We start from the raw sequence: 95,033 nt of genomic DNA, 5'->3' as shown, positions 1-95,033 counted from the left end.
ATTCGCCGTTAACCAGAATGATGGTATTAAGAATAGCTATTTCTTACTTTTTGTATGGGAATAATTATACCTAATGCTAAGTGCTATAAATTTGATGTGATCGATTGTTTTGTTTTATTTGAACCTACTCAGGGGCATTACTAGCAAAAACGTGATCCCAAACAGGATCTACTAGGCTAAAGTCTTTTTTGCAGCGTGAAATGCTGAATTCAAGTCAAAAATCGGGCTGATGAGTGACAGATTTGTCTGAGTGAGTAGATGCGAGTAGACTGCATCCCCTGTTTGATTTCGGAGTTAACCACCATGAGCGAAACGGCAAGCTGGCAGCCGATTGCACCTATCGCCAATTTGTTGAAACGCGCAGCAATAATGGCAGAGATCCGGCGCTTTTTTGCCGATCGTGGCGTATTAGAAGTTGAAACGCCAACCATGAGCCAAGCGACAGTGACGGACGTTCATTTAGTCCCATTCCAAACCCGGTTTGTTGGCCCGGGCGCTGCCGATGGTATGACGCTGTACATGATGACCAGCCCGGAATACCACATGAAGCGCTTGTTGGCGGCAGGCAGTGGATCTATCTATCAATTGGGGCGCAGTTTTCGCAATGAAGAAGCTGGCCGTCATCACAATCCTGAATTCACCATGCTGGAATGGTATCGCCCACATTATGATATGTATCGCTTAATGAATGAGGTTGATGACCTGTTGCAGCAAATACTGGATTGTAATAGCGCTGAAACCTTGTCTTATCAGCAAGCATTCCTGCGCCACTTAGACATTGATCCATTGTCGGCAGATAAAGCGCAATTGCGTGAAGCCGCGGCAAAACTGGATTTAAGTAATATTGCCGATACAGAAGAAGATCGCGATACGCTATTGCAGCTGCTGTTTACCGTTGGAGTCGAGCCACACATTGGCCGCGATAAACCCGCCTTTGTTTATCATTTCCCCGCGTCTCAAGCTTCACTGGCGGTGATCAGCACTGAAGATCACCGAGTAGCAGAACGTTTTGAGGTTTACTTCAAAGGTATTGAGTTAGCGAATGGTTTCCATGAACTGACTGATGGTGATGAACAACTGCAACGTTTTGAGCAAGATAATCGCATGCGAGCCAAACGGGGTTTACCGCAGAACCCAATCGATATGAACCTAATTGCCGCCTTGAAACAGGGCTTGCCGGATTGCTCAGGAGTGGCGTTAGGTGTTGATCGTCTGGTGATGCTGGCGCTGGGGGCGGAAAGGTTAGATGAGGTTATCGCATTCCCAGTAGGGCGTGCTTAATAACCCCTCGCCCTTGGCGCCGCAGCGGTGTTCGCTACGTTCACGAACACTGATGTAAGCTCATCGGGATTAATGAACTTGCTGCCGTGCTGCAACACCAATGACTTTGGGTAATATTCCTGATTATTGGGCCTGACTCTTCACAGAGTCAGGCCATTTCTCTATCGATACGTCAACTTAATTTACAAGCTACCCGGTGTGCGGCCACGCCCTGAAGTAATAGTGCGGCCAGCGCCACGCCCCAGTGTTTCCAGCCGAGCCTGGAAGGGTGGGAATGGCAGAGTAATGCCGTGCTCACGGTAACCGGCCAGAATCAACTGGTGGATCTCATGGCGCAGTGGCATACGATGGCCCATTTCGGCGGCGTAAATACGCAGTTCGAAAATCTGAATCCCTTGTTGAAGATCAACCAGATAGACCTCGGGTGGTGGGTTATCCAATACCAAGGTACAGCGGCGTGCAGCAGTAAGTAACACCTCAGTCACTTCCTCACTGCTGGTTTCAGCCGGAGCCGGTACTGTGAGTACCACACGGGTAATTGAATCCGACAGTGACCAGTTAATAAATTGCTCAGTAATAAATGCCTTATTCGGCACGATAATTTCTTTGCGATCCCAGTCAGAGATAGTTGTGGCACGGGTATTGATTTTGGTCACGCTACCGGTGAGATCACGTATGGTCACGGTATCGCCGATACGGATCGGTTTCTCGAACAAGATGATCAGACCAGAAACAAAGTTGGCAAAAATCTCCTGCAAACCGAACCCCAAACCTAAACCAAGTGCGGCAACCAACCATTGGAATTTCGCCCACTCGATCCCCAACATAGAGAAACCGAGCAAGCTGCCGAACAGGATCAACAGATATTTGGTGATGGTGGAGATGGCATAGCCCGTTCCCGGCGTCAGATCCAGATGCTGCAATAGCGCCAGTTCCAGTAGGGCAGGCAGGTTACGCACTAGCTGGGTAGTCACAACCATCACTAAAATAGCGATCAGCAGTGATCCCATGGTGATCGCCTGCACCGACTCAATACCGTTAATGGTGGATGACACATCCCACAGGCGAATATTTTCCAGAAAACCAAACGCTGAATGAATCTCAGACCACAATGCTATCACTGAAACCAAGGCGATCATCGTCAGGATCGATCGCACCAGACGCAGAGATTGGGCGCTGATCACATCCAGATCAATGACCGGTTCCTCAACATCAATGGACCCTTCGGTACTGTTATTGTGCGGCGTATCTTCTTCACCGCGGGCGCGCTGCGCCAGAATATCGGCTCGCCGCTGCTTAGCTCGGTCAAAAGCAATACGGCGGCGCTGAATCAGCATCCAACGGCGGATAATATGGTAAACCACCAACAAGAAGAACCAGATGGCAACCGAGGTTTCCAAACGCGCCAGTAGCGCCTGTGAGGTGGTGAGATAACCGAGCGCCGCGGCCAATGCCGCAATCAGTGGGGCAGATAGCAGTAGCCCCCATAACGCCACGTTAATGATGTTCTCGCCCGAGCCTTTTTTATCCAGATAGAGTGGAATACCGGCTCGTTTCAGGCTATTGGTCACCAGACTTAAGGCAACACACAGCAAAATAAAGCACAAGCGGCCCAGGGTGCCAGCGAATTCACGGTCGTTATAATTCTCGAATGTAATCAGTGCCATCATCAATGGGATAATCAACCACACTGACATGCGATAAAAACGCATTGCCCGCCCGACCTGCGCCGGTGACCAGCGGAAGTGGGTGATAAACAGGCCATGAGGATGGGCAAACGAGGCACTTATCATAAACAGCCACAGTACTGGCACGGTGGCAGTGACGGCATTACCAATGGCGATCGCCATCGGATATGACCAGGCGTTTTGCAGGCCATAGCCGAGCGCGGCCCACAATACCGGTAGCGGCAGCGCCATCAGAATTGACCAGAAAACGGTACGTAATGTCAGGGAGAAATGGTCTTGCGTAACCTTACCTACCCGGCTGCTAGCACGCTCCAGGAAGGCATGATAGTGGCGACGCAAGCTGATACTGAAACCGACAAACAGCAAGGCTGCGCTGATCGGTAGCAGTGTCTCCTGGCTGGTCATCATCATGACGAATGCGCCACTTAACTGCGAAAGTGTATCCAGCGACAGTAAGCGGGTCAGGTCATGGGCAACGTTAATCGGGTAAGACAGTGATATTGGGCTGACATCTGCGACCCAAAACAGATAACGGTGAGTGGCCTCGCGAACTTCACTTAGCGCATCCACCAACTGACTGTTGGCCACTTTCAACTTGGTTAATTCTAGAATCTGGGTGTCATAGCCGGACAGCAGAGAATTCAGCAATTCGCGCTGTGTGCGCCATTGAGCATCAAGGATCCGCTGCTGTTCGGTGGTGAGCGGTGTACCATCATTTTGCTTTAATTTGACATTTTGCTGCTGTAACTTCTCCAACATGTCTTCATATTGCAGACGTTGAACCCGCAACTGCGCCATATCACGATCCAGTTGCTGAGATTTCGGTACGTCAGGCAATCTTGCAACCTGTGCCCGCAGTGTTTCCCCCAGTGCGGTTGAAACGCCCAGCCACTGGGCCTGTTCACGAATAGTACTGAGAGCCTGCCGGACTTGTTGGGTCTGGGCTACCGCTTGCCGTTGTTGCGAAGAGATCAGATCAATGCGTTGCGCCTGTTGATTTAGCGCTTGAGATAGCTCGCGGTTGATTTGCAGTTGCTGGATGATTGACTCAGGTAAATCGCCCCCTTGTTCCGCCAGTAACTCGGTGCGCTCAAGTGCCTGTTCAGCCGCCTGCTGACGCTGGTTATTGAGATTATTACGTAAGGTTTGGAGCTGAGCATCAACCCGTTCTTGACGCTTTTTGTATAACTCGGCGCGCAGCCGTGACAGCTCTTGCCGGTTGTTGGCTGAGAGCTGAGAAAGCTCCAGTTCATTGGCTTTAGCCTTACGGGCCACGGCTTCTGCTTGTAGTAATGCAAACTGTGCCTGTGCGACCGGATTGGCGGGGTTACTTTGCGCCTGAAGGCGGGTGCTGATTTCAGTCAGAATTCGCCGAGCTTCTGATTGCTGCTGAGGCAACTGGCTGAGGGATTCACTGATTTCCCGCGCCCGATCCTGTTCTTGTTGCGACAGACGGCTTAATTCCAACAACTGGCTGCTGATTTGCAGCACTTGTTGTTCCAGTTCGGATGTAGACATGTTACTGGGTACGGGCAGGGGTTTATCCCCTTCTTGCGCCAGTTCCTGGCGTAACTCGCGGGTCAGTTTGGGGAAGTCATCAATGGCTTTTTGATACTGCTGGGCGCGGATATCAGACTCTTTTGCATCCGCCAGCCAGCTAAGAGCCGATTGCAGCGCCTGAACAATTTCGGTCTGATTTGGCATCCCTTTATTGGTTTCAGCCTGTTTCAGCTCTTGTCTGAGCTGATCTTCATTAGGCTGAGTTGCCGCATGCAACGGCAAAGACAGCAGCATGACAAATGACAGTAACAGGCCAAAAGAGAGTGATTTACCAAAAGATCGAGAAATTATTAGGCGCACGTAAGGGTTCCTTAACATCGATTACGTTTATACCCGTCATACTCCAAGCTGCATATGCATTGGCTGCTCTCGTTTACCCGAATCATTGACTAGTCTCAACTCATCGGGTTTATTCGCTTGCCGCCTTACTGCAACTCGAATTATTTAGGGTATAGCAGTAGGGACGGCTTCGGCTAATACTTCACCCATGCGGGTAACAGAACCACTGTTTAACTGTGGTGCTAAATAGACTTTACCTTCAGCAAACAGGTTAATCACTGTCGAGCCTAACTTAAAGCGGCCCATTTCTTGCCCTTTTTCCAGCACTACCGCGCCTTCAGTTCCTGCTTGCGGATAGGTCCATCGGCGAATCACACCTTCTCGTGGCGGGGTAATGGTGCCAGCCCAGACGGTTTCTATGCTGCCAACAATAGTGGCACCTACCAGAATTTGTGCCATCGGGCCAAAAGCGGTATCAAAGATGCAAATAATACGTTCATTACGTGCGAAGAGATTAGGCACATTGGCCGCAGTCAATGGATTGACCGAGAACAAATCACCTGGCACATAAATCATTTCGCGCAAGATACCGTCACACGGCATATGGACGCGATGGTAGTCACGTGGAGCCAGATAGGTGGTGACAAAATGGCCATTTTGGAACTCAGCAGCCAACATATAGTTACCGGCGAGTAGGGCTTCCAGCGTGTAGTTGTGGCCCTTTGCCTGCAAAATTTGCCCGTCATGAATTGCGCCTAACTGGCTAATAGCGCCGTCGGCAGGTTGGGCCAAGAGGTTTTCTTCCGTTACAACAGGGCGCACACCCGCGCGCAGTGGGCGCACAAAGAACTCATTAAACGAACGATAAGCAGAGAACTCAGGGTCCTGGGCTTCCTTCATATCAACATGGTAGTAGCGGGCAAATGCCTTGATCACCAGTTGGGTCAGCCAGCCACCTTGCTTATCTGCCCCCCAGCCTGCCAAACGAGTCAGGCCAAGTTTTGGGAGTAAATATTGTAATCTGATTTTGATACTGTCCAGCACGTAGACCTCTGGGTAAACGGTAAAATTAATGAGGGGGCGCATTATACTCGTCGCCCTTCAAGATACAGGGGTGTTGGCTGCCTTTACTCACACCAGTCACTTACTTGAGTAAGCTCCTGAGGCTTCGCTCAATTGCCGCCTACCTGCATCTTGAAGTCACTGGGTATATATCTTTCTGCGCCCACAGTTTTTAGCTAAAGCATGTTCAACAGGACTATTGAGACATCATTTCTCGTCGCTATCAGATGTCTTACGCGGCTTCGCCTGTTCCATACTTTCCAGGATTCGATGGTAATTATCGAAACGCTCTTCAGCGATTTTGCCTTGTTCTACCGCTTCGCGCAGTGCACAACCGGGATCGGTGGTATGGCTGCAATCACGGAATTTGCAATGGCCGAGATAATCACGGAATTCGACAAATCCTTGAGTGATTTGTTCCGGTGCCAGATGCCAGAGGCCAAATTCACGCACCCCCGGTGAGTCAATCACATCGCCGCCTTGCTGGAAGTGATATAAGCGGGCTGCGGTGGTGGTGTGCTGACCCAGACCTGAATTACCCGATACCGTATTCACCAGAATTTCGTTATCCGTTGGCGGTAACAGGGCATTCAGCAGGCTGGATTTACCCACGCCGGACTGACCGGCAAAGATACTGATGCGCCCGGCCAGTGCCTTTTCAAAGGCTTCCATCCCTTCACGGGTTTGACTTGAGACTTCCAGCACGTTGTAGCCAATGCGCCGGTAAATCTCCATCATGCCATCAACGAATTTACGGCCATCGGCATCCAGTAAATCGATTTTGTTCAACACAATTAACGGTTCGACTTCCAGTGTTTCACAGGCCACCAGATAGCGATCGATAATATTAAGAGAAAGTTCAGGTAAGATCGCCGAAACGATCACTATCTGATCGATATTTGCGGCGATCGGTTTCACGCCGTCGTACAGGTCAGGGCGTGTCAGCACGGATGTACGCTCATGTACGGCTTCGACAATGCCTTTAACCCGCACACCTTCCTGAGCTTGCAGGCCTGGACGCCAGACCACACGGTCACCGGTAACCAGTGATTTAATGGTACGGCGGATGTTACAACGGTGTTGAACACCATCGGTGGCTTCGACATCGGCGTGCTGACCGAAACGACTGATTACGATACCTTCTTGCGCATCGCCAAGCTGAGAGTCATCTAACTCAGGTTTTCTATCAGTGCGTAGCCGACGCTGATGGTTTGCCTGCACACGGCGTTGTTGACCTTTCGACAGTTTATTCTTACTCACTGCGCCTCACTTGAATCTGCATTAATACCCTTCATACTTGAAGCCGCTAGGGCCACTCGCTTCACTCCCCCGCATCGGTGTAATCTTATCGGGATTCGTTTGCTTGCTACCTACCTGCAACGCCAATTTCTTTGGGTATATCGCTGGTTGCGACCAAAAGGGCTATGATACACATTATTTTATCAATTAACCGTTTGTTCGGTAGTCTCACCCGCTAACAGGCAGGAAATATTATGGCAGAGAATCAAAATAATCTGATCTGGATCGATCTGGAAATGACCGGCCTTGATCCTGAGCGCGATCGGATCATTGAGATAGCCACTCTGGTCACCGATGCTAATCTCAATATTCTAGCCGAAGGCCCAGTATTGGCGGTTCATCAGTCAGATGAACAGCTTGGGCTTATGGATGAATGGAATGTGCGTACCCATACCGGCAGTGGTTTAGTGGAACGGGTTAAAGCCAGCCCATTTAGCGATAGTGATGCTGAATTACAAACCATTGAATTCTTGAAACAGTGGGTTCCAGCAGGCGCTTCACCTATCTGTGGTAACAGTGTCGGCCAAGACCGCCGCTTCCTGTTCCGTTATATGCCAGAGCTTGAAGCTTATTTCCACTACCGCTATCTGGATGTCAGCACGCTAAAAGAGCTGGCACGCCGCTGGAAACCAGAGATTCTGCCTGGTTTCAAAAAACAAAATACCCATCAAGCACTAGACGATATCCGTGAATCTGTGGCTGAGCTTGCCTATTACCGCGAGCATTTTATTCAATCTTAATCCCCTGCGGCCTTGAAGTAGCAGGGGTGTTAGCTGCACTCACTTACCCGAATCACTGACTGCCCGTTGACCTTAAAATAAATAGACTCATCAGGATGCGTTTGCTGGCTGCCTGGCTGCTACTCCAATGACTTTGAGGATTTGTTGCGGCCTTGCAGTAGCAGGGGTAGCTGCGTTTACACCCCTGCTGTTTCAATAACTTTGGGTATATACTTTGCCCGGCGCTGGTAAAAGCGCCACATTGCTGTTTTAATCGGCACTTGAACCAAAAAATGATTTTTTTGCTTTTAGGGGCTTGCGGCAAAACGGATTTCTCGTATAATGCGCACCCCGTACCGATGAAGAATTCGCAAACATGCGCAGACCGATTTAGTACGAGTTATGTGTAGAAAAAGTTGTAAAAAGTAAGACGGCACCAAGCGGGAATAGCTCAGTTGGTAGAGCACGACCTTGCCAAGGTCGGGGTCGCGAGTTCGAGTCTCGTTTCCCGCTCCAATCTTTAACCATAAAGATAGTGACCGGCAGTACAACAGCTTTAGTTCAGAAGTCAGAAATAGAAGTGATACGTTATTATGACGTATGGCAGCGACGCGGGAATAGCTCAGTTGGTAGAGCACGACCTTGCCAAGGTCGGGGTCGCGAGTTCGAGTCTCGTTTCCCGCTCCAAAATTTTTATTCAATTCTATTATTTTTATCCACAGCTACATAACGCGCCATGCCGCGTTGTACATACAATGTATTAACTTCGTCAACAGACTTATCCACAGATTCTGCTCTTTTTATATCCAGCTCATATTTTATCCACTGCGTAACCCTCTTTCATATCTCTTTGATTTATCGATATATATTTTTCTGTGAAAACGTTATACCGATCACTTGCGCTTTTTTTCGCACTTGATTGCCAAGGTGTTTTTATTTTTATGCACAGGAAAACTCCGAGTTCATTCATTATAAAAATACATAAAAAAAAGCCATACCAAACAGCATATAGTTTCAGGTAAAGGGGGGATATCAGGCATCCCGTGGTAGGCCTTTCTCAATAGCCCGCACCAGCCTTTTTTTCTGTGGCGATTGAACAGCCACAGTCAGTGTAGACCGTCTTTTCAATTGTTGTGAGATTGACCACTCAATATGTTCATCTAGCATTGGATCAATCCCGCGGCGCGCTTCCAGTGCCAATACGATACTGTCGAGATAGGGGGCATTGCCCAGTGCTACCGAGATATTACGTAGCCAGCGTAGGTGACCAATGCGGCGGATGGCGGAACCCTCCGTAACCCGCAAAAATTTCTCTTCATTCCAGGCAAATAAATCCAATAACTGTGGCGTGTGTAGCACGGCGCGTGGGCTGAAATCTTCCTCATCAGTTAATTGTGAGAAGCGGTTCCAGGGGCAGATAAGCTGACAATCATCACAGCCATAAATACGATTTCCCATTAGTGGACGAAATTCTTCTGGTATCGCCCCTTCAAGTTCAATGGTCAGGTAGGAGATACAGCGGCGAGCATCAACGGTATAGGGTGCAACGATAGCGCCGGTCGGGCAGGTGGTGATACAGGCAACGCAACGGCCACATTGCTCCTCTTGCGGCTTATCTATAGGCAGCGGCAGATCAATTAATAATTCGCCAAGAAAGAACCAGGAACCCGCATCACGATTTAAAATCAGTGAGTGCTTACCAACCCAGCCAATTCCTGCTTTTGCAGCCAATGACCGCTCCATTATGGGGGCAGAATCGACAAATGGGCGGAAATTGATGTCACCGTGAGCCTGCTCCAGACAGTAACTCTGAATCATATCGCCCAATCTTTTCAGCCGCTGGCGCAGCAATTTATGATAATCACGGCCCAGCGCATAGCGACTGACATAACCTAACTCAGCATTGTTCAATGTGCTGGCAAATGCAGCCTTGGCAGGGAGATAATTCATCCGCACGCTAATCACCCGTAAGGTTCCGGGTAATAATTCATGGGGCCGCGCGCGCAGCATACCGTGGCGAGCCATCCAGGCCATCTCGCCATGATATTGTTTATCAAGCCAAGTTTGTAACCGCGGTTCTTCCGCAGACAAATCCGTATCGCAGATACCGACTTGCTGGAAACCTAGCGATTGCCCCCATTGCTTGATATGTTGGGCTAATTGATTCAGATCGAGGGGGTGTGCCATGACGGACCATAGTAAGAAACAAATCGGTGTCAGCTTACCACACTCTGTTTTTTCTGCGGACTGGGTACGCCAGAACGAGGCCGTGGCCGCGGCACACTTTTCTCTAACGTTGTTTGATCTGATGGTCAGAGCGGGCGATGCGGCCTTTGAACTGGCGCGTAAACAGTACCCAGCGGCGCGTCACTGGTTGATATTATGTGGCCACGGTAATAATGGTGGCGATGGTTATATCGTTGCGAATCGGGCATTAGCCGCCGGGCTGAATGTTACGCTTATTGCCTGCCCCGGCAATCGGCCATTACCCGCACAAGCGCATCAGGCGCAATCCCAATGGCTGGCGGCAGGTGGCATAATTCATCAACCTGAGACACCGTGGCCACAACATGTTGATTTGATTATTGATGCATTGTTGGGTATTGGCCTGCGAGCGGCACCGCAAGGCGCTTATGCTACGCTGATTGACACCGCGAATCGCCATCGGGCCGCAAAGATTGCCTTGGATATTCCTTCTGGACTCAGTGCCGATAGCGGTGCTGCTCCCGGATCTGTTATTCGCGCAGACCACACCCTGACTTTTGTCGCGCTGAAACCAGGTTTGCTCACCGGTCAGGCCCGTGATTGGGTGGGGCATTTACACTGCAATGACTTGGGGCTGACAGCATGGCTGCTCACTCAACCGCTACAAATTGAGCGAATGACCGCAGATCACCTACCGCAATGGCTACAGCCACGCCGCCCTTGTGCTCATAAAGGGGAACATGGCCGATTGTTGCTGGTGGGCGGAGATAAAGGGCTGGGAGGTGCGATTCGCATGGCTGGTGAAGCCGCTCTGCGCAGTGGGGCTGGCTTGGTGCGAGTGCTCACTCACATTGAGCATGTGGCACCGATTCTGGCGGCAAGGCCCGAGTTGATGGTACAAGAGTTAACGCCGGAAACTCTTGAGCAAGGTATTGGCTGGGCTGATGTCCTGGTTGTCGGCCCGGGGTTAGGGCAGTCCGATTGGGGCCGGAATGCTCTGAATTTATTGCAACAAAGTGATAAACCAGCATTATGGGACGCAGATGCGCTCAACTTGCTGGCATTAAATCCACATAGGCGTCAGAATCGGGTATTGACCCCACATCCAGGGGAAGCTGCTCGTCTGCTTGGTTGTCGCGTCGCTGATATTGAGAGTGACCGCTTACTTTCGGCCCGAAACATCGTTAAACAATATGGTGGTGTGGTGGTATTGAAAGGTGCTGGTACCCTGATTGCCAGTGAGCAGGGCGAGATGGCGATTGCTGATGTTGGTAATGCAGGGATGGCCTCCGGCGGCATGGGGGATATTCTGTCCGGTATTATTGGTAGTTTGATAGCACAAAAGCTGGTGCTGTATGATGCTGCCTGTGCAGGTTGTGTCGTGCATGGCGTTGCCGCAGACAAACTGGCTGAAGTTCAAGGCACCCGGGGTTTACTGGCAACAGATTTACTGCCAGTTATTCCGAAGTACGTTAATCCTGAGTTAGCAAGATAGATATCACAGAATGAAAGAACTCGTTTTACCTCTGCCTGATGAGGCAGCGACCGTTGCATTAGGGGCTAGTTTGGCCCATGCCTTCAATGGTGCTAGCGTTATTTATCTGTTCGGTGACTTAGGTGCCGGAAAAACAACTTTCAGCCGCGGCTTCCTTCAGGCCCTTGGCCACATTGGTCATGTTAAAAGCCCTACTTATACCTTGGTTGAACCTTATGCATTAACTCCAAGACCGGTTTACCATTTTGACCTATATCGTCTGGCGGATCCTGAGGAGCTGGAGTTTATGGGTATTCGTGATTATTTCGATGAGCGGGCAATTTGCCTGGTGGAATGGCCACAGCAAGGTGAGGGGTTCTTACCTCGGGCCGATATAGAGTTACATTTGGCGTATCAGGCTGAAGGGCGTGAAGCCCGTCTGGTTGCCCTTTCTGATGCGGGTGCGGATGTATTGCGCCGTTTAGCTGCTGTGCAAGGATAATTTGATAATGATGCATAGCTTGATGCTAATAAATCGCTGCCAACGATCGTTTACCGCAGTCATGCTGGTTATGGTGAGTTTATTAAGCCTACCTTCCGCCTTGGCTATGAAACTCACCGATATTAAGGTGAACAATGGCCCGACGGAAAGCCGGGTGACGCTCAGTTTTGATGGCAAACCGATTTATGCCTTTTTCTCGTTGAGTTCGCCTGAGCGAGTGGTGTTGGATGTCCGCCAAAGCGGTAATCTCTCTGGTTTGCCCTTGGAGTTCAGTGGACAGAATCTGCTGAAAAGAATTCGCTCCAGCACCCCGAAAGATGAGCAAAGCACCCGTCTGGTGCTGGAATTGACGCAAAAAGTTAAAACCCGCGCGGTGACACAGCAGTCGGGCAGTAACTACACGGTGGTCATTACCATGACCGCAGCCGCCCCTGCTCGTCAGGTACAAACCACGTTAAGCCCAAACAATACGTTAAGCTCAAACAATACGTTAAGTCCAAACAATACGTTAAGTCCAAACAGTAGACCACTCAGCCAAACCAATACCCCTAGCCCGAATGCTGGGCGTTTGACGCCGCCGGTCAATAACGTGAATACGGCACCGCGCGTGACCAGTTCAAACACCACATCGGAGGCTAAAAACCCGTTTAACAATAAGCCGACCGTGGTTGTCAGCAGTGATACCGTCACCACCAATACCGCCCGCCCGATTAAAGCCAGCCGTGTTGCTAATAGTGATCGTGTAGTGGTGGCAATCGATGCCGGTCACGGTGGGCAAGACCCAGGTGCAATCGGGCAAAATGGCCTGAAAGAGAAGAATGTCACGATTGCCATCGCCCGCCGACTTGAAGCATTGCTTAATAGCGACCCGATGTTTAAACCGGTTTTAACCCGCAATGGCGATTACTTCATTTCGGTGATGGGCCGTTCGGATGTGGCCCGTAAGCAGGGGGCTAACGTGCTGGTTTCTATTCATGCGGATGCGGCACCTAACCGCAGTGCTACTGGGGCTTCGGTCTGGGTTCTGTCAAATCGCCGTGCTAACAGTGAAATGGGTAACTGGCTGGAACAGCATGAGAAACAATCTGAATTGCTCGGTGGCGCAGGTGACGTGTTGGCGAATACCGCGTCAGACCCCTATTTGAGTCAGGCAGTATTGGATCTCCAATTCGGCCACTCCCAGCGGGTGGGCTATGACGTAGCGACCAAGGTGCTGCGTGAGCTACAAACAGTAGGTGACATTCATAAACGTCGGCCTGAACACGCCAGTCTTGGGGTGTTACGTTCACCGGATATTCCATCGTTATTAGTGGAAACCGGCTTTATCAGTAATAGTACGGAGGAGCGGCTGCTTGGCAGTAGCGCGTATCAGGAGAAGATTGCTCAGGCCATTTATAAAGGCTTGCGCAGTTATTTCCTTGCGCATCCGCTACAAGCCGACCCAAAGGTCGAAAACCGTCCGCTAATAGAAACAGCGGCGGTTGATTCTTCAGTACAGCGTTCAAGTGTTAATCAGCCAGAACCGATTGTCAGCAATGCGCAAAGCGGCAGAGTCTCTGCCGTCAAGCCTGTGGCGACAGGGAAAAGCCAAATCCATAAAGTACAACGTGGTGAAACCTTATCCGGCATTGCGAGCCAATACGGTGTCAGCATGGCGCTATTGCGACAAAACAATACGCTGAAAAATGATGTGGTGTGGGTGGGTCAGCGTTTGAAAGTGCCGGCATCGGGCAGCACGGTAAAGGCTGCGGCACCAAAAACCCAAACAATTGCTAAAAACAAAACAGTAAAACATCAGGTAAAACGGGGTGATACGCTATCAGCCATTGCGGCCAGATATGGCGTGTCGATGAGTGAGATTGAGCGGGCGAACAAGATAAAGTCAGGTAATGTCCAGCTAGGGCAAACCCTCACGATCCCACAATCGTAAGCGAAAGGAACTGCTATGCCGATTCATATTCTGCCACCACAGCTTGCTAACCAAATTGCCGCCGGTGAAGTGGTAGAGCGGCCTGCGTCGGTGGTTAAAGAGTTGGTAGAAAACAGTCTGGATGCAGGAGCCACCCGGATTGATATCGATATTGAACGGGGTGGCGCCAAACTGATTCGTATCCGCGATAATGGCTGCGGCATCGGCAAAGACGATTTATCACTGGCGCTGGCGCGCCATGCCACCAGTAAGATAAGTTCGCTAGAAGATCTGGAAGCTATCCTCAGCATGGGCTTTCGTGGCGAAGCACTGGCCAGTATCAGTTCAGTCTCACGTCTGATTCTGACTTCCCGCACTGCCGAACAAAATGAAGCCTGGCAGGCTTATGCGGAAGGGCGTGATATGGCCGTCACTATCAAGCCAGCGGCGCATCCAGTGGGGAGTACCCTTGAAGTGCTGGATCTGTTTTATAACACGCCAGCGCGCCGCAAATTTATGCGCACTGAAAAAACCGAGTTCGGTCATATTGATGAAGTGGTGCGGCGCATTGCGCTGGCGCGCTTTGATGTGGCGATCAATCTGAGTCATAACGGTAAGTTAATGCGTCAGTACCGCGCAGCCCCTGACCCTTCACAGCACGAGCGTCGGCTGGCGAGCATCTGTGGCCCGGCGTTTTTGCAGCATGCACTGGCCATTTCCTGGCAACATGGTGATTTGACTATTCGTGGTTGGGTGGCTGATCCTGCCGCCAGTCGTACACTCAGTGAAATGCAGTATTGTTACGTCAATAATCGCATGATGCGTGATCGGTTGATTAATCACGCTATCCGTCAGGCCTATCAAGATTTACTCAAAGATGATCAACAACCCGCTTATGTTTTGTATCTGGATATTGATCCACATCAGGTGGATGTAAATGTGCATCCGGCGAAACATGAGGTGCGTTTCCATCAGGCGCGGTTGGTACATGACTTTATTTATCAGGCTGTTACCACTTTTTTACAGCAGACTGCCTCGCCAGTGCTAAATATCAATGAAGATGGTGAAGAGATAGAAGCACCACGCTGGCAGCCGGAAAATCGTGTGGCGGCGGGGGGGAATAAATATGCGCAACCGGAGCCTGCAAAAGCGCCAGCGGCAGAACGGACACGGGTTTCAGATAAAGTATCGTCTTCAGAACCCACGCTAGCGGCAGCGCGGTCTCCTGCCCGTGAACAGGCAGCACCTGGCTATAGCGCTGGGCAACCCTACCAAAAGCAGCAAGGCGAATTGTATCGTCAATTGGTGCAACCGGCCGCTGTGAGCCAAGCCATAGAACAGCCTGCATCGGTGCCAGCCCCGCGCTTTGCATCAGCAGATGAACCACTTCATGGCGATTATTACAGCTTTGGCCGAGTATTAACGGTATTCCCACCTTGCTATGCTTTGATTGAATATAAGCAAGGTGTGGCATTATTGGCACTGACTGTTGCCGAGCGCTGGCTGAAACAAGCTCAACTGAATCCGCCAGCCGAGGGTTTACGCCCTCAGCCATTACTTATTCCATTAAAACTGACATTAGATAAGAATGAGGCCGCAGCCTGTCTGCGCCATCAGAACTTATTGGTTACTATGGGGATAGAATTGACTGTTGAGCAGGCAAGAGCCACTTTACGTGCGGTATCTTTACCATTACGCCAACAAAATTTACAAAAAATGATACCGGAACTGTTAGGCTATCTGTCGCAGCATGAAGAGATATCGCCAGATGTTCTGGCCACATGGATTGCCCGCCACCTTGGCAGCGAACATGAGGTTTGGAATATGTCTCAAGCGATACAGTTATTGACGGATGTGGAACGTCTTTGTCCGCAGTTGGTGCAATCACCGCCTGCTGGATTATTACAACCTATTGATATAAAGGCTGCATTGGCAACCCTAACACATGAATGATATTGAAAATCTAGACCGGCCACCGGCAATTTTTATTATGGGGCCAACCGCTTGTGGTAAAACAGCGCTCTCCATTGCGCTTCGTCAGCGGTTACCTGTGGAGTTAATCAGCGTCGATTCTGCCTTGATCTATCGTGGCATGGATATCGGCACCGCTAAACCTGGTGCTGAAGAACTGGCGTTAGCACCACACCGGCTGATTGATATCCGTGACCCGGCTGAATCCTACTCAGCCGCTGATTTCCGTAAAGATGCATTGAAAGAGATGGCCGATATTACCGCTGCCGGGCGAATTCCGCTGCTGGTGGGGGGGACCATGCTGTATTTTAAAGCGCTGTTGGAAGGATTATCTCCGTTGCCACCTGCAGACCCGCAAGTGCGCGAGCGTATTGAACAGCAGGCCGCTGAGCTGGGTTGGGAGGCATTGCATCAGCAATTGGCCAAGATAGACCCGGTTGCTGCGGCGCGAATTCATCCTAATGATCCCCAACGGCTCTCTAGAGCACTGGAAGTTTTTTTTATTTCAGGTAAAACTTTAACGGAACTGACTAAAATTTCGGGTGAAACCTTACCCTATCGGGTTCACCAATTTGCGATTGCGCCTGTTAGCCGGGAACTGTTGCACCAGCGGATTGAATTACGTTTTCATCAGATGCTGGACGCAGGGTTTGAAACAGAGGCTAGGGCGCTTTTTGACCGCGGTGATTTGCATACGGATTTGCCTGCCATTCGTTGTGTGGGATACCGGCAGATGTGGTCTTATCTGTCCGGTGAGATTGATTACGACGAAATGGTTTACCGTGGAGTTTGTGCGACACGTCAACTGGCAAAGCGCCAAATGACTTGGTTACGGGGCTGGAGTTCAGTTCAGTGGCTCGACAGTGATAAGCCGGGAGAGGCTTTAGACTCTGTAATACAGGTTGTTAGTGCATAGGTTGAATGATTGTGTACAATTGATTAGTACTCAACGCGCGGATTTTTTTTACGCAGTTTATTTTCGAGCCGATAGGTTCTTAGTTAAAAACAACAAGCAAATAAGGAAAATATAGAATGGCTAAGGGGCAATCTTTGCAAGATCCGTTCCTGAACGCATTGCGTCGTGAACGGGTTCCGGTTTCTATTTATTTAGTGAATGGCATTAAACTGCAGGGCCAAGTTGAGTCTTTTGATCAGTTTGTCATTCTGTTAAAAAACACAGTCAGCCAGATGGTCTATAAACACGCCATCTCTACTGTAGTGCCTTCTCGCCCGGTTTCGCATCACAGCAATACGCCGAGTGGAAGCACCAATAATTATCATGGTAGTAATCCGTCTGCGCCGCAACAACCGCAGCAGGATAGCGATGACGCTGAATAAAGCGCATTGCTGGTCGACCATGACGGGGAACATAAACAACGGATTCGGGTTTATGTTCTCCGCACTAGCGGTTTTAATCCGTTTGAGAGGTTGCACGTTTGTTTGACCGCTATGAAGCCGGTGAGCAGGCCGTACTGGTTCATATCTATTTCTCGCAAGACAAAAACTCAGAAGATCTGCGTGAATTTGAAGCGCTGGTATCTTCTGCGGGCGTAGAAGCTTTGCAAATTGTGACGGGTAGTCGCAAAGCACCGCACCCTAAGTATTTTGTCGGTGAAGGAAAGGCCGAAGAAATTGCTGACGCGGTGAAAGCCAGTGGCGCGTCTGTTGTCTTGTTTGATCATGCCCTTTCTGCAGCGCAAGAGCGAAACCTTGAGCGTTTGTGTGAGTGTCGGGTCATTGATCGTACTGGACTAATCTTAGATATTTTTGCCCAACGGGCCCGTACCCACGAAGGTAAATTACAGGTCGAATTAGCGCAATTACGCCATATTGCGACCCGTTTGGTACGTGGCTGGACGCATCTTGAGCGTCAAAAGGGGGGGATTGGCCTAAGAGGGCCAGGTGAAACCCAGTTGGAGACCGACCGCCGTTTGTTACGTGACCGTATCAGCTTGATTTTGAGCCGTTTGGAGCGGGTGGCAAAGCAGCGTGAGCAGGGGCGACGTGCGCGTACCCGTGCTGAAATTCCGACAGTATCTTTGGTGGGATATACCAACGCCGGTAAATCCAGCCTGTTTAACAAAATTACGGCAGCTGATGTTTATGCGGCTGACCAATTATTTGCCACGCTGGATCCTACTTTACGCCGTATTAATGTGGCGAATGTGGGCGATACAGTGTTGGCGGATACGGTAGGTTTTATCCGGCATTTGCCGCATGATTTGGTCGCTGCTTTTAAAGCGACATTACAAGAAACACGGCAAGCCTCATTACTGTTACACATTATTGATGCAGCAGACCCTCGGGTAACCGAGAATATGGCCGCAGTTGATTCTGTTTTGGCAGAAATCGAAGCAGATGAAATACCTACATTATTAGTAATGAATAAAATTGATTTGTTGGATGATTTTGTCCCGCGAATTGATCGCAACGAAGACAATCTGCCAGTCAGAGTTTGGCTTTCGGCCCAAACCGGCGCAGGGATCTCGTTGCTCTTTCAAGCGTTGACGGAGCGTCTTTCAGGTGAGATCGCACACTTTGAATTACGTTTGCCACCTCAGGCAGGTCGTCTACGTAGCCGTTTTTACCAGCTTCAGGCAATTGAAAAAGAGTGGATAGACGAGGACGGAAACGTCGGTATGGTGGTCAGAATGCCTATCGTTGATTGGCGTCGTCTCTGTAAACAAGAGCAAGATTTGGTCAGTTATATTATTAATTAGTCGGTGCGACTAATTAGTTGATTACCTGATCTTTTTTGTGAGATTAAGAGCCAGCTTCTTTGGCATGTGCTCTTGGCCTGAAGAAAACCAATCATAGAAGAATGGAGCTAAAACATGGCGTGGAATCAGCCCGGTAATAACGGACAGGACCGCGATCCGTGGGGGAGCAGCAATAATAATGGCGGCAACTCTGGCGGAAATAACAATAATAAAGGTGGTCGTGACCAAGGGCCGCCTGATCTGGATGATATCTTTCGAAAACTGAGCAAAAAACTGAGTAGCCTCGGTGGTAAAGGTGGCGGCAGCGGCAATGATAACAGTGGTACCACAAGAGGCCCTGGTTTCAGTGGCCGGATTGTGGGTATTGCTGTGGTTGCTGTGGTGGTTATCTGGGCGGCAAGTGGTTTCTATACAATTAAAGAAGCCGAGCGCGGTGTCGTTACTCGCTTGGGTAAATTAAGCCACATTGTGCAGCCTGGTTTGAACTGGAAACCGACCTTTATCGATGAAGTAACGCCAGTTAACGTTGAATCGGTACGTGAATTGGCAGCGTCCGGCGTGATGCTGACTTCTGATGAGAACGTGGTTCGCGTCGAAATGAACGTGCAGTACCGTGTGACTGATCCGGCCGCTTATCTGTTTAGCGTGACTAACCCGGACGACAGCTTGCGTCAGGCAACTGACAGCGCAGTACGTGGTGTTATTGGTAAATACACCATGGACAAAATCCTCACCGAAGGCCGTACCATCGTTCGTAGCGATACTCAACGTGTACTGGAAGAAACTATTCGTCCATACAATATGGGTATAACGCTGCTGGACGTTAACTTCCAGGCGGCGCGTCCACCAGAAGAAGTTAAAGCGGCATTTGATGATGCGATTGCAGCCCGTGAAAACGAACAACAGTATATTCGTGAAGCGGAAGCTTACACCAACGAAGTCCAACCACGGGCGAATGGTCAGGCGCAGCGTCTGTTAGAAGATGCGCGTGCTTATGCCGCACGTAAAGTGTTGGAAGCACAAGGTGAAGTCGCAGGTTTTGCTAAGTTGTTGCCTGAGTATAAGGCGGCACCAGAAATTACCCGTGAGCGCCTATACATCGAAACGATGGAGAAGGTCCTCGGTCATACCCGCAAAGTACTGGCGAGTGATAAGGGTAATAGTCTGATGGTGTTACCACTGGACCAAATGCTGCGCGGCCAAGGTGCAGATAAGGCAGCGGATGGCAATAAAGACACAAGCCTGATTCGTCTGAATCCGCCTTCTTCTGCTAATAGCAGTCAAGAGTCTGGTGCAAGCAACGCCAATACCAGCTCAACCAGTGGCTCTATCATGGATCAGCGCCGGGCGAATGCTCAGCGTGATACTTCCACTCGCGTAGGGAGAGAATAACCAATGCGTAAGTCTTTTTTACTTATCGTCGTTGTGGTGTTAATCGCACTCTACGCTTCTCTGTTTGTGGTACAGGAAGGCCAGCGCGGCATCGTGCTACGCTTTGGCAAGGTATTACGTGATAGTGATAACAAGCCGCTGGTGTATGCGCCGGGCTTGCACTTCAAGATACCGTTTATCGAAACAGTGAAAAGGTTGGATGCCCGTATTCAAACCATGGACAACCAGGCAGACCGTTTCGTTACCAACGAGAAGAAAGACCTGATTGTTGACTCCTATTTGAAATGGCGTATCAGCGATTTCAGTCGTTACTATCTGGCCACCGGTGGTGGTGATGTTTCTCAGGCCGAAGTGCTGCTGAAACGTAAGTTTAGTGACCGTTTGCGTTCTGAAATTGGTCGTTTGAACGTGCGTGACATCGTTACTGACTCACGTGGGCGTTTGACTTCAGATGTCCGTGATGCGCTGAACACCGGTAGTGTGGGTGATGAAGCTGTGACCACCGAAGCTGATGATGCAATTGCCTCTGCGGCAGCCCGTGTTGAGCAGGAAACCCGTGGCAAACAGCCTGCGGTTAACCCTAACAGTATGGCGGCGCTAGGGATTGAGGTTGTTGACGTGCGAATCAAGCAGATCAACTTACCGGCTGAAGTGTCTGATGCTATCTTCCAACGTATGCGTGCTGAGCGTGAAGCGGTAGCCCGTCGTCATCGTTCACAAGGTCAGGAAGAAGCAGAGAAGTTGCGTGCAACAGCTGACTATGAAGTAACACGTACACTGGCAGAAGCAGAACGTCAGGCGCGTATTACTCGTGGTGGCGGTGATGCAGAAGCAGCTCGTCTGTTTGCTGACGCATTCAGTAAAGACCCAGACTTCTATGCCTTCATTCGTAGCTTGCGTGCGTATGAAAACAGCTTCAACAGCGGCAATGATGTGATGGTTCTGAGCCCGGATAGCGATTTCTTCCGTTATATGAGGTCGCCGGATAACTCCAGCAAACGTCCATAACGGCTGTCGTTACAGCTCGTCTTGACCGTAACAGTAAGGCCCGTTAACGCGGGCCTTTTCCATTTGAGACAAACAATGAATTCAACCATCTTGTTAGCATTGGGTCTGGTTTTGGTGCTCGAAGGGCTTGGCCCGATGCTGTACCCCAAAGCCTGGCGCAAAATGATTCAGGCGATGACCCAATTACCGGATGCCACTTTGCGCCGTTTTGGTGGCGGATTAGTGGTTGCTGGTGTGGTTATCTACTACATGTTGCGTAGCCGCATGGGTGGCTGAATGTAAGCACAAAAATTGTTCAGTTATGTGTTAAAAAGTACTGAAAGCAGCCGAATGAGATGTTAGAATCCTTTTTTAAGCAACCTGGTGATTTTTGAGATGGGTAAGAACGTCGTCGTACTGGGCACCCAATGGGGTGACGAAGGTAAGGGCAAGGTCGTTGACCTGCTGACTGAACGGGCTAATTATGTTGTGCGCTATCAAGGTGGTCACAACGCTGGCCATACTTTGGTTATCAACGGTGAGAAAACCGTTCTTCATTTAATTCCCTCAGGTATTCTGCGTGAAAACGTAACCAGCATCATCGGCAACGGTGTTGTATTGGCACCTGACGCTTTAATGAAAGAGATGACAGAACTTGAAGCGCGCGGTGTGCCTGTACGTGAGCGACTGTTACTCTCCGAAGCATGCCCATTAATCCTGCCTTATCATGTGGCTTTGGATAATGCGCGTGAAAAAGCACGTGGTGAAAAAGCGATTGGTACTACCGGCCGTGGTATTGGTCCTGCTTATGAAGACAAAGTTGCCCGACGTGGTCTGCGCGTAGGCGATTTGTTCAACAAAGAAACCTTCGCTATCAAACTGAAAGAAATTGTGGATTACCACAACTTCCAGTTAGTGCATTACTACAAAGCTGACGCAGTTGACTACCAAACAGTGCTGGATGAAGTATTAGCTATTGCTGATATTTTGACCGCCATGGTGGTTGATGTTTCTGACTTGTTGGACAGCGCCCGCAAGCGCGGTGATCTGATCATGTTCGAAGGCGCACAAGGCACCTTACTGGACATCGATCACGGTACTTATCCGTATGTAACTTCATCTAACACCACTGCTGGTGGCGTAGCCACAGGCTCTGGCTTGGGTCCACGTTATGTTGATTACGTCTTAGGTATCGTTAAAGCTTATTCCACCCGTGTAGGTGCAGGTCCATTCCCTACCGAGTTGAATGATGAAACTGGCGAATTCCTGCGTAAGCAAGGTAACGAATATGGCGCAACAACAGGCCGTAGCCGTCGTACCGGTTGGTTGGATATCGTTGCAGTGCGTCGTGCCGTGCAGATCAACTCCCTGTCTGGTTTCTGTATGACCAAACTGGACGTGTTAGATGGTCTGAAAGAAGTGAAGCTGTGTGTTGGCTACCGCATGCCAGATGGTCGCGAAGTTGATACTACCCCACTGGCTGCTGAAGGTTGGGAAGGTATCGAGCCAATTTACGAAACCATGCCAGGCTGGTCAGAAACCACCTTTGGTGTGAAAGAACATAGCAAGTTGCCACAGGCAGCCCTGAACTACATCAAACGAGTAGAAGAGCTGACCGGGGTTCCGGTTGATATTATCTCTACCGGTCCTGATCGTGAAGAAACCATGATCCTGCGCGATCCATTTGATGCATGATTCGTTTGATTTATGATTAAGTGGCTAACCGCCAAATAGTCAGAATTCAGACTTTAATAAGCCGGGCTTAAGTCCGGTTTATTGTTTATACCCGTCATACTTCAAGCTGCATGTGCGTTGGCTACGTTCGTTACTCGGCCCGTCCATGGGCCTCGCCTCTGCGAGGCTGCTGCAAGCAGCGTTCAAATCGGTTCCTGACCGATTTGTCACCCGAATCACTTACCTCATGTAAGTTCATCGGGGTTCTCTCTCTTGCCGCCTTCCTGCAACTCGAATTATTTAGGGTATATACCCGTTATACATTGTTAACTGCAAAGCCAGCTATTTTGGGTATAATTAGATGCAGAAGTGACCTCGGATATGCCGTTTTATACCAAAAGCGCCACCCTTCACCTAAATGATTAGCCGCAAGCTTTATGGCTGGTTTATCATTCAAAGAATATATCCGTCATACTTCAAGTTGCATGTGCGTTTGGCTGCCTTCATTCACCCTAATCACTTACTGATGTAAGCTCTTGGGGATTCGCTTAGTTGCCGCCTTCCTGTAACTCGAGTTATGTAGGATATGAGTTTTCTGAATCACACTTATAACCTATCCAAAAAGTGTTATTTCCGATGGGGTTAAGCCGGGTAAATTGATACTCAGGGGTATACGTGCAGTTAACAAGTTTTACTGATTATGGTTTGCGGGCGCTTACTTATATGGCCTCGCTACCGGAAGGCCAAATGACCAGCATTTCTCAGGTAACTGAGGTATATGGCGTGTCTCGCAATCATATGGTTAAAATAATCAATCAGTTGAGCCGTGTCGGTCTGGTGACCGCCGTGCGGGGCAAAAATGGTGGTATACGGTTGGGTAAACCGGCTAACCAAATTCTAATTGGTGATGTTGTGCGCCAACTGGAGCCACTGTCTCTGGTGAATTGCAGTAGTGATTTTTGCCACATAACACCCGCTTGTCGTCTGAAACAAGTGCTTAATCAGGCGGTACAGAGTTTCCTTAACGAGCTGGATAACTATACTTTGGCTGACATGGTTAAAGATAATTCCCCGCTCTACAAACTGTTACTTGTTGAGTAGATTTTTGCTTAATCAAAGATATATATACCCAAAGAACTTGGAGTTGCAGGTAGGCTGCCAGTAAACGAATCCCGATGAGCTTACACTGGTAAGTGATTCGGGTGAGAGCGCGCAGCTAACACCCCTGCGACTTCAAGTACGCAGGGTATAAGACCTGCTGCTGACAACGGAGGAACCGCAATGTCACAAGATCCATTCTTGGAACGAGAAGCAGAAAAATATGAGTCACCGATCCCTAGTCGGGAATTCATTTTGGCTCATCTCGCGAAGCGCGAAACACCTGCCAGCCGTGAAGAGCTGGCCAATGAACTTAATTTAACCGGCGAAGAGCCTTTAGAGGCACTGCGTCGCCGCCTGCGCGCTATGGAGCGCGATGGGCAATTGGTCTTCACCCGTCGTCAGTGCTACGCCTTGCCTGAGCGTCTCGACTTACTGCGTGGGACTGTTATTGGTCACCGTGATGGTTTCGGCTTTTTACGCGTTGAAGGCAGTAAAGACGACCTGTATCTCTCCGCAGAACAGATGAAAACCGCCATTCATGGTGATGTGGTATTGGCCCAAGCAGTTGGCGCAGACCGTAAAGGTCGCCGTGAAGCGCGTATTGTGCGCGTATTAGTACCGAAAACCAGCCAGATTGTTGGTCGTTACTTTACTGATGCCGGTACCGGTTTTGTGGTACCAGATGATGGTCGATTGAGTTTTGACATTCTGATCCCGCCAGAGGCAATCAACGGTGCGCGGATGGGTTATATGGTGGTGGTCGAGTTGACTCAGCGCCCGACCCGCCGGACTAAAGCGGTAGGTAAGATTGTTGAAGTGCTCGGCGAGAACATGGGCACCAGCATGGCGGTGGATATCGCACTGCGTACCCATGAGATCCCCCATACCTGGCCGCCACAAGTTGAAAAACAAGTTGTGGATCTGAAAGAACAAGTACCGGAAGAGGCGAAGAAAGGGCGGGTGGATTTACGCAACCTGCCATTGGTCACTATTGATGGTGAAGATGCCCGCGACTTCGATGATGCTGTTTACTGCGAGAAGAAACGCGGTGGTGGCTGGCGCTTGTGGGTGGCGATTGCTGATGTCAGCTATTATGTGCGCCCACGCACCGCGCTGGATGATGAAGCTCGCAGCCGTGGTAACTCGGTTTACTTCCCGTCGCAAGTGGTTCCGATGCTGCCGGAAGTGCTCTCAAACGGCCTTTGCTCCCTGAATCCGCAGGTAGACCGCCTGTGCATGGTGTGTGAGATGACCATCTCCTCACAGGGTAAGCTGTCGTCGTATAAGTTCTACGAAGCAGTGATGAGCTCCCACGCACGTCTGACCTACACCAAAGTGTGGCGGATTATTGATGGTGAAGAGACACTGCGTGAGCAATATAAGCCGCTGGTGCCACATTTGTTAGAACTGCATACCATGTATAAAGCGCTGGATCAGGCCCGTGCTGAGCGTGGTGGTATCGCGTTCGAAACCGAAGAAGCCAAGTTTATCTTCAACGCTGAACGGCGCATTGAACGAATTGAATCGACGGTGCGCAATGACGCGCATAAGTTGATTGAAGAGTGCATGATTTTGGCGAATATTGCAGCCGCTCGTTTTGTCGAAAAACACAACGAACCTGCATTATTCCGTGTACATGACCGCCCAAGTGATGACCATATCTCCGCACTGCGTAGCGTGCTGAATGAACTGGGCCTGACCTTAGGTGGCGGCTTGAAGCCAGAGCCGAAAGATTACGCTGTACTGATGGATGAAGTTGCCGATCGCCCGGACCATGAAATGCTGCAAACCATGTTGCTGCGCTCAATGAAACAGGCAATTTACGATCCAGAAAACCGGGGTCACTTTGGCCTGGCATTGGCCTCTTATGGCCATTTCACCTCACCAATCCGCCGTTATCCTGACTTGGCGATGCACCGCGCTATCAAGTACCAGCTCGCCAAAGAGCAAGGCAATCAGAAAGAGCGCTGGACACCAACCGGTGGCTGGCACAGTGAATACGAAGATATGCTGCAATTGGGCGAACACTGCTCAATGACTGAACGCCGCGCTGATGAAGCTACCCGTAACGTAGCGGACTGGCTGAAGTGTGATTTTATGCAGGATCAGGTTGGTAAAGTCTTCACCGGGATCATTGCCAGTGTTACCGGCTTTGGTTTCTTCGTGCGTTTGGATGATCTGTTTATTGATGGTTTGGTGCATGTTTCCAGCCTGGATAATGACTATTACCGTTACGACAACATCGGCCAACGTCTGATCGGCGAATCCTCAGGTCAGGTTTACCGCTTGGGTGATACCGTAGAAATTCGGGTTGAGGCGGTACATATGGATGAGCGCAAAATTGACTTTGCTCTGGTCTCCAGTACCCGTAAGCCGCGCGGTGAGGGTAAAACAGCCCGTGATAAGGCGAAGAAAGCTGATGGGCAGCGCACGATGCGTGATACCTCAACCGGTCGTGGTGGGCGTGGCAGTTCATCTGGTGCTCCGCGCCGTGATGGCGCGCCAGCCGGTGGTGGTCAGCAACGGCCTCGCCGGGCAAAAAAACCAGTGAACTTCGAGCCGGATAGTGCATTCCGCCCAGCAGATGCCGCCGCTAAGCCGGACGATAAAGCGCTGGCTGAGAAAAAAGCCAAAGCGAAAGCAAAACGAGCGTCCGCTAAAACCAAAAAAATTGCCGCCGCCACCAAGGCCAAGCGTGCGAAGAAGAAAACCAGCAGCGACCAGTAATGGCCTGCTGATTGTCGGGTGGCTTTGGTCACCCGCATTAATTTAATCATTTATACCCGTCATACTTCAAGCTGCATGTGCGTTGGCTACGTTTAATCACCCGAATCACTTACAACACCGTAAGCTCATCGGGATTCTCTCACTAGCCGCCTTCCTGCAACTTGAATTATTTAGGGTATATGTTTAATCATTTATTATAAAAGAGCATCATGAGCGAAATTATTTACGGTATTCACGCCGTCAAAGCCCTGCTAGACAATGATCCGCAACGTTTCCTGGAAGTTTTTATTCTGAAGGGCCGTGATGATCGCCGTCTGCAACCTTTGGTCGCGGAACTGGAAGCTGCCGGTTTAGTGATTCAGGTGGCTAGCCGCCAATGGCTGGACTCCCAGGTTGAAGGGGGTGTCCATCAGGGGATCGTAGCGCGAGTGCGTGAAGGGCGTCAGTATCAGGAAAATGACTTACCTGCCCTGCTGGAAAGTGTGGATATGCCGTTCTTGCTGGTGCTGGATGGCGTAACTGACCCGCACAATCTCGGTGCATGTTTGCGTAGCGCCGATGCCGCTGGTGTCCATGCGGTTATTGTGCCACGCGATCGTTCAGCGCAGCTTAATGCTATTGCCAAGAAAGTGGCCAGTGGTGCCGCTGAGAATGTGCCATTGATTAAAGTGACTAATCTGGCGCGTACCCTGCGGTTACTGCAAGAACACAATGTCTGGATTGTTGGCACTGCCGGTGAAGCAGACCACACCTTGTATCAGAGCAAAATGACTGGCCCGATGGCGCTGGTGATGGGGGCTGAAGGTGAAGGCATGCGCCGTTTGACCCGTGAGCATTGCGATGAACTGATCAGTATTCCAATGGCGGGTACGGTTTCTTCGCTAAACGTCTCGGTTGCCACTGGGGTTTGCTTATTTGAAGTTGTGCGCCAGCGAGCATTGAAAGCGTAATATCTCTTTTGCTATTGAGTTCAGAAAGCCAGCATTTACGGATGCTGGCTTTTTTATAGGGATTTTAATTAAATCATCAGTGATATAGAGGGCTTTCATCCCCGTTTGTGATGAGCCTGCCAGCAAAAATTCGCGCCTGCACCATACTTAACCCTGATTTATGAATGCCGATGGTACAGTTACTTTGGATAGAGTACCGAAATGGAGGAAGGTATGGAGTGGCAGACTCACTTGGTTTTCAATCAGCCGGAGCCATTATCGAACAGTAATTTATTTTTGTCTGACATGGCGTTGCGGGAAGCCGTGATGCGTGAACACGCTGGTTGGGATGGAGAGACTCTCTCTTTGATCGGGCTACAATTAGGATCACAGGAGTCTCTTGAACTTGGGCGGCTGGCAAACACCAATCCTCCTGAGTTATTGCGCTACGATGCTGTCGGGCAGCGGTTGAACCAAGTGCGATTTCATCCCGCGTGGTATATGTTAATGCAAGAGCTGGTCAATCATCGCCTGCATAATTTACCGTGGCAGGAAGATGCTCGAATCGGTTCTTTTGCCGCCCGTGCGGCGCGTTTTATCCTGCATGCGCAGGTGGAAGCGGGCACGCTCTGCCCAATAACCATGACCTTTGGTGCTATCCCACTACTACAGCAAACACTCCCTCCACTATTTCAAAACTGGCTATCGCCACTACTTTCTGATCGCTTTGATCCCCATCAGTCCATTGGTAGCCAGAAACGGGGCTTGTTGATAGGAATGGGCATGACAGAAAAACAGGGTGGCTCCGATGTACTCAGTAATACTACCCGGGCTGAGCCGCTGGAGGGGCGGGGCAATGGTGAGGCTTATCGTCTGGTGGGGCACAAATGGTTTTTCTCTGTACCACAAAGTGATGCACACCTGGTGTTGGCGCAGACCGATGGCGGGCTATCCTGCTTCTTTCTACCTAAAATATTGCCGGATGGCAGCTATAACGCCATTCGATTAGAACGACTGAAAGATAAACTTGGCAACCGCTCCAATGCCAGCAGTGAAGTTGAGTTTGATAATGCGACTGCTTGGTTATTGGGGGATGAGGGCGACGGTGTGCGCCAAATTTTAAAAATGGGGGGTTATACCCGTTTTGATTGTGCACTGGGTAGCCATGGTCTGATGCGGCGTGCCTTCTCCGTCGCGCTGTATCATGCGTGGCAGCGGCAGGCCTTTGGTAAGCCACTGGTAGACCAACCTTTGATGCGACAAGTGCTGAGCCGCATGGCATTGCGTCTGGAGGGGCATACAGCACTGCTGATGCGCTTAGCTAGCGCCTGGGAAAAGTCAGATGAGGCTTATGAGAAGATATTTAGCCGTCTACTGACTCCTGCGGCTAAATATCGGGTATGTGGGCAAGGCAGTGGGTTTGTTGCCGAGGCGATGGAGGTGCTGGGTGGGATTGGCTATTGTGAGCAGAGTGAACTGCCACGGCTCTATCGTGAAATGCCGGTAAACAGTATTTGGGAAGGTTCCGGCAATATCATGTGCCTTGATGTACTGCGCACATTTCGCAAACTACCGGCAGCCCTCGAGATGCTACAGCAGGAGTTCTATCCGGTTCGCGGGCAGAATCGATTGTTTGATCGTGGGTGGCGGCAATTACAGCAGCGGCTGAAAAACCCCAAAGAGGAACAAGGGCGGGCATTAACTCAGCAACTGTTCGATCTGTGTTGTGCTTCTCAGCTACTGCGTTTTGCCTCACCACCACTGGCCGATGCCTGGTGCCGCATGACCTTGGATCACCGTGATCAATATATGCTGCCGGAAGCGGTTTGCGCGTTACTGCTCAATCGCGGCAGCGGCTTTCAATAGGGAAATCAGCAGTCAGCAGCAATGAGTTACTTATACAGCAGTGCGTTGGCATACCAGGTGCCGGGATAAATGCTGTCGGACAACATAATAATCAAATAGTAGGGCGCGCCACTGGCATTAGCCCTACGTTGAATTTCGGCTTCTATATCCATCGGGCTACCAAATACCTGTGCTGAGACGGTGCCTACTTTTTGCAAATTAAGGCTCTGGGCGCGGGTAATTTCTTGTGCATAAGGCTGGATTGCAGGAGGGGGTGCTGGTGTCGTATGAAAAACACTACAACCCGAAAGCCCGAGCGCCAGCAGCAAAACCCCCATCACACGTTTTATCTTCATTTATTGCCTCTTTATCAACGGCGCGGTTACCGTAACACCCCAAGGTGAAGCGTAATATCTTGGAAGAAATTGATTTAAGACTTTATATCCTCATTTTGGCACACTGCCTTGTTCCTTGGGTATATTACGCTGGTTTTTCCTGTTTACGCTCCGCTGCATCAATAAAGGATTTTTGCCATGATTGAGATATCGCTGGAAAATATTAATGGTATTGAGGTGATTCATGCTGCCCCTGCGGGTAAGCGCCAGCAGCCGCTACCGACCATTTTTTTCTATCATGGCTACACCTCATCAAAAGAGGTCTATTCCTACTTCGCCTATGCCTTCGCACAAGCCGGTTTTCGCACCATCTTGCCAGATGCGGATATGCACGGTGCGCGGTTTAACGGTGATGAATCACAGCGCTTATCCTATTTCTGGGAGATCCTGAAATCAAACATTGATGAGTTGCCTGCGATTAAACAACATTATCAACAAGCAGGATTGATTGACGGTGATCGCATTGGCGTGGCGGGTGCATCAATGGGCGGTATGACCACATTGGGGGCGTTTGCTCGCTATCCATGGGTGAAAGTGGCCGCAGACTTTATGGGGTCAGGTGATTTTACCTCACTGGCCCGCTCGCTGTTTCCGCCATTGAAAGCAGGGCAGCCGGTCAACGCTGCTGAATTTGAGCGCCGTTTAGCGCCGCTGGCGGATTATGAACTGCACCATCAGCTAGAAAAAATTGCAGAGCGGCCCTTATTGGTCTGGCATGGCGAGGCTGATGAAGTGGTGCCAGCAGCAGAAAGTACGCGATTGGTACAGGCGTTAAGGGCAAGCGGGCGCGCTAATCAGCTAACCTATATTACCGAGGCCGGTATTGGCCACAAAATTACCCCAAGTGCATTAAAGGCTGGAGTCACATTCTTCAGCAGCCACTTATAAAAAAGCCCCCAAAGGTCTGGGGGCAAGGGCATATCAAAGGGCTTTTTTGGTTGTTGGTCGTCGTATTCACTGGTGTTGTATCTATACTGCTGCGTCTAACGGTAAATCTCAGCATTGACCCGAATTGAGCTGTTGCTACCCGGCTCATGCATCTGAGTAATGTGGTATGCCGTAGCGCCGCGCTCATCAGCCATTTTGCTGATTTGTGCCACGGCGTCATCCGGTGACACCACATTATGGTTAAGAGAGATTTCGCCGATACTGACACGCTGCTGCTGCATCGCTTCCTGGCGGCTGATTTCTGTGGCGGCAAACGTGTTGGCGGATAGGAGCAAACTGACCGTGGCTGCGATGATGAGAGTGTGTTTCATAGGTGACTCCAATATCTTTTACCCGTCATACTTCAAGTGGCAGGCGCGTTGGCTGCCTTCTTTCACCCCAGTCACTTACTGGTGTAAGCTCCTGAGGATTTGCTCAGTTGCCGCCTTCCTGCAACTCGAATTATTTAGGGTATGTTTATATACTTTGAATAACTTTCGATTAACGCTACCGCTTAATATGCGGTGGATGTAAATAATTCTAGTCGCTTTTGTTAATTTAAAAATACGTAGTAATTGATTCACTTGGTCAAAAAAAATGAATGATATTTTCACTGAGCCAATGATTTTATTGAAAGATTTAATAGACTAATGGATCTACATCCATTGGTTATTTAATGAACAAAAAATGCCTTTTTAGCGAAGTAAGGGCCAGAACAAGAATAAATCCCCGTCAGTCCTTGAGTTTCAAACCGCCCGCAAGTATAGTTACGCGTCATTTTTCAGCCGCACACAAACACGTTCCTTGCCTCCATGGGCCGCGGTTGACCCTATCAGGAGGCTGAATAATCCGTAAGGAGCAATAATCGATGCGTCATTACGAAATCGTTTTTATGGTCCATCCTGACCAAAGCGAACAGGTTCCGGGCATGATCGAGCGCTATAGTGCAACTATCACTAATGCTGCTGGTACGATCCACCGTCTGGAAGACTGGGGCCGCCGTCAACTGGCTTACCCGATCAATAAACTGCATAAAGCTCACTACGTTCTGCTGAACGTTGAAGCCCCGCAGGAAGCGATCGATGAGCTGGAAACAAACTTCCGCTTCAACGACGCCGTTATCCGTAGCATGGTTATGCGCGTTAAACACGCGGTAACTGAAGCATCACCAATGGTTAAAGCGAAAGACGAACGCCGTGAGCGTCACGACTTCGCATCAGAAGCCAATGATGATTCTGAAGCTGGGGATTCTGAAGAGTAATTGCCGTGGTGACCACTAATCGTCTGGTACTTTCTGGCACAGTGTGCAAGACGCCGGTTCGAAAAGTAAGTCCTTCTGGTATTCCGCATTGTCAATTTGTGCTTGAGCACCGATCAACACAGCAGGAAGCCGGATTTAGCCGACAAACATGGTGCAGAATGCCGGTTATTGTCAGCGGACAAAAGTCACAAGCATTAACTCACAGTATAACGGTCGGCAGTCAGTTAACCGTTGAAGGCTTCATTAGCTGCCATCAAGGTCGCAATGGGCTGAACAAATTGGTTCTGCATGCCGAGCAGATTGAATTTATAGATTCTGGAGACTAGCCAAATGGCACGTTATTTCCGTCGTCGCAAGTTCTGCCGTTTTACCGCGGAAGGCGTTGTAGAGATTGATTATAAAGATATCGCTACGCTGAAAAACTATATCACTGAAAGTGGTAAAATTGTCCCGAGCCGTATTACCGGTACTCGCGCAAAATACCAGCGTCAGCTCGCCCGTTGTATCAAGCGCGCACGCTACCTGTCTTTGTTGCCGTACACTGATCGTCATCAGTAATCGGCCACTGTCCATTAACGACTTTGAGAGGATAAGGTAATGCAAGTTATTCTGCTTGATAAAGTAGCAAACCTGGGCAGCCTGGGTGACCAAGTGAACGTTAAAGCGGGCTATGCTCGTAACTTCCTGGTTCCACAAGGTAAAGCTGTTCCGGCAACGAAGAAAAACGTAGAGTTCTTTGAAGCACGCCGTGCAGAATTGGAAGCCAAATTGGCTGGCGTTCTGGCTGCTGCACAAGCTCGCGCAACCAAAATTAACGAACTGGGCAGTGTCACCATCGCTTCTAAATCTGGCGATGAAGGCAAACTGTTCGGCTCTATCGGTACTCGTGATATCGCTGACGCAGTAACTGCGGCTGGCGTTGAAGTTACCAAGAGCGAAGTTCGTTTGCCGAATGGCGTTCTGCGTACCACAGGTGATCATGAAGTTCACTTCCAGGTACACAGCGACGTGTTCGCTAAACTGAACGTGATCGTGGTTGCAGAAGCGTAAGTTACGCTGCTGTTAACCTGCTAAAACGCCAGCCTCGTGCTGGCGTTTTGCTATCTGGTGGTTGATGAAAATAGTCATCTGCATGTTTGGCTCAACACGAAAAGCTTAACCCGCCGCTAAAATTTCAAACTTGCACTCTTCGGCGGCAACACCGGAACACTGGTAAATTTCTAGAAAAGGATTTTGTTGATACACCCAGAGTGGTTGCCCACTGACCGATACTGACCAAGTTTTATTGCCGTAGAACATATCTATCTGCCTACCTTGCGCCTGCAAGTTATAGGTACACTTTTGAAACTCACCCTGTCCAACGATATTGTTTTTATCACTATCAATGATGATCAGCGCTTCACTAAAATTTTTAACTGAACTGTTTGGTGGAAGGGTACCTTGTAATATGCCAACCCATTCTTCATTACCTGCCGCAGGTGCATTGTAAACGCCACCAATCTGTTTAATTGTATCCACTGGCGGGCAATGCAACTGAGCTAAGGTACCAAACGAGGTGAATAGCATTAAAAAAGGTAATTTGTATTTCATATCATAGTCACTCCCTTTATTTCTACCCGCTATCTTTCAGGCTGCTGGTGTGTTGGCGATAGTCATGACTCTTGGGGACGTTCATCGGGATCTATGCGCTTGTCGCCTGGCTGCATCTTGAAATCTGTTGGGTATATGAATGTGGTTATCAATGGTGGATGGCGTTAACCATCCAGAAAACAACCTAATTCGGGAGAGACGACGTGACAATATCAAAGAAGGTAACGGGCAGGACAAAAGTGGCTATGGATAACGGCGATTAACGGTCACGACGATAACTGCCATCGCTCTGTCGGGTAAACAGCACTTCTGTATTATTGGTGGTTTCAATGGCCAGTGCGGCGACTACACCTTGAGCGTCCAACATAATTTTGATTTCTTGCCCAGCTTTCAGATTACTCAATGGCTTATCGCTACCCTCAACCTGTGCCATCGCAAAAACTTCATTGACCGGCAGGTTATTATCACGGAATAACTGTGCCAGTGTTTTCCCTGATTGAATTTGATAACTTTGCCAATTTCCCTGCGTCAAAGTCGGTGGTTCGGGTTCGGGAGACGCCACCGTTGGAGGTGGCGGAGCATCAAGATTGCCCTGTAATTGGGCTTGTAGTGGCGCGCTGCTGGACGGCGCGCTCACTGGGAAGGAAAGGTTGGTGTTATCCCGCGCTGCGGGCCACAGCAGTGCCAGCAGCAATACAGCGGTGGCGACAATAACCCAGCGGCGATGGAACAGAGGCAAAGGTTCCATCCATTCGAAACTGTCCGGCAAATGCCAGATTTTCAGCAGCAGACCTTTGATCCCCTTTTCTGCTGTGGCGGTTGCCACGGATTCAGGGGGCACATTAACGTTTGCAGCAACGCTATCTTCGGTAGTAACAACGTTCTCCGCAGAGGCTGTGTGCTCAGGCGCACTGATTTCAGACATCAGGTTTTGCTCATCGGCAGCTTTAGAATCCGGCATGATCTTCTGCCTAATCGTCAGCCAGGTGTGCAGCAGTGGTTGATAAACCCGATTATTCTTCCTTCTCCTGGGCGCGATTCTGCCCATGGTAACCTCTCTTCAACAACGTAAAACAACATAAAATTAAATATGGGCGGTAACCCCATAGGCTTCTAAGTATATACCTTTATCCCCGTTACCTTCCAAACTACGGTTTGTTGGGTGCTTTTAATTACCCGAATCACGGGCTTGAGCCATTCAACGGGGTCCACGCGCGGGGTGTCATTGTTTCTTTTTCTTCGACAAAAGTCATCATTCACGACGCAAGATTTTACCGCGCTCCCCTGCTGCTGTTATGCTGGCAACTTCAATATGATGAGTGACTAAAGGAAAATCCATGACGACCCCTTCTTTTGATAGCGTTGAAGCGCAAGCGAGCTACGGAATTGGTTTACAAATCGGGCAGCAATTGCAAGAGTCCGGGCTGGAAGGTTTATTGCCAGAAGCACTGTTGGCAGGTTTGCGTGACGCGATGGAAGGGAATGCACCGACCGTCCCGGTTGATGTAATACATCGCGCACTACAAGAAGTGCACGAAAAGGCTGATAAAGTGCGTGTTGATCGCCAGCAAGCTCTGGTAGAAGAAGGCAAAACCTTCTTAGAAGAAAATGCCAAGCGTGATGATGTGACCACCACTGAGTCTGGCTTACAGTTCTCCGTGTTACAGGCAGGTGATGGCCCGATCCCATCCCGCCAGGACCGTGTTCGTGTGCACTATACGGGCCGTCTGGTTGACGGTACGGTATTTGATAGCTCAGTTGAACGTGGTCAGCCAGCAGAATTCCCGGTCAGTGGTGTTATTCCAGGCTGGATTGAAGCCTTATCCATGATGCCAGTAGGTTCTAAGTGGAAGTTGTACATCCCGCACGGCCTGGCTTATGGCGAGCGTGGCGCGGGTGCGACTATTCCACCTTTCAGTGCATTGATGTTTGAAGTGGAACTGCTGGAAATTCTGTAATTTCTGCATGCGGTGAAACCAGAAAGGGCGGCGTGATGTCGCCCTTTTACATTTATTGATGCCGGCCATGACCAATAGCGAGATTATTCGCCTTTTAGCGCGCGCGGGAACAGCAAATTGTTTTCCAGATGAATATGTTCCATTAGATCAGTTATGAATTCATTGATACCGGTGTAGAGTGCCCGCCAGGTATTGCAGGCCCCTTCTGGTGGGGTGACATTTTGTGTTAACTGTTTTACCACTTCTAGCTGCTGCCCAACAGCATCGTGTTCCGCTTCCATCACAAATATTGGCCCACCAGCCTGAGACCCCATACCACGAGTTATCATTGGGAACAGAATTTGTTCCTCTTTGTACATATGCTGGGTTAGCTCTTCTAAAATTGCAGTAAGTTCAACCGCCAGTCCACGCGGACAGGCTGGTTTCTCGCCGTGTACCCGTTCAACTTTTTCCGCCATCAGAATTAATTCCGGTAACTGCTCACGATGGCGGTTATGGTAGCGGCTGATAATAAAATCGATGATATTAGCCAGTGGCTGCTGTTGCCAATCTTCAGATGACTGAGGTTCGGATTGCAAGGCACTCAGTTGTGCTTCCAGCTCATCGATATCAAGATTCAGCTTATTGGCTGCACGTAGCAGTGTCTGTTTACCACCACAGCAGAAATCGAGCTGGTGGTGACGGAATAATTTTGTGGCTCGTGGAATAGCGATAGCCAGGGCACCGAGAGACTGATTGCGGTAATCCATAATGACACCTCATTGGGTAATTAAATATTTATAACATGCATAATAAATGCATGTTATAGATTGCGATATAACCACAAAGAGGTACTTGTGAAAAATAACAGCGCGTTGAAGCGCTGTTATCCGAGATTATTTGTTCTGTAAGTCGATTTGATAAACGGCAAAGCCAATTTCATCAGTACCTTGTACTTTCATCGGGTACTGCGCTTTTTGCTTGATAAATTCAGCGGCTTTAGCACTTGGCGACGTTTCAAAGCGGATATCCAGTGGCTGCTTGCTGTCGATCGTTGCCAGACGCCAGTTATTATCAGCCTGTGGGGTAACTTGCCCGTGTTTCTTGGTTTCAGCACTGATATAAGCCGACAGTACCGCCCGGTTTTCATCAGGAGAAGCAAATGCAATATGGCTGTCACCCGTACCGGCAAATTTACCGCTATAAGCCCGATAGTTGTTGGTCGCAATCAGGAATGTGGCTTTCGGATCGATAGGTCTGCCATTAAATGTCAGGTTTTTAATCCGTTCAGCTTTATCGTTGATCAGTGCGCATTCACCGTCATAGCGCGCAGGTTGGCTGATATCGATTTCATATTTCACACCATCGATAACATCAAAATTATAAGTGCGGAAACCATCCCAGTTAATCAACGATTGTGGCTTGCTGCTGGTCACATCAATTTGATTGAATTGCGCGGCAGAGCACTCTAACCATTGCTTAACTTCCGCCCCACTGGCTTTCACCACCACCAGTGTGTTCGGGTACAGATAGAGATCGGCGGCATTACGGAAGGTCAGCTCACCTTTTTCCACTTCAACAAAACTGGCGGGATCATTTTTACGCCCGCCGGCTTTGAAGGGGGCGGCGGCAGAGAGCACCGGCAGATTGGCTAAATCGGGGTCGCCTTGAATAAAGTGTTCGGTATAGGCGCGTTGAGCATTGTTCACAATCTGCACTGTCGGATCGTCTTGGATGAGTGCCAGATAGCTGTACATATTGTCCGATGCTTTGCCGATCGGCTGACTGACGAAGTCACGAGTACCCTGATGGTCTGCTGCTAGCACTTTTACCAGATTGGCATCTTCGGTTGCCAGCGATTTTTGTGCTGCTTTATCATAGATTGGGCGTGCTTCAGCTTTGGCTTCAGTAACTTGCCATGGGCCTTTATCATTATTCAGGACGAAATCGACCACCCCCAGATGATCACCCCACTGGCCCGGCATCACTGCTGCAATACCATTTAAAGTGCCTTGAGCGATATCAGCACCTTTGATGGCGGCAAAATCTTTACTGGGGAAAACGGCATGGGCGTGGCCGAACATGATGGCATCGATCCCCGCAACCTGGCTGAGATAATAAACTGAGTTTTCCGCCATGGTTTTATAAGGATCACTGGAAAGCCCGGAGTGCGGGATAGCCACCACCAAATCAGCACCTTGCTTGCGCATCTCAGGCACCCATTTCTTGGCCGTTTCAGTGATGTCGTTAACGGTCACTTTCCCGCTCAGATTCGCTTTATCCCATATCATCACTTGTGGCGGGACAAAACCAATGTAACCAATGCGCAAGTTATGGGTTTTACCTTCACGATCTTGCACTGGCGTGTCGACAATCAGATAAGGCTGGAACAGCGGCTTACCGGTTTTCACATCAATCACGTTGGCATTCACATAGGGGAATTTTGCGCCAGCTAGCGATTTTTTCAGATAATCCAGACCGTAGTTAAACTCATGGTTACCGATATTCCCTACCGCATAATCCAGCGTATTCATAGCTTTGTAGACTGGGTGAATTTCTCCGGTTTTCAATCCCTTGGCTGCCATATAGTCACCAAGCGGGCTACCTTGGATCAGGTCACCGTTATCCACCAGTACGCTGTTGGTCGCTTGTTGGCGGGCAGCACTGATCAGGCTTGCAGTGCGCACCAGACCAAACTTTTCGGTAGGTTTATCTTTGTAGTAATCAAAATCCATCATATTGCTGTGCAGGTCGGTGGTTTCCAATACCCGCAAATCAACGGTAGCAGCAGTTGCTACAGACATTGAGGTCGCGACAGCAATCAGGCTGGCAAGAAGAGATAACGTCAGCGGACGCGTGATCATGGCTTTCTCCATTAAAATCTATTCGACATGTATCGCAAAAGAATATGTAACTTTAATTAATTGCTACAACAAAATGTGAAGTTTGGCAGAAAATGCCCCAGGATAACGCGCAGAAGTTCACAGTTGTGGCAGGTTAATCCCACTGATTTTATTGGAAGTTACCGACATTGATGGCTATTTGGTAGGAATCTTATTAGTCTGCAACTCTGATGATTGAGGGCATATCCCCGTTATCTTGTCACTTGCAGGTCTGCCGGTGGCACTTGTTGCCTTCATCTGGAAATCTACTGGGCTTAGATAATTAATTTTTACGTTTGCGTTCTAAACTGTATATATGGCGAACGAGTAGCGCGAGCCACTATATTGGTCTAAACAATCACTATTGGTCTAAATAATCACTATTGGTCTAAACAATCACTATCGATTTAAACAGCCATTATCAGTATCCGGCATGACTCATAATACCAAGGGGTGGATGATGTTAGAGCAAATTTGCCAGTTGGCCCGCGAGGCAGGCGTGGCGATTATGGCGGTCTATCAGGGGGATAAACCCCTTGATGTGGCCCATAAGAAAGATGATTCGCCAGTGACAGCGGCTGATCTTGCCGCTCACCAGATTATCAAAGCCGGATTGGCGGCACTGACTCCCGATATCCCGCTGTTATCTGAAGAAGATCCGCCGGTTTGGGCGGTACGTCAACACTGGCAGCGCTACTGGCTGGTTGATCCTCTGGACGGTACTAAAGAGTTTCTGCATCGGAATGGCGAGTTTACCGTTAATATCGCGTTGATTGACCAAGGAGTACCGGTGCTTGGCGTGGTATATACCCCGGTGACTGAAGTGATGTACAGCGCTGAAAACGGCCAGGCGTGGAAAGAGGAGTGTGGCAGGCGCATGCAGATTCAGGTGCGTGCTGCGCTACCGCCGTTAGTGGTAGTCAGTCGCTCCCACAGTGATGCTGAACTGGAAGATTATTTGTCGCAATTAGGTGAACACCAGACTGTATCAGTCGGTTCGTCACTCAAGTTTTGTCTGGTGGCGGAAGGGAAGGCGCAACTGTACCCGCGCTTTGGGCCTACAAATGTATGGGATACTGCCGCCGGGCATGCAGTAGCCATTGCTGCCGGAGCACTGGTTCACGATTGGCAGGGTAAACCACTCTCTTATACCCCACGTGAATCTTTCCTGAACCCCGGCTTTAGAGTGTCTTTATTCTAACCACATAGCCAAAGGGTGTGGCGTTGCAGGGAGGTGGCACGCAAACGAATCATATGATTCGGGTGCGTGCCCGCAGCGAATCCCCTGTAGCTTCAAACCTTAAGGGGAGATTACTGTTTCACCAGTTGGTGCAATTGATCGATCACCTGCTGTACTTCCTGCGGTGTCAATGCGCCATCTTTGGCAAATTTCACATTCCCTTGTGGGTCCAATACCACAATCGCCGAGCCTTTTTCCGCTAGACCCCAGGCCTTTTTGACATTCCCGTCGCTATCGACCACAAATTGTGACCAGGGAAAGTCGCGTTTATTGCTTTCAATGCTGTTACGCACAAACACTGCCGTGCCGATGATGGCGTCATCAGTATTGACGATTGTCGTCGTTTGGTAATGTTCGTGTGGCAGATTAGCGTGCTTAATGGCTTCCACTAACGGGGCATTCAGCTCTTTTGCCGAGGTGCGGCCAGCAATATGTTGGATGACCCGCACTTTGCCGGGCAGTTGCGAGCTATTCCAGTTTTTGTAGCTAAACTGATCAGTAGCTTTATCATAATTTAATTCGCCTTTATCGCTGACACCCACCGGCGGTACCCGCTGGTTGATTTGTAGGGTGTGAGCGCAGGCCATTAGTGGTGTGAGTAGTAGTGACAGTATCAGCAGGCTATTTTTTATCATGGCATGTCCTTGTGGGATCTTATGGGTAATGTCGGGTACTAAGTCCTGCATGCAGGTCTACCCGTAGTCTTTCAAATTGCAGCGGTGTTGGCAGATTATGTTTGCCGCTTGCCAGCATCTTGAAACCTATTGGGCATCAGTTTTCCAATAATAGGTGCAGATCAGAGGTCTGTCCTGTTTCGCTACAGTATTTATTTCTGACACTTACTAGATGGTTATTCTGTAATTAAGTCTCATTTTATCTATATGGCCCTGTAATTTTGTGTAAATCCAGCAGCAATGACTGGTTTTGGCGGAACTAAAGCCCATACTCTAGGTCTATTACTCTGCAATTATATTACGTTACCTGTGATCTTGGTCGCTAAGGCACCAGAGGGAGCGTATTGATGTCATGGGAGGAAAGTAAAAAAATGAGGATCTTCCAACGTTACAATCCGGCTAAAGTGGCGATGTATGTCAAAACGCTTTTCCGAGGGAGGTTATATATCAAAGATATGGGGGCTTTTGAGTTTGACAAAGGTAAGATTTTAATCCCGAAAGTTAGGGATAAACGCCACTTTGAGGTGATGTCTGAGGTTAATCGGCAGGTGATGCGTTTGCAGGCTGAAATGTAAAAAAACTCACCCCGAACAAATTTAATTGCGGCCCCTATTTTGGGGCCGCTAATGTTATTAAATAATGACTGATTTAAACTTTCACTAGGCATCACTGCTTTCGTGTGGGGCTTTTGGCAGGATTGGGGCTGGTAGGTCACTGAGTTTAGTCACCAGTAGCTGATCGATTTTGTAGCTATCAATATCGACTACTTCAAACTTGTAGCCGGCATATTTGACGAAATCAGTGCGTTTGGGAATTTTGCGCAGCATATACATCATAAAGCCGCCGATGGTTTCATAATTGCCAGACTGCGGGAACTCATCGATATGCAGCACTCGCATTACATCTTCAATCGGGGTGCCGCCCTCAATCAGCCATGAACTTTCATCACGAGCAACAATTTGCTCTTCCTGCCCCTGACCGACCAAATCCCCCATCAGCGTGGTCATCACGTCATTCAGGGTAATGATACCAACCACCAGGGCGTATTCGTTGAGGATAACGGCAAAGTCTTCACCGGCGGTTTTAAAGCTCTCCAGTGCCTCGGAGAGTGTCAATGTGTCTGGCACAATCAGGGCTGAGCGAATTTGCACGCCACTGCTCAGTACCAGACTCTGGTTACCTAATACCCGGTTCAGCAAGTCTTTAGAGTCGACATAACCCACAACTTGATCGATATGACCATCACATACCAAGAATTTAGAGTGTGGATGGGTCGAAATCTTCTCTTTTATGCTGTCTTCGCTTTCCCGCAGATCAAAATAAATCACACTTTCACGTGACGTCATCGACGAAGGAACAGTACGTGACTCCAGTTCAAAGACGTTTTCGATCAATTCATGCTCTTGCTTACGTAACACCCCGGCTAATGCACCTGCTTCCACGACGGCATAGATATCATCTGATGTGATGTCATCATTGCGTACCATTGGTAGCTTGAATAGTCGGAAGATTAGATTCGCCATCCCATTGAAGAACCAAACTAGTGGGCGACAAATCATCAGACAGAAGCGCATCGGGTTGACGATCCGAACGGCAACCGCTTCAGGTGAAATCATACCGATGCGTTTCGGGGTTAAGTCGGCAAAAAGAATAAATAAACTGGTGACCAGAACAAACGAGCAAATGAAACTCACCTGGTCGGCAAGCTCTGGTGACATGAAGCGCTCAAACACCAATTTAAAGGAGGGAGAAAACGCAGCATCACCGACGATACCCCCCAGAATGGCGACGGCATTCAAGCCAATCTGGACCACGGTGAAGAAAATCCCCGGAGTCTCTTGTAATTTAAGTACCCGCAAGGCGTTGATATCGCCTTCATCCGCCAGAAGTTTTAGTTTAATTTTGCGCGAAGCTGCCAGTGAAATCTCTGATAATGAGAAGAAGGCACTCACCGCAATTAAAAAAAGAATCAGTAAAATACTGTTTAACATAATCTGTCCGTGTCGTACCGACAATCGCGCCGGCGATCGTAAGGAAGGCCATACATTTGTTTGAATTAAAAAATACTGTTTAAATTTAAGATAACGGCAGAAAGCCGCCATCGGGCCGAGTGAACAGCCCGAATAGTATAACCCGTCTTACTTTAAGTTGCAGCGGAGTTAGCTAGGTTCATTACTCCGGCCATGCTTGAAATCCCTCTGTGGGCTAGCATAAATGCTGTTCAAACCGCATTCCAAGCGATTTGTCATTCCCTTGCTGCCAACCTGCAACTCTACGCAATTTGGGGATAATCGCAGCGATAAGCGCGTGGGCAGCCTTACAAATCAGGCGGCATACACACGCCAATACCACCAAGGTTACAATATCCATGTGGATTTTTGTGCAAATATTGCTGGTGGTCATCCTCGGCATAGTAAAACGGCAGTGCAACCGCCACTTCACTGGTAATCAACCGGCGATCACCAGCTTGCTCCATGGCTTGCTGGAACAAGGCTTTGCTCTCGTTAGCTTGCACTTGCTGCTCAGGTGTCAAAACGTAAATGGCTGAACGATATTGTGTTCCGACATCTCCGCCTTGACGCATTCCTTGGGCGGGATCGTGATTTTCCCAGAAAATCTGCAATAGTTGCTTATAGCTGATGATGGCCGGATCAAAGACAACACGAACCACTTCTGCATGGGCTGTGCGGCCACTACAAACTTCATGATAGGTTGGGTTTGGCGTGTAGCCACCGCAATAACCTGCGGCAGTACTGTAGACGCCAGGCAGTTGCCAGAACAGGCGCTCAACACCCCAGAAGCAGCCCATGGCGAAGATGGCGATCTCCATTCCGTCAGGGATATGTGTCATGGAATGCCCATTCACCACATGGAGAGTTGCGACTGGCATTGGTGTGATTCGCCCGGGTAAGGCATTCGCCGCATCAATGACGGCAGTTTTGTCAAAATTTTGCACCAAAATAGGCTCCAATATTTACAGTGAATTTGAAGTTTACAGTAAATTAATAACAAGATGTTTACAGTGAATAGGTATAGACAGTTGTATCTGATTGCGAGTTTGCACACAATAAGAGCCATTCTGCGTTAATGTATCGGCTTAAGGTGGAGTTTTAGGGATAACAGGCTTAAATCGGTCTTTAAGTGCGGAATGATTGCGTAAGTGATAAAAAGTCCGTCAGATCGTTTTTACAGGAAAATATACCCAATAGGTTTCAAGATGCGGTAAAGCGGCAAGGGAGAGCACCCTGATGAGCTTATAGGGTAAGTGATTCGGATGACAAATCTGCTGGGAGCAGATTTAAATGCTGCTTGCAGAGGTCAGGTCGAGTAATGAGAGTTGCCAATACACCTGCAATTTGGAAGATGGCAGGTATAAAATTAATTAGGAGTACGCGTGCCACGATACCCTATTTTGTGTTTTTTGTGCGTATTGCTCGCCACACCTCTTGCCTACGCTGCCAATGTGCGGTTGCAGGTCGAAGGTCTTAGCGGGGATTTAGAGAGAAACGTCAGGGCGCGTTTATCAACAATTGGTACGGATGAAGTGACGTCCGATGGCCGTTTCCGCTCAAGGGTGGATGACGCCATTCGTCAGGGGCTACGCGCGTTAGGTTATTACGACCCCACCATCACCTTTGATTTGCAGCCGCGCCCGGCACCTGCACGTTCCGTTTTAATTGCCAAAGTGATTCCTGGTGAACCGGTTTTGATTGCTGGTGTTGATATTGTGCTGCAAGGTGGGGCGAAAACTGATCCTGATTATCTATCACTGGTACGCCGCGATACCCCTAAAATTGGCTCAGTCCTCAATCATGGTGATTTTGATAATTTCAAAAGTTCACTGACGGGCTTAGCGTTACGCCGTGGTTATTTTGACGCCAATATGATCAAAAGCCAGTTGGGCGTTGCCGCTGAGTTGCGCAAAGCTTTTTGGGATATTGATTTTGACAGTGGCGAGCGCTACCGGTTTGGTAAAGTTGCCTTCCAAGGCTCGCAAATCCGTGAAGATTTTCTGCAAAATTTGGTGCCCTTTCATGAAGGTGAGTTTTATACCTCTGATGAACTGGCCGAATTGAACCGCCGTCTGGCTGCGACTAACTGGTTTAACTCGGTGGTGGTTTCACCGGATTTTCGCGACGCGAGAAAAACCAAAGTCCTGCCACTGGATGCGGTCGTCACTCCACGTACTGAAAATACGGTTGAATTGGGGGGCGGTTATGCGACCGATGTCGGTCCACGTCTGACGGCCAGTTGGCGTAAGCCGTGGATGAACTCCTACGGGCATAGTCTAACCACCAGTACTACACTTTCCGCGCCCGAACAGACGCTGGATTTCAGCTATCGAATCCCACTGTTAAAAAACCCGCTGGAACAGTATTACCTGCTACAGGGTGGGTTCAAACGCACCGATCTGAATGATACAAAATCTGACACCACCACCCTGAACGTTGCCCGTTTCTGGGATCTGTCCAGTGGTTGGAAACGTTCAGTTAACCTGCGTTGGAGTTTGGATCACTTTACTCAAGGTAGTGTCACCGATACCACCATGTTGCTGTATCCGGGGGTGAACATCAGCCGTACCCGTCAGCGCGGCGGCGCTATGCCGGTGTGGGGGGATAGTCAGAATTATTCTATTGATGTGTCTGATACCACATGGGGGTCAGATGTCGATTTCGCCATATTCCAGGCGCAAAACGTGTGGATTCGTACTTTGGGTGAGAAGAACCGTTTTGTCGTTCGGGGTAACTTAGGCTGGATTGAAACCAATGATTTCGACCGGGTACCGCCGTCACTGCGCTTCTTCGCCGGTGGGGATCGCAGTATTCGTGGCTATAAATTCCGTGATATTTCCCCACGCGATAGCGAAGGTAAATTAACCGGTGCCTCTAAACTGGCAACCGGTACGCTTGAGTATCAATATAACGTTACCGGAAGATGGTGGGGGGCTGTATTCGTCGATTCGGGTGAAGCGGTTAACGATATTCGCAAGAGCGATTTCAAAACTGGCGCCGGGGTTGGGGTCCGTTGGGCTTCTCCGGTCGGTCCGATCAAGCTAGACATCGCCAAACCTATTGGTGACAACGAAGCACGTGGCGTGCAATTTTATATCGGTTTGGGGCCTGAACTATGATGTTGGTAAAGGGAGGGAGGTGGATAAAGAGACTCAGTATCGCATTTCTGCTCATTATCCTGCTGCTGGTCGGGGCTTTGGCGGGTTTGTTAGGCACCACCAGTGGTCTACATTTTGTGATAAACAGCGCCGCACGTTGGGTTCCCGGGCTGGATATCGCCAGTGTCAGTGGGGGGTGGCGTGACCTCACCTTAAAAGGCATTCAATATCAAATGCCGGGTGTCACTGTTAAAGCAGGGCAGTTCCATCTTTCATTACAGCTCTCTTGTCTAAAACGCAGTGAGTTGTGCATTAATGCCCTGACGGCACAAGATATTGATGTGGTGGTGGATACCAACGCCATGCCGCCTGCGGCCCCTGCTCCTGCCAGTAGTGAACCGATGGGGGAACTTAGTACTCCGTACCCCATTACATTGCGTATGCTGTCGCTGAATAATGTCAAAGTCACTATTGATGACACCGCGATTTCACTGGATGAATTCCGCACTGGAGCACATTGGCAACAGCGCGCACTGGCACTAATGCCGACCAAAATCAGTGGGTTATTGATAGCTTTACCAAAAACGGTGCCAGCGATGGTGCCGGATGCGGCTAAACCTGCGGTTGAAACGGCTATCGCGGTAAAAGAAGCGGTTGAGCAACAGGCAGCCGCGCCATCAGAGCAGGAAGCTCCGCTAGGTGAAACGTTAAAAGCGCTGTTTGCTAAACCGTTACTGCCAGAATTGCCGGACTTCCGCTTGCCGCTGGATTTACAGATTAAAGAGATCTCAGGGCAACAACTCCGGCTTACAGGTGATACCGACGTACTTATCAGTAGTCTTTTGCTGCAAGCCAGCACGCAACAAAACCAAATAACACTGGATAAGCTGGAGATTAAATCGCCACAGGGTGGGCTGTCAGCACAGGGTGACGCCACGCTGGCCGATAAGTGGCCAGTGAGTATGGTCATCAATAGTGCGCTGAACATTGAGCCGTTGAAAGGCGAAAAAGTAAAATTAACTGTCGGTGGTGCGCTGCGCGAAAAACTCAACGTGGCACTCAATCTGTCAGGCCCGGTGAGCGCGCAACTGGATGCAGAAACTGCGCTGGCACAGGCTGGTTTGCCACTGGCGTTAACTCTACAAAGCAAGCAACTGCGTTGGCCGTTGAGTGGCGAACCGCAATATCAAATTGATAATCTTCGAATGCGCCTCAATGGGCAGGCGACAGATTACGCACTCTCGATCCGTTCTGATTTTAAAGGCACTGACCTGCCACCGGCAGTGTTCACTCTTGACGGTAAAGGGAGTGTTGAGCAATTCAATCTGACCCGTTTACGTCTGGCGGCATTGCAAGGTAACACTGACCTGACTGGCGTAGTGGATTGGAGTAAAGCAATCAGTTGGAACTCGGTATTAACCTTATCGGGTATTAACACTGCGAAGCAGTGGCCGGAGTGGCCAGCAAAACTGGATGGTAGAATTGTCACCCGTGGCAGTATCCACGGTGGTAGTTGGCAATTACAAGTACCGGAGCTGGTACTGGACGGGAATGTGAAACAAAACCGTGTGACGGCCCGTGGCTCCCTGACAGGGAATGCGGCAGGCCAGTGGCATATTCCGGGCATTAATCTGGCATTGGGCCGTAATAGGCTAGATGTGAGAGGTAACCTTAGTGACACCTGGCAGCTCGATGCCACTGTGGATGCGCCACAACTTGATGGTGCGTTACCGGGATTGGGAGGCGTGATGAAAGGGGCGCTGAAATTGCGCGGCAACCTTACAGCACCACAACTGTTAGTGGACCTCACCGCCAGCCGCCTGCAATGGCAGGAACTGACCATTAACCGGGTTAAGATTGATGGCGACGTTCGCTCCACGGATCAGATTCAGGGTCAATTGGCCGTTAGGGTTGAGCAACTCAAGCAAGCGGAGTTGGTTGTAAGTTTATTGACGCTAGATGCCCGGGGTAGCGAAAAACAGCATCAGGTGCGCCTGAATATACAAGGGGAACCCGTTTCCGGTCAGTTGGCGCTGGATGGGAGCTTCGATCGCCAACAACAACGTTGGCGCGGTTCGCTTAATAACACGCGTTTCGATACGCCGGTAGGTGAATGGCGTTTAAGCCGTGCGATGGCATTGGATTACCAAAATAGCCAACAGCGGGTCACCATCGGACCCCACTGTTGGCTTAACCCAAATGCAGAACTTTGTGTTCCTCGGGCCATTGAAGCTGGCCCTAGTGGGCAGGCGAGTGTGGTGCTTAATCGCTTTGATTTAGCGATGATAAAACCATTCCTTGGGCCGGATACCACCATGAGTGGCGTGTTCACTGGCCGGGCCGATGTCAGTTGGACGGCCGGTGGTAACCTGCCAGATGTACGGGTATCGCTCAGTGGCAATGGGGTTAAAGTGCAGCAAATGGTGCAAGGGAACCCGCTACCGATTGCTTTTGAAACGCTGAATCTCAATGGTGGCCTAACCAATGGGCAAGTGCGGGCTGATTGGTTGATTAAACTGGTGAATAACGGCCAGTTCTCCGGGCAGGTACAGGTTGCTGATCCACAAGGGCGGCGCAATTTGTCCGGTAATATTGCTATCAGTAATATTTCTTTGGCAATGATTAACCCGATACTGAGTGATGGTGAAAAAGCCGCTGGTACATTAAACGCCAATCTGCGTTTAGGGGGGAATGCGAAGAGCCCGCTAGTCTTTGGTCGTTTGGCGCTGGATAATGTCGATGTTGATGGTAGCTGGATGCCATTTGATATTACCGAAGGGCGTCTGGTGATGAACTTCGACGGTATGACCTCAACGTTGGAGGGGTTAATTCGGACTTCTCAAGGGCAGCTCAATCTCTCCGGTGATGCCGATTGGCGTGATATCAATGCCTGGCGTGCCCGAATCGCCGCAAAAGGCAATAAGTTACGGGTCACGGTTCCACCGATGGTGCGGATTGATGTTTCACCGGACATTGTTTTTGAAGCGACACCGCAGTTATTCACCCTCAATGGTTCGGTCGATATTCCATGGGCGCGGATAACGGTGCAGGAAGTGCCGGAAAATGCGGTGGGTGTCTCATCAGATGAAGTGATGCTCAATAACGATCTGAAACCTATCTCCCCACGGACGGCCAGTATTCCAATCAACAGTAATCTGGTGATTCGGGTAGGTAATGATGTGCGTCTGAATGCATTTGGTTTGAAAGCCCGTTTGCAAGGTAATTTGAAAATGATCCAGGATCAGCGCGGGTTGGGCTTGAACGGGCAAATTAATATTCCGTCGGGTAGCTTCCGTGCTTATGGTCAGGATTTAATCGTCAATAAAGGGATATTGCTGTTCTCCGGCCCGCCGGATCAGCCGCTACTCAATATTGAAGCGATACGAAATCCAGATGCTACGGCAGACGGTGTTACTGCTGGTGTGCGGGTTACCGGGATGGCTGATGCTCCACGGCTAGAAGTATTCTCGGATCCGGCTATGTCACAGCAGGAGGCGTTATCATACCTGTTGCGTGGTCAGGGGTTGAGTAATTCGGGGGCCGACAGTGGCATGATGACCTCAATGCTTATTGGCATGGGGGTTGCGCAGAGCGGTAAACTTGTGGGTAAAATCGGCGAGGCATTTGGTGTCAGTAACCTGGCACTGGATACGCAGGGAGTCGGTGATAGCTCACAAGTCGTGGTAAGTGGTTATGTCACTAAAGATCTGCAAGTAAAATACGGTGTGGGTATATTTGACTCGCTGGCGACGTTAACATTACGTTATCGATTGATGCCAAGGTTGTATCTGGAAGCGGTGTCTGGTATTGATCAGGCATTAGATGTGCTTTATCAGTTTGAGTTCTAACCATGCGAATTATTGTCTACGGTAGTTTACGGCGCAAGCAAGGTAATAGTCATTGGATGACGGACGCCCAGTGGTTGGGTGAACATGACCTTGCAGGCTTTGATATGTACAACTTAGGTCATTATCCGGCGGTTATCCCCGGAGACGGCACTGTGCATTGTGAGGTTTATCGGATTAACTCATCTATTATGAATGAGTTAGATGAACTTAAAAGTAATACTAAGGATTACCGGCGCGAGCTGATTCAGACGCCTTATGGTAGCGCGTGGATATACCTTTATCGCTTACCGCTCGAAGGTGTGCCACGTATCTACAGTGGCGATTGGCTAAAACGCCATGAAGAGAGCGACAAGCCGTAAAATTAAGCTGTTATTAGCAAAAAAAAACACCGCTCACAAGGCGGTGTTTTTACTTTTCGCGCTTAAAGCATCCTCAAGAGGCGCTTTTTGGCATGCGAAACGGGAAATTACTTCTTCGCACGTTCGAAAGAGGCCAGGATCTCGGCTTTAGCTGCGGCGGCGTCTTCCCAACCATCCACTTTCACCCACTTGCCTGTTTCCAAGTCTTTGTAATGTTCAAAGAAATGTTTGATCTGAGCTTTCAGCAGTTCTGGCAGATCATTTACATCTTTAACGTGGTCGTATTCTTTGGTCAGTTTGCTGTGTGGAACCGCAACCAGCTTGGCATCTTCGCCCGCTTCGTCAGTCATTTTTAACACGCCAACCGGACGGCAACGAATCACGGAACCTGGTTGCAACGGATACGGTGTTGGCACTAGCACATCAACCGGGTCGCCATCTAATGACAGGGTGTTGTTGATATAACCATAGTTACATGGATAGAACATGGCAGTAGACATGAAGCGGTCTACAAACAGCGAGCCAGTCTCTTTATCGATTTCATATTTGATCGGATCCGCATTCGCAGGGATTTCGATCACTACATAGATATCTTCTGGCAGGTCTTTACCTGCGGGTACTTGGTTCAAGCTCATGTCGGTTTCCTTTTATCAAACCAGAAATGGAGTGCTGGCTATTATAGCCAACTCTTTTGTGAATTCCCGCCCTTTTCACTGTCAGATAGCGGTGAGATTGCCTGAGTGAGGGCCATTTCAGTGAGATAAAATCCCGTCATTCGCTAAATGTATCTATTTTGAGCTGTTTTTCCGGTGAGAGTTCAAGCTGACATCTGTATAGCCGATAACTTAATCAAACAATAAGACCGTCCGCTGTAATGCTAACGCTTTGTAATCTTAACCATTTGCACATAACCGGAAAAAAACCGATGTTAAAAAAGATTACCATTAAGAATGGGCTTATTGCCCAGCTAAGCTTTATGTCGTTGATTTTATTAGTTGTCAGTGTTATCGGGATTAATTCAATTCAGGAAAGTTCGCGCTCGTTGCAAATCATAAATCAAATCCAGGGGGAGGAACTGGGATCTCTATCTAATAGCTTTAATGCCACGTTAAGCGCCAGAACTGAAGCAGCTCTGGCGATCCATCAGTTAGAAATTGGTCTGATTGAGGAATCGTTACAAACGGCAAAACAGGCTGAAGGTTCACTGGCATTATCGCAAAAAGAGATGGCACGTTTTGTCAGTGCGGTATCTGACCGGGGAGACGGGCAGGGATTGGCGATAAATATCCAGAAAAGTTATAAAAATTATATTGATAAGGGCGTAATACCGATGTTGACCGCGATCAAGGCGGGATATGCTGACGAGTATTACGCTGTATTGGAAAAGAGTATTACCGACATTAGTAAAGCCTTTAACAATGATGTCACTGCCTTTCGCAGCTATGCACTGGATGCTGGTCAATTGCAAATCGCCAATGCAAATAATGCCGCCAAAATTAAACTGACGATCATTGTAGCTGCTGGGGTGATCACGTTGATCTCTGCGGTACTGGCATGGTTTGCGCTCAAATACATTATTTTGCAGCCGTTGGTGCAATCAATTCATCAGTTGGAATATATAGCTGCTGGTGATTTAACTCACAGTATCAATAGTGAGGGCAACACTGAATTGGCCCGATTGGCAAAGGCGTTACAGACGATGCAGCAATCGCTGGTGGCGTCAGTGAGTAATGTACGGGATGTGGGTGGGCAGATTGGTATTGGCTCGCGGGAATTAGCTGCCGGTAACAGTCATTTGGCTGAACGTACAGAGGAGTCGGCGTCTTCTTTGGAACAGACTGCGGCCAGCATGGAGCAGTTGACCTCAACCGTAAAAATGAATGCTGAAAACTCGGATCAGGCTAATCGTTTGGCGATGAGTGTATCGGATATTGCCAATAAGGGCAGTGAGGCCGTGAGTCATGTGGTTGATAAGATGCAGGCAATTACCACCAGTTCGCGCCGTATCTCCGATATTATTGCCGTAATTGATGGTATTGCGTTTCAGACTAATATTCTGGCACTTAACGCTGCGGTTGAGGCCGCCAGAGCCGGTGAACAGGGGCGTGGTTTTGCTGTGGTCGCGGGTGAGGTACGTAATCTGGCACAACGCAGTGCGCAGTCGGCGAAAGAGATCAAAGATCTGATTGTTGAGTCGCAAAGTCGGGTGAAGGAGGGCGCAGACATGGCCGAATCGGCAGGGAAAACCATGCATGAGATCGCTGATGAAGTTAGCCGGGTAACGGCATTGATGCGTGAGATCTCAGCCGCAAGTTATGAACAAAGTAGCGGTATTGAGCAAGTGAATGTAGCTATTGCGCAAATGGATCAGGTTGCCCAGCAGAACGCCGCATTGGTTGAACAGGCCGCCGCGGCGACGCGATCATTAGAAGAGCAAGCCAATGCATTGTCAGCCAGTATGGCAGTGTTTAAATTGCACAATCATGAGTTGGCGGTTGGAGCATAAAAAAGCAGCGGCTTAGGGGCCGCTGCTCTCTTTTTTAACTGTATTTACCCAAATTACTTGGCTTCTTCATCCGGGAATTTGGCAATAAAACCTTCCGCATCTTCCACCATGGATTTGGTACCGACAAAGAAAGGTGCGCGCTGATGCAGTTTCTCTGGCACGATATCCAAAATGCGGTTCACCCCATCCGTCGCCTTACCACCGGCTTGTTCTGCCAAGAAGGCCATAGGGTTGCATTCGTACAGTAAACGCAGTTTCCCTTGTGGGTGGCTAGCGGTGCTTGGGTAAATATAAATACCGCCTTTCAATAAGTTACGATGGAAGTCGGCAACCAGTGAACCAATGTAGCGTGAGGTATACGGGCGCTGGGTGGCTTCATCTTGTTCCTGGCAGTACTTGATGTATTTCTTCACACCCAATGGGAATTTAATGTAGTTCCCTTCGTTGATGGAATACATGCAACCGGTTGCGGGATAACGCACTTTTTCGCCGGATAAACAGAAAACGCCCAGCGACGGATCATAAGTGAAAGTATGGACACCGTAACCTGTGGTATAGACCAGCATGGTTGAAGAACCGTAGACGACATAACCTGCGGCAACTTGTTTAGTGCCAGGTTGCAGGAAGTCAGCTTCGGTAATCGGAGTACCAAATGGGGTAATGCGGCGATAGATGGAGAAAATAGTACCGACGGATACATTCACATCGATATTTGAAGAACCATCCAGCGGATCCATCAGAACGACATATTTGGCATTTTCTGCCCGGCCACCATCAAAGATAACAATATCATCTTCTTCTTCGGAGGCGATACCGGCAACTTCGCCACGCGCTTTTAGGGCCGCTTTTAATTTTTCATTGGCAAACAAGTCCAGTTTCATCTGGTCTTCGCCCTGAATATTGGAAACACCGCTGGCACCTAAAATATCAACCAGACCTGCTTTGTTGATATCGCGATGAATAATCTTCGCGCCGAGTTTGATTGCTGAAAGTAATGCAGTTAATTCGCCGGTGGCGTGAGAGAAGTCTAGCTGTTTCTCAACGATGAATTCGCCTAACGTTTTCATGACTCAATCCCTGGATCTACGGTTAAATATCGATTTATTAACAAACAACACACCTGATGGCAGCAGTGTAGCCCAAAGGTGAGAATGATTCATAGGCAATTCCATTTCTTCTCTTTGATTCTGAGCGGTAGAATGGTTACAAACTCGAAGCTTATTAATACGGAAAATTTATGCGCATTCACATATTAGGTATCTGCGGCACTTTTATGGGCGGCCTGGCAATGCTGGCCCGCTCATTAGGTCATGAAGTGACAGGAGCGGATGCTAACGTGTATCCACCAATGAGCACGTTGCTGGAGAATCAAGGGATCGATTTAATTCAGGGATATGACCCAGCTCAACTGAGTCCCACCCCGGATTTAGTGATCATTGGTAATGCCATGAGCCGTGGTAACCCTTGTGTTGAAGCAGTATTAGAGCAAGGCATCCCTTATGTTTCCGGCCCACAATGGTTACATGACCATGTATTGCCAGAGCGCTGGGTATTAGCGGTGGCGGGTACACACGGAAAAACCACCACTGCGGGCATGGTGACCTGGATTCTGGAAGCCTGTGGTTATGAACCGGGATTCGTCATTGGCGGAGTGCCGGGTAATTTTGATGTATCAGCACGTTTAGGTAATAGCCCATTCTTTGTCATTGAAGCTGATGAATATGATTGCGCCTTCTTTGATAAGCGCTCTAAGTTTGTTCACTACAGCCCAAGAACGCTGGTTATGAATAACCTTGAGTTCGATCATGCGGATATTTTTGACGATCTGAAAGCTATCCAGAAGCAATTCCATCATCTGGTACGTTTAGTGCCAGGGAAAGGCAAAATCATCGTGCCGGATAATGATAATCACCTGAAGCAAGTGATGGCGATGGGCTGCTGGAGTGAGCAAGAGTTGGTCGGCGAAACTGGCAGTTGGTCGGCGCGCAAAGTATCAACCGATGCCAGTGTTTATGAAGTGTTTCTTGATAATAAATTAGTGGGTGAGGTCAGCTGGTCACTGGTGGGTGAACACAATATGCATAACGGTTTGATGGCGATCGCTGCCGCCCGTCATGTGGGGGTTTTACCCGCCGATGCTTGCAAGGCACTGGGTGATTTTATTAATGCTCGTCGCCGGCTGGAATTGCGGGGTGAAGCTCATGGTGTCACGGTTTATGATGATTTTGCTCACCATCCAACCGCTATTCTTGCCACTCTGGCGGCACTGCGCAGTAAAGTGGGTGGGACTGCGCGTATTTTGGCTGTTTTAGAGCCACGTTCTAACACCATGAAATTAGGGCTATGTAAAAATGAGTTAGCACCTTCATTAGGCCGTGCGGATGAAGTGTTCCTGTTCCAGCCGCAGCATATCCCTTGGCAGGTAGTGGAAGTGGCCGAAGCTTGTATTCAGCCTGCACATTGGAGTGCTGATATTGATGCGTTAGTCGATATGATCGTGAAAACAGCACAACCGGGTGATCACATTCTAGTGATGAGTAACGGTGGTTTTGGTGGGATTCATAACAAATTGCTGAGCGCTTTGGATAAAAAAGCGGAGCAAGAAGCTCTATCGCAGGATTAAGTCGGATAAAAAAAGCCCCCGCGATAGCGGGGGTAAAGGGTTCGTCGGATAGACGAGGGATTATTCGGATGTGGGCTGACTTCAGCCAATACCTTGTTGCAATCAATACTCTATTCAATAAGCTAAAAATTAGTATTTATCTTTATTTTCAGTCTATTGAATAAATCATCAAGATACGAAAGTATGCCCCTCTGAGCGGGGCATTTACTTTCACTGCTGGCGCTTAATCTTATTTGTAAATCTTAGCTGTGGCGTGCCAACCATTGTCTTGATGCATACCAATGATTTTGTATGCCGTAGCGCCTTCACTATCAGCTTTTTTCGCGATGGCCTGCTCAATATCAGAAGGAGCACCGGTAATCGCGCTCACACTGACTGCGCCTAAATCAGTCATTTTGCTTGCTTGGGCGGCATTGATTGATTCCGCAGCAGATGCGCCGAAAGCAACAACAGAAAGTAAACTCAGGGCTGCCAGAGTAGTTTTGATTTTCATGATTTTTCCTTAATCAGATTCAACAATCCAAAAGTACTTTTAATGATTCTGGTACTTTTAGTTTATTGTTTTTACTGTTTATTTAATTTTTTTCAATTTGGGCTTCACGCCATTTTTGATCTATCTATCGCGAATTACTGGTAAATCTTGGCAGTGGCATGCCAGTTATTTTCTTCTCGCACTTCGATCACTTTGTAAGCTTTAGCGCCCATAGCATCAGCTTTATCAGACAGCGCCTGACGAATATCGGATGGTGCGCCGTTAAGGCCACTGACGGTAATGGTGCCCATTGGTTGTAATTTTGCAGCCTGATTCTCATTGATAGAATCTGCTGCAAAAACACCAAATGACAGTACAGAGAGAATGCTGGCGGTTGCGATGGTAGTTTTAATATTCATGTTATTGCCTCTATTTATTCTTTATCACTTCGCGTGAAGTGTGATTTACGTCACGAAAATGAGTATACATCTAGTAACTGAGAATATTAATAGCAAGCTAATAATATTTAAGGTCACTTTATCGTTAGTGACTACTTTTTAAGAACTAAAAGGAATAAAAAGTGATTAAAAAACAGCACGCTCAAGTAAAAACTTAATGTTTTCAATTGAATAAGCGTTTTTGACTAAAAGTGCGTTAGTCAGTGGTAGGTTTGACTGTAAGGGAGATATAAGCAGAATTATTTTGTGGCTTAGACCGAAATCAGTAGTTATATGCCCTGGTTAAAGGCTATGAAGGTATGATTAATCGGATAACGGTGACAGGGATACAGTGCGGCGCAGAAGGCCGCATCTATATACATCAGACATAAAGATGTGGAATTAAAGCTCTTGTTCGAATAGCCCAAGAATGGCTTCATGCAGTTGTTTAACCGTAAAACCTCTGGCAGGCGTTGTGAAAATGGTATCGTCACCAGCAATACTGCCTAAGATCCCTTCAGCCTTACCTAATGAATCCAGCAGGCGGGCGATCAGCTGTGCCGCACCAGGGCTGGTATTAATCACAACGACTGAATCATTATAATCGACATCCAAGACCAGATTTTTTAGTGGGCTACTGGTTGTTGGCACCCCCAATTCTGCGGGTAAGCAGTAAACCATCTCCATTTTGGCATTACGCGTTCTAACCGCACCGAATTTGGTTAGCATACGTGAAACTTTGGATTGGTTGATATTTTCGAAGCCTTCTTCCTGCAAGGCCAAAACGATCTCACCTTGAGAACTGAATTTCTCTTCTTTCAATAACGCTTTAAACGCTTTGATAAGATCTTCTTGTTTTGCGGGATTACGCATTTTCTATGCCTTGATCAGTCAATAGTGAATAGGATTATTATGCATATAAATGAATTTTTATTCAACATGACTATGGAGTATTGGTGATAAAAGCACTGATATCAAGGTGTGGTGAAATTTTCATATCATCTTACTGTTACGATTATGCTAAATCAGTTTTTATCAACATTCGGCGTGAGTAACTAAAATGTTATTAAAATGATGTTGTTCTGATGTAACGGAAGGGTGTAATGTAACCGCCGATTAACCTGTCATGAATACTTCAGTAAATTTTAGAATAATGTGCGCTATATCATTAATGAATAAGCGATTTACTCTAAAATGCATACGTCTTATGCGCCTTTTTGATGCGTGATATCTCAATCTGACTGTTAATAGATTGTGTTTAAAATCACAATAAATTAAGGTGCCTAAATAGATGAATTCACGGCAAATTTAAATTAAATATAAAAAGGAGTATAGGATGAAAGTTGCAGTTCTCGGTGCCGCTGGTGGTATCGGCCAGGCCCTCGCTCTTCTACTCAAGACCCAGCTTCCTTCAGGTTCAGACCTCTCATTATATGATATCGCGCCAGTGACTCCCGGTGTTGCGGTTGATCTGAGCCATATCCCGACCGCTGTTAATATTAAAGGCTTCAGCGGCGAAGATGCTACCCCAGCCCTTAAAGGGGCCGATATTGTTCTGATTTCTGCGGGTGTTGCACGTAAACCAGGCATGGATCGTTCAGATCTGTTCAATGTTAATGCTGGCATCGTCCGTAATCTGGTTGAGCAAATCGCGCGTACTTGCCCGAAAGCATTAATCGGTATCATTACCAACCCAGTTAACACGACAGTAGCGATCGCCGCAGAGGTACTGAAAAAAGCCGGTGTTTACGACAAGAATAAATTATTTGGCATTACGACACTGGATACCATTCGCTCTAATACCTTTGTTGCTGAACTGAAAGGTAAGCAACCTCAAGATATCGAAGTGCCGGTTATCGGTGGCCACTCTGGTGTTACCATTTTGCCATTGTTGTCACAAATTCCAGGCATTAGCTTTACCGAGCAAGAAGTGGCTGACCTGACTAAACGTATCCAGAATGCGGGTACTGAAGTTGTTGAAGCAAAAGCCGGTGGCGGGTCAGCGACTCTATCGATGGGGCAGGCTGCGGCACGTTTTGGTCTTTCTCTGGTTCGTGCTCTGCAAGGCGAAAGCAATGTTGTTGAATGTTCTTACGTTGAAGGCGACGGTAAATATGCCCGTTTCTTTGCTCAGCCAATCCTGTTAGGTAAAGAGGGTGTTGCTGAACGTAAAGACATTGGCAAACTGAGTGCGTTTGAACAGCAAGCGCTAGAAAGCATGCTTGATGTATTGCACAAAGATATTGAGTTGGGCGAGCAGTTCGTCAATAACAAGTAGTAGCAGGGGCTTAAAGCTGCCCCTGAGATAATATTATCAACCGCCGAAGCTATGCATCGGCGGTTTTTTTATGCCCGAAGAATAGCCGGCCGTATCCTCACTTTTCGGTCAAGAAGAACCCCTGTTTTCGGATCAAAATAGCGTGTTGGCCAAATTTCGGAAGGATGAATCTCTAAACATTCGGCAATCAACCATTCCCCTTTTGGCCAAGGGCGAGTTAACGCATTGGCAAGAGTGGAGGAACTTAACCCTGCCTCACGAGAGAGGGCGGCTAAAGTTGTGCCTTTTTTACGTAGTGCGGCAATGATGTCTGCTGGGTGCCAATCAGATTTCCTTAAAATCATCTTTAATCCTTTTTTTTTCTAAGCAGCTGACGTGTTAGTGATATAAATAACAGTACATTGTTAATCGTACTGTGAACAGAAAGTGACCATTTAGAAAGATCATACCATTTATTTTCTAAAAGATTTTAAATGTTTTCTAAATATTCCTTTTTTGTGTCGCAACGCATATTAGGAAGCAACACCATGAAAAAAGAGTGGTTTGCCGCTAAGGAACTGGCAGGTCTTGAGGGATTACCCTCATCACCACAAGGCATTAACCTCATGGCGAAACGTGAGGGGTGGGAACAGCGCCGTCGTCGTGGCGTTCAAGGGAAGGCGGTGGAGTATCATGTTGAAAGTTTACCTTCCACCATACTGAATTCATTACATTTAAGAGAAGAGCCGGCACAGTATACGCCAGTACGGCAAGACCCATTAGCCCTATGGATAGAGGCTTACTATCGTTTTACGGAGGCTGAACGGGAGCAGGTTATTACCTTTATTTTTCGTGAAGGAGCTAAAAGCCTGATCGAGCAATTGAGAATCGATTAAGCCCGCCAGATGTGCACTTTGTGCCAGGAACTTGCTACAGCAGCTCATTGATAGAGAATGGATATGAAAAAACAATGGATTACCGCTGCTGAGCTTATTGGTATTGGCGGGTTGCCTAAAACGCCTGCAGGGGTTAATGGTCGAGCCAGAAAGGAAGGTTGGGAACGAAGACGTAAACTTGGGGTGCAGGGAAAGGCGGTAGAATACGCTATCGAGGGGCTACCATCTGATGTACTGAGTGTTTTACGCTTGAAAGAAACCCCCGCGGAATATGTTGTGCAGCGCAATGACCCATTGGCTATATGGATTGAAGCTTACAATCAACTCACTGATGCTGAGCGCTCGCGAGCTATTGCATTTTTGCTGCGGGAAGGGGTAGGAACACTGATGAAACGTTTGGATTAATAGCAAAAAAGATAAACCCGGGCGGCAAAGCGCGGGTTTCTTAATGGTTTCTCAAAAATCGCGTTGTACGGCAATGTGCGCTAAACCCTCAAGAGCCAGACGGTATTCACTTTCAGGGAGAATCTGTAACGCAGCAATAGCTTTGTCAGCCTCTTCCTCTGCACGCCGACGGGTATAGTCAAGTGAGCCACACTGCTGCATTGCAGCCAATACGGGTTCGAGTAAATGGCGGCCATTGCCTTGTTCAATTGCTTGCCGAATCATGGCTGCTTGTTCCACTGTGCCATTACGCATGGCATGCAGTAGGGGCAATGTAGGTTTACCTTCATTGAGGTCGTCACCGGTATTCTTACCCAAAGTGGTGCCATCAGAGCTGTAATCGAGCAGGTCATCAATGAGCTGGAATGCAGTACCCAGATAACGGCCATAATTCTGTAACGCCAACTCCTGCGTTTCAGTGGCATCCGCCAGCACGGCCGCAGACTGTGAGGCTGCCTCAAACAAGCGAGCCGTTTTGCTGTAAATAACCTGCATATAGTTTTCTTCAGTGATGTCTGGGTTATTACAGTTCATTAACTGTAAGACTTCACCTTCAGCAATAACGTTTGTGGCTTCTGACATCAAAGTAAGAACGCGCAGTGATTCGAGGCCGGTCATCATCTGGAATGAGCGCGTATAGATATAGTCGCCCACCAATACACTGGCGGCATTACCAAATGCCGCATTAGCCGTCGCTTTACCACGGCGCATATCAGATTCATCGACCACATCATCATGCAGCAAGGTCGCTGTGTGGATAAATTCAATCAATGCCGCGACAGTGATATGCTTACTGCCTTGGTAGTGCAACGCACGGGCCACCAAAACGGCGATCATAGGGCGAATTCGTTTCCCGCCACCACTGATAATGTAATGGCCCAATTGATTGATGAGAACAACATCAGAGTTCAACTGGTCGAGAATTGTTGTGTTTACTGCCGCCATATCCGGCGCGGTTAACTCGATAATCTTTTCTAGGTTCATTGTTATATTCAGCTGTTTTTCTCTTTAACTGCGATGAGATTACCGCCCACATTATTACATGACGTTCCCTGAGACTATGATTGTACTTGAAAAATCCATCAAATAAACATGATGTAAGAAACTGTGCTTTTTTTCTTCGCTTGGGCTGATTATATACTTGTCATTCACTACATTTTTGCGTAGAATTCGCGCCCTATTGTGAATATTTATAGTGCGCTCTGGACTACAAAAGTGGAGTGCACGGAAAGCGGAGTTTTATATGTACGCGGTTTTCCAAAGTGGTGGTAAACAACACCGAGTAAGCGAAGGTCAAACCATTCGCCTGGAAAAGCTGGACATCGCAACTGGTGAAACTGTTGAGTTTGACCAAGTTCTGATGATTGCTAACGGTGAAGAAATCAATATCGGCGCTCCTTTAGTCGATGGTGGCAAGATCAAGGCTGAAGTAATTGCTCACGGTCGTGGCGAGAAGATTAAGATTGTTAAATTCCGTCGTCGTAAGCATTACCGTAAGCAGCAAGGTCATCGTCAGTGGTTCACTGATGTTAAAATCACCGGTATCAGCGCTTAAGATTTAGGAGAGCGGATAAATGGCACATAAAAAGGCTGGTGGCTCGACTCGTAACGGTCGTGACTCCGAAAGTAAACGTCTTGGCGTAAAACGTTTTGGCGGCGAAGCAGTTCTGGCAGGCAGCATCATCGTTCGTCAACGTGGAACTAAGTTCCATGCAGGCACCAACGTAGGTTGCGGTAAAGACCATACTCTGTTTGCTTTGGCTGACGGTAAAGTCAAGTTCGAAGTTAAAGGCCCGAAAAACCGTAAATTTATCAGCATCGAAGCTGTATAAGTTTTTCGCGTCCTGTAAATAGATGTAAGCCCTGCAATTTCGTTGCGGGGCTTTTTACATTTCAGGGTTAACCCCCTTCGGTAAAAAATGGATACGAAGCAGCAGGCTGGTTTAGGTATTTTTTTGGCACTAACCACCGCCGTATTCTGGGGTGCCTTGCCGATCGCAATGAAGCAAGTGCTTGAGGTGATGGAGCCTTTTACCATTGTTTGGTATCGCTTCACGATGGCGGCTATCGGCTTGGGGATTATTCTGGCTTCGCGTCGTCAGCTACCCTCGCTTACACTTTTTCGCCAACGTCGCTGGCTGGTATTACTGATAGTTGCGACGTGTGGCCTGCTGGGGAATTTCATCTTCTTCAGTTCATCATTACAATATCTAAGTCCGACGGCATCCCAGGTTATCGGGCAATTATCACCAGTCGGTATGATGGTTGCCAGTGTGTTGATTTTAAAAGAGCGGATGCGCATTACCCAGGTTATTGGTGCGGGTATGCTGATTTGCGGCTTGTTGTTATTTTTTAATACCAGTCTGCATGAAATCTTTACCCGTTTGACTGATTATACGCTTGGCGTGGCATTGGGTGTCTGTGCAGCGGTTGTTTGGGTCAGCTATGGTGTCGCCCAGAAGGTGCTATTAAGGCGTATGGCATCGCAACAAATCCTATTATTGTTGTACACTTTATGTGCAATTGCATTATTCCCAATGGCGAAACCAGCCGTTATTTTTCAGTTAAATGGGTGGCAGTTTGCCTGTTTACTATTTTGTGGGGTTAATACCCTGGTGGGTTACGGTGCTTTGGCTGAGGCCATGGCGCGCTGGCAGGCAGCTCAGGTAAGCGCACTTGTCACATTGACGCCGTTGTTTACCTTGTTTTTTTCAATTCTATTGGCGCTGGCCTGGCCAGAAATGTTTGCTGCTCCGTCCCTCAATCTTGTGGGATACGCAGGCGCATTCGTGGTAGTGGCCGGCGCAATGTTTTCCGCAATTGGACATCGTTGGTGGCCACGTCGGACAGAAATAAACCTGGTTGCTCCGCAAAAGCAGCGGCCCGGTGAATGATTTACGGAGAAAGTAAATGAAGTTTGTTGATGAAGCTACGATTTTGGTTGTAGCCGGTGACGGTGGTAACGGTTGTGTCAGCTTCCGCCGCGAAAAATATATCCCTAATGGTGGTCCTGACGGTGGTGATGGTGGTGATGGCGGCGATATTTACCTGCTGGCCGATGAAAACCTTAACACGCTGATTGATTACCGTTTTGTGAAGTCTTTCCGTGCTGAACGTGGGCAGAATGGCCAGAGCCGTGACTGTACCGGCAAACGTGGTAAAGATATCACCATTAAAGTCCCGGTTGGTACCCGCGTACTGGATCAGGGTACGGGTGAGATTGTGGGTGATATGACCCGCCATGGTCAGGTTCTGATGGTCGCGAAAGGGGGGTTCCATGGGTTAGGGAACACTCGATTCAAATCATCGGTAAACCGTGCGCCACGCCAGAAAACCATGGGTACTGAAGGCGAAACACGTGAATTGATGCTTGAGTTGTTGCTGCTGGCTGATGTGGGGATGTTAGGTTTGCCAAACGCGGGTAAATCCACCTTTATTCGTGCGGTTTCTGCGGCTAAACCAAAAGTAGCTGATTATCCATTTACGACATTGATCCCAAGTCTGGGTGTGGTACGAATGGATCATGAGCAGAGCTTTGTGGTTGCCGATATCCCCGGTTTGATCGAAGGCGCATCAGACGGTGCTGGTCTGGGTATTCGCTTCCTGAAGCATCTGGAACGTTGTCGTGTACTGTTGCACTTGGTTGATCTGGCTCCGATCGATGAATCAGATCCGATTGAGAATGCCAAAGTCATCGTTAATGAGTTACAGCAATACAGCGAAAATCTTGCAGAGAAGCCACGCTGGCTTGTTTTCAATAAGATTGACCTGATAGGTACAGAAGAAGCTGAGGTCCGCGCTAAGGCCATTGTAGAAGCGCTGGGATGGGAAGATAAGTACTACATGATTTCCGCAGCAAATCGCGACAATGTAAACGCGCTGTGCTGGGATGTCATGAAATTCCTTAACACCCAACCTAAAGCTATGGCCATTGCAGAAAGTGCGCCAGAAAAAGTTGAATTCATGTGGGATGATTATCACCGTGAACAACTGGCTGAAGTGGAAGCGGCAGCGGTAGAAGAAGATGATGACGATTGGGATGAGGAAGATGATGACGGCGTAGAGTTTATCTACGAACGTTAAATTTCCGGTTGTTGTGAGTCATAACGTTGTTATGAGTATAAATGAGGGCTGCCACTTCACCTGTGGCGGCCCTTTTATTTGAACACCTAATGGGCGACACTAGCTAAATGAAGGTAATGCCGTGCCATGGGTGACGGCAGGTATCCAGCATTGCGCCTGCAGTCCTGAACGGTCTGGGCGGTTCTCCAGTGTTAACCTGCCTTGGTGCAGTTGAACAATACGGATCACGATATTTAGCCCTAACCCACTGCCGCCATAGCGTTGATCCATACGACGAAACGCTTGAGTCAGTTCACCCGCCTGTTCTGGTTTTATTCCCGGCCCTTCATCCATCACTTGCAGAATGGCACCCAAGTTTTCAGTAACGAGTTTGACTGAAATCTGGCTACCAACCGGGCTATAACGATGGGCATTTTCAACCAGATTTCGCAACATCAGGCGCAGTAGCGTGGCGTCACCTTCTGTCTTGGCATAAGGCGGAAATTCCCACTGGATAGTTTGTTGCCGAAGATCACACATTTCCTGTAATTCATCTTGCAGTGGCTGCACCACATTTTCAGTCCAATCAAGAGATTGATATAGGCCACTAGCAAAATTTTGGCCTGCTCTGGAGAGTGTCAGTAACTGTTCAATAGTATGCATCAATAAGTCGATGCGACTAATCAATGAGTTACTTTCAGTGATCCCTTGTTGTTCCATCAACTCAAGGTGCAGACGAATCCCGGCCAGAGGTGTGCGTAACTCATGTGCGGCATCGGCAGTGAACAGGCGTTCTTGCGCAATAGTATTAGAGAGCCGGAATAACAACTGGTTAAGTGTCGATGTTACAGAGACGATTTCTTGCATATCGCTCTTAACAATCACTGGGGTGAGATTATCGGCTGAACGTTCAGCCAGCTTTTTTTGCAATTGATCCAGTGGACGAATAATCCAACTGATCGCCCAGAAAGAGAGCAAAAGGGTGATGGCCATCATGATGAGCGACGGCGCAAGCAGTGATGCAATGGCTTCCGCTATTTCCGTATCAACCCGCTCATTACGCGCTTGTGCGCTAAGGGTTTCATCAACCAGGAAGCTGATTTGCTCCTGACTTTCATGCCATAACCAAAAGGCACTGATCAACTGGGTAACCAATAATATTAACGCCAGCATTAAAATCAGACGGCGTCGCATACTGATCATGATTGTGCCTCCAGACGATAGCCAATACCCCTTACGGTACGAATACGATCTTTGCCTAATTTGCGGCGAAGATTATGGATATGCACTTCTAGCGTATTGGAGCCGAGATCATCATTCCAGGTATACAGATCCTGCTGTAATAACTCACGGTTAACGGTTTGACCGGCCCGCATAATTAAGCGCGAGAGGATCGCAAACTCCTTGGGCGTGACTTCCAGCGGCTGATCCTGCAAACAGACTTGCTGTGTTGATAAGTTAAGGCTCAGGTCATCTTGTTGCACCAAATTGTCACTTTGCCCCTGATAACGACGAATCAATGCGCGAACGCGTGCCAGTAACTCGGCTAACGCGAAAGGTTTGATAAGGTAATCGTCAGCACCGGCATCCAGCCCGTCAACCCGATCTTCCAGTGCATCACGGGCGGTGAGGATAAGTACCGGTAAGGTGACATGCTGGCGCCGCCATTGACGCAACAACACGGCACCATCTTGATCCGGCAGGCCGAGATCGAGGATTACCATGCTGTACTGACTGGTGTGTAATAAACTGTGCGCTTCGGCTGCGGTACCGGCACAGTCACAGGCATAGCCCTGATTGGTCAGGGCCATAGCTATCCCGCGTTGCAGCAGTTCATCATCTTCAACAATCAGTAGTTTCATAATTTTTAATTATTCTGATAGATGTCTTTATACAGGCGGCTTTCGAAGCGAACCAAAGGTGCCCGACGATTTTTTTGATCTTCAGGTGGTACGGCGTAACCCGACAAGAATTGGACAAATGCCATGCGTTGCCCACTGGCGGTAGTAATAAATCCGGCCAGATTGTATACGCCTTGTAGTGCACCGGTTTTGGCCGAAACTTTGCCATCAACACCCGCTTCATGCAGGCCACCACGATAACGTAATGTACCGTCATAGCCCGATAATGGCAGCATTGAGATAAAATTAAGTTCTTGATCATGTTGAGCTATATATTGCAAAGCTTGCATCATGGTTGCCGGTGAAATGAGATTATGACGTGACAAACCCGATCCATCCACGACAATACTGTTCCCCAGATCCACACCGGCCTTCTGGCGCAGAACCTGACGCACCGCATCGGCACCGGCGCGCCATGTGCCCGGTACACCAAATCGCTGATGACCAATGGTCCTGAATACGGTATCGGCAATCATGTTGTCAGACTTTTTCAACATGATTTTCAGTAAGTCATGTAACGGTGCTGACTGCGCTTGCGCTAGCACGGTGCCAGCGGCATTGGGGGTCGTCTGCCGGCGTAGGCTGCCGTTAATCTGAATATCCGCTTTTTTCAGTTCATCTTTCAAGATGGCACCGGCATAGCTGGCACCATTTTGTACTGCAAAGGCCAGAGGCAGCGGTTCACTGCGTTGTGTCAGGCATCCGGTAAGCGTGAATCGGTTTAATTCGCCTGGAACGACATCTAACTCGCAATATTGCGCATCTGGTGAACCTTTAGCTAAAGTACGTACTTCACTGAACATTTGCACCGGATAATAGGATGCAACTCGGATAAATGCCATGTCACCCGGATTAGGTGCGCTGTATAGTGAGACTGAAAAACAGTTACGATCGACAATGGCCGCCGCAGGTGGGGCACTAAAACATTGTGTCATATCGTTCCACGGCCAACCGGGTGCTTTGTCGTGGCTGGCAAAAACCGACGTATCAATGATCAAATCACCTGCAACTTGTTTTACACCGGCTTTTCTTAGCGTAGCCACCATATTACGCAACTGCTGGCGTGTTAAAGTGGGGTCACCATCAAAACGTGCAACTAAATTGCCGCGCAACACACCTTCGGTGATCGGACCGTGACTTTCTAGTGTGGTATTGAAGCGAAAATCAGGTCCAAGCTGTAGCAAAGCGGCCAATGCGGTCAGGACTTTTTGCGTACTGGCGGGTAAGGCCATCTGCTGAGCGTGATAGTCTATTGCTGGGGTCGTAGCCCCGATTTTTTGTACTACTAACGCAAGATTTGCCCCATCAGGCAGATACTGTGTGTAATTTTCGACCTGAGCCGCATTGGCGTTAGATATGCTGATATTGATCGCAATAGCACAGGCCAATCCACTGACAATTCGTGAAAAATGCATAATTTCGGTATAACTGCTGAATAACGTGTTGCCATACTACGGTGCAACGAGGGCGAAAGTAAACGATGACCCTAAAGGAACTCTACGTTAAAATGCATATCAAAATGCAGAATTGATCCTGACTTGGGGTTTTGGCTCCGGGGTGATTTTTTTTGTTTATCGCCTGGAGGCGGGTAGGCTATCAAACTAGCCGCATTTTCATTCGAAAACGTTAGGATGACGGTTTTTTGAACAGGATAGATTTAGAGGTATTTAAAAGATGAAACAGATTCCGATGACGGTAAATGGCGCAGAGAAACTGCGTGAAGAGCTGGATTTTTTAAAAGGCGTTCGTCGCCCTAAAATTATTGCTGATATCGCCACTGCCCGCGAACACGGTGACTTGAAAGAAAATGCGGAATATCATGCAGCCCGCGAGCAACAAGGGTTCTGTGAAGGCCGGATTCAAGAAATAGAAGCAAAACTCTCTAATGCGCAGGTGATTGATATCACCAGAATGCCTAATAATGGCCGCGTTATTTTTGGTGCCACGGTTCGTGTATTAAATGTGGATAGCGAAGAAGAGCAGCAATACCGGATTGTGGGTGATGATGAAGCGGATTTTAAACAAAATCTTATTTCGGTTAACTCACCTATCGCTCGTGGCCTGATTGGTAAGGAAGTCGATGACGTCGTTGTTATTCGAACTCCAGGCGGCGAAGTAGAATATGAAATTCTTAGCGTGGATTATGTGTAATACTTGTCCATCTGAGCAGCTATTACGCGTTATTTCTCAAAAATGAAGTTGTAAAGAAAAGTAAAAGGCCGCTTGCGGCCTTTTATCAGAACAAAGTGCATGGCACCTTTTCTCTAAAACAAGCGTCATTAACGCGGTAAAATAATTTTCCGCTCTTTCGCTGGGCGATAGAGCACTAAAATATTACCGATGATTTGGACGTTAACGGCACCGGTCTCACGCACGATGGCATCAGCAATTAGGGCTTTGGTTTCACGCTCTTCAGCAGTGATCTTCACCTTAATAAGTTCATGATGTTCCAGCGTTTGTTCGATTTCAGCCAGCACCCCTTCGGTTAACCCGTTATTGCCCAGCATGACTACTGGCTTTAATGGATGGGCCAGGCTTTTCAGGTGCTGTTTTTGTTTGTTATTCAGATTCATCGTCTTTTTTGCTTAAGTTGGGATTGAAAACGGTTCATTCTACCGCCATCTCATGTGTATCACCAAATCGGTCTACGTCGATGGGGAGTTTACGCGAGCTAAGCAACAGATGCGCGGGCTCTTAATTAAGATAGTTGGAAAAAGAGATGTCTAATAAAAAGCGTTCGGCTAGCTCTAGTCGCTGGTTACAAGAACACTTTAGCGATAAATATGTAATTCAGGCACAGAAAAAGGGGCTACGCTCCCGCGCCTGGTTTAAACTTGATGAAATACAACAGAACGATAAACTTTTTAAACCCGGTATGACAGTAGTCGATTTAGGCGCTGCACCCGGCGGTTGGTCCCAATATGCAGTAACCCAAATAGGCGGTAAAGGGCGGGTCATCGCATGTGATCTTCTACCAATGGATCCTATCGTTGGTGTCGATTTCCTTCAGGGCGATTTTCGTGATGAACTCGTCCTGAAAGCTTTACTTGAGCGTGTTGGGGATAAAAAAGTTCAGGTGGTCATGTGTGATATGGCCCCGAATATGAGTGGTACTCCGGCAGTCGATATACCTAAATCAATGTATCTGGTTGAATTAGCTTTAGATATGTGTCGTGATGTACTTGCGCCAGGCGGAAGTTTCCTGGTGAAGGTGTTTCAGGGAGATGGCTTTGATGAATACCTACGGGAAATTCGCTCCCTGTTTACGAAAGTTAAGATTCGTAAGCCAGACGCTTCTCGTGCGCGATCGCGTGAAGTGTACATTGTAGCGACAGGGCGGAAACTGTAGTACCCTAACGCTGTTTGTTAACACAGTTGTAATATGAGGTTAATCCCTTGAGTGACATGGCGAAAAACCTAATTCTCTGGTTAGTTATTGCAGTCGTACTGATGTCTGTATTCCAGAGCTTTGGACCCAGCGAATCGAATGGCCGTAAAGTGGATTACTCTACTTTCATGTCCGACGTAACCCAAGAACAGGTTCGTGAAGCGCGTATTAATGGGCGTGAAATTAACGTCAGTAAGAAAGATAACAGCAAATATACGACTTTCATTCCGGTCAACGATCCAAAGCTGTTAGATACCTTATTGACTAAAAATGTGAAAGTTGTTGGTGAGCCACCGGAAGAGCCGAGCTTGCTGGCCTCTATCTTTATTTCCTGGTTCCCAATGTTGTTGTTGATTGGGGTCTGGATCTTCTTTATGCGTCAAATGCAAGGTGGCGGCGGCAAAGGGGCGATGTCCTTTGGCAAGAGCAAAGCCCGCATGCTGACAGAAGATCAAATAAAAACCTCTTTTGCTGATGTGGCCGGTTGCGACGAAGCAAAAGAAGAAGTCAGTGAATTGGTTGACTATCTGCGTGAGCCAAGCCGCTTCCAGAAACTGGGCGGTAAGATTCCGAAAGGCGTATTGATGGTTGGTCCTCCAGGGACAGGTAAAACCTTGCTGGCGAAAGCCATTGCAGGTGAAGCTAAAGTGCCATTCTTCACTATTTCTGGTTCTGACTTCGTAGAAATGTTCGTTGGTGTGGGTGCATCCCGTGTCCGTGACATGTTTGAGCAGGCTAAAAAAGCCGCACCTTGTATCATCTTTATCGATGAAATCGATGCGGTAGGCCGTCAACGTGGCGCTGGTTTGGGTGGTGGTCATGATGAACGTGAACAGACACTGAACCAAATGCTGGTTGAAATGGATGGCTTTGAAGGCAATGAAGGCATCATCGTCATCGCAGCAACTAACCGTCCAGACGTTCTTGACCCGGCGTTACTGCGTCCAGGTCGTTTTGACCGTCAGGTTGTGGTTGGCTTACCTGATGTCCGTGGTCGTGAACAGATTCTGAAAGTTCATATGCGCCGCGTGCCATTAGATACCGATATCGATGCTTCAGTTATCGCACGTGGTACACCAGGCTTCTCTGGTGCTGACCTGGCTAACCTGGTCAACGAAGCCGCGTTGTTTGCTGCTCGTGGTAACAAGCGTGTTGTTTCGATGGCTGAGTTTGAGAAAGCGAAAGATAAAATTATGATGGGTGCGGAACGTCGCTCCATGGTAATGACAGAAGCACAAAAAGAATCAACGGCTTATCATGAAGCAGGCCATGCGATCATCGGTCGTCTGGTACCTGAACATGACCCAGTACATAAAGTGACCATTATTCCACGTGGTCGTGCGTTGGGTGTAACATTCTTCCTGCCGGAAGGTGATGCTATCAGCGCTAGCCGTCAGAAACTGGAAAGCCAGATCTCTACCTTATACGGTGGTCGTCTTGCTGAAGAGATAATTTACGGGCCGGAAAAAGTCTCTACCGGTGCATCGAATGATATCAAAGTTGCCACGTCTATCGCGCGTAACATGGTGACGCAGTGGGGCTTCTCCGAAAAACTGGGGCCGTTGCTGTATGCTGAAGAAGAAGGCGAGGTATTCCTTGGCCGTTCTGTGGCAAAAGCCAAGCATATGTCTGATGAAACCGCGCGTATTATCGATCAGGAAGTTAAATTACTTGTCGAGCGTAACTATCAGCGTGCACGTACTTTGCTGATGGAAAATATGGATGTTCTGCATACCATGAAAGATGCTTTGATGAAGTATGAAACGATTGATGCACCGCAGATTGATGATTTGATGAATCGCAAAGAAGTTCGCCCGCCAGCGGGTTGGGATGATGCGACCAAGAATAAATCATCTGACAATGACAGCACACCAAAGGCACCAACGCCGGTTGATGAGCCAAATGTACCAACGCCAGGCAATTCAAATACCATGTCAGAACAGTTGGGCGATAAGTAAGTCAACTGTTGGCATCTAAAAGCGTTGTGATTAATATAAACCTCGGGCTTGCCCGGGGTTTTTCTTTTTCTGTCATATCCTGCTTACTTGGCGTTGCTGCGGTTCCCACTTGAATCACTGAACTTTGGTCTGTTCATCGGGGCTTGTTCGGTTTGCCTTGCTGCAACGCAATGACTTTGGGTATAAAATTAAAGTGAATTGCCACTTTTGAGGCGTAATTACATGCAGTTAACTGCCAGAGATCGTGTTCTGGATCTCTCTCTCCCACAAGTTATGGGTATCTTGAATGTCACCCCGGATTCGTTTTCGGATGGTGGACATCACAATAATATTGATAAAGCATTACAGCATGCCCAATTGATGTTATCAGCAGGTGCTACGCTGATTGATATTGGTGGCGAGTCCACCCGTCCTGGTGCTGCACAAGTGAGTGAGCAGGAGGAGCTTGATCGGGTAGTGCCAGTTGTCGAGGCATTAGCCAAGCGCTTTGATATTTGGTTATCTGTAGATACCTCTAAAGCGGCGGTTATCACTGAATCTGCTCAAGCTGGCGCCCATCTGATTAATGATATCCGCTCATTACAAGAGCCAGGTGCGCTTGACGCTGCGGCAAAAACCGGTCTGCCGGTGTGCCTGATGCATATGCAGGGGCAACCGCAAAGTATGCAGCAGTCACCGCATTACGATGATTTACTGGCTGATGTAAACCAGTTCTTTGAATACCATATCGCTCGCTGTGTTGCGGCCGGTATCGCAAAAAGTAAATTGTTACTCGACCCAGGCTTCGGTTTCGGTAAAGATTTGGCGCATAATTATCAGTTATTGGCGCGACTGGCTGAACTGCACCATTTTGGGTTGCCATTGTTAGTGGGAATGTCGCGAAAATCGATGGTGGGTCAGTTATTACATGTTCCGCCACAACAGCGGGTCATCGGGAGTGTCGCTTGTGCTGTCATTGCCGCTATGCAAGGCGCACAGATTGTCCGAGTGCATGATGTCAAAGAAACTGTCGAGGCGATGCGTATCGTCGAGGCAACACTTTCAGCGAAGGGATAAACAAAAATTATGAGTAACCGTAAATACTTTGGTACAGATGGCATTCGCGGCAAAGTGGGTGAGAGTCCGATTACGCCTGATTTTGTATTAAAGCTCGGCTGGGCTGCCGGTAAAGTTCTGGCTCGACATGGTTCTCGTAAAATTATCATCGGTAAAGATACGCGTATTTCCGGCTACATGCTGGAATCGGCGCTGGAAGCCGGCTTGGCTGCCGCTGGGCTATCGGCATCATTTACCGGCCCGATGCCGACCCCTGCTGTTGCTTATCTGACCCGAACTTTCCGCGCTGAAGCCGGTATTGTTATTTCAGCGTCCCATAACCCTTTCGAAGATAATGGCATTAAATTCTTCTCAATTGATGGCACCAAACTGCCTGATGATGTGGAGGAGGCCATAGAAGCAGAAATGGAAAAACCATTAACCTGCGTTGAATCTGCCGAATTGGGTAAAGCTAACCGTATCGTGGATGCGGCCGGGCGCTACATTGAGTTCTGTAAAGGCACATTCCCGAGCGAACTTAGCCTGAAAGAGTTAAAAATTGTGGTCGATTGCGCCAATGGTGCCACCTATCACATCGCCCCAAGTGTATTACGTGAACTCGGGGCAAATGTTATCACCATCGGCTGTGAACCTGATGGCATGAATATCAATGAAGAATGTGGTGCCACGGATGTTCGCTTGCTGCAAGCGCGTGTGCTGGCTGAAGAGGCACATGTTGGCCTGGCATTTGACGGTGATGGTGACCGCTTGATGATGGTTGATCATCTAGGCAACAAGGTTGATGGCGACCAGATTTTGTATATCATCGCGCGCGAAGGCTTGCGTCAGGGCCAACTGAAAGGCGGTGCGGTTGGTACGCTAATGAGTAATATGGGCCTAGAGCTTGCACTGAAACAGCTCGGCATTCCTTTTGTTCGTGCCAAAGTGGGCGACCGCTACGTGCTGGAAGCCATGCAAGAGAAAGGCTGGCGTATTGGTGCTGAAAACTCAGGCCACGTGATTTTGTTGGATAAAACTACCACCGGTGACGGCATTGTTGCTGGTCTGCAAGTGCTGACGGCGATGGTGCGTAACCATATGAGCCTACATGACCTGTGCAGTGGCATGAAATTGATGCCACAAATTTTGGTCAATGTGCGTTTCTCCGGCGATCATGACCCACTGGAATCAGAGAAAGTTAAAGAAGTTAACCACCAGGTTGAAAAAGAATTGGGCGAGCGTGGCCGCGTTCTGTTGCGTAAATCAGGTACCGAACCATTAATCCGCGTGATGGTTGAAGGTGATGCTGAAGAATCATTGATTGCTGAAATGGCAAACCGGATCGCAGATGCGGTGAAAGCTGCAGGTTAATGGTGTTTTTATGGGGGAGGGTGTGACTCTTTCCCCCATAAATTGCGCTGAAGTTGAATAACTTGACGTTTTTTTCTGCAAATGAACTCGTGTTGTGAAATTGCCCTTGCGTGTACTATGCGCTTTGGTTAGTATTCACACCCGCTTAAGTGGGTGAATAAGTCCCCGCTGATGGGTGAAAAGCATTTGGCATGCGGTGAATCCGCAAGGATACAGGTACAACTATGTACGAAGCTCTTCTGGTATTTTTCTTGCTGATTTCGATTGGGCTAGTTGCTCTGATCATGTTGCAGCAAGGTAAAGGCGCGGATATGGGAGCCTCATTCGGAGCAGGTGCGTCTGCAACTCTGTTCGGTTCGAATGGTTCCGGTAACTTTATGACTCGCATGACGGCTTTATTGGCGACGCTGTTCTTCGTCATTAGCTTGATTCTGGGCAATATGAGCACCAACCAGGGCCATACAGGCAGCGAGTGGGAAAACTTGGGTACGCCTGCAAAAACTGAGCAGACTACAGCTCCAGTAGCACCAGCTAAGCCAAGTAGCGATATCCCGCAGTAATGTTTTGCCAGCAGTAAGTAGTAACGATAGAAAAAAGTTTTAAAATGGTTGTGACGACTTAAATAGTAAAAACAACCAGTTGAATCAGTGCCGGGGTGGTGGAATTGGTAGACACGCTACCTTGAGGTGGTAGTGCCCGATTGGGCTTACGGGTTCAAGTCCCGTCCTCGGTACCAAATCAGTCAGATAACTTGCTTTTTTGTCGTTATCAACGTAATATTTGCCACGTTTTCGGACGCGGGGTGGAGCAGCCTGGTAGCTCGTCGGGCTCATAACCCGAAGGTCGTCGGTTCAAATCCGGCCCCCGCAACCACTTTCCTAAAGTGTTTTTTTTCAAATGTTGTATTCGGTAGACCTCAGATACTTTCGATTTCAATTTGAAAAAAATACTTGTCAGAAAGTTGTACCGAAGCCGCTTTGCGGCAAACAGGGTCCAGTTGCATAAAGCCCCGAATTTCGGGGTTTTTTGTTATTTGACAGCAGAATCACTGGGCTATTAGGCCCTTTTTTTATGTCTTGGGGGTGGGCTTGTCCACATTAGAACAAAAGTTAACAGAGATAATTTCAGCACCGGTTGAGGCCTTAGGCTATGAATTAGTCGGCATCGAGTTCATCCGGGGGCGCCAATCGACGCTACGAATCTATATTGATAGTGACGACGGAATCACTGTTGATGCTTGTGCTGATGTCAGCCACCAGGTCAGCGCTGTATTGGACGTAGAAGATCCAATTACGGTCGCTTACAACTTAGAAGTTTCCTCTCCGGGCCTTGATCGCCCTATGTTCACCGCTGAACACTATACTCGTTACCTCGGTGAAGAAGTCACTTTGGTTTTGCGTATGGCAATGCAGAACCGCCGTAAATGGCAGGGCATTATTAAAGCCGTTGATGGTGAAATGATCACGGTTACTGTGGATGGAAAAGATGAAGTGTTCGCGCTGAGCAACATCCAGAAAGCGAACCTGGTACCCCACTTTTAAAGTTTGGATGAGGCAACTAGGATGAACAAAGAGATTCTGGCTGTTGTAGAAGCAGTTTCCAATGAGAAATCCCTTCCGCGCGAGAAGATTTTTGAGGCGTTGGAAACTGCTCTAGCGACAGCGACCAAGAAAAAATACGAACAAGAAATTGAAGTTCGCGTCAGCATCGACCGTAAAACCGGTGATTTCGACACTTTCCGCCGTTGGGTCGCAGTTGACGAAGTTACCATGCCAACGCGTGAAATCACGTTGGATGCGGCTCAATATGAAGATCCAACCCTCCAGTTGGGTGATTATGTCGAAGACCAGATTGAATCTGTTACTTTTGACCGTATCACAACCCAAACAGCTAAACAGGTCATCGTACAGAAAGTACGTGAAGCCGAACGTGCTATGGTGGTTGATCAGTTCCGTCAGTATCTGGGCGAAATTGTTACCGGTGTGGTGAAAAAAGTTAACCGTGACAGTATTGCACTGGATCTGGGTAACAATGCTGAAGCCGTTATTGGCCGTGAAGACATGCTACCGCGTGAAAACTTCCGTCCAGGCGACCGTATCCGTGGTGTTCTGTATGACGTGCGTCCAGAAGCTCGCGGTGCTCAGTTATTTGTCAGCCGTTCACGTCCTGAAATGCTGATCGAACTGTTCCGTATTGAAGTGCCAGAAATTGGCGAAGAATTGATCGAAATTAAAGCTGCCGCCCGTGATCCTGGTTCGCGTGCTAAAATTGCGGTCAAAACCAACGACAAACGTATCGATCCAGTCGGTGCTTGTGTCGGTATGCGTGGTGCCCGAGTTCAGGCTGTTTCCAGCGAGCTTGGCGGCGAGCGCATTGATATTGTATTGTGGGATGATAATCCAGCCCAGTTTGTTATTAATGCCATGGCGCCAGCTGATGTTGCGTCTATTGTGGTTGATGAAGACAGACACACGATGGATGTTGCCGTTGAAGCCAGCAACTTGGCCCAGGCAATTGGCCGTAACGGCCAGAACGTACGTTTAGCAGCACAACTGAGTGGCTGGGAACTGAACGTAATGACGGCGGACGATCTTCAGGCGAAGCATCAGGCCGAAGCTCATGCCGCTATTGATACCTTCACCAAATATCTTGATATCGATGAGGACTTTGCCACCATATTGGTAGAGGAAGGTTTCTCTTCTCTGGAAGAATTGGCTTACGTGCCAATGAAAGAACTTCTGGAAATCGATGGTCTTGACGAAGATACGGTTGAAGCGCTGCGTGATCGCGCCAAAGCTGCATTGACCACGCTGGCCCTGGCACAAGAAGAAAGTCTTGGCGACCAAAAACCCGCTGATGATCTGCTGAACCTGGCGGGTCTGGAACGTAGCATGGCATTCAAATTGGCTGCGCGCGGTGTGTGTACGCTGGAAGATCTTGCCGAGCAGGGTATCGACGATCTGGCAGATATTGAAGGGCTTAGCGATGAGCAAGCCGGCGAGCTGATTATGGCTGCACGTAATATCTGTTGGTTTGGCGATAACGCGTAATAAACTGTAGCAGGAAGGAACAGCATGACAGATGTAACCGTAAAATCGCTGGCAGCTGAGATTCAGACCCCAGTTGATCGCCTGGTACAGCAATTTGCTGATGCAGGGATCAAGAAGTCTGAAGTAGACTCAGTTACCCAGCAAGAAAAAGAAACATTGCTGGCGCACTTAAACCGTGAACACGGCAGTGCGCCTAATAAACTCACGTTGCAACGCAAAACGCGTAGCACCTTGAATATTCCGAGCACCGGCGGAAAAAGTAAATCGGTGCAAATCGAGGTCCGCAAGAAACGCACTTATGTAAATACGCCGGAAGCTGAACAAGCGAAAGCGGAAGAGCAGGCACAGCGTGAAGCGGAAGAGCAGGCACAACGTGAAGCGGAAGCAGCAGCGCAGAAAATCGCTGAAGAAAAAGCTAAACGTGCGGCCGAAGAACAAGCCAAACGTGAGGCCGCTGAAAAAGCTAAACGCCAAGCAGCGGAAAAAGAAAAAGTGACGAATCAACAAACCGACGAAAAAATCAAGCCAGCTCAGACCGATAAAGCACGCCGTGAAGCTGAAGCTGCCGAGCTGAAACGCTCAGTAGAAGAAGAAACACGCCGTAAGGTCGAGGAAGATGCTAAACGCGTTGCTGAGGAAGCCCGTAAAATGGCAGCCGAAAACGAAGGTAAATGGCCAGAACCTGTGGCTGAGCAGACTGAGTCTGCTGACTACCATGTAACCACCTCACAACATGCGCGCGCCGCGGAAGACGAAAACGACGCCAAAGTTGAAGGTGATCGCCGTAGCCGCACTCGTGGTGGTAAAGCAACTAAGCAGAAAAAAGGCAATAAACTCTCCGAGTCTAAAGCTGATCGTGAAGAAGCACGTGCTGTTGGCCGTAAAGGCAAACGTAAACCAAGCACACTGCAACAGAGCTTCAACAAGCCTGTTGTTGCGGTTAACCGCGATGTTGTGATTGGTGAGACTGTAACAGTTGCTGAACTGGCAAACAAAATGGCTGTTAAAGGCTCTCAGGTCATCAAAGCAATGATGAAACTGGGTGCTATGGCAACCATTAACCAGGTTATCGATCAAGAAACAGCACAGATGGTTGCTGAAGAGATGGGCCACAAAGTGATTCTGCGTCGTGAAAACGAACTGGAAGAAGCTTTGATGAGCGACCGTGATACTGGCGCTGAAGCCGCAGCCGAGCATCGCGCTCCGGTTGTGACCATCATGGGCCACGTTGACCACGGTAAAACCTCTCTGCTGGATTACATCCGCTCCACGAAAGTGGCGTCAGGTGAGGCCGGTGGTATTACACAGCACATCGGTGCTTATCACGTTGAAACTGAAAACGGCATGATCACCTTCCTGGATACCCCAGGACACGCCGCGTTTACTTCAATGCGTGCCCGTGGTGCTCAGGCGACTGATATCGTGGTGTTGGTTGTTGCAGCCGACGATGGCGTGATGCCACAGACTATCGAAGCTATTCAGCATGCCAAAGCGGCGAAAGTGCCGGTTGTGGTTGCAGTGAACAAAATCGATAAGCCAGAAGCTGATCCAGACCGTGTTAAAACCGAGCTGTCTCAGTACGGTGTCCAGCCAGAAGAGTGGGGCGGTGACTCTCAGTTCATCAACGTATCTGCGAAAGCTGGTATCGGTATTGATGAATTGTTGAACGCAATTCTGCTGCAAGCTGAAGTTCTGGAACTGAAAGCAGTTCGTACTGGCATGGCAAACGGTGTGGTTATCGAATCCTTCTTGGATAAAGGCCGTGGCCCTGTTGCTACCGTGCTGGTTCAGAAAGGTACCTTGAACAAAGGTGATATCGTACTGTGTGGCTTTGAGTATGGCCGTGTACGTGCGATGCGTGACGAGTTGGGCCGGGATATCACGTCTGCTGGTCCGTCTATTCCGGTGGAAATCCTGGGTCTGTCCAGTGTTCCTGCTGCCGGTGATGAAGTCACCGTGGTTCGTGACGAGAAGAAAGCTCGTGAAGTTGCACTGTACCGTCAGGGCAAATTCCGCGAAGTTAAACTGGCTCGTCAGCAGAAATCTAAGCTGGAAAACATGTTTGCTAACATGACCGAAGGCGAAGTTTCTGAACTGAACATCGTAATCAAGTCTGACGTACAGGGTTCTTGTGAAGCTATCTGTGATTCACTGGAAAATCTGTCTACCGATGAAGTGAAAGTGCGCATTGTTGGCTCAGGCGTTGGTGGTATCACCGAAACTGACGCAACACTGGCCGCAGCTTCTGGCGCAATCATCCTTGGCTTTAACGTTCGTGCTGATGCTTCAGCCCGTCGTGTGGTTGAAACTGAAGGTCTGGATCTGCGTTACTACTCAGTAATTTATAGCCTGATCGACGAAGTCAAACAGGCGATGAGTGGTATGTTGGCACCTGAGTACAAACAACAAATCATTGGTCTGGCTGAAGTTCGTGATGTGTTTAAATCACCGAAATTTGGCGCCATTGCAGGTTGTATGGTTACTGAGGGTGTGATTAAGCGTAACAATCCAATCCGTGTTCTGCGTGACAACGTGGTTATCTATGAAGGCGAGCTGGAATCTCTGCGCCGCTTCAAAGATGACGTTAACGAAGTTCGTAATGGTATGGAGTGTGGTATCGGCGTTAAGAACTATAACGACGTCCGTACTGGTGATGTGATCGAAGTCTTCGAAATTATCGAAATCAAACGTACTATCGATTAATCGCCTCAGATCTGCTTATATCCATTTGGGGGGCCTTGGCCCCCCAATTTGTCTGGAGAATCCAAATGGCAAAAGAATTCAGCCGTTCTCAACGTGTTTCGCAGGAAATGCAAAAAGAGATCGCACTCATCTTACAACGCGAAATCAAAGACCCACGTGTTGGTATGGCTACCGTATCCGGTATCGAGCTGTCCCGTGATTTGGCTTACGCTAAAGTCTTTGTGACCTTCCTGAATGTGTTAACCGATAACGCAGACCCGGATACAGTTAAAAATGGCATTAAAGCACTGCAAGATGCCTCTGGTTATATCCGCACTCTGCTGGGTAAAGCGATGCGCTTGCGTATCGTACCGGAACTGACCTTCGCTTATGATAACTCATTGATTGAAGGCATGCGGATGTCTAACCTGGTGACTAACGTCATCAAAAATGATGTAGAACGTCAGGTTAATCCAGGTAACGACGAGGAGAAGTAATGGGGCGTCCACGTCGTCGCGGCCGTGACATTAACGGCGTTCTGTTATTGGATAAGCCGCTGGGCCTCTCCTCTAATGATGTTTTGCAGAAAGTAAAACGTCTCTTTAGCGCTAACCGCGCAGGCCATACCGGTGCACTCGATCCACTGGCGACCGGTATGTTGCCTATCTGTCTTGGTGAAGCGACCAAATTCTCTCAATTCTTGCTCGATTCTGATAAGCGCTACCTGGTGGTTGCCCGTTTGGGCCAGCGCACAGATACTTCGGATGCCGAAGGTGCGTTAATCAGTGAGCGTGAAGTTAACGTCACTCAGGCGCAGATGGATGCTGCTCTGGATAGTTTCCGCGGCGATAGCCAGCAGATACCTTCCATGTATTCGGCACTGAAGCATCAAGGTAAACCGTTGTATGAATATGCCCGGCAGGGGATTGAAGTAGAGCGCGACGCCCGTAGCATTACCGTGTATGAATTGCTGTTTATCCGCTGGGAAGGCAATGACCTTGAGCTGGAAATTCATTGCTCAAAAGGCACCTACATTCGCACTATTGTTGATGATTTGGGTGAATTATTAGGCTGTGGGGCACATGTTAGCTATCTGCGTCGTTTGCAAGTGGCCGCTTACCCAAGTGATCGCATGGTGACTTTAGAGCAGTTGACTGCCATAGTTGAAGCGGCACAGGCAGAAGAGCGCTCACCAAATCCAGAGCTGGATTTACTGTTGCTACCGATGGACAGTGCAGTATTAAACTTCCCTGAAGTCAATCTGTTACCTGCTGTTGCAGCCTATGTAAAGCAAGGGCAACCGGTGCATGTTGCTGGCGCGCCAAGCGAAGGTATGGTCCGTATCACTGAAGGCGAAGAGCGTAATTTCATTGGTATCGGCACTATCGCAGAGGATGGCCGTGTTGCACCCAAACGCCTGGTAGTAGAGGCGCAGGAAAATGCACTGTAGGCCATACCTTATATAATTCGAGTTGCAGGAAGGCGGCTACCTTGCGATTCCGCAGTGCAAAGAGTAGAATAGTGCGGCTTACATATTGGGTTGCTGAATTAGAGATCGGCGCCTGTTTTAATTTATCTATATATTTGGAGTTGTATCATGTCTCTAAGTGTTGAAGCGAAAGCTAAAATTGTTGCTGACTTCGGTCGCGGTACCAATGACACCGGTTCAAGCGAAGTTCAGGTTGCTCTGTTGACTGCTCAAATTAACCATTTGCAAGGTCACTTCTCCGAGCACAAAAAAGATCACCACAGCCGTCGTGGTCTGCTGCGTATGGTATCCACGCGTCGTAAGCTGCTGGACTACCTGAAGCGTGAAGATGTAACACGTTATGCTTCCCTGATCGAGCGTCTGGGTCTGCGTCGCTAAGTCTGCGAGTTTCGGGAGAAAGGGGCCAAATTGGCCCCTTTTTTCTAAGAAGCAATGATAGAATACGTTAGTATATTGTTGTTCATTACCCAAAGTAATTGAAGTTGTAAGTAAGCAGCAAACGGATCCGCCCGCAGAGTTGGCTCAGGTCAGTGATTCGGGTGAGTGAGAAAGGTTAACACTGCTGTAGCGTCAAGTATGAAGCGTAAATTTCAAACATAGGATCTTCCGGTGCAGAGGTTCGCGCGGCTAATGAGAGACTTTAACTCAATGAGAGTTAAGGATTGTCATTAGTCGCGAGGATGCAGTGTGAAGGTATTAGTAACAGGTGGATGAGGTCGTCAATACGATCCGGCACCGCATAGTATAAGGATACTATTTTGCTGACTCCGATTATTCGTAAATTCCAGTACGGTCAACATACCGTTACCATTGAAACCGGTATGATGGCTCGCCAGGCAACGGCTGCTGTAATGGTAAGCATGGACGACACCGCAGTATTTGTGACTGTTGTTGGCCAAAAGAAAGCCAAGCCAGGTCAGAGCTTCTTCCCTCTGACTGTTAACTATCAGGAGCGTACTTACGCTGCTGGCCGTATCCCAGGTAGCTTCTTCCGTCGTGAAGGCCGCCCAAGTGAAGGCGAAACACTGACTTCACGTCTGATTGACCGTCCGATCCGCCCACTGTTCCCAGACAGCTTCTTGAACGAAGTGCAGGTGATTGCGACCGTTGTTTCTGTTAACCCACAAGTTAACCCAGACATCGTGGCACTGATTGGTGCCTCAGCGGTGCTGAGCCTGTCAGGTATTCCATTTAACGGCCCAATTGGTGCTGCTCGTGTTGGTTACATCAACGACCAGTATGTGCTGAACCCAACGACCGATGAGCTGAAAGAGAGCCGCTTGGATCTGGTTGTTGCCGGTACTGCTGACGCAGTATTGATGGTTGAATCAGAAGCACAGATTCTGTCTGAAGATCAAATGTTAGGCGCGGTCATCTTCGGCCACGAACAACAACAAGTTGTGATTGAGAATATCAACGCTCTGGTTGCTGAAGTTGGCAAACCTAAGTGGGATTGGCATGCAGAGCCAGTTAACGAAGCGCTGCACGCGCGTGTTGCTGAGCTGGCAGAAGCTCGTCTGGGTGATGCTTATCGTATCACTGAGAAACAAGAGCGCTATACTCAGGTTGATGCTATTAAAGCTGACGTCACTGAAGCGCTGTTGGCACAAGATGAATCTTTAGATGCTAGCGAGATTCATGACATTCTGGGCGATGTTGAGAAAAACGTCGTTCGTAGCCGCGTATTGCGTGGCGAGCCACGTATCGATGGCCGCGAAAAAGACATGATCCGTGGTCTGGATGTGCGTACTGGCGTATTGCCACGTACCCATGGTTCTGCGTTGTTCACCCGTGGTGAAACTCAGGCGCTGGTTACTGCAACACTGGGTACTGCCCGTGATGCGCAAAATATTGATGAGCTGATGGGTGAGCGTACTGACTCATTCCTGCTACACTATAATTTCCCTCCATATTGTGTTGGTGAAACAGGTATGGTTGGTTCACCTAAGCGTCGTGAGATTGGCCATGGCCGTCTGGCGAAACGTGGTGTACTGGCAGTAATGCCAAGCCCGAGCGAGTTCCCTTACACTGTTCGTGTGGTTTCTGAAATCACCGAGTCTAACGGTTCTTCCTCAATGGCTTCTGTTTGTGGTGCTTCTTTGGCCCTGATGGATGCAGGTGTGCCAATTAAGGCCGCTGTTGCGGGTATCGCGATGGGTCTGGTTAAAGAAGGCGAAAACTTTGTTGTTCTGTCTGATATTCTGGGTGACGAAGATCACTTGGGCGACATGGACTTTAAAGTGGCCGGTAGCCGTGACGGTATTACTGCACTGCAAATGGACATTAAAATTGAAGGTATCACCCGCGAAATCATGCAGGTGGCTCTGAACCAGGCCAAGGGTGCGCGTCTGCACATTCTGGGTGTTATGGAACAGGCTATCAGCACACCTCGTGGTGATATCTCTGAGTTTGCTCCACGTATCTACACCATGAAAATCAATCCTGAGAAAATCAAGGATGTGATCGGTAAAGGTGGTTCTGTGATTCGTGCGCTGACTGATGAAACTGGCACCACCATTGAAATCGAAGATGATGGCACCATTAAGATTGCAGCAACCGACGGCGATAAAGCGAAACACGCTATCCGCCGTATCGAAGAAATCACTGCTGAAATCGAAGTGGGCCGTATCTATGCGGGTAAAGTAACTCGTATCGTTGATTTCGGTGCATTTGTGGCAATCGGCGGCGGTAAAGAAGGTTTAGTTCATATTTCTCAAATCGCTGACAAGCGTGTAGAGAAAGTGACTGACTATCTGCAAATGGGCCAAGAAGTGCCAGTTAAAGTAATGGAAGTTGATCGCCAGGGCCGTATCCGCCTGAGCATCAAAGAAGCCACTACTCCTGACGCAGAAGCTCCGGCACCAGAAGCAGCAGAGTAATAAAGTATTCCATAGCCCCTTACCTCTGGTGAGGGGCTGTGTTATCTCGAGGGCAGGATGCTCTTGTGTTAAACAAATGGATGAAAGGATATTTATCCAATGTTTGTCTTCGGGAGTAGGAAATGAAGCCTTTCTTGCGCTGGTGTTACGTTGCGACAGCACTCATGCTGGCAGGATGCAGCAACCATGATTGGCGTAAAGACGAGGTGTTGGCTATCCCGTTGCAACCTACGTTGCAGCAGGAAGTGATTCTGGCTCGCATGGAACAAATCCTTGCAAGTCGGGCACTTACGGATGATGAGCGCGCGCAGCTTTTATATGAGCGCGGAGTGCTGTATGATAGCCTCGGGCTACGGGCACTAGCGCGAAATGATTTTTCGCAAGCGTTAGCTATTCGTCCTGATATGCCAGAAGTTTTTAACTATCTGGGCATTTATTTAACGCAGGCAGGCAATTTTGATGCTGCCTATGAAGCGTTTGATTCTGTACTAGAGCTTGATCCAACTTACAATTACGCGCGTTTAAACCGGGGTATCGCTCTGTATTATGGCGGTCGACTCCCGTTGGCGCAGGATGATCTGCAGGCGTTTTATCAAGACGATCCAAATGATCCCTTCCGTTCGTTATGGCTGTATCTGGTGGAAAGAGAAATCGATCCCAAGGCGGCTGCAGTAGCGTTACAACAGCGCTATGAAAAATCGGACAGAGGGCAATGGGGATGGAATATTGTCGAATTCTACTTGGGCACGATCAGCGAAAAAACGCTGATGGAAAGGCTCAAGTCAGATGCAATGGATAACACTTCGCTCGCTGAGCATCTCAGTGAAACTGACTTCTATTTAGGTAAACATTACCTAAGTCTGGGGGACAAGGACACCGCTTCGGCGCTGTTCAAACTGACGGTAGCTAACAACGTTCATAATTTTGTTGAGCACCGCTATGCATTGTTGGAATTGGCGCTTTTGGGCCAAGAACAAGACGACCTATCGGAATCGGACCAGCAATAGCTGACGAACAACTATTAGCCTGACTATCTTGGTTTTTACCAATGTTAATCACCCTAACAGGTGATGGCCTTTTTGTTCGTTTTATAATCTAATTTGAGCCGGTTCACACTTTTCAATGAAAATGACTGAAAATTTTCTCGACGAGTTATGTAGACTGGCTGCCATTATTAATGAGGCACGTGTACATGACTACTGAGCTTGAAACCTCTTTTGCTGATCTGGGGCTATCTGCTCCTATTCTTTCCGCTCTGACTGATCTTGGTTATGAAAAACCATCTCCTATCCAGTTGGAATGTATCCCACACCTGTTAAACGGCCGTGATGTTCTCGGCATGGCGCAAACAGGCAGTGGTAAAACAGCCGCGTTTGGTTTGCCGCTGTTACACAATATTAAAGCTGAGCTGAAAGCTCCACAGGTTCTGGTGCTGGCACCAACCCGTGAGTTGGCTATTCAGGTCGCACAGGCATTGTCTGATTTCTCTAAACACATTAATGGCGTCAACGTTGTAGCCCTTTACGGCGGCCAGCGTTATGACGTTCAATTACGCGCTTTGCGCCAGGGGCCACAAATTGTTGTTGGTACCCCAGGTCGTCTGTTAGACCACCTGAAACGCGGTACTCTTAACCTGTCCAACCTGAGCGGTTTAGTGTTGGATGAAGCAGATGAAATGCTGCGTATGGGCTTTATCGAAGACGTCGAAAACATTCTGGCGCAGATGCCGGCTGAGCATCAGACCGCACTGTTCTCTGCGACTATGCCAGATGCGATCCGTCGTATTACCCGTAAATTTATGAAAGATCCACAGGAAGTCCGCATCCAGTCTAGCGTGACTACCCGCCCTGACATCAGCCAGAGCTTCTGGAGAGTGGGTGGCGGCTATCGCAAAAACGAAGCACTGGTACGTTTCCTGGAATCTGAAGATTTCGATGCAGCTATTATCTTCGTGCGTACCAAAAATGGCACACTGGAAGTGGCTGAAGCCTTGGAAAGTAGCGGTTATAACTGCGCTGCCTTGAACGGTGACATGAACCAGTCTTTACGTGAGCAGACACTGAACCGCCTGAAAGATGGCCGTCTGGATATTCTGATTGCAACTGACGTTGCGGCACGTGGTTTGGATGTTGACCGTATCAGCCTGGTCGTAAACTATGATATCCCTATGGATTCAGAGTCTTACGTTCACCGTATCGGCCGTACTGGTCGCGCCGGTCGTGCTGGTCGTGCGTTGCTGTTCGTTGAGAACCGTGAACGCCGTCTGTTGCAAAACATTGAACGCACCATGAAACTGACTATCCCAGAAGTTCAGTTGCCAAACCCCGAATTGTTGGGTGAACGTCGTTTAGCTCAGTTTGCTGCTAAAGTTGGCCAACAGCTGGAAAGCAGTGATTTGGACCTGTACCGTGCATTGCTGGCTAAGCTGCAACCAGAAGAAGAGTTTGATCTCGAAACCCTGGCTGCTGCACTGCTGAAAATGGCACAGGGCGAACGTCCTCTGATTCTGCCACCAGAAGCTCCGCGTCGTCCGCAGCGTGAATTCAATTCCCGTGATGACCGTGGTAGCGATCGTGGCCGTGATCGTGGTGACAGTCGTCGTGAGCCTCGTCCTGACAGCCGCGCTGACAGCCGTGATGGTGGTGAGCGTCCAGCACGTCGCGAACGTCGTGATGTTGGTGAGATGGAACTGTACCGCATTGAAGTGGGCCGTGATGATGGTGTTGAAGTCCGTCATATCGTTGGCGCGATTGCTAACGAAGGCGACATCAGCAGCCGTTACATTGGTAATATCAAGCTGTTTGCTTCGCATTCAACTATCGAGTTGCCAAAAGGCATGCCGGGCGAAATGTTATCTCACTTCACCCGTACCCGTATCCTGAACAAGCCGCTGAACATGCAGTTGTTGGGTGATGCGCAGCCACATGAACGCCGTGAGCGTCCTGCTGGTGGTGCTGCCGGTGGTGAGCGTCGTGGTGGTGGTGGCCGTTCATTCGGTGGCGAACGTCGTGATGGCGCAGCAGGTGCTCCTCCTCGTCGTTCATTCGGTAGTGACCGTGCTCCAGCCGGTGGTGGCGAACAACGTCGTGGCAACCGTGATGGTCAGCGCTCAGCAGCTCCGCGTCGTGAAGATGCACCAGCGCCTGCACCAGCAGCAGCGGCACCTACTCGCCGTCGTTTTGGTGACGCATAAGTCTTAATCATTTCTGATGATTAAAAATAAAAACCAGCCCTCGGGCTGGTTTTTTTATGTCTATAATTTTGCTTCAGTTGGCGAGTTATAGGTGCTCAACAGCTTGTAACTCTGGCTGTAATCCGGCAACTATTTCAAATGAATATAGTCGTGCCTGATGGTCGAAAATCTGGCCATTCACCATCAATTCGTCAGCCTGGGTCTCCCGCAGTAATGACTGAAGCCCATGCCGCACTTTACTTTTATCACCAATAATAGATAGGCGTAGCGCCTGATCGACACCAAATTGTTCGGCGGGTGAGCAGATCTTATCCATGTTTTCTACTGGTGGCGGTAGTTGACCCGGCGTGCCGCGGCGCAAATTGACAAATTGCTGCTGCATGGAGGTAAACAGGAAATGGGCATCGCGCTCGCTATCTGCGGCCACCACGTTCACACAAACGATAGCATAGGGTTTTGGCCATTGAATGGACGGCTTGAAGTTTTCCCGATAGAGCTTGAGCGCCTGGAATAACATATCTGGTGCGAAATGTGAGGCGAAGGCGAACGGCAGGCCCATGGCCGCAGCCAATTGAGCGCTATACAGGCTGGAACCCAGTAGCCACAATGGAACGTGCAAACCCTGCCCAGGCACGGCTTGTACCGCTTGCCCCGGTTGTACTTCAGCAAAGTAGTTTTGCAGTTCGCCAACATCGGCGGGGAAGTTATCCACTTCACCGGACAGATGGCGGCGTAATGCCATCATGGTGCGTTGGTCACTGCCGGGCGCACGGCCAAGGCCGAGATCGATACGGTCTGGGTAGAGAGAGGCGAGGGTACCAAACTGTTCTGCAATCACCAGTGGTGAGTGGTTAGGTAGCATGACGCCGCCGGAGCCGACACGGATGCTCTTGGTACCTCCGGCAATATAGCCAATCAGTACTGAGGTCGCCGCGCTGGCAATACCTGTCATGTTATGATGCTCAGCGAGCCAATAGCGGTGATATCCCCACTTTTCAGCATGTTGAGCCAGATCCAGCGAAGCATGAAAAGCCTCTCGTGGTGTTTTGCCTTGCGCTATCGGCGATAAATCAAGCACTGAAAGCGGAACTGTCTTTTTGTCAGTCATAGAATCGTCCATCTTAACCTTATGTCGAGTCGCTTGAAGGGCGAACGCACTAATTTATTAATCCAAACAGGGGAGCTAGCCGCATTAATACGCACATAAGAAGCCACATACAGTGCGCGACTATCACCTATAAAAGCATAATCTAAATCGTGGTTTGGCAAGGGGGAATAAATGCGGCGGCAAAAGGATGATTGAAGCGATGAAAAAGAGAACGCTATGGCCCCTACGATTCGTTGTGGTAGCTATATCGAGTGACTGGGTAAGCATGCCTGCGCATGGAGTGATACGGGCGTAGTGCTACGCCCGATGGGTTCTTATGACACCAATTCCAGCCCGGCGAGACGCCGCCAGTAGCCGTTACAGTCGGCTTTATCGGTCAAGATGAGTGGGCTCAATCCCTGCTCATTAGCCCGGAACTGCTCGATAACTGTCAGCGTATCCAGACCTTGCGGAGAGAGTCGCACGATATCCACTAATCCTTGCATGGAAATCAGTTCATTACCGAGGTTATAGCAGTAGCCACTTTGGGTTTGAATACCGTTTAGGATGAATACCTGTTGGTCTTCTTGTGATAATACCGGCCGCCCTTGTGGGTAGTTGATGCAGCAGGTTTCACACTCATCTTTGGCTCGGTCTTCTGAGCGCGCGGTGAAGCAACGGGCAGAATAAGCCAGCGGCAGGTGGCCGTAGCTCAATACTTCTACCTCAAACTGATTGCGGAACCCCAATTCTTCGCACTGTTGCAGCACATTAACCAGCCAGTCACGTGATAGCTCAACCGGCATACACCAACGCATCATGCCCTGACGGTGTAAAATTCGCAGAGTATAAGCGTTGTAGCAATTCAGGGCATGGCCGGCAACAAAGGGTAAGCCACGTTCAGCGGCCATATTCACCGCCCCTAGGTCATTGGCTTCCAGTAAAAACTCACCGTTTTCCACATAACGCTTTAATTCATTCAACTCTGACGGTGCTTGCAGCAGCGCCAGTGTGGAAATCACCACCTGTTTGCCACTGGCAGCCACTTCTTTAGCAAGTGCCAACCAGTCACCCACCTTCATTTCACGGCGTTTGGTACAGACATTCTCACCGAGATAAATAATGTCGGCGCTGCTGTTGGCCGCAGTCTGGTAAAAGGTTTCGATATCAGTTTTTGGCCAGTAATAGAGTACTGCGCCTAAGGCGTACTTCATGTTTCCTCCGGCTACTGCCACTTACGATGATAAGCACCCAATGTAGTTTGAGTACCTTCGGACATTGCGCCCAGTTGTTCCATCCATTCCGCTTTGGCGACAAACTGCGAAGGGTTGGCCTGATAGCGGTCAATCGCCTGTCGCCAGACCTTGGCAACCTGGCTGACATAAGCTGGACTGCGTTGGCGGCCTTCAATTTTCACTGACGCAATGTTGGCAGCAAACAGCTCCGGTAATAACTCAAGCGTATTCAAGCTGGTTGGCTCTTCCAACGCATGATAGCGCTGACCGTCTACCCGATAACGGCCTTTGCACAGGGTGGGATATCCGGCATTCTCATTATCTTCATAACGGTCGATCAGCACTTCATTAAGGCGAGACTCCATCCCCTGTGGGGTTTGCTGCCAGCGAACAAAGCGCGCTGGAGAGCAGGCTCCGACCGTATTGGGTGATTCACCGGTCAAATAGGAAGAAAGGTAGCAACGCCCTTCAGCCATAATGCATAAGCTGCCAAAGGCAAATACCTCCAGTGGCACCGGGCTGGTACGCGACAGTTGTTTCACCTGATGCATTGACAGTACGCGTGGTAAAACCACTCGCGCCACATCGAAATGACGTTGATAAAAGCGGATAGCTTCATCATTGGTGGCCGACGCCTGTACCGATACATGGCGCTCAACCTCCGGGTAACGTTCGGCGGCATATTCCAGCATGGCCAAATCAGCCAGGATCAGGGCATCCGCCCCAAGCTGTGCCGCCATATCCACCGCCCGCTGCCACCGGGAATAACCGTCAGGGTGGGCGAAGGTGTTAATGGCGATATGCAGTTTACGTTTGCGGCTATGAACGTAATTGACCGCTTCCTGCAACTTTTTATCGGTGAAATTGAGGCCAGCAAAATGGCGGGCGTTGGTATCATCTTTCAAGCCAATATAAACCGCGTCGGCACCATTATCGATGGCGGCCTTTAATGCGGGTAAGTTGCCGGCAGGACAAAGCAGCTCCATAGAGTTTTCCTGAATGAGTCAACGGCTCGCCTTGCTGAGGTTACCGCTGGCAATTATTGTTCCCCATCCGAAGATGATATTCGTGGCGATGAAAATTTTATCGAGTGGCGATTCTAGTTAACCTGCTCCCCCCGGACCTTGATTTAAGGCAGTTTCTTTGGCATTGGTGTCATTCTTCTGATATTTAGCAATACTTTCAGCGATAACTTGGTGCAAAATTTATCGATATAACGCGCTTTCCGGTTTTGCTAATGTGGCAAAATAGAACTTTATTTTATGCAGATTGATACCCAAAGTAATTGGAATTGCAGGTAGCCAACACCCCTGCGGCTTCAAGTACAAAGGGGATATCACCAAAAAGGAGTCTGCCTGTGTTGGGAGAACTACGAGCACGTCTGGTGCGTCAAGGGCCGGCGCTACTGCGGGGTCCGTTAAAATTGACCCCCTTTGCCTTAAAACGTCAGGTAATAGAGCAAGTGCTGGGGTGGCAACTTCGTCAGGCTCTGCTAGACGGAGAACTGGAATTTTTGGAATCCCGCTGGTTAAAAATTGAAGTGCGAGACCTCGCATTGCAATGGTTTATGACAGTAGAACACGGTAGGCTGGTCGTAAGCCAACAGGCTGAAGCTGATGTGAGCTTTAGCGGTGATGCCAACGATCTGATTTTGATCGCTGCCCGTAAAGAAGATCCGGATACGCTGTTTTTCCAGCGCCGGTTACGAATTGAAGGGGATACCGAATTGGGCCTGTATGTCAAAAATCTAATGGATGCCATTGAGTTGGAGTCCATGCCAACACTACTGCGTGTTGGCCTGCAACAACTGGCTGAATTTATCGAGGCAGGTCAGCAAGAGGGTGCGGTGAGTGCTTCCCGTACATTAGCATCGTGCTGATCCGGGTTGAAATTCCGGTGGATGCGCCGGGGATAGACGCCCTGTTGCGTCAAGTCTTCAAGCAAGATGCAGAGGCCGAGCTGGTACAGCAACTGCGTGAAGATGGCTTATTGACGTTGGGTATCGTGGCAACTGACGATGAAGGCGGTGTGGTTGGCTATGCAGCATTCAGCCCGGTTGAGGTGGGAGGTGAAGACCGTCAATGGGTCGCACTGGCACCACTGGCCGTGGCGGAGGGGTTGCGCCGCCAGGGTTTGGCTGAAAAACTGGTCTACGAAGGGCTAGACTCTCTGAATGAGTTTGGCTATGCCGCTGTCGTGGTGCTAGGCTCCCCAGCCTATTATCAGCGTTTCGGTTTTGTACCAGCGGCTCGTCATCAATTGACCTGCCGTTGGCCCGGTACTGAAGAGGCTTTTCAGGTTTATGCGTTGGCGGAAGATGCACTGGCGGGTGCTGATGGTGAAGTGGTGTTCTCTGCCCCGTTTAATCGCTTTTAACGCCAGGTAACGATAGCAACGAAGAAGGCTGGCTAATTACCAGCTTTTCTTTTTGCTGCTTATTGAGTTGCTTCACCCGATATTCTAACTTCAATGCTGTCGATCTATCCCCTGCCTCACACTGAAATACCAATGTTAACTCACCTTTTCCTCGCAGCGCTTTCGCGCCTTTCCCTACCTGATGTTGGGCCAATCGCCGTGTTACATCTGTGGTGATACCGGTATAGAGCATGCCAGTGGGGGTGCGCAGTAGATAGAGATACCATAGGCTGTCCGACATAATTTTATTCCAGTCCGGGGGTAGCGGTGCGGAACATTATTACCGGAATCGGCTGCGGTATCCTGATTTTTTTATCTACTGGCACCTGATTGGTTAAATATACGGGGGAAGTGACCTTCCACCCGCAGGGTTATGGTTAGTTATTTGGTTTTTGCTGCAAACTCAAAGCGTGGTGAAACCAAACCGTACAGTGTCCAACCAAGGAAGGTAACAATCGCACCCCATGTCATGGCTTCTTGCCCTGAGCTGTAAAGCGCATAGAAGCTATACATCGCACCAATGAAGGCAATGATATTGGCTTTACGTGCTTTGGCTGGTGGCACATTGGCGGTTTTCTGGATAATGACCAGCGCCGCCATCGACAGAATATAAGGGATGATATTGGTGACTACCGCCAGATTGACCAGCACGTTGAACTGTTTGTTCAGTGACGGGCTAATGGTCATCAGGGACAGCACACTCTGGATGACAACAATGGTCAGCATCCCTTTGATGGGGGCATCGGCTTTACTGACTTTTGAGAAAATTTTCGGGAAGAAGCCTTCATCAGCAGAGGATTTGAATACCTGAGCGATGGTGAACTGCCAACCCAGTAATGAACCCACGCAGGACATGATCATCAATGCCATGATGATTTTACCGACCGCAGGGGTGAACATATAAGCGAACGCCAGGCCAAACGGCGCTGTAGAGTTAGCCAAATCCATATTTGGTACGATACCGGCAATCACGTTGGTTGAGATGATATAGATAACAGCTGCACCTAAAGTCCCACCGAGTACGGCGATCGGAACGTTACGTTCAGGGTTTTCGACAGCATCAGTATTGGCACAAGCAGATTCCAGACCAAGGAAGGCCCACAGCGTCATTGAGATTGAAGAGCCGATGGCTTCAAAAGTGGGAACTGCATGTGGGTTCCAGGCTGCCATATAGGCTGAACCACTAAACCAGAACCAACCAACGATTGAGATACCGACCACTGGGATAATAACCCCCCAGATAGTAACACTACTGATCTGCCCGGTAATGCGCGCGCCACCGAAGTTAGCAACTGTTGCCAGCCACAGCACGCCAATGGTTGCAATACAAATACCCAGTGGTGTTAGTGTCGCTCCCAACAATTCAGTGCCGTAACCTACCGCAGAGATTGCAATGGCGATATTGGCAATCAACAGTGAAGCACCATAGGTGTAGTTCGCCATAAAGTTGCCAGATTTGCCGAACGCATATTCAGCATAGCCGCCCATACCACCGGATTTACGGCTGAACATCCCACATTGGGCGAAGGCATAGGCCAGTGCCATTGAACCTACTGCGGTGACTAACCATGAGACGATAGAGATTGTCCCGACTTCGGCGAGTTTGGTTGGCAGCATAATTATTCCTGACCCCATCATATTGACGGCGGTTAGAATTGTTAGCTGTACTACTCCCATCTTATTATTTGTTTTACTCATTTTTATTATCTCTTTTTTAATTTCAGAGACTGCAGGAATAATTTATTCCCGCAGGTTTGAGTTATTGGTGTCGTCAAATCCCTTTTTATTTGAAATTACAGCCTTGTTGGCGATTATCATTACTCGGTCCATCCTACTTGGGCCACGCAAATAGAGTTGTCACCCGAATCACTTAATGTTAACCAGTGATTCGGGGTTATTTCGTTTGCCGCCAGGCTGTAACGCCAACTAAATTGGGTATAAATTTATTATTGTTAACTTATTGCTTCATCATATAACCGTATGCACGGTTCCAACCATCTTCGTCGACTTGTAAATAAACGCCTTGTAACTCAGGCGCAAACCCTGGTAGTAAATTAATACTTTCTTCTAATGCCAGGAAATAACGCTGTGCAGCGCCCCCCCAAACTTCACCAGGGACTACACACAATACTCCCGGTGGGTAAGGAAGCGCACCTTCAGCAGCAATTCGACCTTCGGCTTTACACAATGGTACTAATTCGGCATGACCACGGACGAATTCAATATTGGCATCCTGTGGATTCATCATAACTTTAGGGAAATACTGTTTGCGGAACATCTCTTTCTGTAGCTGTTTAACATCATAGCTGACATAAAGGTCATGCATTTCCTGACATAATTTGCCAATAGTATAACCTTTGTAACGTGTTTCATTATTACGATACACAGTAGGTAATACATCGCTTAACATTGCATCTTCTTCGATGAAACGTTCAAAACGGGCAATTTGTGCGACCAGGTGCTGCATTTTCGCCAAGTCTTCTGCTGGCGTTAATAAGAATAGGATCGAGTTGAGGTCACATTTTTCTGGCACGATACCATTTTCGCGCAGGAAGTTAGCCAGAATGGTTGCTGGGATCCCTGATGCTGTATATTCACCAGTATTAGTATCAATACCCGGAGTGGTTAATAATAGTTTGCATGGGTCAACAAAATATTGTGACTCTTCATAACCTTCAAATGCATGCCATTTTTCGCCAGGAATAAAGTTAAAGAAGCGTAAGTCTTGTGCCATGGCATCGGTGTCATATTGCTGCCACAGTTTGCCATCAACTTCTACCGGTACAAAAGGCTTAATCATATTACAGGTATTCAAGATCATTTTACGTGCTTCAATACCGGTCTTAACACAATCAAGCCACATGCGTTGACCACTTTTGCCTTCATGCATTTTTGCGTTAACATCTAAAGCAGCAAACAATGGATAGAATGGGCTGGTGGAGGCGTGTAGCATAAAGGCGTTATTAAAGCGTTTATGATTGCAGTAACGATCCTGACCTTTAATATGTTTATCTTTTTTATGGATCTGCGACGTTTGTGAGAAACCGGCTTGTTGTTTATGTACTGATTGAGTAACGATAATGCCCGGATCATTTTCATTCAGTTCAAGTAATAATGGTGAACAATCTTTCATCATTGGAATGAATTGTTCGTAACCTACCCAAGCAGAATCGAACAGAATATAGTCGCAAAGGTGGCCAATTTTATCCACAACCTGGCGAGCGTTATAGATGGTGCCGTCATAAGTACCCAGTTGGATGATAGCCAGACGGAATGGGCGCGCTTCGTTAGCACGATCAGGTGCTACGCTACGGATTTGTTCACGCAGGTATTTTTCTTCAAAACAGTGGGCATCAATACCACCAATAAAGCCAAATGGGTTACGGGCAGTTTCCAGATATACCGGTGTTGCACCGGCCTGAATCAGCGCACCATGATGGTTGGATTTATGGTTATTACGGTCAAACAGCACCAGGTCACCACGGGCTAACAGCGCATTGGTAGCGACTTTATTAGAAGCAGAAGTGCCGTTCAGTACGAAATAAGTTTTATCGGCGTTAAATACTTTTGCTGCATGTTTTTGAGCATCACAAGGTGCGCCTTCATGAATAAGCAAATCACCTAATTTTACGTCGGCATTACACATATCAGAGCGGAAAATAGTTTCGCCGTAGAAGTCAAAAAATTGGCGGCCCGCTGGGTGTTTACGGAAGAATTGACCACCCTGATGACCAGGGCAAGCAAAGGTAGAATTACCCATCTCCACGTATTTCTTTAATGTACTAAAGAACGGTGGCAGCAGCTCTTTTTCATATTTTTCTGCGGCTGATTCCAGTTGTTTACCATAAAAATCAGTATTGTCGCCACACAGTTCAAATACCCCATTTAAAGAGGGTAATACATCGGTATTCAACTCTTCTTCACAGCAGACAGCGGCAAAAATTGGAATCTCTAAACCCAACTCATGAATGCTATCAATTACACCATTATTAATGTCCTGAACTGAAAGCACCACGGCTGCAATATCAGTAAAATCGGTATGTAAAACATCTACGACTTCGCGCTGTGATTCAAAGCAAGGTATTGCCGATAAACTTGCCGCGATA

85 protein-coding genes and 4 tRNA genes are annotated in these 95,033 nt (G+C 48.7%); 59 read left to right on the top strand and 30 right to left on the bottom strand.

Features of this window, described 5'->3' with window-relative positions:
• The first annotated feature begins 303 nt into the window (after nt 1-303).
• Nucleotides 304-1,281, top strand: coding sequence for an elongation factor P--(R)-beta-lysine ligase (gene epmA / locus V1952_RS01015; protein ID WP_372557818.1), 978 nt, complete (start codon nt 304-306; stop codon nt 1,279-1,281).
• A 182-nt stretch (nt 1,282-1,463) separates the two neighbouring features.
• On the opposite strand, the gene mscM is transcribed toward epmA, so the two are convergent.
• From mscM to rsgA, 3 genes are all read right to left on the bottom strand, one after another.
• Entirely contained in the window at nt 1,464-4,847 is a 3,384-nt protein-coding gene (gene mscM, locus V1952_RS01010; protein ID WP_372557819.1) for a miniconductance mechanosensitive channel MscM, read from the bottom strand.
• 126 nt (nt 4,848-4,973) lie between these two features.
• Complete coding sequence (gene asd / locus V1952_RS01005) at nt 4,974-5,852, bottom strand: archaetidylserine decarboxylase (protein WP_420074213.1); 879 nt, start codon at nt 5,850-5,852, stop codon at nt 4,974-4,976.
• Nucleotides 5,853-6,077: 225 nt separating this feature from the next.
• Entirely contained in the window at nt 6,078-7,130 is a 1,053-nt protein-coding gene (gene rsgA, locus V1952_RS01000; protein WP_005187493.1) for a small ribosomal subunit biogenesis GTPase RsgA, read from the bottom strand.
• A 233-nt stretch (nt 7,131-7,363) separates the two neighbouring features.
• Between rsgA and orn the strand changes: the two genes are divergently transcribed.
• The 3 genes from orn (at nt 7,364) to V1952_RS00985 (ending at nt 8,575) form a co-directional block, all read left to right on the top strand.
• Nucleotides 7,364-7,909, top strand: coding sequence for an oligoribonuclease (gene orn, locus V1952_RS00995; protein ID WP_005187496.1), 546 nt, complete (start codon nt 7,364-7,366; stop codon nt 7,907-7,909).
• 419 nt (nt 7,910-8,328) lie between these two features.
• Nucleotides 8,329-8,404, top strand: a tRNA-Gly gene (locus tag V1952_RS00990).
• 95 nt (nt 8,405-8,499) lie between these two features.
• A tRNA-Gly gene (locus V1952_RS00985) sits at nt 8,500-8,575 on the top strand.
• Between the two features lie 345 nt (nt 8,576-8,920).
• Here the strand turns inward: V1952_RS00985 and queG are convergent.
• On the bottom strand, nt 8,921-10,075 hold the full coding sequence (queG, locus tag V1952_RS00980; RefSeq protein WP_372557820.1) for a tRNA epoxyqueuosine(34) reductase QueG: 1,155 nt from the start codon (nt 10,073-10,075) through the stop codon (nt 8,921-8,923).
• Between queG and nnr the strand changes: the two genes are divergently transcribed.
• The 15 genes from nnr (at nt 10,074) to V1952_RS00905 (ending at nt 29,345) form a co-directional block, all read left to right on the top strand.
• On the top strand, nt 10,074-11,588 hold the full coding sequence (gene nnr, locus V1952_RS00975) for a bifunctional ADP-dependent NAD(P)H-hydrate dehydratase/NAD(P)H-hydrate epimerase (RefSeq protein ID WP_372557821.1): 1,515 nt from the start codon (nt 10,074-10,076) through the stop codon (nt 11,586-11,588). The genes queG and nnr overlap by 2 nt on opposite strands.
• Before the next feature lie 10 nt (nt 11,589-11,598).
• A complete protein-coding gene (tsaE, locus tag V1952_RS00970) occupies nt 11,599-12,069 on the top strand; it encodes a tRNA (adenosine(37)-N6)-threonylcarbamoyltransferase complex ATPase subunit type 1 TsaE (protein WP_083160981.1) in 471 nt (156 codons plus the stop codon).
• Between the two features lie 61 nt (nt 12,070-12,130).
• Nucleotides 12,131-13,999 (top strand): N-acetylmuramoyl-L-alanine amidase AmiB, encoded by a 1,869-nt coding sequence (gene amiB, locus V1952_RS00965; RefSeq protein ID WP_420074212.1) that lies wholly within the window; start codon nt 12,131-12,133, stop codon nt 13,997-13,999.
• 15 nt (nt 14,000-14,014) lie between these two features.
• Nucleotides 14,015-15,931, top strand: coding sequence for a DNA mismatch repair endonuclease MutL (mutL, locus tag V1952_RS00960; protein ID WP_420074210.1), 1,917 nt, complete (start codon nt 14,015-14,017; stop codon nt 15,929-15,931).
• Nucleotides 15,924-16,865, top strand: coding sequence for a tRNA (adenosine(37)-N6)-dimethylallyltransferase MiaA (gene miaA / locus V1952_RS00955; protein ID WP_420074209.1), 942 nt, complete (start codon nt 15,924-15,926; stop codon nt 16,863-16,865). Before mutL ends, miaA begins: the two co-directional genes overlap by 8 nt.
• 116 nt (nt 16,866-16,981) lie before the next feature.
• Nucleotides 16,982-17,287 (top strand): RNA chaperone Hfq, encoded by a 306-nt coding sequence (gene hfq / locus V1952_RS00950; RefSeq protein ID WP_002209151.1) that lies wholly within the window; start codon nt 16,982-16,984, stop codon nt 17,285-17,287.
• Between the two features lie 98 nt (nt 17,288-17,385).
• Complete coding sequence (hflX, locus tag V1952_RS00945; protein ID WP_420074208.1) at nt 17,386-18,669, top strand: ribosome rescue GTPase HflX; 1,284 nt, start codon at nt 17,386-17,388, stop codon at nt 18,667-18,669.
• 114 nt (nt 18,670-18,783) lie between these two features.
• Nucleotides 18,784-20,061, top strand: a complete 1,278-nt coding sequence (gene hflK, locus V1952_RS00940; protein WP_083160973.1) for an FtsH protease activity modulator HflK — start codon at nt 18,784-18,786, stop codon at nt 20,059-20,061.
• A gap of 3 nt (nt 20,062-20,064) precedes the next feature.
• Nucleotides 20,065-21,069, top strand: coding sequence for a protease modulator HflC (gene hflC, locus V1952_RS00935; RefSeq protein WP_083160971.1), 1,005 nt, complete (start codon nt 20,065-20,067; stop codon nt 21,067-21,069).
• Nucleotides 21,070-21,144: 75 nt separating this feature from the next.
• On the top strand, nt 21,145-21,345 hold the full coding sequence (locus V1952_RS00930; RefSeq protein WP_005193214.1) for a DUF2065 family protein: 201 nt from the start codon (nt 21,145-21,147) through the stop codon (nt 21,343-21,345).
• 99 nt (nt 21,346-21,444) lie between these two features.
• Nucleotides 21,445-22,743 (top strand): adenylosuccinate synthase, encoded by a 1,299-nt coding sequence (locus V1952_RS00925; RefSeq protein ID WP_083160969.1) that lies wholly within the window; start codon nt 21,445-21,447, stop codon nt 22,741-22,743.
• A gap of 654 nt (nt 22,744-23,397) precedes the next feature.
• Nucleotides 23,398-23,823, top strand: coding sequence for a nitric oxide-sensing transcriptional repressor NsrR (gene nsrR / locus V1952_RS00920; RefSeq protein WP_083160967.1), 426 nt, complete (start codon nt 23,398-23,400; stop codon nt 23,821-23,823).
• Nucleotides 23,824-24,003: 180 nt separating this feature from the next.
• Complete coding sequence (gene rnr / locus V1952_RS00915) at nt 24,004-26,550, top strand: ribonuclease R (protein WP_372557824.1); 2,547 nt, start codon at nt 24,004-24,006, stop codon at nt 26,548-26,550.
• A gap of 209 nt (nt 26,551-26,759) precedes the next feature.
• Nucleotides 26,760-27,500: a 23S rRNA (guanosine(2251)-2'-O)-methyltransferase RlmB gene (gene rlmB, locus V1952_RS00910; protein WP_005193288.1), complete on the top strand. Its 741-nt coding sequence runs from the start codon at nt 26,760-26,762 to the stop codon at nt 27,498-27,500.
• 201 nt (nt 27,501-27,701) lie between these two features.
• Nucleotides 27,702-29,345: an isovaleryl-CoA dehydrogenase gene (locus V1952_RS00905; protein WP_420074207.1), complete on the top strand. Its 1,644-nt coding sequence runs from the start codon at nt 27,702-27,704 to the stop codon at nt 29,343-29,345.
• A 26-nt stretch (nt 29,346-29,371) separates the two neighbouring features.
• Here V1952_RS00905 and bsmA read toward each other — a convergent pair whose 3' ends face one another.
• Entirely contained in the window at nt 29,372-29,680 is a 309-nt protein-coding gene (gene bsmA, locus V1952_RS00900) for a biofilm peroxide resistance protein BsmA (protein ID WP_005193286.1), read from the bottom strand.
• Between the two features lie 177 nt (nt 29,681-29,857).
• Between bsmA and yjfP the strand changes: the two genes are divergently transcribed.
• Nucleotides 29,858-30,607: an esterase gene (gene yjfP / locus V1952_RS00895; RefSeq protein ID WP_372557826.1), complete on the top strand. Its 750-nt coding sequence runs from the start codon at nt 29,858-29,860 to the stop codon at nt 30,605-30,607.
• 95 nt (nt 30,608-30,702) lie between these two features.
• On the opposite strand, the gene V1952_RS00890 is transcribed toward yjfP, so the two are convergent.
• Nucleotides 30,703-30,978 carry a DUF1471 domain-containing protein gene (locus tag V1952_RS00890; protein WP_372557827.1) on the bottom strand — a complete coding sequence of 92 codons (276 nt, stop codon included), beginning with the start codon at nt 30,976-30,978 and terminating at the stop codon, nt 30,703-30,705.
• 536 nt (nt 30,979-31,514) lie between these two features.
• Between V1952_RS00890 and rpsF the strand changes: the two genes are divergently transcribed.
• Genes rpsF through rplI form a run of 4 tightly spaced genes read left to right on the top strand, consistent with a single transcriptional unit; the run spans nt 31,515 to nt 32,957 of the window.
• Nucleotides 31,515-31,907 carry a 30S ribosomal protein S6 gene (gene rpsF / locus V1952_RS00885; protein WP_002210153.1) on the top strand — a complete coding sequence of 131 codons (393 nt, stop codon included), beginning with the start codon at nt 31,515-31,517 and terminating at the stop codon, nt 31,905-31,907.
• Nucleotides 31,908-31,912: 5 nt separating this feature from the next.
• The gene (gene priB, locus V1952_RS00880) at nt 31,913-32,233 is read left to right on the top strand and encodes a primosomal replication protein N (protein WP_049613473.1); all 321 of its coding nucleotides are present in this window, start codon (nt 31,913-31,915) and stop codon (nt 32,231-32,233) included.
• 4 nt (nt 32,234-32,237) lie between these two features.
• The gene (gene rpsR / locus V1952_RS00875; protein ID WP_002210155.1) at nt 32,238-32,465 is read left to right on the top strand and encodes a 30S ribosomal protein S18; all 228 of its coding nucleotides are present in this window, start codon (nt 32,238-32,240) and stop codon (nt 32,463-32,465) included.
• A gap of 39 nt (nt 32,466-32,504) precedes the next feature.
• Nucleotides 32,505-32,957 carry a 50S ribosomal protein L9 gene (gene rplI, locus V1952_RS00870; protein ID WP_372557828.1) on the top strand — a complete coding sequence of 151 codons (453 nt, stop codon included), beginning with the start codon at nt 32,505-32,507 and terminating at the stop codon, nt 32,955-32,957.
• 105 nt (nt 32,958-33,062) lie between these two features.
• On the opposite strand, the gene V1952_RS00865 is transcribed toward rplI, so the two are convergent.
• Together V1952_RS00865 and V1952_RS00860 are read right to left on the bottom strand one after the other, a co-directional pair.
• Nucleotides 33,063-33,497 (bottom strand): DUF3757 domain-containing protein, encoded by a 435-nt coding sequence (locus V1952_RS00865; protein ID WP_420074206.1) that lies wholly within the window; start codon nt 33,495-33,497, stop codon nt 33,063-33,065.
• A gap of 259 nt (nt 33,498-33,756) precedes the next feature.
• Nucleotides 33,757-34,545, bottom strand: coding sequence for a LysM-like peptidoglycan-binding domain-containing protein (locus V1952_RS00860; protein WP_372557830.1), 789 nt, complete (start codon nt 34,543-34,545; stop codon nt 33,757-33,759).
• Between the two features lie 289 nt (nt 34,546-34,834).
• On the opposite strand from V1952_RS00860, the gene V1952_RS00855 reads away from it, so the two are divergent.
• Complete coding sequence (locus V1952_RS00855) at nt 34,835-35,455, top strand: peptidylprolyl isomerase (protein ID WP_372557831.1); 621 nt, start codon at nt 34,835-34,837, stop codon at nt 35,453-35,455.
• Nucleotides 35,456-35,538: 83 nt separating this feature from the next.
• Here V1952_RS00855 and ytfE read toward each other — a convergent pair whose 3' ends face one another.
• Entirely contained in the window at nt 35,539-36,204 is a 666-nt protein-coding gene (ytfE, locus tag V1952_RS00850) for an iron-sulfur cluster repair protein YtfE (RefSeq protein ID WP_420070713.1), read from the bottom strand.
• Nucleotides 36,205-36,330: 126 nt separating this feature from the next.
• Complete coding sequence (locus V1952_RS00845; protein WP_420074205.1) at nt 36,331-38,310, bottom strand: bifunctional 2',3'-cyclic-nucleotide 2'-phosphodiesterase/3'-nucleotidase; 1,980 nt, start codon at nt 38,308-38,310, stop codon at nt 36,331-36,333.
• 466 nt (nt 38,311-38,776) lie between these two features.
• Here V1952_RS00845 and cysQ point away from each other — a divergent pair, with 466 nt between their 5' ends.
• Nucleotides 38,777-39,517: a 3'(2'),5'-bisphosphate nucleotidase CysQ gene (gene cysQ / locus V1952_RS00840; protein ID WP_193784743.1), complete on the top strand. Its 741-nt coding sequence runs from the start codon at nt 38,777-38,779 to the stop codon at nt 39,515-39,517.
• Between the two features lie 110 nt (nt 39,518-39,627).
• On the opposite strand, the gene V1952_RS00835 is transcribed toward cysQ, so the two are convergent.
• A complete protein-coding gene (locus V1952_RS00835; protein ID WP_372559805.1) occupies nt 39,628-40,191 on the bottom strand; it encodes a YtfJ family protein in 564 nt (187 codons plus the stop codon).
• Nucleotides 40,192-40,601: 410 nt separating this feature from the next.
• Between V1952_RS00835 and V1952_RS00830 the strand changes: the two genes are divergently transcribed.
• Nucleotides 40,602-40,805: a DUF1107 domain-containing protein gene (locus V1952_RS00830; RefSeq protein ID WP_372559806.1), complete on the top strand. Its 204-nt coding sequence runs from the start codon at nt 40,602-40,604 to the stop codon at nt 40,803-40,805.
• Nucleotides 40,806-40,889: 84 nt separating this feature from the next.
• On the opposite strand, the gene V1952_RS00825 is transcribed toward V1952_RS00830, so the two are convergent.
• Nucleotides 40,890-42,221 carry a hemolysin family protein gene (locus V1952_RS00825; RefSeq protein ID WP_083160941.1) on the bottom strand — a complete coding sequence of 444 codons (1,332 nt, stop codon included), beginning with the start codon at nt 42,219-42,221 and terminating at the stop codon, nt 40,890-40,892.
• A 326-nt stretch (nt 42,222-42,547) separates the two neighbouring features.
• Nucleotides 42,548-43,186 (bottom strand): peptide-methionine (S)-S-oxide reductase MsrA, encoded by a 639-nt coding sequence (gene msrA, locus V1952_RS00820; RefSeq protein ID WP_372557834.1) that lies wholly within the window; start codon nt 43,184-43,186, stop codon nt 42,548-42,550.
• Between the two features lie 438 nt (nt 43,187-43,624).
• Here msrA and tamA point away from each other — a divergent pair, with 438 nt between their 5' ends.
• The 3 genes from tamA to V1952_RS00805 are packed head-to-tail and all read left to right on the top strand — an operon-like array spanning nt 43,625 to nt 49,547.
• Nucleotides 43,625-45,361: an autotransporter assembly complex protein TamA gene (tamA, locus tag V1952_RS00815; RefSeq protein WP_102970484.1), complete on the top strand. Its 1,737-nt coding sequence runs from the start codon at nt 43,625-43,627 to the stop codon at nt 45,359-45,361.
• Entirely contained in the window at nt 45,361-49,188 is a 3,828-nt protein-coding gene (gene tamB, locus V1952_RS00810) for an autotransporter assembly complex protein TamB (protein ID WP_420074211.1), read from the top strand. The genes tamA and tamB overlap by 1 nt, the downstream gene beginning before the upstream one ends.
• Nucleotides 49,189-49,190: 2 nt before the next feature.
• Nucleotides 49,191-49,547: a gamma-glutamylcyclotransferase family protein gene (locus V1952_RS00805; RefSeq protein ID WP_372557835.1), complete on the top strand. Its 357-nt coding sequence runs from the start codon at nt 49,191-49,193 to the stop codon at nt 49,545-49,547.
• A gap of 107 nt (nt 49,548-49,654) precedes the next feature.
• On the opposite strand, the gene ppa is transcribed toward V1952_RS00805, so the two are convergent.
• A complete protein-coding gene (ppa, locus tag V1952_RS00800) occupies nt 49,655-50,182 on the bottom strand; it encodes an inorganic diphosphatase (RefSeq protein WP_083160937.1) in 528 nt (175 codons plus the stop codon).
• A 290-nt stretch (nt 50,183-50,472) separates the two neighbouring features.
• On the opposite strand from ppa, the gene V1952_RS00795 reads away from it, so the two are divergent.
• Nucleotides 50,473-52,053, top strand: coding sequence for a methyl-accepting chemotaxis protein (locus V1952_RS00795; RefSeq protein ID WP_420070715.1), 1,581 nt, complete (start codon nt 50,473-50,475; stop codon nt 52,051-52,053).
• A 53-nt stretch (nt 52,054-52,106) separates the two neighbouring features.
• Here the strand turns inward: V1952_RS00795 and fbp are convergent, their stop codons facing one another.
• Nucleotides 52,107-53,120 carry a class 1 fructose-bisphosphatase gene (fbp, locus tag V1952_RS00790; RefSeq protein WP_004875434.1) on the bottom strand — a complete coding sequence of 338 codons (1,014 nt, stop codon included), beginning with the start codon at nt 53,118-53,120 and terminating at the stop codon, nt 52,107-52,109.
• 170 nt (nt 53,121-53,290) lie between these two features.
• Here fbp and mpl point away from each other — a divergent pair, with 170 nt between their 5' ends.
• Nucleotides 53,291-54,676 carry a UDP-N-acetylmuramate:L-alanyl-gamma-D-glutamyl-meso-diaminopimelate ligase gene (gene mpl / locus V1952_RS00785; RefSeq protein WP_372557837.1) on the top strand — a complete coding sequence of 462 codons (1,386 nt, stop codon included), beginning with the start codon at nt 53,291-53,293 and terminating at the stop codon, nt 54,674-54,676.
• Nucleotides 54,677-54,905: 229 nt separating this feature from the next.
• Here the strand turns inward: mpl and V1952_RS00780 are convergent, their stop codons facing one another.
• The 3 genes from V1952_RS00780 to argR form a co-directional block, all read right to left on the bottom strand.
• Nucleotides 54,906-55,169 carry a YdgH/BhsA/McbA-like domain containing protein gene (locus tag V1952_RS00780; protein WP_083160931.1) on the bottom strand — a complete coding sequence of 88 codons (264 nt, stop codon included), beginning with the start codon at nt 55,167-55,169 and terminating at the stop codon, nt 54,906-54,908.
• 134 nt (nt 55,170-55,303) lie between these two features.
• Nucleotides 55,304-55,567 (bottom strand): peroxide/acid stress response protein YhcN, encoded by a 264-nt coding sequence (gene yhcN, locus V1952_RS00775; RefSeq protein WP_372557838.1) that lies wholly within the window; start codon nt 55,565-55,567, stop codon nt 55,304-55,306.
• 420 nt (nt 55,568-55,987) lie between these two features.
• Nucleotides 55,988-56,458: a transcriptional regulator ArgR gene (gene argR / locus V1952_RS00770; protein ID WP_004707043.1), complete on the bottom strand. Its 471-nt coding sequence runs from the start codon at nt 56,456-56,458 to the stop codon at nt 55,988-55,990.
• 463 nt (nt 56,459-56,921) lie between these two features.
• On the opposite strand from argR, the gene mdh reads away from it, so the two are divergent.
• Nucleotides 56,922-57,863: a malate dehydrogenase gene (mdh, locus tag V1952_RS00765; RefSeq protein ID WP_083160927.1), complete on the top strand. Its 942-nt coding sequence runs from the start codon at nt 56,922-56,924 to the stop codon at nt 57,861-57,863.
• Between the two features lie 68 nt (nt 57,864-57,931).
• Here mdh and V1952_RS00760 read toward each other — a convergent pair whose 3' ends face one another.
• Nucleotides 57,932-58,207 (bottom strand): helix-turn-helix domain-containing protein, encoded by a 276-nt coding sequence (locus V1952_RS00760; RefSeq protein WP_083160925.1) that lies wholly within the window; start codon nt 58,205-58,207, stop codon nt 57,932-57,934.
• 183 nt (nt 58,208-58,390) lie between these two features.
• On the opposite strand from V1952_RS00760, the gene V1952_RS00755 reads away from it, so the two are divergent.
• Entirely contained in the window at nt 58,391-58,738 is a 348-nt protein-coding gene (locus tag V1952_RS00755; protein WP_372559808.1) for a DNA-binding protein, read from the top strand.
• Nucleotides 58,739-58,801: 63 nt separating this feature from the next.
• On the top strand, nt 58,802-59,143 hold the full coding sequence (locus tag V1952_RS00750; RefSeq protein WP_372557839.1) for a DNA-binding protein: 342 nt from the start codon (nt 58,802-58,804) through the stop codon (nt 59,141-59,143).
• Nucleotides 59,144-59,194: 51 nt separating this feature from the next.
• Here the strand turns inward: V1952_RS00750 and ispB are convergent, their stop codons facing one another.
• Nucleotides 59,195-60,166 (bottom strand): octaprenyl diphosphate synthase, encoded by a 972-nt coding sequence (gene ispB, locus V1952_RS00745; RefSeq protein WP_372557840.1) that lies wholly within the window; start codon nt 60,164-60,166, stop codon nt 59,195-59,197.
• A gap of 259 nt (nt 60,167-60,425) precedes the next feature.
• Between ispB and rplU the strand changes: the two genes are divergently transcribed.
• The 4 genes from rplU to cgtA all read left to right on the top strand — a co-directional run bounded on the left by rplU (nt 60,426) and on the right by cgtA (nt 63,265).
• Nucleotides 60,426-60,737, top strand: a complete 312-nt coding sequence (gene rplU, locus V1952_RS00740; protein WP_005186422.1) for a 50S ribosomal protein L21 — start codon at nt 60,426-60,428, stop codon at nt 60,735-60,737.
• Between the two features lie 19 nt (nt 60,738-60,756).
• A complete protein-coding gene (rpmA, locus tag V1952_RS00735; RefSeq protein WP_083160917.1) occupies nt 60,757-61,014 on the top strand; it encodes a 50S ribosomal protein L27 in 258 nt (85 codons plus the stop codon).
• A gap of 87 nt (nt 61,015-61,101) precedes the next feature.
• Nucleotides 61,102-62,076 carry a DMT family transporter gene (locus tag V1952_RS00730; RefSeq protein WP_372557841.1) on the top strand — a complete coding sequence of 325 codons (975 nt, stop codon included), beginning with the start codon at nt 61,102-61,104 and terminating at the stop codon, nt 62,074-62,076.
• Nucleotides 62,077-62,092: 16 nt separating this feature from the next.
• Nucleotides 62,093-63,265, top strand: coding sequence for an Obg family GTPase CgtA (gene cgtA, locus V1952_RS00725; protein WP_083160913.1), 1,173 nt, complete (start codon nt 62,093-62,095; stop codon nt 63,263-63,265).
• A gap of 99 nt (nt 63,266-63,364) precedes the next feature.
• On the opposite strand, the gene pmrB is transcribed toward cgtA, so the two are convergent.
• The 3 genes from pmrB to dacB are packed head-to-tail and all read right to left on the bottom strand — an operon-like array spanning nt 63,365 to nt 66,560.
• Entirely contained in the window at nt 63,365-64,447 is a 1,083-nt protein-coding gene (pmrB, locus tag V1952_RS00720; protein ID WP_420074204.1) for a two-component system sensor histidine kinase PmrB, read from the bottom strand.
• Nucleotides 64,444-65,106: a two-component system response regulator PmrA gene (gene pmrA, locus V1952_RS00715; protein WP_005186436.1), complete on the bottom strand. Its 663-nt coding sequence runs from the start codon at nt 65,104-65,106 to the stop codon at nt 64,444-64,446. Before pmrA ends, pmrB begins: the two co-directional genes overlap by 4 nt.
• 5 nt (nt 65,107-65,111) lie before the next feature.
• Entirely contained in the window at nt 65,112-66,560 is a 1,449-nt protein-coding gene (gene dacB, locus V1952_RS00710; protein WP_420074203.1) for a serine-type D-Ala-D-Ala carboxypeptidase, read from the bottom strand.
• Between the two features lie 259 nt (nt 66,561-66,819).
• Here dacB and greA point away from each other — a divergent pair, with 259 nt between their 5' ends.
• Complete coding sequence (greA, locus tag V1952_RS00705; protein WP_005186441.1) at nt 66,820-67,296, top strand: transcription elongation factor GreA; 477 nt, start codon at nt 66,820-66,822, stop codon at nt 67,294-67,296.
• 128 nt (nt 67,297-67,424) lie between these two features.
• On the opposite strand, the gene yhbY is transcribed toward greA, so the two are convergent.
• Nucleotides 67,425-67,718: a ribosome assembly RNA-binding protein YhbY gene (gene yhbY / locus V1952_RS00700; protein WP_004389225.1), complete on the bottom strand. Its 294-nt coding sequence runs from the start codon at nt 67,716-67,718 to the stop codon at nt 67,425-67,427.
• 146 nt (nt 67,719-67,864) lie between these two features.
• Between yhbY and rlmE the strand changes: the two genes are divergently transcribed.
• The 17 genes from rlmE (at nt 67,865) to V1952_RS00615 (ending at nt 86,190) form a co-directional block, all read left to right on the top strand.
• The gene (gene rlmE, locus V1952_RS00695; protein WP_083160905.1) at nt 67,865-68,494 is read left to right on the top strand and encodes a 23S rRNA (uridine(2552)-2'-O)-methyltransferase RlmE; all 630 of its coding nucleotides are present in this window, start codon (nt 67,865-67,867) and stop codon (nt 68,492-68,494) included.
• Nucleotides 68,495-68,550: 56 nt separating this feature from the next.
• Entirely contained in the window at nt 68,551-70,491 is a 1,941-nt protein-coding gene (gene ftsH / locus V1952_RS00690) for an ATP-dependent zinc metalloprotease FtsH (protein WP_083160903.1), read from the top strand.
• A gap of 222 nt (nt 70,492-70,713) precedes the next feature.
• Entirely contained in the window at nt 70,714-71,547 is an 834-nt protein-coding gene (gene folP / locus V1952_RS00685) for a dihydropteroate synthase (RefSeq protein ID WP_372557844.1), read from the top strand.
• Between the two features lie 9 nt (nt 71,548-71,556).
• Nucleotides 71,557-72,897 carry a phosphoglucosamine mutase gene (glmM, locus tag V1952_RS00680; protein WP_420070902.1) on the top strand — a complete coding sequence of 447 codons (1,341 nt, stop codon included), beginning with the start codon at nt 71,557-71,559 and terminating at the stop codon, nt 72,895-72,897.
• Nucleotides 72,898-73,121: 224 nt separating this feature from the next.
• Nucleotides 73,122-73,457 carry a preprotein translocase subunit SecG gene (gene secG, locus V1952_RS00675; protein ID WP_005186467.1) on the top strand — a complete coding sequence of 112 codons (336 nt, stop codon included), beginning with the start codon at nt 73,122-73,124 and terminating at the stop codon, nt 73,455-73,457.
• Between the two features lie 89 nt (nt 73,458-73,546).
• Nucleotides 73,547-73,633, top strand: a tRNA-Leu gene (locus V1952_RS00670).
• 60 nt (nt 73,634-73,693) lie between these two features.
• Nucleotides 73,694-73,770 (top strand) — tRNA-Met (locus V1952_RS00665).
• Nucleotides 73,771-73,985: 215 nt separating this feature from the next.
• A complete protein-coding gene (gene rimP, locus V1952_RS00660) occupies nt 73,986-74,438 on the top strand; it encodes a ribosome maturation factor RimP (protein ID WP_002222054.1) in 453 nt (150 codons plus the stop codon).
• Nucleotides 74,439-74,459: 21 nt separating this feature from the next.
• A complete protein-coding gene (gene nusA, locus V1952_RS00655) occupies nt 74,460-75,947 on the top strand; it encodes a transcription termination factor NusA (protein ID WP_083160895.1) in 1,488 nt (495 codons plus the stop codon).
• Nucleotides 75,948-75,971: 24 nt separating this feature from the next.
• A complete protein-coding gene (gene infB, locus V1952_RS00650) occupies nt 75,972-78,650 on the top strand; it encodes a translation initiation factor IF-2 (protein WP_372557846.1) in 2,679 nt (892 codons plus the stop codon).
• 65 nt (nt 78,651-78,715) lie between these two features.
• Nucleotides 78,716-79,126 carry a 30S ribosome-binding factor RbfA gene (rbfA, locus tag V1952_RS00645; protein ID WP_032816249.1) on the top strand — a complete coding sequence of 137 codons (411 nt, stop codon included), beginning with the start codon at nt 78,716-78,718 and terminating at the stop codon, nt 79,124-79,126.
• Nucleotides 79,126-80,079 (top strand): tRNA pseudouridine(55) synthase TruB, encoded by a 954-nt coding sequence (gene truB / locus V1952_RS00640; RefSeq protein WP_372557847.1) that lies wholly within the window; start codon nt 79,126-79,128, stop codon nt 80,077-80,079. Before rbfA ends, truB begins: the two co-directional genes overlap by 1 nt.
• A 147-nt stretch (nt 80,080-80,226) precedes the next feature.
• Complete coding sequence (rpsO, locus tag V1952_RS00635) at nt 80,227-80,496, top strand: 30S ribosomal protein S15 (RefSeq protein WP_420074202.1); 270 nt, start codon at nt 80,227-80,229, stop codon at nt 80,494-80,496.
• Nucleotides 80,497-80,876: 380 nt separating this feature from the next.
• Nucleotides 80,877-82,997 carry a polyribonucleotide nucleotidyltransferase gene (gene pnp / locus V1952_RS00630; RefSeq protein WP_083160892.1) on the top strand — a complete coding sequence of 707 codons (2,121 nt, stop codon included), beginning with the start codon at nt 80,877-80,879 and terminating at the stop codon, nt 82,995-82,997.
• A 122-nt stretch (nt 82,998-83,119) separates the two neighbouring features.
• Nucleotides 83,120-84,004, top strand: coding sequence for a lipoprotein NlpI (nlpI, locus tag V1952_RS00625; protein ID WP_083160891.1), 885 nt, complete (start codon nt 83,120-83,122; stop codon nt 84,002-84,004).
• A 115-nt stretch (nt 84,005-84,119) separates the two neighbouring features.
• Nucleotides 84,120-84,200, top strand: a complete 81-nt coding sequence (gene yrbN / locus V1952_RS00620; RefSeq protein WP_096335046.1) for a protein YrbN — start codon at nt 84,120-84,122, stop codon at nt 84,198-84,200.
• Nucleotides 84,190-86,190, top strand: coding sequence for a DEAD/DEAH family ATP-dependent RNA helicase (locus tag V1952_RS00615; RefSeq protein WP_420074201.1), 2,001 nt, complete (start codon nt 84,190-84,192; stop codon nt 86,188-86,190). Before yrbN ends, V1952_RS00615 begins: the two co-directional genes overlap by 11 nt.
• 85 nt (nt 86,191-86,275) lie before the next feature.
• On the opposite strand, the gene V1952_RS00610 is transcribed toward V1952_RS00615, so the two are convergent.
• From V1952_RS00610 to ubiU, 3 genes are all read right to left on the bottom strand, one after another.
• The gene (locus tag V1952_RS00610) at nt 86,276-87,298 is read right to left on the bottom strand and encodes a luciferase-like monooxygenase (RefSeq protein WP_372557849.1); all 1,023 of its coding nucleotides are present in this window, start codon (nt 87,296-87,298) and stop codon (nt 86,276-86,278) included.
• 314 nt (nt 87,299-87,612) lie between these two features.
• Complete coding sequence (locus V1952_RS00605) at nt 87,613-88,491, bottom strand: U32 family peptidase (RefSeq protein ID WP_372557850.1); 879 nt, start codon at nt 88,489-88,491, stop codon at nt 87,613-87,615.
• 11 nt (nt 88,492-88,502) lie between these two features.
• The gene (gene ubiU / locus V1952_RS00600; RefSeq protein ID WP_083160887.1) at nt 88,503-89,498 is read right to left on the bottom strand and encodes a ubiquinone anaerobic biosynthesis protein UbiU; all 996 of its coding nucleotides are present in this window, start codon (nt 89,496-89,498) and stop codon (nt 88,503-88,505) included.
• 371 nt (nt 89,499-89,869) lie between these two features.
• On the opposite strand from ubiU, the gene ubiT reads away from it, so the two are divergent.
• Nucleotides 89,870-90,391, top strand: a complete 522-nt coding sequence (ubiT, locus tag V1952_RS00595) for a ubiquinone anaerobic biosynthesis accessory factor UbiT (RefSeq protein WP_372557851.1) — start codon at nt 89,870-89,872, stop codon at nt 90,389-90,391.
• Complete coding sequence (locus V1952_RS00590; RefSeq protein WP_372557852.1) at nt 90,385-90,888, top strand: GNAT family N-acetyltransferase; 504 nt, start codon at nt 90,385-90,387, stop codon at nt 90,886-90,888. The genes ubiT and V1952_RS00590 overlap by 7 nt, the downstream gene beginning before the upstream one ends.
• On the opposite strand, the gene V1952_RS00585 is transcribed toward V1952_RS00590, so the two are convergent.
• The 3 genes from V1952_RS00585 to speF form a co-directional block, all read right to left on the bottom strand.
• Complete coding sequence (locus tag V1952_RS00585; RefSeq protein WP_083160882.1) at nt 90,875-91,168, bottom strand: GIY-YIG nuclease family protein; 294 nt, start codon at nt 91,166-91,168, stop codon at nt 90,875-90,877. The genes V1952_RS00590 and V1952_RS00585 overlap by 14 nt on opposite strands.
• Before the next feature lie 140 nt (nt 91,169-91,308).
• Nucleotides 91,309-92,625, bottom strand: a complete 1,317-nt coding sequence (gene potE / locus V1952_RS00580) for a putrescine-ornithine antiporter (protein ID WP_050085596.1) — start codon at nt 92,623-92,625, stop codon at nt 91,309-91,311.
• A gap of 259 nt (nt 92,626-92,884) precedes the next feature.
• Nucleotides 92,885-95,032 (bottom strand): ornithine decarboxylase SpeF, encoded by a 2,148-nt coding sequence (gene speF / locus V1952_RS00575; protein ID WP_420074200.1) that lies wholly within the window; start codon nt 95,030-95,032, stop codon nt 92,885-92,887.
• Nucleotide 95,033: the final 1 nt, after the last annotated feature.

This window comes from Yersinia sp. 2542 StPb PI, assembly GCF_048593855.1.
Lineage (GTDB): Bacteria > Pseudomonadota > Gammaproteobacteria > Enterobacterales > Enterobacteriaceae > Yersinia > Yersinia enterocolitica_E.
The sequence above is the reverse complement of the archived record's forward strand: the minus strand, read 5'-3'. Positions and strand labels throughout refer to the sequence as shown.

Bases quoted from the DNA above. Each gene is read 5' to 3' on its own strand.
- epmA (WP_372557818.1), top strand. From the start codon at position 304: ATGAGCGAAACGGCAAGCTGGCAGCCGATTGCACCTATCGCCAATTTG.
- mscM (WP_372557819.1), bottom strand. From the start codon at position 4,847: ATGTTAAGGAACCCTTACGTGCGCCTAATAATTTCTCGATCTTTTGGT.
- orn (WP_005187496.1), top strand. From the start codon at position 7,364: ATGGCAGAGAATCAAAATAATCTGATCTGGATCGATCTGGAAATGACC.
- nnr (WP_372557821.1), top strand. From the start codon at position 10,074: ATGACGGACCATAGTAAGAAACAAATCGGTGTCAGCTTACCACACTCT.
- queG (WP_372557820.1), bottom strand. From the start codon at position 10,075: ATGGCACACCCCCTCGATCTGAATCAATTAGCCCAACATATCAAGCAA.
- tsaE (WP_083160981.1), top strand. From the start codon at position 11,599: ATGAAAGAACTCGTTTTACCTCTGCCTGATGAGGCAGCGACCGTTGCA.
- amiB (WP_420074212.1), top strand. From the start codon at position 12,131: ATGCTGGTTATGGTGAGTTTATTAAGCCTACCTTCCGCCTTGGCTATG.
- mutL (WP_420074210.1), top strand. From the start codon at position 14,015: ATGCCGATTCATATTCTGCCACCACAGCTTGCTAACCAAATTGCCGCC.
- miaA (WP_420074209.1), top strand. From the start codon at position 15,924: ATGAATGATATTGAAAATCTAGACCGGCCACCGGCAATTTTTATTATG.
- hfq (WP_002209151.1), top strand. From the start codon at position 16,982: ATGGCTAAGGGGCAATCTTTGCAAGATCCGTTCCTGAACGCATTGCGT.
- hflK (WP_083160973.1), top strand. From the start codon at position 18,784: ATGGCGTGGAATCAGCCCGGTAATAACGGACAGGACCGCGATCCGTGG.
- hflC (WP_083160971.1), top strand. From the start codon at position 20,065: ATGCGTAAGTCTTTTTTACTTATCGTCGTTGTGGTGTTAATCGCACTC.
- V1952_RS00930 (WP_005193214.1), top strand. From the start codon at position 21,145: ATGAATTCAACCATCTTGTTAGCATTGGGTCTGGTTTTGGTGCTCGAA.
- V1952_RS00925 (WP_083160969.1), top strand. From the start codon at position 21,445: ATGGGTAAGAACGTCGTCGTACTGGGCACCCAATGGGGTGACGAAGGT.
- rnr (WP_372557824.1), top strand. From the start codon at position 24,004: ATGTCACAAGATCCATTCTTGGAACGAGAAGCAGAAAAATATGAGTCA.
- rlmB (WP_005193288.1), top strand. From the start codon at position 26,760: ATGAGCGAAATTATTTACGGTATTCACGCCGTCAAAGCCCTGCTAGAC.
- V1952_RS00905 (WP_420074207.1), top strand. From the start codon at position 27,702: ATGGAGGAAGGTATGGAGTGGCAGACTCACTTGGTTTTCAATCAGCCG.
- bsmA (WP_005193286.1), bottom strand. From the start codon at position 29,680: ATGAAGATAAAACGTGTGATGGGGGTTTTGCTGCTGGCGCTCGGGCTT.
- yjfP (WP_372557826.1), top strand. From the start codon at position 29,858: ATGATTGAGATATCGCTGGAAAATATTAATGGTATTGAGGTGATTCAT.
- V1952_RS00890 (WP_372557827.1), bottom strand. From the start codon at position 30,978: ATGAAACACACTCTCATCATCGCAGCCACGGTCAGTTTGCTCCTATCC.
- rpsF (WP_002210153.1), top strand. From the start codon at position 31,515: ATGCGTCATTACGAAATCGTTTTTATGGTCCATCCTGACCAAAGCGAA.
- rpsR (WP_002210155.1), top strand. From the start codon at position 32,238: ATGGCACGTTATTTCCGTCGTCGCAAGTTCTGCCGTTTTACCGCGGAA.
- rplI (WP_372557828.1), top strand. From the start codon at position 32,505: ATGCAAGTTATTCTGCTTGATAAAGTAGCAAACCTGGGCAGCCTGGGT.
- V1952_RS00865 (WP_420074206.1), bottom strand. From the start codon at position 33,497: ATGAAATACAAATTACCTTTTTTAATGCTATTCACCTCGTTTGGTACC.
- V1952_RS00860 (WP_372557830.1), bottom strand. From the start codon at position 34,545: ATGGGCAGAATCGCGCCCAGGAGAAGGAAGAATAATCGGGTTTATCAA.
- V1952_RS00855 (WP_372557831.1), top strand. From the start codon at position 34,835: ATGACGACCCCTTCTTTTGATAGCGTTGAAGCGCAAGCGAGCTACGGA.
- ytfE (WP_420070713.1), bottom strand. From the start codon at position 36,204: ATGGATTACCGCAATCAGTCTCTCGGTGCCCTGGCTATCGCTATTCCA.
- V1952_RS00845 (WP_420074205.1), bottom strand. From the start codon at position 38,310: ATGGAGAAAGCCATGATCACGCGTCCGCTGACGTTATCTCTTCTTGCC.
- cysQ (WP_193784743.1), top strand. From the start codon at position 38,777: ATGTTAGAGCAAATTTGCCAGTTGGCCCGCGAGGCAGGCGTGGCGATT.
- V1952_RS00835 (WP_372559805.1), bottom strand. From the start codon at position 40,191: ATGATAAAAAATAGCCTGCTGATACTGTCACTACTACTCACACCACTA.
- V1952_RS00830 (WP_372559806.1), top strand. From the start codon at position 40,602: ATGAGGATCTTCCAACGTTACAATCCGGCTAAAGTGGCGATGTATGTC.
- V1952_RS00825 (WP_083160941.1), bottom strand. From the start codon at position 42,221: ATGTTAAACAGTATTTTACTGATTCTTTTTTTAATTGCGGTGAGTGCC.
- tamB (WP_420074211.1), top strand. From the start codon at position 45,361: ATGTTGGTAAAGGGAGGGAGGTGGATAAAGAGACTCAGTATCGCATTT.
- V1952_RS00805 (WP_372557835.1), top strand. From the start codon at position 49,191: ATGCGAATTATTGTCTACGGTAGTTTACGGCGCAAGCAAGGTAATAGT.
- ppa (WP_083160937.1), bottom strand. From the start codon at position 50,182: ATGAGCTTGAACCAAGTACCCGCAGGTAAAGACCTGCCAGAAGATATC.
- V1952_RS00795 (WP_420070715.1), top strand. From the start codon at position 50,473: ATGTTAAAAAAGATTACCATTAAGAATGGGCTTATTGCCCAGCTAAGC.
- fbp (WP_004875434.1), bottom strand. From the start codon at position 53,120: ATGAAAACGTTAGGCGAATTCATCGTTGAGAAACAGCTAGACTTCTCT.
- mpl (WP_372557837.1), top strand. From the start codon at position 53,291: ATGCGCATTCACATATTAGGTATCTGCGGCACTTTTATGGGCGGCCTG.
- V1952_RS00780 (WP_083160931.1), bottom strand. From the start codon at position 55,169: ATGAAAATCAAAACTACTCTGGCAGCCCTGAGTTTACTTTCTGTTGTT.
- yhcN (WP_372557838.1), bottom strand. From the start codon at position 55,567: ATGAATATTAAAACTACCATCGCAACCGCCAGCATTCTCTCTGTACTG.
- argR (WP_004707043.1), bottom strand. From the start codon at position 56,458: ATGCGTAATCCCGCAAAACAAGAAGATCTTATCAAAGCGTTTAAAGCG.
- mdh (WP_083160927.1), top strand. From the start codon at position 56,922: ATGAAAGTTGCAGTTCTCGGTGCCGCTGGTGGTATCGGCCAGGCCCTC.
- V1952_RS00760 (WP_083160925.1), bottom strand. From the start codon at position 58,207: ATGATTTTAAGGAAATCTGATTGGCACCCAGCAGACATCATTGCCGCA.
- V1952_RS00755 (WP_372559808.1), top strand. From the start codon at position 58,391: ATGAAAAAAGAGTGGTTTGCCGCTAAGGAACTGGCAGGTCTTGAGGGA.
- V1952_RS00750 (WP_372557839.1), top strand. From the start codon at position 58,802: ATGAAAAAACAATGGATTACCGCTGCTGAGCTTATTGGTATTGGCGGG.
- ispB (WP_372557840.1), bottom strand. From the start codon at position 60,166: ATGAACCTAGAAAAGATTATCGAGTTAACCGCGCCGGATATGGCGGCA.
- rplU (WP_005186422.1), top strand. From the start codon at position 60,426: ATGTACGCGGTTTTCCAAAGTGGTGGTAAACAACACCGAGTAAGCGAA.
- rpmA (WP_083160917.1), top strand. From the start codon at position 60,757: ATGGCACATAAAAAGGCTGGTGGCTCGACTCGTAACGGTCGTGACTCC.
- V1952_RS00730 (WP_372557841.1), top strand. From the start codon at position 61,102: ATGGATACGAAGCAGCAGGCTGGTTTAGGTATTTTTTTGGCACTAACC.
- cgtA (WP_083160913.1), top strand. From the start codon at position 62,093: ATGAAGTTTGTTGATGAAGCTACGATTTTGGTTGTAGCCGGTGACGGT.
- pmrB (WP_420074204.1), bottom strand. From the start codon at position 64,447: ATGATCAGTATGCGACGCCGTCTGATTTTAATGCTGGCGTTAATATTA.
- pmrA (WP_005186436.1), bottom strand. From the start codon at position 65,106: ATGAAACTACTGATTGTTGAAGATGATGAACTGCTGCAACGCGGGATA.
- dacB (WP_420074203.1), bottom strand. From the start codon at position 66,560: ATGCATTTTTCACGAATTGTCAGTGGATTGGCCTGTGCTATTGCGATC.
- greA (WP_005186441.1), top strand. From the start codon at position 66,820: ATGAAACAGATTCCGATGACGGTAAATGGCGCAGAGAAACTGCGTGAA.
- yhbY (WP_004389225.1), bottom strand. From the start codon at position 67,718: ATGAATCTGAATAACAAACAAAAACAGCACCTGAAAAGCCTGGCCCAT.
- rlmE (WP_083160905.1), top strand. From the start codon at position 67,865: ATGTCTAATAAAAAGCGTTCGGCTAGCTCTAGTCGCTGGTTACAAGAA.
- ftsH (WP_083160903.1), top strand. From the start codon at position 68,551: ATGGCGAAAAACCTAATTCTCTGGTTAGTTATTGCAGTCGTACTGATG.
- folP (WP_372557844.1), top strand. From the start codon at position 70,714: ATGCAGTTAACTGCCAGAGATCGTGTTCTGGATCTCTCTCTCCCACAA.
- glmM (WP_420070902.1), top strand. From the start codon at position 71,557: ATGAGTAACCGTAAATACTTTGGTACAGATGGCATTCGCGGCAAAGTG.
- secG (WP_005186467.1), top strand. From the start codon at position 73,122: ATGTACGAAGCTCTTCTGGTATTTTTCTTGCTGATTTCGATTGGGCTA.
- nusA (WP_083160895.1), top strand. From the start codon at position 74,460: ATGAACAAAGAGATTCTGGCTGTTGTAGAAGCAGTTTCCAATGAGAAA.
- infB (WP_372557846.1), top strand. From the start codon at position 75,972: ATGACAGATGTAACCGTAAAATCGCTGGCAGCTGAGATTCAGACCCCA.
- rbfA (WP_032816249.1), top strand. From the start codon at position 78,716: ATGGCAAAAGAATTCAGCCGTTCTCAACGTGTTTCGCAGGAAATGCAA.
- truB (WP_372557847.1), top strand. From the start codon at position 79,126: ATGGGGCGTCCACGTCGTCGCGGCCGTGACATTAACGGCGTTCTGTTA.
- rpsO (WP_420074202.1), top strand. From the start codon at position 80,227: ATGTCTCTAAGTGTTGAAGCGAAAGCTAAAATTGTTGCTGACTTCGGT.
- nlpI (WP_083160891.1), top strand. From the start codon at position 83,120: ATGAAGCCTTTCTTGCGCTGGTGTTACGTTGCGACAGCACTCATGCTG.
- yrbN (WP_096335046.1), top strand. From the start codon at position 84,120: ATGAAAATGACTGAAAATTTTCTCGACGAGTTATGTAGACTGGCTGCC.
- V1952_RS00615 (WP_420074201.1), top strand. From the start codon at position 84,190: ATGACTACTGAGCTTGAAACCTCTTTTGCTGATCTGGGGCTATCTGCT.
- V1952_RS00610 (WP_372557849.1), bottom strand. From the start codon at position 87,298: ATGACTGACAAAAAGACAGTTCCGCTTTCAGTGCTTGATTTATCGCCG.
- V1952_RS00605 (WP_372557850.1), bottom strand. From the start codon at position 88,491: ATGAAGTACGCCTTAGGCGCAGTACTCTATTACTGGCCAAAAACTGAT.
- ubiU (WP_083160887.1), bottom strand. From the start codon at position 89,498: ATGGAGCTGCTTTGTCCTGCCGGCAACTTACCCGCATTAAAGGCCGCC.
- V1952_RS00585 (WP_083160882.1), bottom strand. From the start codon at position 91,168: ATGTCGGACAGCCTATGGTATCTCTATCTACTGCGCACCCCCACTGGC.
- potE (WP_050085596.1), bottom strand. From the start codon at position 92,625: ATGAGTAAAACAAATAATAAGATGGGAGTAGTACAGCTAACAATTCTA.